Raw genomic sequence first — 115,343 nt, forward strand, 5'->3', positions numbered from 1 at the left:
TGCCCGCTCCCCGCGCAACTCCCTCGCGCAACCGTCCGGAAGCGATCCCCCCTCAGACACAAGAAACCACCGCCCGACCGTGAAAATTCACGACCGGGCGGCGGTCTCTATACACCGAGCGCACAGGCTGAGGATTACCCTCAGCTACGCATCGGAAAGAATGGTGAGCGGCTTAGCGCTTGACTTCGTTCTCCTCGTAAGGACGCAGAGTCTCGCGCTCGCCCTCAGCACCATGGACGCGGTGTACCTGAACCATGTTGGTGGTACCTGCGCGACCTGCGGGAGCGCCGGCAGCAACGACGACCAGGTCGCCGGCTTCTGCCAGACCGTTCTTCAGCAGGTACTCGTCCACGAAGTGGAACAGACCTTCCTGATCGGTGATCATCTCAACCTGCTCAGCGTCAACGCCCCACAGCATGGACAGGAAGGAGCGAACCTTCGAGCTGGTGGTGAACGCAACGATCGGGGTCTCGGGGCGCAGACGTGCCAGACGACGTGCGGAGTCACCGGACTGGGTGAAGGTTACGATGAGCTTTGCGTCCAGCTGGTCGGCAATGTTCACTGCCGCGCGGGTGATTGCGCCACCGCGGGTGCGGGGCTTGCGGTCCAGCTCGGGCACGCGGTACAGGCCGCCCTTTTCGGTGTCCTTGACGATTGCAGCCATAGCCTGCAGGGTCAGAATCGGGTACTTACCGACCGAGGTCTCGCCGGAGAGCATCACTGCGTCTGCGCCGTCGAGGATTGCGTTAGCGCAGTCAGAAACCTCTGCACGGGTGGGGACGGGGTTGTCGGTCATGGACTCGAGCACCTGGGTTGCCACGATGACGGGCTTTGCCCAGCGGCGTGCCATGTCGATTGCCTTCTTCTGGACGAGGGGAACCTCGGAGAAGGGCAGCTCAACGCCGAGGTCACCACGAGCGACCATGATGCCGTCGAACTTGTCGATGATGTCCTGCAGGTTCTCAACTGCCTGGGGCTTCTCGATCTTGGCGATGACGGGTACGCGGATACCCTCTTCTTCCATGATCTTGTGGACGGGGTCAACGTCTGCACCGGTACGGACGAAGGAGAGTGCAATGATGTCTGCACCCATCTTCAGCGCGAAGCGCAGGTCGTTCGCATCCTTCTCGGTCAGCGCGGGCAGGGAGACTGCTGCGCCGGGCAGGTTAATGCCCTTGTTGTTGGAGATGGGGCCACCGACGACCACGCGGGTGCGAACGCGGGTGGGAGTTACCTCAATAGCTTCGAGGCGGATCTTACCGTCGTCGAGCAGGAGCTTGTCGCCGAGCTTTACGTCGCCGGGCAGGCCCTTGTAGGTGGTGCCACAGATTTCTGCGGTACCTTCAACGTCTTCGGAGGTGATGGTGAAGTCTGCGCCGGGCTCAAGGTATTCCTTGCCGTTTGCGAAACGCTCGAGGCGAATCTTGGGGCCCTGCAGGTCGGCGAGGATTGCAACGTCCTTACCAAGCTTTGCAGACTGTTCACGGATGGTGTCGTAGCGTGCCTGGTGCTCGGCGTGGTCACCGTGGCTCATGTTCAGACGGGCGACGTTCAGGCCAGCCTTGATTGCCTCGGAGATCTTCTCGGGGGACTCGATTGCCGGACCGATGGTTGCAACGATTTTTGCGCGCCTCATGTACCTAACCTTTGTGTGTTGTTTTGTGTGACCCATGAGGGTTCACACTGATTTTCCGGGGAAGACTAACGTCAAATTCCCAATTATTCCCACGCGTTCTAACAGGTAACCACATGCCGGATGCGTGGGACTCTTTCTCAATTATAGGGGTTTTACGCCCTCTTGGGTATGTTTCTCCCAACTCTTTCCATCGAAGAAATTGTGTTTCACGTCGCATTTTGAACATCACCTCTCCCCCGTCGAGCACACCACGAGAAGTCAGTTTCCACCCCCTCCACTCCCGCCTCGCCCGGAAAGTAAATTAGGGTGCTTTTTACCTATAGAAAATGGGCACTGCGCAATATTTAGTCACACTCGAGAACCTTCGATCGTATTTCAAAAACATAGAGACACTCAGAGTGGGCTATGAGAAGATAGATAGGGCTCCAAGAGCTAGGCGATTTCACATTTTCGCGCGCCTAGCCTATATTGGAACCCATAATTAGTATTTGAAATGCGAAATATATCTGGAAGGTTCACAGATGACTACTCGCGTGCTGATTATCTTCGGCTCCACCTACGGCTACACCGAACAGTACGCCACCTGGCTGGCAGAAGATCTGCGTGCACTCCCGCAGGCTCCCGAAGTTGAGACTGTCCCCGCCTCCAAGGTCACCCCCGAGCAGGCAGAGGCATTCGATGCCTTCGTGATCGCCGGCAGCGACTACGGTGGATTCCTCAACGGCGCACCGGCACTTCGCAAGAAGATTCTGCCGGTCATTGCGCCCAAGAAGAACCGCACCGCGTTCTTCACCGTCTCCTTCACCGGTGAGTACTCCAAGAAGCTGCTCGACAAGGCCGTCGCCAAGAGCTACACCCCCGAACTGACCGAAGGTCGCCCCATCTACCACCTGCGTGGCGGCATCGACTTCGACAAGATCTCGCTGGCTCATAAGACCGCCCTGAAGGGCCCGGTCCGCGCATGGCTCATGGCGAACCCGAACCCCAACGAGGGCATCAAGCAGATGCTCGAATGCTACAAGACCGGCAAGGCTGAGTACATCGATCGCGAGACTCTCAAGCCGCTGGTCGAGGACATCGCCAAGTTCCTCTAAATCCTTCGGGAAACATAAACTTTCGCCTCTTCCCACCCGTCTCTTTCAGCCGGACATCAGAACCTGAAAGAGCGGGCGGGAAGAGTCGAGAAAAACGTGCCGACAGGCACCATATACGTGGTCGATGACTCTTCATCTCTCCTGCATCGACCATGAAACTCCGGGTACCGGTGCGAGGCCGCGCCAAATTACAGTATCCGGAACATGAGGGGTGGGTCTTTGTGTGTGCGGCCCACCCCTTTCCTTATGCCCAGAACCTCATACCTAGAGCCTTACGCTCGGGGCTCTTTAGCTACGCCCAGAGAGCACCCCCGACACAGCAGTCCACAGAGTGAAATTCGCAATGCCCCGGCGTGTCGTCCACCCAATAAATTTCTCAAAAAATTTGCGCCCATAAATACACTGACAAGCCGCAAAACAAATCAGACTCCCCCAAGACCGCAAATTACTGTGCACCCCCGCGAAAATCACGCCGCCAGAATGGCCCCCAAATCATTGCGCACAGCGGTGCAGGTACCGTACGCTGTTAGCTGTGTCAGCCGATTGACATACCCGGCAACCGACACACAAATCACTCAACGCCTCGGCATGCACACACATGCCAGGCGCCCCCACACAGGGTTACATCGACACATCCACCTCTCAGACACAGGCAAAATCTATGAAGAAATTCCAGACTGCCGCGCGCTCTGCGGCAGCCCGCTCCATCATGGCGTCCGCAGGTGCACTCTCCCTCGTCGCCGCCTCTCTCACCTCCGTTCCCGTAGCCTTCGCCGCCCCCAGCGCGAGCGCATCGGCAGAAGTCAATGCCAAAGCATCCTACGAGGAGCTCACCTACGCCCCCGCCCCGGATGCGTCCCTGGTCGAACGCTCCAACCCCGCCATGGGCGCGGGTGAGCGTGAACGCCTGGGCACCGCGAACGCACGCACCGGCGCAACCTCCCCCGCCTCGACCGCTACCCTGAGTGGCATCTCTGCAACCCAGGGCTCCGCGCAGGGGGTGGCGGCTACTCAGGCGCTGGCACCCGGTCAAGCACTGGCGCAGGGCCGTTCCTTCTGGACCCCCTCCGGCGGAACTCTCGGTATGGACGTCTCCTCGCACCAGCAGAACGTGGACTGGGCGAGCGCCTACGCCGCAGGTTCCCGCTTCGCCTACGTGAAGGCAACCGAGGGAACCTACTACACCAACCCCTACTTCGCCCAGCAGTACAACGGTTCGGCGCAGGTCGGCATGGTGCGCGGCGCCTACCACTTCGCAAACCCCGCCACTTCTTCCGGTGCCGATCAGGCACGCTACTTCGTGCAGAATGGTGGCGCGTGGACTGCTGACGGCCAGACCCTGCCGGGTCTGCTGGACATTGAGTTCAACCCCTACCCCAAGTACGGCAACACCTGCTTCAACATGTCCCCCGCGCAGCTGACCGCTTGGACCCGCGACTTTGTGGATACCTACCGTTCGCTGACCGGCCGCGACCCGATGGTGTACACCGCGACCTCCTGGTGGTCGCAGTGCGTGGGTTCGCAGCAGTTCGGCACCCTGCCGCTGCACCTGGCGAGCTACTCCACCGTGGTCGGTCCGATTCCGGCGGGTTGGAGCGGCTACGACATTTGGCAGTTCACCGACTCGGGCCCGTTCGTGGGTGACTCGAACTTCTTCCCCGGCACCGTGAACGACCTGCAGGTTCTGGCAAAGAACCCGAAGGCGGTGCACCGCAACTGGGCTAACGGCCAGGATCGCGCTGTGGAAGATCGTGCGGTAGAAGACCGTGCCGCTCAGGATTCTAACGTGGTGACCACCGCGACCGGTTCCATTGATATTCGTACCGGTATCGGTAACTTCTGGAATAAGAACCGCTCCTTCTACGGCGACCCGATCGGCACCGAGTACACCCTCGGCAACGGCGTGTACGCGCAGAAGTTCACCAACGGTAAGACCATCTACTGGACGAACTCCCACGGCTCGCACTGGCTGGTCACCAACGGCGGCCTGGATCAGAAGTTCCGCTCTGATATTGCGCGATTCCGCGGCCTGACCACCAACGAGGAAACCCGCTCCGACACCATCGCGGTCTCCTTCGCCAACGGTGAGGGCGCCTACTGGTCCAACGCGTACGGAACGCACATCATCAACGAGCACGGCGCAATCTACGCGACCTGGCGCGCAGCTGGCATGAAGGGTGTACCCACCACTGACGAGCAGAACCTGGGCAACGGCATCATCAAGCAGGAATTCACCGGCAGCACCACCTACGTGTGGTCCGCACAGACCGGCACACACCGCCTGCACACCGGCGGCGCGTTCTACCACCGCTTCCTGCAACACCGCGGCACCTGGGGTGCACCGGTGACCGACGAGACCGCAACCTCCACGGGTGCTCAGGTTCAGTTTGCCTCCGGCAAGGTACTGCTCTGGTCGGATGCGTACGGTGCGTACGAGACCAACGGTAACGGCTCAATCTTCAAGCACTGGGCGCAGAACACCGCCCGCTACGGTGCGGCACGCGGCGACGAGTCCTACGTGAACGGCGTGTACTACATGGACTTTGAGCGCGGCACGATCCGCTGGACCGCACAGCGTGGAATCTACTAAAGAGCGTGACATCTACTAATAGCGCGGCAACTGCTCAACCATAAAACGCGCATATAAAAACGAGGGGCACCTGGCAGAGGTGCCCCTCGTTCTTTTGCTACAGCACGCATCTTCTGAACAACACAAAAATCAAGATGCGCCCTGCAGCGGGTGGGTTACCGAGTGAGTAGAGAACCCGGCTATATTACCCGTGCCGGCAGGTAAAATTTAGCCGTGGCGGTAAGAGTCGCCACGAAGTCATGCAATGTCCTAAAAGCCCCGGATTAGCGTGGCGGACATAATCCCCATTGACTATGTCCGTGGGGCCCACACTAATCGTTGGTGAGACCTCACCCCGAAGGTGTCTAGAGGGGCACCTGACCGGAAGTAAGGACTCAACGGTGAATAACGGCACGGTACGAAGATGCTGAAATTCACCCGGGTATGGCGTTCCGTAAGAAGGAATCGATATCTAGGAGGGCCGAAACCTTCACACGTCATATCCCGTTACATCTAGGGTAGGTGCAGGAGGCCGCGAAACTCATCTTTTCCGGAAATATTACAATTCAATCAGTGGTTGAATGTTTTTGTCAAAAAAATGCATTTTGAGATATATAGATGTCAAATATAGTGCATTATTGAATTAGTTTATTGTAGTTTTTGAGATAATCCACCGAATATTTCAAAATAAATTCCCGCGTATATTACGTTTAGGTGCATTGCACTCACAGAGGTTTCAGGGCGCTGACGATAACGGCTCTCAAAAACTCGGCTACTCTACAACACCGCATTAAAAACACTAAGGCGCACCCCGCGTCGTATGCACAGCAGAAAGAGTACCCCTACTCCCCCGCCACACGGGATGCGCCTTAGGCGCTATAACCATCGAAACTACCGGCAGGACCTCAGCCGAGTGAGACCTTGAAGCCCCGCCGGGCGCCTCGAACCATCCGCCAGCTTAGAGGCTAGCGAAGTCCAGAACCATACGGCCGGTAATCTTACCCGCCGCCATTTCCTCGAAGACAGCCGGTGCCTCGTCAACCTCACGCAGCTGAACCACCGGAACCACGATGCCGTCAGCACCGAACTGGAACGCCTCCGCCAGATCCTGACGGGTACCCACCAGGGAGCCCACCACGCGGATGCCGTCCAGAATAATCTTCACAATGGACAGCTCCATCATCTCCGAGGGCAGACCAACAGCCACCACGGAACCACCAGCGCGAACCGACTCAACAGCCTGGTTGAACGCAACCTTCGACACCGCGGTCACCACGGCAGCGTGAGCGCCGCCGCCGGTCAGCTCGCGAATACGAGCCGGAACGTCCTCAACCTCACGGCCGTTGATGACGTGGTCAGCGCCAGTCTCACGAGCCAGAGCCAGCTTGTCGTCGTTGATGTCAACGGCGATAACCTTGGCACCGAAAACCTTCTTAGCGTACTGAACGGCAAGGTTACCCAGACCGCCAGCACCGTAAGCAACCAGCCACTGACCCGGGCGAACCAGCGACTCCTTGATTGCCTTGTAGGTGGTCACACCAGCGCAGGTAATGGAGCTAGCCTGTGCCGGGTCCAGACCCTCCGGAACCTTCACAGCGTAGTCAGCGGTCACCAGGGTGTACTCACTCATACCGCCGTCAACCGAGTAGCCCGCGTTCTTCACCGAACGGCACAGGGTCTCACGACCCGAGGTGCAGTACTCACAGTGACCGCAACCCTCGAAGAACCAAGCCACCGACACGCGGTCGCCTTCCTTCAGCGACTCAACACCCTCGCCAACCTTGACGACGCGACCGATACCCTCGTGGCCCAGAATACGACCCGGAACCTCACCGAAATCACCGGACGCCACGTGCAGGTCAGTGTGGCACACACCCGAGTACTCAATCTTCACGAGCGCCTGACCGTGACCGACCTCCGGAACGGGAACCTCACGGACAACAACCGAACCGTCAACCTTCTCAGGAACAACAACAGCCTTCATGGTTTCCTTGCACATGACCTAAAACTCCTTAGTCATTGGTTGCCGCGCTCAAGCCGCAATCTGCAATTTGCGCTTTGCAACCTAGCGGGGTGGGCGCGCGTATTCTTTACATTTCCACCGTAAAATGATGAGCCGCCAATCTAAAGGACTATCCCCGAATATGACAGAGGGGTTACTTAGGGGTCAGCACGCGAGCGAGGATGAGCTTTCGATAAGGTCTATTCCGACCAATGCGCTAAACCGCCAAAGGTTGATATGACGCTATGACGAAGCAACACAGAAGATGAGAATGCCTCCCAAACCAGCGGTCTGGGAGGCATTCAGAAAAAATTTAAATATTAAGTTTGAGGCGCATACCACCCTAAAGAAAGGGTTCAATCTGCACCTATACAATTCACGGCAAATTCCACCGGCAGGCCAGAAATAGCCTAGAAGCAGAAAGCAACCTCAATATAGCCGGCGCCGCGCTCACCCGGACCATTCGGAGCGTTCAATGCCCAGCCCAGATCCGTCACACGCACCGTAGTATCCATGAACGTACCGCCGCCAGCGCCACCGCCAGCCAACTGCACCGAACCCACCGCATAGCGGGCACGAGCCGCATCATTATTCCACTTCTGCGACACCACACGAGCCGAAACGCTCAACGCAGCACCCGAGCCGCCGCCGCCATAACCGGCGCCACCGCCTCCAGAAACCACCGACTGGTAGCCGTTAAACAGCTCACCAGCGTTCGACGGGCGGTTATCGGTACCCTCCGGAGTCTGATCCCACTGGTACGAATAGCTCGCCACACCGTCGGCGCCCTTCGCACGGAAACCGCTCGCACCCGCCGCACCGGCAGTCGCAGTGCTCACCAGCTTCTGGGTGGAGGTGCTCGAAAAACCAATCACCGAACCATCAACAGTCGGCGGGTTCAGCTTCTCGCCGCCAGCACCGCCCACACCACCGGCAGCACCCGAACCCGGGTTCACCGTCAGAATCGGCTCAGACTGCTCCTCATACGAGGTGAAACCAACAAAACCGGGCGAACCGTCGCCGTCACCCGAACCAGCACCGCCACCGGTGCTGAACTGGTGCTCGCCGCCGGAGCTATCCAGCGAATAGTGCGCGGTCGGGCGCACAGCACCCGCATTCGCGGGGTTCGGCAGAACCGTCGCATACGACGCCAGCACACCGGCACCGCCGCCACCACCGGCAACAATCATCGGCACGCCGTCCACCTCAATAGCGGACGAGCCACCGCCGGACGCCGAATACAGCACAGCGCTCATACCGCCGCGACCGGTCACACCACCAGAAATGCGGGTCAGGTTATTAATCGCAGAAACCACGTTCGCGGGAACCGGCGAAGAAGCCTTCGACGAGCCACCCACACCGTAGCCGTCGCCACCCTCAGCAGGCTTCAGCTCACCATTACCGATACCGCCCGAACCGGCAGTCAAAGTAATAGTCTGGCCGCCACGCACAGCCATAGATCCCTCAACCATAGCGCCGGAACCGGCATCAGCCACAGTGTAGTTCGTGCCGCCAGCGCCGCCCACAGCCACAAAACGCATACGCTTAGCACCCGCAGGAACCGTCAACACGGCAACCTTCTTCACACCGTCACCGGCAGTAATCGTCGTCGAATCCTCAAAGGGGCCGGTGCACTCACCTTCTTCGTCAGACGCCGCATACGCAGGAATCACCGAAGAAGCCACCACAACCGGGGCAGCCCACGCCGCACCAGCCACCAGACGGCGACGCGATAGGCCAGGACGGGACAGACCCGGGCTAGAAGAAGAAATGGGGCGCGAAGAATCGCCAGAAGAAGAGCTCACGATAAAAATCCTGTAGTTGAGTGGGTGTTTCTAAACGCAGACGCGGCAGGCGCCATCGCTCGAAGAGCCTCACACTCCGCAGAGCCTCATACTCCAGAGTGGGCACCCGCCACACGCAGTATCTCTATTATGCCTTCTCAGCGACCCAAATCCGTACACGGCACACGCCACCATGAGAACATCCACCGGCAAGAAGCAGACAGCGAGCGCAAAAAGCGGGCACAAAAAACCGCCGGACGGGGCGCTCCCATCCGGCGGTTTTTCTATGAAATTTAGATGGAGCTAGGAGCCCTTCGTCGAAGACTCAGAAGAGTCAGAAGTGTCAGAATCCTCGGCAGACTCTGCCTTCTTGGATGCCTTCTCAGTTGCTTTCTCCTCAGCGTCCTCTGCAGACTCATCTGCGGCAGGCTTCGGAGCGAACTCTGCAGGTGCAGGCTCAATACCCGCAGTAGCCTTCGCCGCAGCACGACGGCCAGCCACCACAAAACCAACAGCACCCAGCAGAACCAGCAGCAGAGCAGTCCACACGTGAATACGAACGCCCCAGAGCATCTCCGAGGTATCAATACGCAAGAACATCTCAATGAAGAGGCGACCCACACCGTAGTAGAACACATACAGCCACAGGGTCTGACCCAGCTTCAGCACGCCCTTACGGCCCAGCCACAGCAGCAACGCCACACCCAGCAGGTTCCACAGCGACTCGTACAAGAACGTCGGATGGAACAGCGTGCCCGCCGGATACTGCGAGGGGAAATTACCGCTCGAGGTGCTAATCTCCAGGCCCCACGGCAGAGTCGTCGGCTTGCCGAACAGCTCCTGGTTGAACCAGTTACCCCAGCGGCCAAACGCCTGAGCCAGCAGAATACCGGGGGCTACCGCATCCGCGAACGCCGCGAAATTCATGCCGTAACGGCGGCAACCATACCAGGCGCCCAACGCGCCAACCGACACGGCACCCATGATGCCAATGCCGCCCTCCCAAATCTTCAGGAAAGCCCACGGATCAGCAACATTCGGACCGAAATAGCTACCCGGGTCAGTAATCAGCACATGGTAGGCGCGGGCACCAATAATGCCCGCCGGAATAGCCCACATCGCCACGTCAAAAACGCGCTCAGGGGTACCACCCGCCGCCTTCCAACGGCGAGAACCCAGCCACAAGCACACCGCCATACCCGCAAGAATACACAGGGCATAGAAATGCACACGGAACGGGCCCAACTGCAGGTACGAAACGCTCGGCGAGGGAATCGAAGCCAGCACGTTAGCTACCGGCACGCTCGCCAGCGACAGCACATCAGACATTAGCCTTCACGCCCCGCCAGCTCACGGGTCAGCTTAGCCACCGCCTCAACACCGCCAGAAGCCAAAGCCTTCACCAGCGCGGTACCGACAATCACGCCGTCAGCATACTCGCCGATCTCCTCAACGTGGGCACGAGTCGAAACGCCCAGACCCACGCACGCACGAGGCGCACCGGCAGCCTTAATGTCCGCAACCAGGGTGCGAGCCGCCTCCGACACGGAGGTGCGGGCACCGGTCACGCCCATAACCGACACGGCGTACACGAAGCCGCTCGACGCCTTCGCGATGGTCGCCAGGCGCTCCGGCGACGAAGACAGCGCGGCAAGGAAAATACGATCCAGACCGTACTCGTTCGACGCCTCAAACCATGCCGATGCCTCGTCGGGCACCAGGTCCGGGGTAATCATGCCCGCGCCACCGGCAGCCGCCAGGTCACGCGCAAAGTTCTTCACGCCGTACGCCAGCACCGGGTTCCAGTAGGTCATCACGACGACCACCGCGTCGGTAGCCTCGGTGATGCGGCGGACCGCCTCGAACAGCAGAGACAGCTTGAAACCGTTCTCCAGCGCCACGCCGGTCGCCTTCTGAATCACCGGGCCATCCATGACCGGATCAGAATAGGGCACACCCAGCTCGATAATGTCCGCGCCGTTATTGCCCAGAGCAATCGCCGCATCAATCGACTCATCCAGGGTCGGGAAGCCCACCGGCAGGTAGCCAATCAGCGCCGCACGGCCCTGCTTCTCGCACTCAGCCAGACGAGCCGCCAGGGGCGAATCGGGGTTAGCAGCCGGGAAAGTGCCATCCAGCACCTCAAACGGCGCCGCCTGAGAAATAGCGTCCTGGTAGCTCATTACTTAGCCTCACTTTCAGCCTGTGCGTTCTCTGCAGCAGCGGATGCGGCAGCTTCCTTATTACCGGTCATCAGGGTCGAAGACGGAATCGCCTTACCCAGGCCGAACCACTTCAGCGCGGTCTCCATGTCCTTATCGCCACGACCCGACAGGCACACAATCATGGTCTTCTCGCGTGCCGCCTCCGGATCCTCAGCTGCCCAACGCTGGCACACGCGCAACGCGCCCGCCAGAGCATGCGAGGACTCAATCGCCGGGATAATACCCTCGGTGCGGCAGAGCAGGCTCAGCGCATCCATCGCCTCGGTATCGGTCACCGGCTCGTAGGTCACGCGACCAATATCGGACAGATAGGAGTGCTCCGGACCCACGCCGGGGTAATCCAGACCAGCCGAAATCGAGTGGGACTCAATGGTCTGGCCGTCCTCATCCTGCATCAGGTAGGTCATTGCGCCGTGCAGCATGCCCGGGCGGCCCAGGGTAATGGTTGCCGCGTGACGGCCGGTATCCACGCCGTCGCCGCCAGCCTCAAAACCGTAAATCTCAACCGAAGAATCATCCAAGAACGCGTGGAACAGACCAATCGCATTCGAACCGCCACCCACGCAGGCAGCAATACCATCGGGCAGGCGGCCAGTCTCAGCCAGAATCTGTTCGCGCGCCTCCGCACCGATAGCGTCGTGGAAGAAACGCACCATCGCCGGGAACGGGTGCGCACCCGCCGCGGTACCCAGCAGGTAGTGGGTGCTCTCAACGTTCGCAACCCAGTCGCGCAGCGCCTCGTTAATGGCGTCCTTCAGGGTGCGGGAACCGTTCTGAACCGCAATCACCTTCGCGCCCAGCAGCTGCATACGAGCCACGTTCAGCGACTGACGCTCGGTGTCTTCCTCACCCATGTAGACCACGCACTCCATGCCGAACAGGGCTGCAGCGGTCGCAGTCGCAACACCGTGCTGGCCGGCGCCGGTCTCAGCAATCAGACGGGTCTTACCCATGCGCTTAGCCAGCAGAGCCTGACCCAGCACGTTATTAATCTTGTGGCTACCCGTGTGATTCAGGTCCTCACGCTTGAGGAACACACGCGCACCAGCGTGCTCAGAGAACTTCGGAACCTCAGTCAGCAGCGACGGACGGTTCGAATACTCAGCAGACAGACGCTGGAACTCGGCAATGAACTCGGGGTCGTTCTTCGCCTCGTTGAAGGTCGCCTCCAGCTCATCCATGGCGGCAATCAGCGACTCGGGCATCCACCGCCCGCCGTACTCACCAAAATAGGGGCCGGGGGCATTCTTCAACGACTCACCGTTGAGGAAAGCTTCTGCCAGGTTCTCGCTCATCACTATTCCTTCCCTGGATGGTTGCCGCCGGACGCGCGCCGCGGGTAGGGCGGGGCATCAGGCCTGATCACAGCGAAACACCACGCCAACCGCAAATAGGTGGGCGGTGTTCGCACATATCCCCCTATAGTACCCGGGCGCAGGCGATGACCTGTACCCCGGAGTGCACATGACCACCCCTAGGACATGTGACGTTCGCCGGGGTGGGCACGCGGCGGACTACAGCAGCTCACGCAGCTCCTCCATCTGCTGAGAAAGCACCGTCGACACGCCACCGCGCATCGACACCCCGTACAGGGTCTCCGCAATCTGCATCGTGCGCTTCTGATGCGTCACCACAATCAGCTGCGAACGCTCCCCCAGCTCACCAATCACCTGCAACAGGCGCGAGAGGTTGCGGTCATCCAGCGCAGCCTCAACCTCATCGAGGGCGTAGAACGGCGACGGGCGAGACATATAAATCGCAATCAACAGCGCCAGCGAAGCAAGCGAACGCTCACCGCCAGACAGCAGCGACAGGCGCTTAACCTTCTTACCCGCCGGGCGTGCGTGAATCTCCGCACCCGAATTCAGTGGATCGGAGGGGTCGTCCAGCTCCAGGTGGCCCTCGCCTCCCGGGAACAGGGTCGCAAAGATGCGGCGGTAGTGGGTGTTAATGTCCTCCATCGCGGCGGTGAACACCTCCGCAATGTGGCTGCTGACCTCGTCCATGACCGTGTTCAGGTCGCGGCGGGTCGCCTTCAAATCCTCAATCTGCTGATTCAGGTAGGCGTGGCGTTCGGACAGCGCCTCGTACTCCTCCAGCGCCAGCGGGTTAATGGCGCCCAGCGCCTCCAGTTCGGCGCGGGTGGCCTTGAGGCGAGCGCGGACGCTCTCGGTGGGGGCTTCGGTAGTCTCGGATGCCGTTTCGGTAGCAGTATTTTCGGGGGCGTTGTTTTCGGAGGCAGCATTTTCGGAAGCCTCATCTGCGGGCAAGTCAACCGGCAGTTGCTCGAAGTACTCCTCCTCCAGCTGCTCCAGGGTCAAACCGGTCACCAGGCGGGCACGCTCAGCCAGCGCCTGCACACGCTCCTGCACGCGCGCCGCCTCCGTCTGAGTGCGCGCCAGCAGGGTCAGCGCCGCTGCGTGCGCCGCCAGCAAATCCTGCACCTCATCATTCGTGCCGGTCAGGCCATCCTGGGCGTTCTTCAGGGCGCCGCTCAGCTCGTGCAGCTGCTGCTCACGATTGCCCACCTGCTCGGCAAGCACCTCGCCCAGACGCTGGGCGCGGCGCTCAATCTTTGCCGCGGGCGCCTGCTCCCCCGTGCCCGCCAGGTAGGAATCCTCGCGGGTACGCGCCGACTCGTAGGCGGTGCGCGCTTCGGCTACGGATTCCTCCGCGGCGGTGAGGCGCTCGTTCAGTCGGGCGCGCTCATTCTGAATGTTCTGCGCGGAGGCTTCCAGGGACTCCGCCTGGGCGCGGGCGCGGGCATGCTCGGCGCTCGCCACGCCCGCCGCCTTCGCTGCCTCGCGTTCTGCTTCGACCGCCGATTCTGCCGCGGTCTGAGCCTGCTGAACGGCCTGTTCGGCTTCATCCAGTTCGGCGCGGGTGCGGGTCACGACCTGGGAGGCGGCGCGGTATGCGGCGGCAAGTTCCAGGGGGCTGGCGCCCTCAGCCGGGTAGAGCAGGCTGTAGCGGGTGTGCTCGGTGCCCGCGGGGTCAAAAATACGCCAGATAGTGCACTGACCTGCGCGGGTATTCTCTGCGAGCAGGTGCAGGGCGTGCTCTGCGGATGCGGCATCCGGCGCGAACAGCACGCCCGCCAGGCGCTCGCTCAGCGCCGCAGTGACGCGCGCCAGGGCGTGCTCGTCGATACCGGCGAGCGCGGCGGCATCCTCGCTGAGCGGCTCTATCATCTCGGTTGCGGGGCGGATACCCAGCTCACGCAGCTCGGTGGTGCAGGATTCGGGCAGTTCTGTTGAAAGTTCCTTCGCGGCAGATTCGCGGCTTTCATCACCCTTATCACCGCGCAGCTGCGATACCTCGACACCCTCAACCGGCACGCTCAACGCCGCGGTCGCCAGCGAGGTCAGCGCCGCAGACGCCGCGCGGGCATACTCGGGGTCAATCTGCACGGCATCCAGCACGCGCAGCAGGCTCGTGCTCTCAGCTTCGGCAGGAGCCTCCATGAGCTCACCGGTCTCGGGGTCGAAAACCGCCTCCGCAGATTCAGTGCCGGGCTCGGCGGGCGCCTCTCCCAGGCTCTGGCCCAGCGCCTCACGCAGGGTTGCGGCACGCTCAGCCGCCGCCGCGTAGGCGCGGGTCGCCTCCACCGCAGCGGCGCGGGCGGCATCCAGCTGGGCCTGCGCTCGGGCACGAGACTGCGCCGCCTCACCCGAGGCGCGCTCAGTCTGCGCCACCTCGGACGCCGCCTTCTCAACGTTCTTTAGCGCCGCATCGTAGCGTTCCTCAAAGCTGGCGTAGTTTTCCACCGCGCGCGCTGCCTCTTCGCGGCGTTCCTCCAGCAGTTCCAGGGCGCGTTCGTATCCGGCGCGGGCGGCGGCGGTCGCCTCGGTCAGCTCCACGCGGTAGGTGCGCACGCGCTCGGCGGCGATGGACTGCACGGTGCGCACGCGCGCGGCGGACTCGCGCAGGGTCGATACGGCCTTCTGGCAGGCGGTGACCTCCGCGTTCAGGCGGTTCTGCTCCTGCTGATGCTTCGCGGATGCGGTACGCGCCGCCTCCAGCTGTTCTTTCAGGGTTTCGGCGCGGCGGGTACCCTCCGCTTCGGAGGCGAGCGCCTGCGCCTGCTCCGCCTGCAGAACACCCAGCTGACGGGCCAGAAGTACCGCCTCCAGCTGACGGATGCGCGCCTGCAGCTGGCGCGCGGTCGCGGCGGATTCTGCCTGCTCGCTCAGCGGCTGCAGCTGCGAATCCAGCTCGGCAACCAGGTCGCTCAGGCGGGTAACGTTCGATGCCACAGATTCCAGCTTGCGGCTGGTCTTCTCCTGGCGGCGGCGGTACTTGACCACGCCCGCCGCCTGCTCAATCATGTCGCGGCGCTGCTGCGCGGTGGCGTGCAGGACCGCATCCAGCTGACCCTGGCCGACGAGCACGTGCATCTGCTGACCCAGACCCGCCTCCGAGAGCAGGTCCTGAATATCGGCAAGGCGCGCCGGGGAACCGTTAATCTCGTACTCGCTGCCGCCGGAGCGGAACATGGTGCGCGAAATCTGCACCCGATCAGTGGGAATGCTGAGGGTGCCATCAGAATTATCGAAAGTCAGGGTGACTTTGGCGCGGCCCAGGGGTGCCCGCTGGGCGCCGTCGCCCGAACCAGCCTCGCCGGAGCCCGCGAAGATAACGTCCTTCATGCTGCCGCCGCGCAGGCTCTTAGCGCCCTGCTCACCCATAACCCAGGCGAGCGCATCCAGCACGTTGGACTTGCCGGAGCCGTTCGGGCCGACCACCGCGTTAATGCCGGGGGTGAACTCAAAAGTGGTTGCGGAGGCGAAAGACTTGAACCCGCGCAGGGTCAGCGACATCAGGTGCACAAGGGGCCTTTCTGCAGAAGAACTGGTGTTTGCCGGGCACGTTCTGTGGTGCGTGGCGGCATCCCTCTAGTGTACGCGGTGCGGCGGGCGGGCGGCGTGAACGTGCACGGGGTGAAAGGGGTTCAAAGTTCCTCATTGTGCATCATCTTACGCGCGGGGTGAACGGGCGCGTTCATATTGGGTCTACGGATACGGGTTCGCCCGGTCGGTGCGGTAGATTGGAATGAGCATCACGAATTCTGCGGGGCCACTGTTCGCATCCCCGCGTTTTTCTATGTATCCCACTGACTTCTATTTTCAAGGGCCACACCATTGATGAATTCATCCGCCGATAAGGTCGGCACGAACTCTGACATTCGCCACGCTAATGCAGCTCTGCTGTCTATTACCCATGAGCTGCCTCCGGAGGTCGTCACGAGCGACTACTTCGATGAGCAGCTGGCCCAAACCTATAAGCGTCTGCGTATGCCGAAGGGCCTGCTGGAGCGTCTAGCCGGTATTAGCACTCGCCGCGGCTGGGCTGAGGACCAGACCTTCGAGGACGGCGTTGTTGCCGCAGCCGAGAAGGCTATCGAGCAGGCGGGTATTGACCGCTCCCAGATTGGCTTGCTGATTAACGCTTCGGTGACTCGCGATAACTTTGAGCCCGCCGTTTCGGTGGGTGTGCACGACCGCTTGGAGTTGCCGCGTCACGCCCTGAACTTCGATATTACGAACGCCTGCCTGGGCTTTGTGAACGCGATGACTGTCGCCTCCACCATGATTGATGCGGGCGCTATCGACTACGCCCTGATTGTGGCTGGCGAGGACCCCTCCCCGTGGCACCGTACCGCGGTGCGCATCCTGAACAACCCCGATTCGACCCGCGAGGATGTGCTGGCTCAGTTCGCGACCCTGACCCTCGGTTCGGGTGCGGCGGCGGCTGTGATTGGTCGCGCTGACCGTCACCCGGAGGGTCACCGCATTATCGGTTCGGTGTCCCGCGCGGGCACTGAGCACCGTAATCTGTGCATCGGTGGCGAGGCGGATCAGGGTATGAACACTGACGCCGAGGGCCTGCTCAAGCACGGTCTGGAGCTGGTGGCGCAGGCGTGGGAGCAGGCGCATCAGGACGGTTGGGAGTGGAACGACATGACCTCCTACGTGACCCATCAGATTTCTAACGCCCACACGAACGCCATTATTGAGGCGGTCGGTATTGAGCGTGAGCGTATCCCCCTGACTTTCCCGAAGTGGGGCAATGTGGCTGCGGCGGCTCTGCCGATGACTCTCGCCGAGTGCGCGCCGACCTACACGGAGGGCGACCGTATTCTGTGCATGGGTGTGGGTTCCGGCCTGAACACTGCCCTGCTTGAGATTCAGTGGTAACCCGGTATCCAGCAACCTTTAGCCGGTAACCCGTTAGCTTTTGCGGTAGACATTCACCGATTCGATCCGGAAGGATTCCCAGCATGCGCCATTTGAACTTCCCTAAGGCTCAGCCCCCGTATAACCCGGAGGAATGGGCGGGCGTGAACCCGCGCTACTCCCACCTTCTGGAGGTGCCCACCTCCGCCCCCATTGAGCAGCGGGCGCAGCAGGCTGGCGCGCGCCGCTGGCACTACCTGGATAACCTTCCGGTGCTGGTCGAGCAGGGTTTGGAACCGATTGGCACGATCCTGTGCGTGCACGGTAACCCGACCTGGTCGTACCTGTGGCGTACCGTGCTGGATGCGGGCGTGAATGAGCGCGCCCCATGGCGTGTGGTTGCGGTTGATCAGATTGATATGGGTTATTCGGAGCGCACCCACCTGGATTTGGAGGGTGAGCGCCGCACCCTGACCGACCGTATCGCTGACCTGGGGGACTTCACGAAGGCGCTCGGTCTGGATGAGACCGATAAGCCGCTCGTGACCCTCGCCCATGACTGGGGTGGGCTGGTGTCCTTTGGTTGGGCGCTGGAGCATCGTGAGATTCTTTCGGGCGTGATGCTGACGAACACCGCGGTCTACCATGACGGCATTGAGAATATCCCTGCCGCCCTGCGCCTGGCGTTGGGTGTGCACGAATGGGGTACTCACGATTCGACCGCGTTTATTGATGTGACCCTGGGTCTGGCTCAGAATGAAGGCCGCCTGCCCGCACCGGGTTCTGCCGGTGCCGGGGCGCTTGATGGTGCCCTGCCGCAGCCGGTGGGTCAGCAGCCCAAGCGCCTGTACCCGAGCCCTCTGAACGAGGCGATTTACCGCACCTACCGTGCGCCGTACGCTCATTCAGCGTGGCGTGAGGGTGTGCGTAATTTTGTGGGCGATATTCCGACCGGCACCGATATTCCTTCTTATACGCCGATGCAGCGTATTGCCGAGCAGATCCGTGGCCTGGACGTGCCCGCCTTCTTCCAGTGGGGTACGAAGGACCCGGTGTTCCAGCGCCGCTACCTGTTCGACCTGATGGAGCGCATGCCGCAGGCGAAGGTGCACCGCTACGAGAAGGCCTCGCACCTGGTCATTGAGGATTACGATATTGCCTCCCCCATGATTTCGTGGCTTGCGCAGACTTTCGGCACGCTGGAGGACGGCATGCTGGTTCCGGCGCGTAATGCGGAGGCGGAGCATCGTGCCGCCCGCGCGCGCCGCCACGGTCTTACTGCCGGCGAGGGCGCTACCGCTGAGGGCGCTGTTCCCGCGGCGTTCCGCCCCATGCTCGCAGCCCTCACCGAACGCGCCAATGACGCCTCCACCGCCGTGGTGGACATGGACCCCAAGGGTGACGGCACCTCCGTGTCCGTGACCCTGACCTGGGCTGAGCTGAACCAGCAGGTCAACGCCGCCGCGACCCGCCTACACGCCCTGGGTGTGCGTCCGGGCGACCGCGTGAACCTGATGGTGCCTCCGGGTGCCCGCCTGACCACCCTGATTTACGCCTGCATGAAGCTGGGCGCTGTCATTGTGGTGGCTGATACCGGTCTGGGTATTCCGGGTCTGACTCGCGCATTGAAGGGCGCTAACCCGAGCTTCCTGGTGGGTATTCCCGCCGCGCTCAGTGCCGCCCGTACCCTGCTGTGGCCGGGTGTGCGTATTTCTGTGGAGCCGCTGGGTTCGGTGCAGGAGAAGCTGTTAGGCGTTGCCGGTTCGGTGTTTACCGCGCCCGCCGCTGACGGTACTCCGGGCGCGCCGGTGCCCACCCCGACCGTGGTGGAGTTCCCCTCCCCCGTGCCGGATGCTGATGCGGCGGTGCTGTACACCTCCGGTTCGACCGGCCCGGCTAAGGGTGTGGTGTACACGCAGCGTCAGCTGGCGGGTATGCGCGACGCTATTGCGAATACGTACGGTTTTGCGCCCGGTAGCGGCCTGGTGGCTGGCTTCGCGCCGTTTGCGCTGTTGGGCCCGGCGCTGGGTGCTACCAGCGTGACCCCGACCATGGATGTGACCCGCCCGAAGACTCTGACGGCGTCTGCTTTGGCGTCGGCCGCGGCGGCTATTGATGCGTCGGTCGTGTTTGCTTCCCCCGCCGCCCTGGTGAATGTGGTGGCGACCGCCGATGAGCTGAACGCTGAGCAGCGTGCGGCGTTGGCTAAGGTTCAGACCGTGCTGAGCGCTGGCGCGCCGATTCCCGTGCCGCTGCTGGAGGCGCTCTCCGCGCTGGTGCCGAACGCATCCCTGCACACCCCCTACGGTATGACCGAGGGTCTGCCGGTGACCGATGTGTCTTTCGAGATGATTCGCCAGGCGATTGCTGAGGGCACCCCGAATGCTGCCGGTGAGGTGCTTGACCCGTTCGCCCGTGACGGCGTGTGCGTTGGTTTTGCGGTGTACGGTGCGGCGGTGGCTATTGCGCCGCTACTGCAGGACGGTTCGGTGGCGGATGAGCTGACCCATGAGCCGGGTGTGACCGGTGAGATTCTGGTGTCGGCGCCCCATGTGAAGGACCGCTACGATACCCTGTGGGTGACTGAGGAGCAGTCCATTAGCACTCCGGGTTGGCATCACACCGGTGACGTCGGGCACCTGGACGCTTCGGGTCGCCTGTGGGTTGAGGGCCGCCTCGCGCACGTGCTGCTGACTTCGCAGGGTGTGCTGACCCCGGTTGCGGCTGAGCAGTCCGCCGAGTCCCTGCCGGAGGTGCGCCGCGCCGCCCTGGTCGCGGTGGGCCCCGCCGGAACCGCCGCTCCGGTTCTGGTCATTGAGGCTTCCGCAAATACTGCCGCGTTGGAGGCGCGCCAGTCCGCATCCGCGTTCAAGCGTGCCCTGCTCGATCGCGTGCCCGGCCGCTTCCCCATTGCGGAGGGTGTGGCCCCCTTCGAGCTGTCCCAGCTGGTGCGTCAGAAGGTCGCCGAAGATACCGGCGTGGAGCTTGCTGCAGTGCTGGTGGTGCACGAGCATCCGACCGATATTCGCCACAATTCGAAGATTGACCGCCCCGCCCTGGGTGAGTGGGCGTCGAAGGTCCTTGCGGGGGCGTAAGCGCCTGCCGGATCTCTAAGTCTAAGGAGTATGATGTCCCCTCATTCTTCGCGTGAGTCCTCTTCCCACGAGTCCGCACCCCGCTTGTCTGCGTCCCGCCTGTCAACTTCGCATGCGGTGACCTCCCCGACGGCGCGGTTCCGCAAGCCGGCGCAGCCGCTGGCGGCACGCTACACCGACCCCGCCCCTCGTTCGTTGCGCCCGGTTGAGGAGCCCGATTTCGCGCCGCGTATTGGCGAGCGCATCCTCTTTACCGGTGCGAGCGGTCTGCTGGGTCGTGAGAGCGTTCTGGCGTTGTTGCGTGCCGGCTATGATGTGCGCGTTTTTCAGCGTGGTGATTCGGGTATTGCGGCGCTTCTGCCCGATTCGATTCGCCCCCGTTTTGAGCAGGTGCGCGGCGATATTACGAACGCGCAGGCTGTGGATCTGGCGATGACCGGCGTGAACGGCGTGGTGCATGCCGCGGCGAAGGTTTCGGTTAGCGGCGAGTGGGCTGATTATGAGCGCATCAATATTAAGGGCACCCGCACCCTGTTGCAGGCGGCGCTGAACCATTCGGTGGGTTCTTTCCTGTACATTTCCTCGCCGTCGGTGGCTCATGCCGGTGCGGCGATTGTGGGTGATGGTGCCGGCGTGGCGTCCCCGGAGCATGCGCGCGGTAACTATGCGCGTTCGAAGGCTGCCGCTGAGCTTTTGGCGCTGGAGGCGAACGGCACTGCCCTGCCCGGTAGCGGGGTTTTGCGCGTGGGTGCGTTGCGTCCTCACCTGATGTGGGGTCCGGGCGATACCCAGCTGGTCGAGCGCATTCTGGAGCGTTCCGCCGCGGGCCGCCTGCCGCTGCTCTCTGGTGGTACGGGTCTGATTGATACGCTCTACATTGATAACGCCGCGGATGCCGTGGTGCGCGGCTATCAGCGCCTCGACGCTTTTGCGGGCCGGGCGCTGGTGGTGACGAACGGTCAGCCGCGCACTATCGCTGAACTACTGGGTGGTTTCTGTGAGGCGGTGGGCGTTCCCGCCCCGCGTTTCTCGGTTCCGGCGAAGGTTGCGGCTCTGGCGGGTAAGGTCATTGAGCGCGTCTGGGAGCGTCTGCCGAAGAACGTGACTGCCGGTGATGAGCCGCCGATGACGGAGTTCCTCGCCGAGCAGCTGTCGACCGCGCACTGGTTTGATCAGCGCCGCACTCGCGAGCTTCTGCAGTGGGAGCCCGCCGTGTCGATTGAGGAGGGTTACGAGCGTCTGGGCCTGTTCTACGGGGATAGGTACAGCCGCTAAGTCGCTTCTTTTTGGGTCGGTTCCCCCAGCCCCTTTCTCAACCCAGCTGTAAACGAATGACGGCGTAGCTACATCCCCCATGGGAGGAACGTAGCTACGCCGTCATATGCATAACTAGCGTGAGTTTGTGCCTATCGAGAGCGTGGGGCCCGCTGGCAGTGCGGGCAACGGTAGGATGAGCGGTTCTGGAACGGCTCGCGCACGATCAGGGAGGTGCGGCCCGCCTCCGCGCAACGGTGGCAGGGCTCCCCGGCACGGCCGTAGGCGTTCAGCGAGCGCTCGAAGTAGCCAGACTCCCCCAGCACGTTCACGTACAGGGCGTCGAAGCTTGTGCCGCCCGCCGCCAGGGACTCGCGCAGTACCTGCGTGACCGCCTCCAGCAGTTCGCGGGTTTGCGCGGCGCTGAGGGTGCGTGCGGGCTTCGCGTAGTGCAACCGCGCACGCCACAGCGCCTCGTCGGCGTAGATATTGCCCACGCCGGAGATGACCGACTGGTCCAGCAGCACCTTCTTAATGCCGCTGGAGGTGCGCAGGAACTTGCGGCGCACCGCCGCGGGGTCGAAGAATTCGTCCAGCGGGTCGCGGGCAATATGTTTGACCGCCTCCGGCACTAGAAAACGCTCCGGTACTTCACCCGGCGCCATCTCACCCGGCGCTGCTTTATTCGCTGCAACCGCCGCGGGTACGTCCGGTACCAGCGGGCTGAGGAACATACCGCCGAAGATGCGCTGGTCCACGAAGAGCAACCGCTGCCCGGTGCTCTCCCGACTGGTGCTCGCCGCGCCACGGGTAGCTCCCGCCGGTCCTAGCTCGAGCGCCACGCGCAGGTGCCGCGGCTGTTCGTCAAAGGCCGCGCGAGCCTCCGCATCATTACCCGAGTCACCATCCAATTCATTGCCAGATTCGCTGCCCGGCTCATCGCGGACGAGCAGCTGACCGCTCATGCCCAGATGCACCACGAGCGCCTCGTCGGCAAGCGTGCCGTCCGCCTCGCTCAGGGTCAGCCACAGATACTTGCCGCGGCGGTAGGCGCCGCGCAGCGCCCTTCCGGTGAGTGCCGCCTCAAAGTGGGCGGGACCGGGCAGGTGTCTACGTAGCGAACGGGCATCGACCACGCGCACCGCCTGCACGGGCCGACCCAACGAATGGTCGGCTAGACCTGCGCGAACGGTTTCCACCTCGGGCAGTTCGGGCATGGTTCCCTCCAATCAGCGGGGCTGCAGAATCAAGAGCCCGCAGAGCTAACAGACCTGCAGGATGCTTGATTGAGCCTAAACCAGGATGCGGTACGCCTGCTCAGCGGCAAGGCGCTCCGCCTCCTTCTTGCTCGGACCCACACCGGTACCGGCCTGCTGGTTCGCCACAATAGCGACCGCAGTGTACACGCGCGCGTGGTCGGGGCCCTCGCCGGTGACCTCGTAGCGCACGTCTCCCCAGCCGCGGGCGGTGGCGAGGTTCAGCAGCTCGGTTTTCCAGTCGCGTCCAGAGTTCAGGACCTTCTCGTCGTCGAGCAGCGGCGCAATCAGGCGCAGCACCAGGTCACGAGCCGCCTCGCGACCGCACTCCAGGTAGGTCAGGCCAAAAATCGCTTCCATGGTGTCGGCAAGGATCGAGTCCTTATCGGCGCCGCCGGTGTGAATCTCGCCCTTACCGAGCAGGATGTACCTACCCAGATCCAGGTCGCGTGCCACCTTCGCCAACGCCACAGTCGACACCACCACGTGGTGCAGCTTCACGAGCTCACCCTCGGGCAGGTCAGGGTAGCGTCGGTACACTTCTTCAGCGATCGCCAGGGAAAGCACCGAATCGCCCAGGAACTCCAGGCGCTCATTATGCTCCACTCCGGGATTCTCGAAGGCGTAGGAGCGGTGGGTTAGGGATAGCAAAAACGTCTCGGCGTCGATATCGACTCCGAGACGTTTACGCAACTCCCTAGTATCAACACTAGGAAATTCAGTCATAAGGATTCACCGCTTCTTAGGCGTCTGCAACCTTACGGCCCTTGTACTCCAGGAACAGGGCGTTGCCTGCAGCGTCGGTTACAACCTTTGCCTGGTGGGGCAGGCTGTAGGTCACGCGACCGTTTTCAACGGTCTTAACCAGCTGGGGCACGGATGCCTTCCACTGGGAACGGCGTGCGCGGGTGTTAGCGCGGGACATCTTGCGCTTGGGAACAGCCACAGCTATCTCACAATCTCTAGTAACAACAATTTAGTTTTCGGTATCTGCACCGAGCAGGCCCTGCAGGGCCGACCAGCGCGGATCCAACACCTCGTGATGATGCCCGGGGTCATCCTCCAGGCGCGCACCGCAATCGGCGCACAGACCCTGGCAGGTGTCCCTACAAACAGGCTGGAACGGCAGTTGAAGGATTACTGCGTCCCGCAGAGCCGGTTCAAGGTCGATGGAATCATCCTCAACGGCGTACTGCTCATCTACTTCGTCTTCGGGGCCGCCAGCCGGGGCCTTCTCAAAGACGAAAAGCTCTTGAATATTGGCCGACATCTCGTAATCAATCGGATCCAAGCAGAGGCTACACTCGCCGTGTACATCCACAACGACGGAGCCGGTAACTAGGATACCATCAACAACAGACTCCATACGAATATCGAGGTCAATATCCGAACCCTCTTCCACGCCGATGAGCGTGTTACCCAGGTCTGCCGGTGCGGGCAGGACCTCAGCGAGAGTTTCCATGGTGCCGGGGCGGTGAATCAGGTTAGTAACCGATACCACCAGCGGCGATGCGTCTGCACGTGAAATGGCGTTTCTCCTTACGAAATGTATAAACCAAAGTCCCATTTTAGGGGTCATTCGCACCGTTAATCAAGATTAAGCGCCTTTTAAATCTCTTTAAGTGGCGCTCACCTCTTAAATATCCCCTTAAGGAGGCGCCGCGCGGCTTTTAATCGGACGGTCGGGGGTACTGCAGAGATAGTTAAGCACCCGGTTGGCGGTGCGAGTTATTCTGCCGGGGCCCTGCCGGTGGGCATGTCGGGCGTGTCGGATGGGTGCGCACAAGGTGGTGTGCGCCTGGGTTGATGAGGCGTTTTCCTAGGCGCTTTTCTAGGGGTTTTTCAGCGCGCGGGCGACCGACTCCGGCACGAAGGGGGTCACGTCACCACCCAGCGACGCCACCTCACGAATAATCGTGGACGACACCGCACCGTAGCGGTCCTCACCCGCCAAGAACACCGTCTCAACCTGCGCCAGGTGGCGGTTCATGCTCGCCATCGGAGCCTCATAACTGTAGTCCGTCGCCGAACGCAGACCCTTCACCAGCACCTTCGCGCCACGCTCCGCCGCGTACTCGGCAAGCAGCACGCCCGGCGGAATCGGCTCCACGCTCACGCCCTCAATGCCGAGCTCCTGCAGAGACTCACGCACCAGTTGCACGCGCTCCTCCAGGGAGAAACGGTATTTCTTGGAGCTATTGTGCGCCACGCCCACAATCACCTCGTCAAAGAGCTGAGCGGCGCGGGCAATGATTTCCAGGTGGCCGTGGTGCACGGGGTCAAAAGATCCGGGGCAGAGGGCAATCATGACGGTCCCTTCACGAATAAATATCAGACGTTGGAATGAGTAGATGCGGGCGAATTTAGGATGCGGATTAGCGGCATGCGGGCGAGCGCAGGCTGAGGCGGAAAGGTCAGGCGGCGAGCTCTTCTGCGTCCTCGCCGGACTCATTGCCGAACTCGTCGCCCGCCTGCTCCTCCACCTCGTCAGGCTCCACATAGTAGAGAACCGTCTCGCCGTGCTGACGGGTCGAAAAACAGTACAGGCCCTCGCCCCACACCGGCTCCGCATCGCGCGAAGAACGCTCCACCACGACCACGGCACCCTCGGCGAGCTTGGGGGTGAGCGCCTCCAGCAGCTCGCTGACCTGCTCGTTCGGCATGGCGTAGGGCGGGTCAACAAACACCAGGTCCCACGGACCGGAGGCGGACTTCACGTAGGTCAGCGCCTGAGACTGCTGCACGCGCGCCGCAGAGCCGGTGCCGGTGCGACCCATTGCTTTCTCCACCGCGGCAACGTTCTTGCGAATCACCGCAACAGCCTTCGGGTACGTGTCCAGTAGCGTCACGGAGGCGGCACCGCGCGAGAGCGCCTCGCAGCCCAGCGCGCCCGAGCCGCCAAAGGCGTCCAGCACGCGGGCGCCACGAATAATGTCGTAGCTCTCCAGCTTCGAGAAGAGGGATTCCTTCACCCGGTCGGTGGTGGGGCGAGTATTATCCCCCGGAACCGAGGCAAGGCGAACGCCTCCGGCGGCACCGGAAATAATACGGCTCATAGGTCTCTCCTCTTAACTAGTGCGGTGTGTTGACGTCACGGTTTCAGCGAGTGGTGGGCAAGGCAGATTGGTGGGCGGGGCGGGCAGGGCGTTCTGCCCCGTTGGGCGTTTATCCCCTGCCGAGGAACGCCTCACGGTCAGCGTCCAGGGCACGATCAATCGTACGCGCCAAAGACGGATGCTTAGCCAGCGTCGGGTCCTTCTCCACCACCGAGCGGGCATCCTCGCGGGCACGCTCAATAATGTCGGCATCGGCGAGCGCCCGCAAGAACCGCAGGGTGCTCTTCGAGCCCGATTGTGCAGCACCCAGAATATCACCCTCACGGCGCTGAGCCAGGTCGATGCGGGAAAGCTCAAAGCCGTCCGTGGTGGAGGCGACCGCATCCAGACGCTCGCGGGACACGCCGCCCTCCTCCTGGCGGGTGACGAGCAGGCAGGTGCCCGCGTAGCCGCCGCGGCCCACACGACCGCGCAGCTGGTGCAGGCCCGAGATGCCGAAACGGTCGGCATCCATGATGATCATGAGCGTGGCGTTCGGGACGTTCACGCCCACCTCAATGACGGTGGTGCTGATGAGCAGGTCAATCTCTCCGCGCTCGAAAGCGGTCATGACGGCGGTCTTCTCCGCCGGGTCCATGCGGCCGTGCAGGGTGCCGATACGCACGCCGACGAGGGCATCCTCCGCGCTCAGGTAGGAGTACATGGAGGCGACCGAGGTCAGCTGAACCTTGCCGTCGCTGCTGGCGCTACCGCCCTGACCGAAATAGCCCTGCGCAGTACTGCCCGCACCGTTCAGGCTGGATGCGCCAAAGAACGCCGCGCCCTCCTCCATGCCGTCGCCGTCCTCCCCAATTTTGGGTACGACAACATACACCTGGTGGCCCGCATCGATTTCTTCGCGGGCGCGCCTCCACAGCCGGGATGCCCAGGCGGGCTTCTCGGCGAGGGGCACCACGTGGGTCGAGATTTTCTGTCGACCGGCGGGCAGGGTGTCCAGCACGGACACGTCCAGGTCACCGAACACGGTCATGGCGACGGTACGCGGAATGGGCGTTGCGGTCATGACCAGGCGGTGCGGCAGGGCGCCGTCGGTGCCGCGCAGGCCGTCGCGCTGTTCCACGCCGAAGCGGTGCTGCTCGTCCACGACGACCAGGCCCAGGTCGTGGAAGCTCACCTCGTCGGAGAGCAGGGCGTGGGTACCAATCACGATCTGGGCGGTGCCGTCGGCAAGCTCCTGCAGTACCTGGCGCTTAGCACGAGTACCCATGGAGGCGGTCAGCAGGCACACGCGCACACGACCGGATTCTTCCCCGCTCCCCGCGAGAGTTCCCTCAGCAGAACCGTCAGCATCTTCGGGTGCCGCCATATCCCCCAGGATGTCCAGCACCGAACGCAAATGCTGCTCGGCGAGCACCTCGGTCGGGGCGAGCATCGCGGACTGGCCGCCCGCGTCGGCAACCTGCAGCATGGCGCGCAAAGCCACCACGGTCTTACCGGAACCCACGTCACCCTGCAGTAGGCGGTTCATGGGCGATTCACTCGACAAGTCGGCGGCAATCTCAGCGCCCACCTTCTGCTGCCCCTCAGTCAGCTCGTAGGGCAGAACCTTCAGCAGCTGATCGGCGAGGCCACCCTCCACCGCGGGGCGCGGCTGGGTCAGGTGCGCGGCACGCACCGAATGCAGGCGGGCGAGCGCGCTCTGCAGCACGAACGCCTCGCGGTAACGCATCTGCGCCTGCGCGGCACGCCACGTGTCCTCCGAGTCGGGGGTGTGCAGGGCGCGGTACGTCCACTCCAGCGACGGCACCTTTCGGGCGCGACGAATCGTGTAGGGTACCGGGTCTTCAAGTTCTTTGAGCGGCACCTTTTCGAGCAGCTGCACCATGTAGCCGCTGATGCGGTCGGTGGGCAGCTTCACGGGGGCGCGGTAGACGGGCACGGGGGCGGTGGCGGCGTCGGTGACGTCCGCGCCGGAGGCGTCCTTCGAGAGCAGGGCGTAGTGCGGGTTGGTGAGCGTGTATTCGCCGCGGTAGATGCCGACCCTGCCCGAGAACATCATGGTTTCGCCCTCGCGGATTTCGCGGGCGGCGGTCCAGGCGTTGAAGAAGGAGAGCTTCATCTGCGAGCCAATGAGCGCACCGGGATTCGTCATGCTGGGTGCGGGCACGCCAAAGAGGCCTCCCTGCGCAAAACTATCCTGTGCGAAGCCACCCTGCCCGTAGCTATCTGCGTAGCCGCTGTAGGAGGCGGGTTGCGCTCCCCCGCCCTGTGCCGGGTTCTGGGCGCTGGGAATCTGAGCGCTGGGAATCTGGGCGGCAGGGTTGTGCGTGGAGTTAGCGAGCGCGTTGATGCGCGGGTTGTGCATCCCGGTTGCTTGCCAGTTCTGCGCGGGCGCACCGGATGCACCGGATGCACCGGATGCGCCGGATACGCTGGATGCGCCGGGGCGGTTAGCGCGCCCGGGCACCACGGATACAGGACCGTCAGCCCCAAAACCAGTGGCACCAAAACCGGCAGCCCCAAAACCTGCGGGTGCGTCCTGCCCGGTGGCGTCGGAGAGCCGGTCGGTGATGGTCACTTCCGTGATTTTGCCGCGGCGTGCCGCCATGGTGCGGGTGCTCACGTGCACCACGCGGGCAATGATGGTGACGTCCTGGCCCTCAACGAGTTCGGCGAAGGAGCTGAGCTCACCGCGCGGCAGGTATTTGCGCGGGAAGTATTCGAGCATCTCCCCGACGGTGTGCAGGTCCAGGTGCGTGGCGATTGCCTTGGCGCTGGGTGCGGGCAGGTACTTTTTGAGCGGCGCATTTTCGATGCGGTCTTCGGAGGCGTAGCGCGCCAGGGCACGGCTCTTAGCCTCCGCGGCGGCTGATGCGGGCTTCTCAGCCGCAGCTTTCTGAGTAGTAGCTTGCTTAGTAGCTGTCTTCTTCGCGGACGCTTTCTTCGCAGGGCTCTTCTGTGCTGGGTTTTTCTGCGCAGTGGTTTTCGGCTTTGCCGGAGTCTTCTCGGCGGTAGCGGGTTGAGCGGCAGGCGCTTTCTCTGCGGGAGCGGTCTTCTTCGCTACGGCCTTCTTGGTCGCGGACTTTTCAGTTTCTGCCTCGGGCTCGATCTTCTTTGGCGCGTTCTTCTTCAGCGCGGGCTTCTGCTCGCCCTTTTCGCTTGCCTTCGTTACCTTTTGCGGGCGCGCCGAAGTAGCCCGCGCGGCAGTTTCGCTCTCCTGCGGGCTCGGTTCCTTCTGAACAGGTTCCTTCTGAGCCGGTTCCTTCTGAACTGTTTTCTTCTGAGTTGGCTTCTTCCGGGCGGGTGCTTTCCGGGCAGGTTCCCCCGGCTGATGTACTTCCGGCTGTTTTAAATCCGGCTGAGTTGCCTGCCGCGCCGCCAACGCAATATCGACCAGCTCGTAGAGAGCGTCGTCGGTCATGGTGTGCGCGGCGGGGCCCAGCGAATGCTTGAGGGCCTTGAGCGCCTTACGGTAGGGTGCACTGGCGCGCTGTGCAGCGCGTTCGCTCAACTCGGCGCGGCTCACCTCGCCTCGGGCGTAGGCGGCAAGATCGCGCACGGTCAGCTCGGCGGTGGTGCGGAGCTGCTCATCGCTCAGTAGCGGCGCATCTTTTTTCCACTGCTGAGCACGGGCAGGCTCGACAGCCGTTGAGGCTACGGGTTCGCGCTGCGCTACCTCAGCCTGCACTGCCTCAGACTGCTCTACCTCAGCCTTAGCAGGCTTAGTCTTTGCCGGTGCAGTCTTGGTGGGCGCAGCTTTGACCGGGGCAGTCTTGGCGGGTGCAGGCTCGGGAAGCCCCAGGTCCAGGGCTTCCTGTTGCGGGTTTACGGAATGTCGGGCGGGGCTCATGCGCCACCCTCCGCACCACACGCATGGTCGGCGTGGTGACCATCCGCCAGGGAGGAAATACGCTCATCCGCCCACTGTCCGTAACCCATAATTAGCGCACGGGCGGGCTCAATCTCGGGCACGTGCACGTGCAGTGCCCAAAGCCCAGCCGCCATGTCCAGGGGTGTAATGAGCAGGCTGTCACCCATGGCTTCAAGTTCGGGACGCAATTGTGCCAGGGCGAGGGGCTCACAGGTCAGGGTACCCATGAGCTCCCAGCCGCTCTGCCCCGCCTGTTCTGCATGCTCACCTTCTGCGTGCTCACCTTCTACATGCTCGACAGGTTCAGACCCCGCCCGCGCCGCACCTACTGCAGAGGGTGCACGCAGCATGGACTCCACCTGCGCCTCGTTCAGGGTCGCGCCCTCCCAACGCGGGTTGGAGTGCACCACGGCAAGGTAGAAGCCGAGCGCGCCGGCATCCACGAAACCGGCAAGCTCGGGTGAGGGCGGGAACTGCGCGGTACGTTCCAGGGCGGCACGCATCAGCGCACGTCGACGCTCTTTCAGCGTCTCGTCAGCAGCTTCTGCGTCCTGCGATGAATCATAGTGTGCGTCCAGGCGGGCGAGCTCCACCATGACCGACAGCATTGTGGAGGGCACCATCTGCTCCCCCACGCTGGCGCGAATACGCTCAGCCGCGAACGCCATTGCGCGCGCCTCCGCGTGGGCGTACTCCAGCTTCACTTCGCGATGCTTAGGCAGGGAGCCGCCAGCAATCACGGCTTCGTAGTCTGCCTCCAGGGCGCGCACGAGCGGCAACTCGGCAGCCGCCTCGCCAAGTTCCTGGGAGAGATTGCCGGGCAGGAACCAGTAGCTGCGCACCGCCTCCAGCGCCCAGGCGCAAAGCAGGGTACCGGAGTTGCCGCGCGCCACGCGGGATGCACGCATAATCGCGTGCTCGTAAATATCACCGAGCTGAACCCACAGATGGGCGAGGGTTTCCTCTTCGGAGGCGCCCGCCGCCTCGGGTGCGTAGGCGCCCTCCCCACCAGAAATTTCGCTAGCGGGCAGAACCTGCTCCATGCCCCGCTCAAACTCCTCGGTCAGGGTCAGCAGGGTGTGGGCGATATTGGAGCCGGTGTCCTTATCGGGCACGGGGAACCCGTTGAGCTCGTTGAGCGCCTCGCGGTAGCATTCGATGGTGGTGCGGGCGGCGGTGGACCACGCTACGCCGAAGCGGTAGGCGCGCACGCAGGCGCGGCGGTAAATCTCGTGCTCTTCGGTGCGCTGGTTCTGTTCTGCGTTCACGCTACCTCCTTGCTTCAGTTTCACGTGGTTCTCGGCTAGTTCTCGGCGCTCTGCACTGCCCGCAGCACGGGCTGAATCTAACCTGTTTCGTACTTCTATTCTAGGTAATTTCGGTTAAATGTACGGTATTGCCCGTCGTCTATCCCGCCAGCTGAAAATGCCGGCTAAAACACCCCGCGGCATCCGATCAGGCTTCTACGCGGAAGCCCCGTAGTGCTCCCAGCCCATGCCATCCAGGGAACGACCGTCCATCACCACCGCGGCGCCAGTCACCGTGTCGTGGCGACGCTCGGAACCGTAGAGCTCAGCGCTCAGACCGCGCTCCGGGGCGTCCGCAACACAGGCGCCCAGGGGCACGAATTCTTCGGGCACCTCACCGGGGAAAGTCGCCAGCAGGCCGTGGTCCTCTCCGCCAACCAGCACGAAGGTACGCGCCAGGGATGCGGGGCTCTCCCCCACCTCGTTGCGCTCACCAATGACCAGCAGCAGGCGCGCCAGGGGCAACAGCGGCTCGGCGAACGCATCCACGGCGGCGCGGTCGAGGCGCATCTGCACCCCGGAGGCGGCGGCAACTCGCCCTGCGTCCTTCACGAGCCCGTCGGAGAGGTCCAGCATGGAGCTCGCCTGATGCTGGCGTGCCACTTCACCGGCGGGGATGGGGCTGACCGGGTGGTGCTGCGAGTCGACGGCGCGCTCGCAGACTGCAAGCATCTGTGCGGCGTCTTCGGGGCTGAGGGAGCGGGTGAGCTCGATAAGCCCCTCGGGAAGAGCAGCCGAGCCCTCGCCCTGCTTTTCGGTATGCTTTTCAGCCTGCTTCTCAGCCCACGCCTGACCCACCGCATCCAGAGCTACTTCTACATCCTGACCTGCGGCAATGGCACGCAACAGTGCCGTGGCGGGTAGAGAGAGCGGGTTGAGCAGCAGGCGCAGACCGGCATCAGACCAGGCGGTACGACCAGCCAGGGCGATGGTGTCGCCGGGGCGCGCACCGGAGCGCAGCACGGCGCAATCAGTGTAGCCGAGGGCGGTGACGGTCACCGACATTTCGGTGGAGTCGCCAATATCGCCGCCGCCAATCACGCATTCGGTGGCTCCGCAGGCGTTGATTCCGTCCACAATGCCGTGGGCGAAGCCGTCAATCCAGCCGTAAGGGGTGCTACCGGGCAGGCTCAGGGAGATGAAAAGGCTTGCCGGGCTCGCACCCATGGCGGCAACGTCTGCAAGGTTCTGGGTCGCGGCTTTGCGCCCCACATCGTAGCCGCTGCTGCGCGCGGGTTCCAGAATAAACTCACCGCCCTCAGTCACCTGGGCGATACCGCCGGGCCAGAGGTTCATAAAGTCCTGGTCTTCAACGAGAGTGTCGGTGGTGACTACGGTACGCTGACCGGGCGCGGGCGCGGCGAGGACGGCACAGTCGTCACCGGGACCCACGTCGAGGGGTTCGATATGCCCCGCCTGGCGTGCCACTGCGGCAACCTGCTCGTTGTGGGCGTTAATAATCGGCATAAAAGCGCGCAGAACGCGGGACTCGCCCAGCTTCGAGAGAGGAGTCTCTCGCATGGGGTTGTCCCGCGTTTCGCTAAAAGTCTGAGGATTCACATCCTCTATTATCGCGTATTCCACGCGTTATATTTGCCTAGGCTCCGCGGCTGAAGTAGCGGATTGCCAGAGCAATCAGCACCAGACCAATCAACGAAAAGAGAATCAGCGGTGCAATACCGGAAAGTCCGGAATCGTCCGCGTCCGCGTTCTTCACGGCCTGCTCCTGGGAGACGTTAGCTCCGTCAGCCTTTGCCACGCTCTTTGCGGAGCGGCTGGCGCTAGCCGAGGTGGAGGAGCTGGGCGACTTCGAAGCCGATGCGGAGCTCGAGGAGCTCGAGGGGCTTACACCGGTGGTATGGTCCTCGTCGCCCTTAGTGCGCGAGAGGTATCCAGCGACCCAGTCTGCCGCACCCGGAATGGAGTCCTGCGAGCCGTTATTGGCTGCGATTCGTCCAAGGGTGGTGCCGCCGGAACGCAACGGATCATCATCGTCGTCATCGTCGGTCTTGTCCTTCGAGGAGCTGCTGCTCGGCGAAGAGCTCGATGATGAAGAGCTGGAGGAACCACTCGGGCGGGGAAGCTCAATGGAGATGATGACATCTTCTTCCGAGGCTTCCTGACGGTTTCCGGGAACGGTCACCGGGTTGTTCGCCGGAGGAATCGGAGCAACAGGCTCAGTCTCAATCGGGGCAACCGACTTGGAGCCCGAACTGTCGTTGTTATCCTCTGACGGAACCACAGGATTTACCGGAACCACGGGGATGACGGCGTCCTTGGTCGGCTCGGTGGACGGCTCCTGCTTAGACTCCTTAGTCGTTTCCTTGGAGGGATCCTGAACCGGGGCCGGAACGACCGGATCCTGAGTAGGCTCCGGGGTCGGTTCGGGAGTTACGTCCTTGGTCGGCTCAGGGGTCGGCTCGGGAGTCGGGTCCTGAGTGGGTTCCGGGGTAGGATCCTGGGTCGGCTCAGGAGTGGGCTCCGGATTCGGTTCCGGAGTGGGGTCCTGGGTCGGCTCAGGGGTCGGCTCGGGAGTCGGATCCTGAGTAGGCTCCGGGGTCGGCTCGGGGGTTACATCCTTAGTCGGCTCAGGAGTGGGCTCTACCGTCGGGGTTGCGCTAGGAGCAACACTCGGTTCCGCACTTGCGCTGGGAGCTACGGTCGGCGTAGCGCTAGGTTCAGCAGTAGGTGCCGGAGTTGCGGTCGCATCCTTGCTCGGCTCAGCGGTAGCCGTCGGGCTTACGGTAGCGCTAGGTTCAGCAGTAGGTGCCGGAGTAGGCTGCGCGGTAGCGTCTGAGGTAGGCGTAGCATCCGGGGTGGGCGCAACGTCCTGAGTAGGTGAAGCGCTCACGGAAGGCTCAGCGCTAGCGGTGGGCTGAGCACTCGAAGAAACGCTAGGCTGAGCGGTGGGCTCGGCCTGCGCATTGTCAGTCTTATTGTCCCCCTGGGCGGTGGGCCATGCGCTCACGGTTGCGAGCGTGGGTACTGCCGTCTGAGAGGAAGATGCCGCGGTTGCGGTGGGGTCCAGGGTTTGGCCTGCGGTGCCGACAGGATTGGGAGGAACCTGAGAAGCCGCCTCCTGCACATCTTGGGCAAATGAGGCTACATATGGGGTTCCGGAAGCAACCAGTGCTGTCGCCAGACTCGCAGAGACCACCTTACGGTTTCGTTTTCCCAAAGGTTGTCCTTGACTTTCTGATACGTTGTGAGTGAATAGATACCCAATCGCTAGGGCAGATTGGATATTCCTTCATCTATTCTACCGAATCGACTTTTTCTTCATTACTCATTTTAGCGCTTTCATACCATTCTTTGAGCTTCAAGATGTGCAACGACCATCGACCGCATCTTTTCATTGCCTAGAAGCATCATTTCATGCACTTATAAGCAGAATTACGTTTTGCCTTATCAATACCGCTTTAGAACTTGCACTCCACCATTTAAGTAGCCTCAAGGTGGATGCAAGTGATTTTTCTCATGAGTGAAAATCGAGCGATTCTCATATACATCTGAGGGTCAATGCGTACCAATTGCTCCCCCGCATGCAGATATAAACTTGCTCATTGCGCAAAAAGCGCCCCGGCGCGAATCCCTCAAAAATTCGCGCCGGGGCACCTCGCGGCAGGGGCTACCACTCCCCTACCACTACGTATTCAATGACTGAGCTTAGCGCAGACCCAGGGGGCGTTCCATCGCCAGGGTCAGCAGCTCGCTAATCAGGTCGGTGTAGGAAATACCGGTGTTCTCCCACATGGTCTTGTACATCGAAATCGGGGTGAAGCCGGGCATGGTGTTCACCTCGTTGATGACCAGGCGGCCGTCCTCGGTGTAGAAGAAGTCTGCACGGGATAGGCCCTCACCGTCCAGCGCCAGGAATGCCTTCACAGCCAGCTCACGCAGGCGGTCCTGCACGTCCTGCGGCAGGTTCGCCGGGCACACGGTCACAGCAGAAGACTCAGAAACGTACTTCGCCTCGAAATCGTAGAAACCGTGGTCCTGATCCACAACCTCAATCTCGCCGGGGTAGGATGCGCGGGGCATCTCGCCGTGGTGGCCGTCGAGCACAGCGCACTCGATTTCGCGGCCCACAATACCCGCCTCAATAATGATCTTCGGGTCGTGGCGGCGCGCCTCCTCAATCGCGGGCACGAGCTCCTCCACCGAATCCACCTTGGTAATGCCGAAGGAGGAACCGGCGCGGGTCGGCTTCACGAACATGGGGAAGCCCAGCTTCAGCACGCGCTCCAGAATCTGCTCGCGGTCCTCGTGCTCCCACTGGCGGTTGGTGACGACCTCGTAGGGGCCAACCTCCAGGCCAGCGGACTCGAAAGCAACCTTCATGAAGTGCTTATCCATACCCACAGCGGATGCGGTCACGCCGCAACCCACGTAGTGCAGGTCAGCCATTTCCAGCAGACCCTGCACGGTGCCGTCCTCACCGAAGGGGCCGTGCAGCAGCGGGAACACAACGTCCACCGGCGCGGTGCGGGTAACGTTACCCTCAGCATCCACCAGGGTCAGGCGGGAATCGCCGGCACCCATGGGCAGGAACACCTGCTGGGTGCCCGCGGGGAACTCTGCGGTACCGCGAGTGCCAGCGGTCAGCTCGGCGAGCTGCTGCTCATCGGTCAGGTACCAGCGGCCGTCACGGGTAATACCGATAGTGATGACGTCGTAGGCGGTGCGGTCAATAGCGCCCAGAACGCCGGCAGCGGTAATGAGCGAAATCGGGTGCTCGGAGGAGCGGCCACCGCACAGCAGGGCGACGGTCTTCTTCTCGGTCATATATTTCTCCTAGTCAAGGTTCCCCTACCCTCAGGTCCGGAAGGTGGAACGGCGATGCGTCAATAATCCTAACGCGCGAATACCGTCGCGGTCACTGATGTGTTTCTCACGCACCGGTTTCCGCAACGGTATCCGTCCTTGGATGTTTACATTCAATCTTCTTCTAGTATGTCCTGGCACACAACCCGAATCAAGGGGTGCCAGCACACCAGAAAAGCTTTAAAACCTAGTGGCCCTCGTGCTTGAGGCGGCGGCCCAGCAACCGAGGCGCCAAGTCCTCAATGCCGATGCGGCCCGAAAGCACAGCCACCACAGCCTCCACGATGGGCATCTCCACACCGTGACGGCGAGCCAACTCAGCCACCACCGGCGCCGACTTAATCGACTCAGCCGTCTGGCTCATGTGCTCGTGCAGGCGGTCAGGGGTAATGCCCTGAGCCAGCAGACGACCCGCCGTGTGGTTACGAGACAGCGGCGAAGAACAGGTCGCAATCAAGTCGCCCATGCCGGCAAGACCACTCATGGTCGCAGCCTCGCCGCCCAGTGCCACCGCCAGGCGGGTAATCTCCGCCAGGCCGCGCGTCATAATGGATGCCTTCGAGTTATCGCCGTAATTACGGCCCTCGCAGATACCTACGCAGAGCGCAATCACGTTCTTCACCAGGCCGCCAATTTCGGTACCAACCACATCCGTGTTGGTGTACGGGCGGAAGTAACCGCACGCAATCGCGTGAGCCACAGCCTCAGCCACCGGCAGAGTACGAGCCGCAACCACGGAGGCGGTAGGCTCCTCCCCCATGATTTCCTTCGCCAAGTTCGGGCCCGACAGCACGCACACGCGGTGCGGAATATGGCCAATCGCGCGCACATCAGCACCGCGCAGAGCCATAGCCTCTTCCAGCTCCTCGGTAATGACCTGCGACATGCGCAGACCCGTACCGGTCTCCAGGCCCTTCGCCAAAGACACCAGCATGGCGTTCGGCTCAATATAGCGGGCGAAACTCTGCAACTGCGAGCGCAGAACCTGCGCGGGCAGGGCAAGAACCACAATATCCGCACCGGCAAGCGCCGCGGGGGCATCCGCCGTGAAGTGCATGTTATCCGGCAGCTTCATTCCCGGAAAATAGCGGGCGTTCTCGCGGGTGCGCTCGCACTCAGCCATCACCTGCTCATCACGACCGATGAGGGTCACGCGAGTGTCATCGCCGCGCTCACGGGCAGCGTCCGCCGCGATCTTAGCGAAAGCGGTGCCCCAGCTACCGGCGCCGAGCACCGCGATAGACTGTACGGTTGCCGGAGGGGTAAATTCAGGGCTTGCTGCGGGGGTGCGTCCAAAGAAGGTCACGAAAACACCTGCTTCTCTTCCTTGCGAGGTTATTGTGCGAGTCCCTGACAGGCGCCTCAGCGAATAGCCGCGGCTCCTGTCAGGGCCTCTACGATTTTCCCAGCTGGGATGCTACTTTTCGTCCGGTTCGCCGAGCGCGCCACCGACCGGCCCCGAGGGGGTACCGGGAGCTTCACGACGCTTCGTGCGCGGGTTCCAACGACCCTCCGGAGCCTTCTCGCCGCGAATCTTCTCCAGCTCGGCGGTGATAGCGTCCAGCATTGCGTCGGTGACTACCCCCAGTTCGGTGCGGGTGTGCTTAGCCTCGGGGCTGGAATCCTCAACGAGGGAGGCAATATCCAGCGCCTTACCGACCTTCACGCGAACGGTCTTGCGCGGGAACAGCGAAATCTTACGCTTCTCCTTCACGCGACCGTCCTCGCCGGGCTCATCCACGTAACCGAGAATCTGCTCGTCACCCCAGTGCGCCACCGGGAAGACGGGCGCGCCGGTTGCAAGAGCCAGGCGAGCCGCACCGGTACGCGCCTGCATGGGCCACAGCTGCGGATCGTGGGTGGTGGTGCCCTCCGGGAAAATCACGACGGCACCGCCAGCCTCAACAATCTTGCGGGCAGTAATCAGGGACTTACGCGCATCCACCGAGCCGCGAACCACCGGAATATGCGCGAGCTTGCGCATAATGTAGCCGAGCACGGGGGCGCGGAAGAGCGAATCCTTCGCCAAGAAACGCGGCAGGGCGCCCTCAACGAAGGCAGGGAAAGCCACAGTCACCGGGTCAAGTTCGGTGGTGTGGTTAGCCACGATAATGTACCCGCCGCTCTTGGGCAGGTTCTCGCGGCCGGTAATCTCAACGCGCGCCATGAGCTTATACAGTCCACGCGCAGCGTTGCCGAGCACCTTATACAGAGCGTCACCGTAGGGGGTGGGCTCAATCTCCGGCAGTGCCTGCTTTCCCTGCTGTCCGCTCATTAGCCCTGAACCTCAACTTCCTCGGGCTCAACAACAACGATTGCTGCATCGGGCTTCGGAGCCTTGGCGGCCTTGCGTGCCAGCACCTCAAAGTTGGCACCCAGGCCCTTGAGCTTCTCCTCGAAGTTCTCGTAGCCGCGAGCAATCAGCTCAACACCGCTCACGTGAGAGGTGCCCTTAGCAGCCAGAGCAGCAATGATGTGGGAGAAGCCGCCGCGCAGGTCCGGAACCTCAATGTCGGCACCGGTCAGCGGGGTGGGGCCAGAAATAATAGCGGAGTGGCCGTAGCCCTTACCCTCGAAACGGCAGGGTGCGCCGCCCACGCAGTCACGCATAACGACAATATCCGCGCCCATCTGCTTCAGGGCGTTGGTGAAGCCGAAACGCTCCTCGTACACGGTCTCGTGCACGATGGACGCGCCCTTAGCCTGGGTCAGCGCCACCACGAGGGGCTGCTGCCAGTCGGTCATGAAGCCGGGGTGCACGTTGGTCTCAAAGACGATGGGCTTCAGCTCCGCACCGGGGGTGCGCTGAGCCGGGTGAGTGAAGCGAATACCGTCAGCGGTCACCTCGTACAGGCCGCCCATCTTGCGGAACTGGTTCAGGAACGCGGTCATATCCTTCTGAGCTGCGCCGCGCACGAAAATGTCGCCGCCGGTAGCCAGAGCTGCAGAAGCCCAAGAAGCCGACTCGTTACGGTCGGGCAGGGAGGTGTGGTCGTAGCCGGTCAGCTCGTCCACGCCCTCAATGACGATGGTGCGGTCCTCATTGATGAAGATGATTGCGCCCATCTTCTGCAGAACAGCAATCAGGTCAATAATTTCGGGCTCAATAGCAGCGTTACGCAGGATGGTCTTACCCTTAGCGCGCACACCGGTGAGCAGAACCTGCTCGGTCGCACCCACGGAGGGGTAGTTCAGCACGATCTCTGCACCCTTCAGACCCTCTTCGGGGACAATCAGGGTGGTGCCGGTTTCATCGTCCTTCTCAACGACAGCGCCGAACTTGCGCAGTGCAGACATGTGGTAATCGATGGGTCGGTCACCGATCTTGCAGCCACCCAGGTTGGGGATGCGTGCGGTGCCGAGGGTGTGCAGCAGCGGGCCCACCATCAGAATCGGAATACGAGAGTTACCGCCGAAGAGCTGAATCTCCTCTGCGTTCTTTGCAGCGGTGGTTGCATCCTGTGCGGGGTTGAGGGTGAGAACACCGGCTTCACGGTCGTAGTCGACCTTCGCGCCGTGCAGCTCCACGAGGGTGGTAACGATTTCAACATCGCTCAGGTCGGGAACGTTGCGCAGGGTCGAGGGGGTCGAACCGTGCAGTGCAGCGACCATAGCCTTGGGCACCAGGTTCTTGGCGCCTCGAACGTGAACCTCACCAACGAGCGGAGTGCCACCTTCAATGCGAAGCTTGCTGATGTTCTCAGTCATTAAAAATCCTTTGTGGAGTCGGCTGGTGTACGCCGAACTTTACTTTATCAGTGTGCCGATGCGCCGCGTTCTGTCGTGCCGCGCCCCTGCCGGTAGCAGGGCGAAACGGGCGCATATATTCATCATTATTCTAAGCCCTGTGTAAAGGTGCTCCAAACACTGAAGAGCCTTTGGAACTCGCGACTAGGATTTTGCTCTGATGTGTATGCGAAAAACCGGTCTGAACCCCCAGATTCAGAACCGGAAAAAACAAAAAGATACACAAACATTCACACTAATGCAAACATTTTTAGGTTCTTCACCGAAATTTGACGCTAGTTTCGTCTTTTTGACGCACGAATTTGAACTTGAGAACAACCTCACCCCTACAATAACGTGCACACTCGTGCCCGCTGAGCGGCACCTCCACTCTCAAGGAGAAGCCAACCAGCTCTCAACTGCGGCATCGACGCCGGCATTGCCGTTGTTCCTCGCAGTACGGGGCCACACGGCAGGGAACGGGCGTGCAAACACTGCATACAACCTTGCGATGACGCCCAACTAAAACGGTTCGGCTTCCTGGTTCACTTCAACTTCAAAAATTCACTTCAACATCACCGTAAATATTCGAAAGTCAACCGAAAACCACGGCGCATCGCAACCAGCCACAGGTTACTTCGCGGCTGCATCCGCGAACTACCGGAGGACCCAAAAATGACACATCACAACACTGCATCACGCATTTCGCGCCGTCACCTCGTACAGGGCGCGGCATGGAGCGCCCCCGTCATCCTCGCCAGCGCAACCGTCCCCGCGTGGGCGGCAAGCGGCGAGCCCACCTGCTCCCCCGCCCTGACCCTCAAGCCGACCGCAACCGGCTACGACGACAAGGCAGGCGCATACACCGAATGGCTCGTCCCCGAAGGCGTTGGACGAGTCCGCTTCGACCTTGTAGGCGGTGCCGGCGGTGCAGCAACCTCCTTCACCCCCCGCTACCTAACCGACGTCACGAACGCCTCCCTGGCTGGCGGCGGTGCCGGTGCACAGCTCAGCGGCGTCCTGGCGGTCAAGTCCGGCGATATCCTGCGCGTCTGGGCGGGTAACGGCGGCGTCGGTTCGGCATCCGGCGCAAAGCCCGCACTCGGCGGCGAAGGCTACGCAGCAGGCGGCGACTCCACCGGCTCCAGCAATGCAACCGGCAGCGCGCAGGTAGTGGGCACCGACAGCGGCTACGTGTACGGCGCGTCCGGCGGCGGCTCCTCCGCCGTTGAGCTCGTCCGTGACGGCTCAGTCACCGTCGTGGCTGTTGCAGGCGCTGGCGGCGGCGGTGCGCAGCTGGGCACTCTCACCACCCACCAGCACATCTTCGACACCCAGCCCAAGGATCAGCTGAACCCGGCACTGCGTATCGCCATGGAACACCGCGATGCCAACAGCACCGCGGGCGGCAGCGCAGGCGGCGACCTGGGCACCGACAACCCCGGTCAGGGCGGCATGCTTGTGGCAAGCCCCTACCAGGAATTCAAGCCCCTCGACGAGGACGACAAGACCCTCGACATGCGCTTCATGGTCACCGGCGGTACCGCCGGCCGCTCCGGCGTGGCGGGCACCCTCGGCGAGGCATTGATCGGCATCCTCGACGAGAACGACGAGCTGAAGCTCATGCCCATGTCCGAGCCCTGGTTCGAATCCTACAATTTCCCGCGCTACTACATGTACTATGGTGACTCCGTGAGTCAGGGCGAGAAGGGCACCGGCGGCGCGGACGCAACCGGCTCCTACCGCGGCAAGGGCGGCTCGGGCGCGCTGCTCTCCCGCACCCACGGCAAGCTCTCCCTCACCTCCGCAGCATCCGGTGGAGGCGCCGGCTACGGCGGCGGCGGCGCAGGCCTGAACATCTGGACCATCGGCGCATACCGCGACAGCGCTTTCGGCCGCCAGGTGCAGTTCGAGAACGAAGGCAACATCTACTCGCTCAGCACCCTGAGCAGTGGCGGCGGCGCGGGCGGCAGCTACATCAACCACGAGGTGGTTTCTGACTTTGCTCTTACCACCGCGCAGAACGCAAACCCGACCGCGGGCGTGCGTTCCCCCGGTTCGGCGGCACTGTACAGCTGCACCGAGAACGCAACCCTGAACACCCCCATTACCGAGGGTGCGCTCTAGATAGTCAATAAATGTGCCTCCCCGGAAGAATACTCCGGGGAGGCACATTTGTATGTGTACCAAGGTTCTAGCGGAAAACCTGAGAGCATAGAAAAGCTCAGGACACAGAAAAGCTCGAAGGAGACGACTGATTCAGTCACCGCCTTCGAGCTTTATCTATGCCTTAGAGCTCCGCGTTTAGGGCGCTCAGCTTAGAGCTCCCCCTATTTAGAGTTCCTGAGTACGGGGCATCCAGGAGGGACGCTTCGCCTCGTACGCCTCGATAGCTTCGAGGTTCTGCAGGGTCAGACCGATGTCGTCCAGGCCCTCCATGAGGCGCCAGCGCACGTAGTCGTCAATCTCGAAGGGAACAACCAGCGCACCCACGGTCACGGTCTTGGACTCCAGGTCAACGGTGATTTCGGTGCCGGGCTCGTGCTCCAGCGCCTTCCAAATCAGCTCAATGTCGTCCTGTGCGACCTGCGCGGTCACCAGGCCCTGCTTACCCGAGTTGCCGCGGAAAATATCAGCAAAACGAGCGGAGATAACGACCTTGAAACCGTAGTCGCGCAGCGCCCACACCGCGTGCTCACGGGAAGAACCGGTACCGAAGTCCGGGCCCGCAACCAGCACGCTACCGTGCTTGTAAGGCTCCTGGTTCAGGATGAACTCGGGATCCTTACGCCAGTTAGCGAAGAGGGCGTCATCAAAGCCGGTCTTGGTCACTCGCTTGAGGTAGACGGCGGGAATGATCTGGTCGGTGTCAACATTCGAAGAACGCAGCGGCACGCCAATGCCGGTGTGCTTAATAATGGGTTCCATAATGGCTCCTTAGCTATAGCGGCGTGCTAGGCCACGACGTCGGACGGGGCGGACAGGGTACCGCGCACAGCGGTTGCGGCAGCAACCACCGGGGAGACCAGGTGGGTGCGGCCACCCTTACCCTGGCGGCCCTCAAAGTTACGGTTCGAGGTGGAGGCGCAACGCTCACCGGGTGCCAGCTGGTCGGGGTTCATGCCCAGGCACATGGAGCATCCGGCGAAGCGCCAGTCGGCACCGAAGTCCTTGAAGACCTTGTCCAGGCCTTCTGCTTCTGCCTGCGCGCGGACCTTCTGGGAGCCGGGCACGACCATCATGCGTACGTTCTCGGCGATGGTGCGGCCGCGCACGATGTCGGCTGCGGCGCGCAGGTCCTCGATGCGGGAGTTGGTGCAGGAGCCCAGGAAGACAACGTCCACGGGGATGTCCTTCATGGGGGTGCCTGCCTTCAGGTCCATGTATTCGAGGGCGCGTTCTGCTGCGACCTTGTCGTTCTCATCCTCGAAGTCATCCGGGGAGGGAACGGTGTGGCTCAGCGGAACACCCTGACCGGGGTTGGTGCCCCAAGTGACGAAGGGTTCGAGCTCGTCAGCGTTGATGAAGATTTCCTTGTCGAAGACGGCGCCTTCGTCGGTGGGCAGGCTCTTCCAGTACTCGACTGCCTTGTCCCACTCTTCGCCCTTGGGTGCGTGCTGGCGGCCCTTGATGTACTCGAAGGTGGTCTCGTCGGGGGCGACCATGCCGGCGCGTGCGCCCGCCTCGATGGACATGTTGCACATGGTCATGCGGCCCTCCATGGAGAGGGAGCGGATTGCGGAGCCGCGGTATTCGAGCACGTAGCCCTGACCGCCGCCGGTGCCAATCTGCGCAATGACGGCGAGGATGATGTCCTTAGCGGTCACGCCGGGCTTGAGGGTGCCCTCAACGTTGATTGCCATGGTCTTGAAGCGTGCCAGGGGCAGGGTCTGGGTCGCCATGACGTGCTCCACCTCGGAGGTGCCGATACCGAACGCGAGAGCGCCGAACGCACCGTGGGTGGAGGTGTGGGAGTCGCCGCAGACGATGGTCATGCCGGGCATGGTCAGACCGAGCTGCGGGCCAACCACGTGCACGATACCCTGCTCCTCGTCGCCGAGGGAGTGGATGCGCACGCCGAATTCCTTGGCGTTGCGACGCAGGGTCTCGATCTGGGTGCGGCTGGTCAGGTCGGCGATGGTGCCGAAGATGTTGTCGGTGGGGGTGTTGTGATCCTCGGTGGCAATGGTCAGGTCGAGGCGGCGCAGGGGTCGGTTCTCGATGCGCAGGCCTTCGAATGCCTGGGGGGAGGTCACTTCGTGCAGTAGCTGCAGGTCGATGTAGAGCAGGTCGGGCTTGCCGTTTTCACCGGGGACGACGACGTGTGCGTCCCAGACTTTTTCTGCCAGGGTGCGCGGACGGGTGCCCGCGGTGGTTGCGTTCTGTTCGCTAGTCATGCTTTCTCCTGCTTGATGCGTTCCTACGGTGGATGCGTTCGGTGTGGTGCGTGCCGCAAGTTTGTGGGGTTGAGGGGCGGATTATGTACCCGATGGGACCCTCAAATCGGTATTTTCCTGCGGCGTGTCGCATATTTTTTCGCGGATTCTTAGCCTGTGAGACGGCCTAGAAGCACCCCGAACCAGCGAGTGTTTTTGTGTGGGTTTATTCTATGACTCCAGGGTAATTTTGCGGGATTGCTCGCATTTTTACACGGCTTTTCGCAGATTTTCACCCATAAACCCACATAAACACTTATTATGAAAAACTCATAATTTATCCCGTAGGGGGTGATTCCATCTTCAGCTCTGCACTCCAAAGAGTCCACGAAGTCCGGGGTATCTTTCATATTCTGAGATAGAATATAAGAATGACTCCTTCCGCATCACGTTTTAACGCACACGGAATGCGTCACCCCAACGCATCCACACAACACAACGCACCGATTGTTGACCCCGTCAAGCCGCCCGAACACATGGCCGCCGACGAGCAGATGGTAGAGGTACACTCCCACGGCTCCTCCGGCGTTGGCGTGCTCGACAAGGCAACCCTCATCCTTGACTGCCTCGAGGCAGGCCCCGTATCCCTGGGCGACCTCGTCAAGGCAACCGGTCTGGCACGACCTACCGCGCACCGCCTCGCCGTGGCACTGGCACATCACCGCCTCGTAGCCCGCGACGTGCAGGGACGCTTCATGCTCGGCCCGCGCCTGACCGAACTGGCGTCCGCCACTATTTCTGATGAGCTCATCACCGTGGCCAACCCGATTCTGCAGAAGCTCAGCCTCGAAGCTGACGAGTCCACCCAGCTGTACCGCCGCCAGGGCGACTGGCGCGTGTGCGCGGCGACCGCTCCGCGCCCCTCCGGCATGCACGAATCTATTCCGGTCGGTACCCAGCTGTCCATGCAGGCTGGCTCCGCCGCTCAGGTGCTGCTGGCTTGGGAAGATCAGAACCGCATTGTTGAAGGCCTGCGCGATGCGCACTTCAGCGCCGCCATGCTCGCGGCTGTGCGCCGCATCGGCTGGGCGCAGTCCGTGGGCGAGCGCGAGCGCGGTACCGCCTCGGTCTCTGCTCCGGTGCGCGCCCCCGGCGGCAAGGTGATTGCGGCCGTGTCCATTTCGGGCCCGATTGACCGCATGACCCGCCAGCCGAACCGCAACTACCCCGAGCTGGTCGTCAAGGCTGCTCAGGCGATTACGGACGGTCTGCGTGAGCTTGCGGCGTCTCAGCAGGCTCCCTGCGCTGAGGCTTCTGACGAAGACTAGGCTTCAGTAGCGTATAGATTTAACGGAAGAATCCCTCCCCGCCTCGATTGAGGTGGGGAGGGATTCTTTTGTGCGCTCTTTGAGAGCTGCCGGGTGGTTCGGCTAGATGTCCAGCGCTTTGCGGTATGCGGCCAGGCGCTTAGCTTCTACCTGTACCGGTGCGACCACGCAGGACTGCACTGCCTTCTCCACGCCGGTCTGCAGGCGTCCGCGCAGTTTGCGTGCGTAGTAGCGTGAGCCCATCGCGGTGAGTAGCCTGCCCACACCCGCCGAGGCGATGCCAAGAAGTACACCCAGCAGCAGAAGCAGGGTCGGCAGGGGCACCGGGGAGCCTTCGGGGGTCGGGGCGGGCGGCAGCTGAATCTGCAGGTACGCCAGGCCGGAAATCAGGGTCAGCCAGCCGACACCCACCAGGGCGCTGAGGAGCGCAATCCACTGCAGGGCGTTGAAGACGACCCAGGGGGCGCGGGTGCGGCCCAGACCGTAGTCGATGCGCGCCATGTCGCGTTCGAGTAGTTCGGGGAGCTCCACCTCGCGGGAGAGCGCGGCTTCCTTCATGCTGCGCTTCCACGGTTCGTCGATGCGGTTCGCCATCTGCTTGCTGTACTGGCGCACGGCGTTTGCCATGCCCGCCTTCTGCGCGGCGCTCAGCGGAGGCAGGGAGGATGCCACCAGCTCGGGTGCGTTCTCGCTATCGGAGCCGAGCATGCCCGCGGACTTCTCAGCCTTAGAGGTGCTCTTCGTTTCGTCCTGCTGTCCCAGGTGCAGGCGGCGCAGGGGGTCGGCCTTCAGGCGGCTCATCCAGCGGGTGAGGATCCAGCCGGTGCGCTGTCCCGCCGCGCGGCGGTAGGAGGCGGTCGCCGCTTGCAGAACCTGCTCGGCGTGGCTGGAGGTGTAGCATGCCTGCACGAGCTTTTGTTCCGCTTCGAGGGCGTAGGCTCCGGCGAGGACAGTGCCCTCTCCCCCGGCGTAGGTGCGCAGCTGGGAGGCGGTGGCGTGCAACTGCGCGTCGGTTCGTTGCAGGGACAGGCTCTTGGCGGCGGCTACCTGCGCGAGCAGGTCGCGGAGCGCGTCCACGCCTTCGCCGGTTCGCGCGGAGACGGCGATGGGTGCGGCGAGCAGGTGCGCCTCGGTACCCTCAGCCTGGAGCAGGCGAGTGAGGGAGGCGAGCACAGCGGGTACCTCGGCGGGTGCGAGTTTGTCCGCCTGGTTGAGCACGCAGAGCGCCTGCGCACCGGAGGCGGCGAGCGGCACCATAAAGTCGCGATGGATGACGGCGTCGGCGTACTTTTGGGGGTCGACAACCCAGACGAGCACGTCTACGTAGCGCATCATGCGGGCGGCGAGGTCGCGGTTGGTGGTGGTGACCGAGTCGAAGTCGGGCATGTCCAGCAGGATCAGTCCGCCGGTTCGGGTGCGCATTTCGCCGCGTCCACCTACTGCGCGGCGGATGCGGTTGAAGAGTCCGGGTGCCGGTTCGGTGACGGCGTTGGGTGCCGCTACTCCCCTGGCAACCTCGCTACCCTCGGCTGTGTTTCCTTCGGCGGTGAGCGCCTGAGTTTGCGGGTAGACGCGCTTGTCGATGCCGAGCCAGTCGAGCAGTTCTTCGCTGCCTTCTGCCTCCCAGATTGCCGCCTGCACGGTGGAGGTGGTCGGGCGCGTGGGCGCGGAGAGGGCGATGTTCTGCCCGGCGATGGCGTTGAAGAGGGTGGATTTGCCGCTGCCGGTCGCACCGAAGAAGCCGATGACCGTGTGCTCGGTGGAGAGTTCGCGGCGCTGGCTGAGGCGTTCGAGGGTTTCGGCGGCGTCGAGCAACACGGTTTCAGGGACTCGTCCTTCGCCGTAGCTGATGGCTTCCTTCAGGGATGCGACGGAGCGCGCGAAGGGCGAGGTCGCCACGCCGGGGGCGGCGCCTCGCTCGGTGTTGCGTTCTGCGCTGGTGTTCTCGAGTTTTTTCTCGGGGGTAGTCATAGTGCGTTTTTCTTCGTCTGTGGTGCGGGGTGCCTGTCCGGGGTGGTTTAGCGGGCAGTTGAGCCGTTAGCGCGGGCCGCGGTGTGGCTTTGCGCGCTCATTTCTGCAGCGATTGCCTGCACCTGTTCGGCGGCGCGGTGAATCTCTTCGGCGTCAGCCTGCGGGTCGGTTTCTTCGAGCACGGCGGTGAAGGGCTGGGCGTGCTCGGTGAGCAGCCCGGACATGCGTTCGAGCAGGTCGGTGCGGGCGCGGGTTGCCATGCGGCGTACGGCATCTTCACCGAAGATGGACTCGAGCAGCTTGGTGCCGACTACGCCGCTACCGCCCGCAATTCCCGCCTCGATACCGGTAATGCCGCCGGTGAGGCTGAACGCGGCGACCATGAGCATCACGGCGGCGGCGTTCACGCCCAGGGAGAGGAAGCGGGCACGCTTGCGCTTATCGGCGCCTTCTTCGCGAATCATTTCGAGCACGGAGCCCTGCCAGAGGCGAATCTGCTCGGCTACGGCTGCGGAGAAGATGTCCTCGGCGGACTGCACTTCACCCTTAGCTTCTGCGTTCTGTTCGGGCACAGCAGAGGTAGCCTGCGGCGCATCCAGGCGTGCCAGCAGGGAGCGTCCGGCGCGGCTGGCACGCCAGCGGGTACGGGTGTTTTCGGAGGCGCGGGCGGCGGCATCCAGAACCACGGCGTGAATGCCGCTTTCGAGGGCGTCCTCTACCTTCTGGGCGGCGGCGGGCTGGCCTCGCAGGGCGGAGCCAACCCGGTCGCGCAGGCGACCGATGGTGCTGTCGAGGGAGCGGAAGAAGTCGCCGGTTCCCACGAAGTCGTGCCAGCGCGAGAGCACTTCGCCGCGAAGCAGGGAGCCGTCGGAGAGTGCCCCGTCGATGGTGGTCAGCGCGTCCTCGTATTCTTCGGCTACGATGGCGGCAAGCGACTGGTGCGCTGCCTGCTGGCGTGCCTGTTCAGCGGCGAGTACCTGCAGGTTACCGGCGAGGGTTTCGACGGCACCGGCGAGGGTCTGCCGGGTGATGGCGGCGCGGGCGGGCGCGTCGGCGCCGAGTTCGCGGATCCACAGGGTCAGCGGGGCGAGGCTGACGGGGGCGAGCATGCCGCTTTCGTCGCGCGGCTGCTCGGTAACGGTGTGAATCAGTACGGCGTGGATTCCCGCCTCGTCGAGCATGCGTCGCAGGTCGTTTTCGATGGCTTCTTCGTCGTCTTCGGGCACGCGGTTGAGCACCACGGCAATTGCGATGGAGCGTGCGGCGGCCTCGTGGAGCAGTTCCCAGGGCACGGCGTCGGCGTAGCGGTTGGCGGTGGTGACAAAGAGCCACAGGTCTGCTGCGGAGAGCAGCTCCTTAGCGAGGGTGCGGTTTTCCTCGGAGACGGAGTCGATATCGGGCGCGTCAATGAGCGCGATGCCCTGCGGCAGCGCCGAGGTAGTAATAGGAATGAGGGCGCGCGCAATCTTCGGGTCGAGGCCCGGCAGTGCCTGCGATCCGGCGTTCATGCCGGAGGTGCGGGTGCGCGGCAGGGTGGGCAGGAAGCGTTCGGGTGACAGCGCCGCCTCGTCTTCTGCGCGGTGCAGGAGTACGGGGTGGCGGGTGGTGGGTCGAATCGCACCGGACTGGGTGAGCGGTTCGCCGAGCAGGGTGTTGACGAGGGTGGATTTACCGGCGCCGGTGGAGCCGCCGACCACGATGGTGAGGGGGTTATCGACGCTGGCGCTACGCGGCAGAATGTAGTCGTCGAGTTGGCGTGCCATGGCTGCGAGCAGGGTGCGTGCGGAGGCGGTGCCGTGCTCTGCGGTGCCGTCGTGGGCGACGGTGTAGGGGGTGCCGGGGGTTTCGCCGGCTTCTACGTCGAGTGGGAGGGGGATTCGAGTGAGCAGTTCGCGCGCTGCTTTGAGCTGCGCATAGTCGGTGGTAGTCACAGCGCTATTGTCCCATAGGGTGAACCCGCTTCATGCCATGTGTGGGCGTTGCGGTGGGCACGTTGCGACTGCGGGGAGTTTGGGTACGCGCGCAGAGGCATTTTTGATGGGTGTTCGGACAACGTGGAGAGGTTGAATTACTATTTACACACAGGGTGCAACAACTCCAATTTGCGATTTACTCAGATTAAGAAAAAGCTAAAAATCCCTAAGTTTCTAGGGGAAACAACAGATTTTAATGCGGTTATCCCAAACACATTGGTACGTTTTATAACCCGCATAAAACGGGCAAATATTAAGATTTGATAACTTTTTACGCTCAAGCGCAGATATGGTCGTTTCGAACCTGAAAGTACGCTTAGAATCATTGAGCACGACAACCAGGCAGGTCATAACCACACCGATTCCTTCAGGAGGCTTCTGGCCTGCCCTTTCTATCGCATCCGTACTCACCGCGGTATGCCACACCATCCGGGAACGCTCATAGAGCCCTCGCTCAACTGCATTCGAGTTACCCGTTACTGCCTGCCCGTCTTTACTCTTGCGAAAGGTTGCGTATGTTCGGTTCGCTGTCACGTCGCCATCTTCTTGCTCTTTCTTCCGGAGCAGCATTGAGTGCACTCGCAAGCGCCTGCAGCCCCAGCGCAGTTTCTCGCCCTCAACCACTCTCTGATTCCTCTCATGCTGAGGCTGCACCTGCGCCTCAGAGCACCCAGACTAAATCTGCAACCACTACTCGCAGTATCACCTACGCTGAGCCCCTGCCCGCGTCCGCTCTGGACGGCCGCGGACCGGCTCTTCTGCCGGATGAGTTCTTTGAGCGCTCAGGTATATTCTCGAACGGCACCCTGAGCCATCGAGCCGTCAATGTTCCCCGCCCCACCATGCCCCCGGAAGCTAAAGAGCGCACCGTTGAGGGCCTGCACGCATTCCTGCAGTACTGGGGTGCGGCGCAGAACTATATGCTCCTCACCGGTGACACCGACCCCTTCATGAATCTGCCCGGCCAGGAGCACTTTAGTCAGATGGCGCAGATGTACCGCGATATCTACCGCTACAACATCGGCTGGCTGGTCTCTAAGAATAACCACCCCATGTGCATTAATCTGAGCTCCCCGCAGCCGGTGCCCGCTACCGAGCAGGACGTCTACTGCTGGAAGGCGACCCTGAAGGTGGACGAGAACGCGTTCCTGTTCAACCATGAGACCCGCCAGCGTGAGCAGCTCACCGGCATCTACGGCAGTAATCAGAAGGCGGATGCTTACGTCTACTTTGGCGAAAACGGCTGGCAGATGCTGGAGGATCCGCAATCTTCCCCGAGCGCTACCGCCACCCCGGCGGCTACCGCTGTACCGTCCGCGAACACCCCGAGCGCTCACCCGACCCCGAATGAGAGCACCTCTTCTAAGGCAGCTCGTTACATTCGAGGCTCAGCCTAAAACCTCTTTGCATCCGCGCCTCAAAAATCCCGTCATATTGGGTGATATGAGGCACGGATGAGGGCTTTTATTTGTGTGCCACGCGTGAACTCTATAGGCTAGGGCTAGATGAGGTCCGCCCATTTTCGTCTAAATTCGTGTCTGTCCGCCCCGCGGGTGACTGTTTCACGCCCTCCGATGGGGTCGTGATGTTAGGCTGAGGATTGGAGCGTGTGCTCTTCACCTAATCACCGATACTTCCGCATCACAGCACATTCAAGGGGATCACTATGATTCACAGCCGCCGCCACTTTATTGCGCTCACGGGCACCGCCGCCCTGGGTGCGATGCTTGCCGCTTGCGGTTCCAAAAAGACTGCGGAGGCGACTGCCTCCCCCACTGCTTCCGCTTCGATTGCGGGTGCCTACGATAACCTGTCGGGCGAGTTGAAGTGGACCAAGTACGTTGCCGGTACCGGTGCAGCTCCGATGAGCAGCACCGACCCGGAAACCGGTCAGGTCTACACGATTGAGCCCACTGCTGGCCCGGCAAGCGTTGATTCCAAGGCGAGCGCGGTGCCCATCCCGGTTGAGGATGAGACCATGTACGAGAAGAACGCCCGCAGCTTGCGCGCTACCTTCGCTTACTTTGCGGCGGCGGTGAACTACGCCCGCATGACCGGTGATCCTGGTCCGGCCCTGCAGGTGGTTCATCAGGATAATTCTGTTCAGCGTGCTTCTTTGGAGAAGCTACGCGCCTTCTATGCGCCCGGCACGAACTGGCTGGTTGATGGTGAGTGGACCTTCCGCCTGACCGATAAGCAGCCGACTACTCGCGGCACTAAGTATTCGTGGGCGTGCACCGTGACTCAGGCGCACGGTCTGCAGGTTGAGAAGGCAACCAATACGACCAAGCCCCTGGAGGACACTGAGGCGCAGGAGATTAAGGCTCTCTACGCCGAGTACGATGAGGAGGCGAAGCGCTGGGTCGTGATTGCGCCTCAGCAGTATGATCCGGCGTTGACTCCGAAGCCGACTCAGACTCCGCGTGCGCATCCTTCGTCGACGTACACTCCGACGGTGACTGACGACAGCACTGTGGCGGCTAATGGCGGCGCTCACGCGGGTGCGAACACTTCGGGTAACGGTGCCGCGCAGGGTACCGCTAATAACGGTGGTGCCCAGAACGGCGGCGCACAGAATGGTGCCGGCCAGGGTGGTTCCCGTCAGTACACTGGCTCCCAGAATGGTGGTGCCCAGAATGGTGCCGGTCAGGGTTCTGCAGGTCAGGGCGGTGCGGCTCAGGCTCCTCAGCCTGCCGCTACCCAGGCGGCTACCGCTCCCGTGCAGCCCGTGGCAACTCAGCCTGCAGCTGCGACGGCTCAGCCGACCGTAGCTCCCGGTGCTGAGGCACCCGCCGGTGTTCCCGGTGAGGGCGCCCAGTAGCCCCCCCCCTTATAGACGATTAACGCGTCTCCTCCTTCGCTTACCCCCATTCGGTGCGATGCTCCCGCTGGTTACAGTAACTTCGCTGATGGGCGGCATATCACGCTCGTTTGAGCACTGGTACGCACGGGTGTGAAGGCGGGGGCGCGTTATACTTAGGACTGTCTCTAGAGGGATGTCCGCGTGTGATATCCGCTCGTCGAGGCGCACTCTCACTCATCTCTCACCTGAGATTCTCACTCGAAAGGTATTCCGTGGCGCTTTTCCCCATGACCTCCGGGCTTCCCAGTTCCACTACCGGCATTAGCCGCCGTTCTGCTCTGCGTTACGCGGGTGCGGGCGTTGCGGGCATGTCTTTGAGCGCCCTGCTGGTTGCGTGTGGCGGTGGTTCTTCCTCCAGCGAGAACGCTGATGCGGATACCCCTCAGATTTCCCCGTCGGCTTCTTCGCGCACTGATTTTAGCGGCGAGGTCACCTTCGATAACTATGAGAAGAAGGGTACTTTCGTTCCGGCGACCGAGTCGGCTCCCGCGCAGAACGTGCCGTTCCCTAAGCGCCCGGCGAGCGCATCGGAGAACTCGGTGCAGGGTCTGTACGATTCGATTGCGTTCGTGTATGCGGCGATTAATTACCTGGTGTTGACCGGTGATGCCGGCCCGCTGCGTGAGTCGAAGGCTGATGAGAAGTTCGTTGCGTCGTTCTCGTCGTTTATGGATGAGTCGAATGAGAGCTCGCAGGCGCGTGACTGGTATGTGTCGCCGAAGGTGACAATGTCGGCGTTTACTGCTGTTCCTGCTCTGGTGAAGAAGAGCGTGCAGTGGACCTTTGACCTGGTGATTGATTTGGGTCCGACCGTGGTGATTGACGGTGCTCCTGCGGAGATGTCTGAGAAGGTGCGCCGCACGGAGCGTGGCCTGGTGGTTACCGGTGTGCGCCACGATAATGACTGGACCCTGACTATTCAGGATGAGTACGAGGTGCAGGCTTCTGCTCAGCCTAAGAATGGTGGCGCTTCTGGTGACACCAGCGGCGGCAACGACGGTAACTCCGGTAACGGCGGCAATTCTAATGGTGACAACCTTTAAGCCCTCAGATGGATGAGGCATCATGCCCTAACTCGCACTCGGGTTAGGGCATGTTTTGTTTTACTCTGGTAGTAACGAGCTTTCCTGGATTCAAGGTTTTTCTCTTATGTCTTCTTTTTCTCGGTCTTTCTCTCGCCGCTCCCTGCTGCGCCTGGGTGTGGGCGCCTCCGCTGTTGCGGGTTCTGCGGCGCTGTTGAGTGCGTGTGGCTCGGGTAGCTCTAGCCAGCAGTCGGGCTCTCAGGGCGGTAGCCTGAGCGGTTCGAAGTCGAGCGCCAACCCGAATGGGTACAGCGATGATGGTCAGAACTATTCGGGTCTGGTGGAGTACACCCACTATGATGGTGCGTTGAATTATGAGCAGGGTACGGTGGATCATCCGCCGCGTAATGCCCCGAAGCCGAAGGTGACTGATAAGCTCTCGTTGAATACGGTGACGGGTTTCCATGAGGCGGTTGCTTATTTTGCGGCGGCTATGGATTATCTGGTGAAGACCGGTAGCACGGATGCGTTCTCGACCGGCATTCAGCTGTCCTCGAAGACTCGCTCTGAGGTGGATGCTCTGTCGGCGTCGATTCTGGCGGGTGTGGAGAAGGGTTCCTGGTATGTGAACCCGTCGGCTTCATATACTTTGGCGAGCGCTCAGCCGTCGATTATGAGCGATGGCAATCTGCTGTTTAAGGGTCAGTACACTCTGGACTTTGGTACGGAGGCGGTGGCTGAGGGCAAGATTCAGCCGGTGGTCGCCTCGGCGAGTGCTTCTGCCTCCGCGTCTGCGGAGCCTACTGAGCCGTCGGAGGATGCGCTGGTGTCTGATGCGGCATCCCCGAGCGCCTCTGCTTCTGCTTCCCCGAGTGCTACTGCTGCGGGTCCGGCTTCTCAGGTGACGATTCAGGAGTGCGATTTCCGCGGTCGTTACCACGCTGATTCGAAGATGTGGGAGCTGAGCGTGGCATACGGTGCCACCGTTCAAGGAGGCACCGCTCAGGGAGGCGCTTCTACCGCGAGTGCAGCAGCGTCCGGCGCAGCATCCGGTTCGGCTTCCCCGTCTACTTCCGCCTCCTCTTCTGCAGCCGTTTCTGCTGAGGCGTCTGCTACCTCCGCAGCGTCATAGTTCGTCATAACGCGTTTGTGTGCGAGGCGCTTCTCACGCTTCGCTTGGCCCAACTCTGTATCCTGTTGGGTTTGCGGCTAAACTGGTTGCAATCACCGACTGACTGAAAGGTATCACTATGTCCGAGAACCTGACCCGCCGCGCGGCGCTGGGTGTGCTGGGCGTCAGCTCTATGGCTTTGCTGGCGGCTTGTGGCTCTAAGGCTTCGTCTGAGGCGTCTGCATCTGCTTCTGGCTCTGAGAGCGCTTCTGCTACGGCTTCTGAGTCCGCTACTGCGTCCCCGTCGGCTTCGGCGTCTGCTTCCCCTTCCGCTTCTGCATCGGCTTCGCCTACTGCAACGAACTCTCCGCTGCCTAACGACAATAAGGATTACAGCGGTGTAGCGAAGCTGGAGAAGATGGAGGAGCACGGCGAGTACCAGCCGGGTAATGCTGAGCACCCGCCGCAGAACGTGCCGTCCCCGATTGTTCCGGAGGCTATGCACCAGAATTCGGTGGCTGGCTTCGCGGCGGCTCTGGCGTACTTCGGTGCGGCGTTTGAGTACCTGCTGCGTACCGGCGATATGCACTACATGAACGAGGTCAGCACCGACCAGGAGACCCTGGCGGCGATGAAGAAGTACGCGGATTCCACCAAGGCAGGTATTGAAGAAAAGAAGACCTGGTACGTGAACCCGACCGCTACCCTGACTATCGGTACTAAGCAGCCGGTTCTGGCGCAGGGTGCGTACAACTGGACCGTGACTCTGAACGTGGATCTGGGCGAGAAGCTGTTCAAGGACGGCAAGGAGCAGACCGTGGCGGCTGATAAGCGTCACGTGAAGATGTTCGGTGAGGCTGTTGGCCGCTACTTGAACAACAAGTGGGACCTGCACATGGACATCAACTAGTCCTCTGGGCTGGTTCTCTCCCCCGCTTTTGCGTCTTTTCCATCTCAGGATGCGGTTTTTCACTGTTTTTTCCATTGATGGCAATAAAATTTGTGGCTCCAGCTTGCGGTGAACAGAGTTCATCACTACTCTTATATATAGAGGTTGTCTTTTGGGCTACATAATGTTTCTAGAGAGCGCCGCACATTCATTGTCCTTTATCGAGAAAGGGTTTGTGCGGCGCTTTTCTGTACCCTCTTTTTGAACCTCGTTCCTTGAGGTTTTTCTCTGGCATTATTACGAACTGTGACCGCAGGTTTAAACCTGTCGCCGGCGAGTAGTAGAGTTGCCACGTAACCGATTATTCATTGCGGAGACCCCGTCGCGGCTGGCCTCCCCCAGGCTCATGTAAGGAGCACCCCATGGCAAAGATTCTCAACAGCATTGTTGAAGCAACCGGCCAGACCCCCCTGATTAAGCTGAACCGACTGGACGAGGGTCTTCCCGGTAACGTCGCGGTCAAGCTTGAGTTCTACAACCCTGCAGGTTCGGTCAAGGACCGTATCGGCCGCGCCATCATTGACGCTGCTGAGAAGTCGGGTGAGCTGAAGCCCGGCGGCACCATCGTTGAGGGTACTTCCGGTAACACCGGTATTGCGCTGGCTATGGTGGGTGCTGCTCGCGGTTACCGCGTCATCCTGACCATGCCGGAGACCATGTCTGCTGAGCGTCGCGTGCTGCTGCGCGCTTACGGTGCTCAGATTGTGCTGACCCCCGGTACCGAGGGTATGCGCGGCGCTGTGGAGAAGGCTAAGGAAATCGTTGCTACCACCGAGAACGCTATCCTGGCGTCTCAGTTCTCCAACGAGGCAAACCCCGCTATTCACTACAACACCACCGGCCCCGAGATTTGGGAAGCAACCGACGGCAAGGTCGACATTTTTGTGGCGGGTATTGGCACCGGCGGCACCATCTCCGGTACCGGTAAGTACCTGAAGGAGCAGAACCCTGACGTTAAGGTTGTTGCGGTTGAGCCGAAGGACTCCCCGCTGCTCTCTGAGGGTCGCGTTGGCCCCCACAAGATTCAGGGCCTGGGCGCTAACTTCGTTCCCGATACCCTGGACCGCGGCATCTACGATTCCGTGACCCCGGTCAGCGCTGAGGACGCTATGCGCACCTCCCGCCTGCTGGCTACCCAGGAAGGTATTCTGGGCGGTATTTCTTCCGGTGCGGCTGTTTGGGCTGCTCTGGAGGAGGCTAAGAAGTCCGAGAACAAGGACAAGCTGATCGTGGCTATCGTTCCCGACTTCGGTGAGCGTTACATCTCCACCGCTCTGTACGAGGATATCCGCGGCTAATTGAGCTTCTGAGCCCCCGTGTTAGTGGGAGGCATCAGTTTATAGTGCTACGCCCCGTCTGCCGGTTGCATACACGGTGGGCGGGGCGTTTCTATGCCCGCTGCGAAATAGAGACTCTGCGAGCTGACCGGCGAGGAGCTGAGCTGTCCCGCGGCTCCCCTGCTGTTCTTTTGCGCCGACCCGCGTGTATTCGCCGCGGCTGAGCAGTCAAACAGTCGGGTGCGTCCACCATATTGCTGATTGGGGCGGGAATAGCCGAAAGGGCCCCGTTGTTGGTACCTTTGGAAAGGTCGCACACATACAGAGCACGACCGATGAGGGAAAGGGAACCCAATGAGTTTTATTGCGCGTCTGCGTGAAGATATTGAGAACGTCCGCCAGCACGACCCTGCTGCGCGTGGTGCTGTCGAGATTGCGCTGAACTATTCGGGTATGCACGCTATTTGGGTTCACCGTCTGACCCATAAGCTCTGGCAGAAGGATGAGACGAAGGCTCTGGCTCGTACTCTCTCGCAGTTTGCGCGTTTTCTGACCGGCGTGGAGATTCACCCCGGCGCGACTATTGGCCGCCGTTTCTTTATCGATCACGGCATGGGCATTGTGATTGGTGAGACCGCTGAGGTTGGCGACGACGTGATGCTGTACCACGGCGTGACCCTGGGTGGTCGCTCCCTGGAGAAGGTGAAGCGCCACCCCACCATTGGTGACCGCGTGACCATTGGTGCCGGTGCGAAGGTTCTGGGTCCGGTGGTTATTGGCGCCGATAGTGCTATTGGCGCGAACGCCGTGGTGGTCAACGATCACCCCGCCGATTCGATTATTACCGGCATTCCGGCAAAGCACCGCCCGCGTACCCCGGAGAAGAAGAAGCCGCTGGTGGACGCTGTGGAATACATTGACCCCGCCATGTGGATTTAGTGCTTGCTGGCGTTTTGAGCCCGTAGAGGCGCGCCTGGTGGCTCCTGGGTAACTTCCTGGCTAGACTCTGCAAGCGCTCTCCCCCGCCGCGTTCCTGAGATATATCGTGAGATACCTCGGGGACTGCCCTATCAAGACATAACGAAAGCCCGCCCCGACCGGATTCTCATCCAGCCGGGGCGGGCTTTTGTGTTCAGCTACGGGAGCTTAGTGAACGTGAATGTCCGCTGCGTTCACCTCGGAACGGTCACCGCTCCACATGGTGTGGAAGGCGCCCTCTTCGTCAATACGACCGTAGGTGTGCGCACCGAAGAAGTCACGCTGACCCTGAATCAGGGATGCGGGCAGGCGGTCGCGGCGCAGACCGTCGTAGTAGGACAGCGCGGAAGCGAACACCGGAACGGGGATACCCAGTGCGGTTGCCTTAGCCACCACGCGACGCCAGGAAGGAACGAGCTCCTCCATGAGGTTCTTGAAGGCGGGTGCCAGTAGCATGTTTGCGGGAGCTTCATCAGCGTAGGCGGCCATGATGTCGCCCAGCAGCTCGGCACGGATGATGCAGCCTGCACGCCACAGCGATGCGATGGTGTCCAGCTTCAGGTCCCAGCCGTATTCCTTGCCTGCGCGGGTGAGTAGGTCCATGCCCTGTGCGTACGCAACGAGCTTGGATGCGAAGAGCGCGCGGCGCACGTCCTCAACGAACTCGGGGTCGCCTGCACCGATACCGGTGGTTGCGATCAGGCCTGCGGGCAGTTCACGCTGTGCCTGCTCGCGCTGCTCACGCTCGGAGGAGGAGAGGGCGCGTGCGAACACGGACTCTGCGATAGCGGAGACGGGGGAACCGAGGTCCAGGCCAGCCTTAGCGGTCCACAGGCCGGTACCCTTCTGACCCGCTGCGTCAACGATCACGTCAACCAGGGGCTTGCCGGTCTTTGCGTCTACCTGTGCGAGCACCTCAGCGGTGATTTCAATCAGGTAGGAGCTCAGGTCGGTCTTGTTCCATTCCTTGAAAATCTCTGCCTGCTGTGCGGGCTCGATGCCTGCGATGGAGCGGAGAATGTCGTAAGCCTCGCCGATGACCTGCATGTCGGCGTACTCGATGCCGTTGTGGACCATCTTCACGAAGTGGCCCGCGCCGTCGGTGGAGATCCATGCGCAGCAGGGTGCGCCGTCCTGGGGTGCCTTTGCTGCGATCTTCTCGAGCATGGGGCCGAGGTGCTTGTAGGACTCTGCCGAGCCGCCGGGCATCATGGAGGGACCCCAGAGAGCGCCCTCTTCGCCGCCGGAGACGCCGACGCCCACGAAGTGCAGGCCCTTCTCGGCCAGTGCGCGCTCGCGGCGGATAGTGTCGGGGAAGTGGGAGTTACCGCCATCGATAATGATGTCGCCCTCATCGAGCATGGGGGTGAGCTGCTCGATAACAGCGTCGACGGGTGCGCCCGCCTTGACCATAATCAGGATGCGGCGGGGAGACTCGAGGGAGTCGACGAGTTCCTGCAGGGACTCGGTGCGGATGAAGTCGCCGTCTGCGCCGTGCTCAGCCAGCAGTGCGTCGGTCTTCTCTACGGAACGGTTGTGCAGTGCCACGGTGTAGCCGTTACGTGCCAGGTTGCGGGCAAGGTTTGCACCCATGACAGCAAGGCCGGTGACACCAATCTGTGCCTTCTTGTTTTCAGTCATGTATATAAGGATACGCGCTGAGGGCAGGCTATATATAGGTGGAGTGCACTTTTATGCTCTGAAGAGTCGCCCTTCTCACTCTTGGAGAAATATAGTGCTTGGAGAAAGCGCTGAGGACACAAGCTGAGGATACAAAAAACCCCGGTACCTTGCGGTACCGGGGCAATCGGTGGGTCCTACCGGGATCGAACCGATGACATCCACGGTGTAAACGTGGCGCTCTACCAGCTGAGCTAAAGACCCGTAGTTCTCACTGTTTCGTTTGACGACCCAGTGGCGAACACAAGAAGAAACTATACGGGCTTTCGGTATGACATGCAAATCCAAGACACGTGTTCTATGTCTCAATATTTTTTTCATTTTCCCACCGCACCCAACATCAAGCCACACCAAGCCACAGCTACCCTCCCCCTCAGAAACAAGCCACACCCCCTTGTTCCGCGCCATTTCGCCAACCCCGCCATTCCGCGCCATTTAGGTGCAAAAAGACCCTAACTAGTACTTTTGATGCGCATTTTTCCCACTCAGATAGTCACAATGCGAAACCCACACCACAAAAACCCCCATTTGAGACCAAGAGCCCCAGCTTTAGGTCTAAGATAGTAGAGATAAGAAGCGAAGTGGGTCTCACAGACCTATAACGCTTAAACACAAAGATTGTTCGACAACGCAACAACGCGCGGCGGGCGATCTCACAACCGCACAGAAGAGAGGTTGGATTAGTTTGGCTAACGTACCGAACGAGCACTCCCTGAGCACCCTTCTCGATGGCTTCAAGGACATCGACGTAGAAGAGACCCAGGAGTGGGCCGAGTCCCTCGAGGACCTTATCAAGACTCACGGCACCGAGCGTGCAGAGTACATCCTTCGCGCACTGCTCAAGGAGGCTGGCGCAAAGGGCGTTAAGGTCCCGACTCTGGTCAAGACCGACTACATCAACACCATCCCCGTCGACCAGCAGCCCGAGTACCCCGGCGATGAGGAACTCGAGCGCCAGTACCGCGCATGGATTCGTTGGAACGCAGCAATCATGGTTCAGCGTGCCCAGAAGAAGGGCATCGGCGTTGGCGGTCACATCTCCACCTTCGCAGGTGTGGCTGACCTCTACGAAATGGGCCAGAACCACTTCTTCCGCGGCCGCAACCACCCCGGTGGCGGTGACCAGGTCTTCTTCCAGGGTCACTCCTCCCCCGGTGTCTACTCCCGCGCATTCGTTGAAGGCGTCCTGACCGAAGAGCAGATGGACGGCTTCCGCCAGGAGAAGACCAAGGGCGCAAACGGTATTCCTTCGTACCCGCACCCCCGTTGCATGCCCGAGTTCTGGCAGTTCCCGACCGTGTCCATGGGTCTGGGCCCCCTGAACGCAATTCACCAGGCATCCTTCAACAAGTACCTGCACAACCACAAGATCAAGGACACCTCCGAGCAGCACGTCTGGGCATTCCTGGGCGACGGCGAGATGGACGAGCCCGAGTCGCGTGGTGCACTGCAGCTGGCTGCAAACGAGCACCTGGACAACCTGACCTTCGTCGTCAACTGCAACCTGCAGCGTCTGGACGGCCCCGTTCGTGGTAACGGCAAGATCGTTCAGGAGCTCGAGGCATTCTTCCGCGGCGCAGGCTGGCACGTCATCAAGGTCCTGTGGGGCTCCGACTACGACGAGCTGCTCAAGAAGGACAAGAGCGGCAAGCTCATCCAGCTGATGAACGAGACCCTCGACGGTGACTACCAGACCTTCCGTGGCGAAGACGGTGGCTACATCCGCGAGCACTTCTTCGGCAAGTACCCCGAGACCAAGGAACTGGTTGCAGACCTGACCGACGAGCAGATTTTCAACCTGCGCCTGGGTGGCCACGACGACAAGAAGCTCTACGCAGCCTACAAGGAAGCTATGGAGACCAAGGGCAAGCCCACCGTCATCCTGGCACAGTCCATTAAGGGTGCGGAGCTCGGCCCCTACTTCGAGGCACGTAACTCCACCCACCAGATCAAGAAGTTCACCATGGAAGCACTGAAGGGCTTCCGTGACCACCTGAACATCCCCATCTCCGACGAGGAGCTGGAGAAGGATCTGTACAACCCGCCGTACTACCTGCCCGAGGCAAACCACCCGGCACTGCAGTACATGCAGGCACGCCGTAAGGAACTCGGCGGTTACATCCCCGGCCGTGCAAACACCCAGCCTGAGATTATCCTGCCCGAGTCCAAGGTCTACGCACAGACCAAGAAGGGCTCCGGCAAGCAGACCGCTGCTACCACCATGGCGTTCGTCCGCCTGATGAAGGACCTCATGCGCGTGAAGGGCTTCGGTCACCGTATCGCCCCCATCACCCCCGATGAGGCACGTACCTTCGGTATGGATTCCTTCTTCCCCTCGGCTAAGCTGTACAACCCCAACGGCCAGAACTACGTGCCCGTTGACCACCAGCTGATGCTGACCTACACCGAGTCCCCCGAGGGCCAGATTGTTCACGTGGGTATTAACGAGGCAGGCGCAACCGCTGCGTTCATCGCACTGGGCTCCTCTTACGACACCCATGGCGAGCCGATGATCCCGATTTACATCTTCTACTCGATGTTCGGCTTCCAGCGCACCGGCGACGGCTTCTGGGCTGCTGCCGACCAGCTGTGCCGCGGCTTCGTCATCGGTGCAACCGCAGGTCGTACCACCCTGTCCGGTGAGGGTCTGCAGCACAACGACGGCCACTCCCCGATCCTGGCCTCCACCAACCCGGCCTTCAAGATCTACGACCCGGCTTACGGCTACGAGATTGCTCACATCGTGGAGCGCGGTATCGAGCAGATGTACGGCACCAAGGACGAAGACCACAACGTCATGTACTACCTGACCGTGTACAACGAGCCGATTCACCAGCCTGCTGAACCGGCAAACGTTGACGTTGAGGGCATCATCAAGGGTATCCACAAGATCAGCGACTCCCCGCTGACCTCCGGCCCCAAGGCACAGCTGCTGGCATCCGGCGTTGCTGTTCCGTGGGCTGAGAAGGCTCAGAAGCTGCTGGCTGAGGACTGGGGCGTCTCCGCAGACGTCTGGTCTGTCACCTCGTGGACCGAGCTGCGCCGCGACGGCATTGCCGCTGAGGAAGAGGCTCTGCTGAACCCGAACCAGCCCGCTCGCGTTCCTTACGTGACCCAGAAGCTGGCAGGCGCTGCTGGCCCGATCATCGCGACCACCGACTTCGCTTCGGATGTTCCCGACCAGATCCGCCAGTTCGTTCCGAACGACTTCGCAACCCTGGGTGCTGACGGCTTCGGCTTCGCAGACACCCGCCCGGGTGCACGTCGCTTCTTCCACATCGATGCAGAGTCGGTTGTTGTCCGCACCCTGCAGATGCTGGCAAAGCGCGGCGAGGTTGCAGCAGACGTTCCCGCGAAGGCATTCGCTAAGTACGACCTGCTGAACGTGAACGCTAACTCCGAGCTGGAGCAGCACTAAGCATTTAGCGGTAGAACCTCGGTTCTGCGTTAGACGCTAAACGATGCCCCCGGTTGATGATTTATCAACCGGGGGCATTCGTTTTTAACTGTGAAGGGGTGCAGGATACCCGAGCTGCTTCCTGTTGATATGGTCGTTGACTATGCGTTTCTCATGTAATAAATCAGACGTGACCGGAGTTTTGGTTGCCGTGCGCACCTAGCCGGTGGTAGGCTTTAACCACCCTTCAACTATGATATTCGCCATAGTATTGGTGGATATTTTAGGGTGCCCTACCAGCATTACGGGGGGGGGCACGACTCACTCATCTATGAGTATTTGCCCTCCATAACCCATAGGGGTTCATGATGAAGCTCTAGAATACTCTCCCAGCAGTAACGACGCTGCAGAAACACCCTTGTGCGTGGTCTGCCATAGCGTCTTGGCCTTTCGCTATGGGTGCACTCCCAAGCTAGCAGGCACTCCCCCGAGATTCTGCTTATCGCTCTGGGATTCACATAGATTCCAGATTCTCTCGACACCCATATTCACCGGGTCATATGCTTTGCAACAATCAGCAAAATACAGCCCCGCTTTCTTTACTGTCACATATTCTTTATCCAATTAAGGAGGGAGAATCATGAACCTCAAGAAAATCTTTCAGCCCGCAATGGCCATAACGTTTGCATTCACACTAGCCTGCACATCCTGTTCTACAGGCCCGCAACTAGAACGTGATGAAACAGCCCAAGCAACTCTAGACTATAAAAACAACCGAATCATTACTCCACTCGAAGAATACAATGAAATTTTCGATGAAAATTCCCTGTATTACACTCAAGCCTTGGAAATTCTCAGGCAGCGCTGTTTCGCAAAACACGGCCAATCCTACGAAATATATATCCCGGATATAGAAGATATTAAAATTAATTCGTCCGGTCGCGAGTTTGGTCTCTGGAACCCCGAATACTCCGCCAAATATGGAAACTTCAAGCGATCCGGGAATGCACCATCATCCGGGGGCTATGACACAAAAATTATGGAACAGTGCATGCCTGAAATTTCAGCCACTATGAAAGAGATTGCGGGCATCAGCATCGAAGAGCAGGGTGGCCTCTCAGAAGCCTATCGTCGAATCTACGGCCAATCCTATGCAGCTGCCATGAATCATCCCGAATGGAAAAAATACCGTGAAGCATGGTGGAAATGCCTATCGGATAAAGGTCTAACGCCACGAAAAGGCGACGAAGAATGGGAAACACAAGAACTATCAAATGCAACCCGCGCTAGCGGTGATAATAATGCCCCGGCATCAGAAGAAGAAATTCGACTCAGCGTCATTGAAGCACAATGCAGTAAAGATACAGGAATGGCTCAAGGTCTTGCCAATCTTGTAGCTTCATATCAAAAACCGCTTATTCGAGATAACGAAACAAAACTAGAAGAACAGCGACAGCGGCAATCAGAAGTTAATCTTCGGTATAAAGAGTGGGTTCTCAAAAACCAATGAATATAAATGCCCCCGGTTGATAAATCATCAACCGGGGGCATTCGTGTTTTAACTCGTGCTTTACCTGAGTTGCATGTTTTAACTGATGTAGCCCGGAGGTAACGACTATTACCTCCGGGCTAATTCAGTTACTTGTGGGCGTTGGCGAGTTTAGCCTGCGAAGTGGCCGGTCACCTCCGCCAGACGCGCCGGGTTCACCAGATCAGGGTGCGTACCCTCCAACAGCACCGAACGGAACGACGACGCATGCGCCGCCCAACCCGCCGCATCCAGGTACGGCTGATCCTCGTGCGGCACACCCACCAGCAACACGTCCCCATCAAAGAACGCCTGCTCGGCACCACGCATGAGTGCCGCCGAAGCACGCATACTACCCAGGCACACGCCCAACTTCTCCTCCGGCAGGTAACCCATCGCCGAACCTGCCCTCTGCAGACGTTCTAGGGTACCCGGCAAATCAAGCTGCTCGTCGGCGGCAGGCTCTGGCAGACCGCCCATACGCAACAGCGCACGGAAGCTCTCCTGCTCATCCGGCGCAGGCACACCCTGCCACTGCTCCGAAGGATACGCATCCAGCAGGATGACGCGCTCAACCTGCGCGCCCGCGGCCTGTGCCAACGCCGCAACCTGCACCGCGGCAGTACCGCCCACGGACCAGCCCATCAACGCAAAACGACGCGGCAACGAACGATCCGCCAGAGTCTTCTCAATCAGCTTCAGATAGCCCTCAGCCAGCTCCTGCAGGGTCGACGCAAACCCGGCCTGCGGGTCAGAGAACGCCTCAGCTTGCAGAGCGTACACGCCCTGCTGCGCCGGAAGATGCGAGAGATACCCCGCATAGCACCAGCCCAAACCACCCGCGGGCGGCAGAATAAACAGCGGCGCGGGGGCTTCGTCATGCGCGGCAGGATGCTCGCCCTGGGCCACAACGTGCTCACGCAGCGGCAGCACCGGTGCGAACTCCGCACCCTCACCGCGCTCGCCCGCAATGGACGCCGCCAACGCCTGCACGGTCGGATGCGCAAACAGCGCACCGATGCTCACGCTCAAACCCAGCTGCTCCTCAACCGCGGCAATCACCTCAAGAGCCGCCAACGAATGACCGCCCGAAGCGAAGAAATCTTCGTCCACGCCGAAACGCTCACGCCCCAGCACGCCCGCAATAATCGAGCACAGCTGTTGCTCCAGCAGACCGTGCGGGCCCTCGGCATCGGAAGTCTGCGGGGTCAGGTCGAGGGTCGCCAACAGCTTGCGATCCGCCTTACCGGAGGGGCTCACCGGCAACGCAGGCAGGGTGTGCCACAGGGTCGGAACCATGTAGTCCGGCAGGACCTGCGCGCAATGCTCACGCGCCGCCTCCACCAGCTGCTCGGCACGCTCGGCGGGCACATCGCCCACCTCCAGCACCGCCGCCAGGGCAGGCTCACGCAGACCGCGGTACAGCAGAGCCACCGAAGCGGTCACGCCCTCAACCGCAGCAAGAGCCATCTCAATATCACCCAGCTCCAGGCGCTGACCGCGCACCTTAATCTGATAGTCCGTGCGACCACGGTAGCCAATGACGGCACGGCCGTCGGGAAGAATCTCCCAGCACGCCAAATCACCCGTACGGTACAGGCGCTGGCTCTCGCCGTTCAGCAACGCGAGCGCACCGGCGGGAGCCTGCTCCACGAAAGCCGCCTCGGTTGCCTGCGGGTTGTTCTTGTAGCCGCGCGCCAGCTGCACACCCGACAGGTGCAGTTCACCCGTCACGCCCACCGGCACGGGGTGGCCGGTCGGGTCAAGAATCAGGGTGCCGGTGTTCCAGACGGGCTCACCAATGGGCACGCTCTCGCGCTGCGGGTCGGCGGAAGTCTCCCAGAAGGTCACGTCCACCGCCGCCTCGGTCGGGCCGTAGAGGTTCAGCGGGTACACGCCCAGAACCTCGCCCGCGGCCTGCACCTGGTCCTTCTGCAGGGCCTCACCAGAGCAGACCACGTAGCGCAGGGGCTGGTCTCGATCCCGGCCGAATCCGGCATCAGCCAGAATGCGGCGCGCCGCCGGCGACGAGGTCAACGCCGACAGCATGGTCGGCACAAAATGAACCGCCGTGACGGACTGCTCGGCGAACACGCGCGCCAAGTAGGCGGGGTCGCGGTGACCCTCCGGGGCGGCAATGACCACGGCAGCGCCCTCGGCGAGCGGCCAGTACAGCTCCCACACGTGAACGTCAAAGGAGATGGGGGTCTTGTGCAGAACGCGGTCGCCCTCCCCCACCGGAATCTGGTGCTGCTGCCAGCGCAGGCGGTTATCAATCGCGCGGTGGCTAATGGCAACGCCCTTCGGGCGGCCCGTGGAGCCGGAGGTGAAGAGCACGTAAGCGTCCTCGTCCAGGCCGGTTTTCGTGCCCGGAAGCTCCTCTGCGGCGGGTGCAGAGGAGAGTGCCCGGGTGGGCTCGTCAGTGCTCAGCAGCGGCAGAGTGTGCTGGGGCAGGTTCGCGTGACGCGCAGGCTCCTGCGGGTTCAGCTCCTCCGCACTCAGCGGGTGCAGACCGGGGCCGTGCAGAAGCAGGGAACATTCGGCGTCCTCCATCATCACGCCCACACGCTCGGCGGGCAGATCCGGAAGCACCGGCACATAGGTGGCACCCGCGTACAGCAGGGCGTACAGCGCCACGTACTGCTCGGCGCCGCGGTGCACGCGCAGGCCCACCGCATCACCGGGGCGAACGCCCCAGTCCAGCAGCTGCGCGGCAAGCGCACGGGCGCGCTCATCCAGCTCGGCGTAGGTGAGGGCGCGGTCAAAGACGTAGGCGCGATCCGACTCGGGGGTGAGCACCTCACCGGGCGCGGGGGCAGAATCCAGCACCGCGAGCGCCTGCGGATGCGCCGCCACCGCCTCACGGAAGCGACCCAGCAGGGTCTTGTACTCCATCGGGTGCTCGGTAAGCACCGGGGCGGTCAGCTCGCGCAGGGTCGCAAGCTCCGCCTCGGTCGCCAAACCAAGGTTGTTCAGGGAGGCGCCCTCGCGCTGCGCCTCCGCCGCGTAGGCGGGCAGCCACTCGCGCAGGCGGGCGGCGTGACGTTCCAGCTCCTCAGCGGTGTAGAGCGCCGGGTTCATGTCAATCTCGCAGGAGATGCTGTTGCCGCGGCCGGGCATGCCGCGCAGGGTGAAGGTCGCGTCAGCAACGGGACCGGCAGAGATATTGTGAATACGCGCAGTCGGTACCGGCTGTACAGTTCCGGACTCGTCCTTCGAGGGTGCCGCCAGCGGTAGCACCGCGTCAAAGGGCACCACGTTAATCTGCGCACCAAACAGCCTGGACTGGGCGTTACGCGCGGTACGTTCGAGGTCTTCCTGACGAGCCAGCGGATGCTCCGCGTTGCGGGCGTACTGTTCCTTCACCGAGTGCAGGGACTCCGAGATGGGGCAGGTCGCCGCAACCTGCACCGGCAGAACGTTCACCGCGGTACAGCCGGTCTGCGCGCTCGCCGTACCCAGGGCGCGGGTCGCCTCCGGCAGGGTGCGGGCGAACATGCGGTTCATCTGCGGCACGCCGAACGAAGCCTGCGGGTAGCCGCCCACACGCGCCAGGTAGGAGCCGACGGCGGCGGTCGCCAGCACGGGCCAGGAGACAGCGTGCTGCTTTGCCGCATCCAGCAGGGCCTGCTGGGTGGGCACGTCAATGCTGAACGCCAGGCGCACAGACTGCGCCGACGGGGAGGCGGTACGACCCGCCAGCGAGGTGTCTTCCTGTTCCAGGGCGCCGCTCGCCTCCCAGAATGCGAGGTCTTCGTCACGGGCGGCGGAGGCGGCTTCGTCAGCATCGAGCAACTGCTGCAGGCTCATGCGGCGGGTTGCCGGAACCGGCTGACCGGCGGACAGGGCGCGGTAAATAGCGGCGACGCGGGAGAGGCCGTTGAACGCGGCGAACCCGTCGGCAACCACGTGGGAGAAGGAGTGGTAGACCCAGAGGAACCCGCCGTAACGCGCTACGGCGCTGCGCACGGTCACGCCCTCATCGGTGGCGAGGGGCTGGGCGAGCAGACGCTGCGCCCAGGCGCGCACGGGCGCGGGCAAATCAGAGTCAGGCAGGTCAGAGGCGTTCTCCTCCGCCTCGACGGTGCCGTTCAGCTCCCCCTCTTCCAGTTCCCCTTCATCCACGAGCAGGTCAATACCCGCAAGGAACGCCTCAAGCGGCAGAATCTGCTGGGAGGCGGCACCATCGGCAATGCGGGTGCGCACGCGGAAGCCCTCGTTCTCGCGGTAGAGCTGCACCAGCGCCTCACGCAGTATGGTGAGGTCGGTGTCCGCGGGGCATTGCAGAACCTCCGCGGTGTTGTAGCAGGGGTTCGACGGGTCAATCGCCGCGGCAAAATAGATGCCGCGTGCATTGGTGGTCAGCGGCAGCCAGGGGCTGTCAGCGCTGTGCGGTGCGGGGTGAGTCGCGGCGGTGCGAGTATCGGAAGCAGTCTCGGAGCTAGCGGGTGCGGTAGTATCAGCTACGCCCATGGTGGCCTCTCTGAGGGGGTCTCAACGTTGAATGTGTGGGTTTGCGCAAGTCCATACAGTTTTGCGCGAGGTTGCGCCTGCAAAAGCGCTAAATCCGGCAGCAGCGCCGAACCAGATAGCGATGCCAATCACGGCGGAGTACATGCTCAACGCCCCGGACACTCGCAGAACCGGCGGCACCCTACAGTGCCTACCGGCGTGACGAGCCTCCGGGGCGCTACACGTATTTAGCCCAGGCGGGAGGCGATGAACTCCACGGTCGGGTTCTCCACCAGCTCGGTAAACTCAATCACGGCGCCCTCAGCGGCAAGGTCGTCGAGCAGGGCGAAGCAGCCCATCGAGTCCATGCCCAGGGAGAACAGATCGGTGGTCGGCTCGTCAAAAGCGGTCTGCAGGGAGTCGGGCTCGACGATGTACTTCTCCATGATGGGGCGCAGAGTCTCAAATGCGGACATTTTTCTCCTCAATAGGGGTAGGGGGCTTAAGGTTTAGCCGAAAATGGTCAGCTCAAAGGGTTTAGCCGAAAATTTCGGCAAGCTTGGCGCGCAGTTCGCGGCGAGAAATCTTACCCACGTTCGTGGTGGGCAGCTCCTGCAGAACCTGCACGCGCTCGGGGATCTTGAAGTCGGCGAGCTTCTTCGAGGTGAAGAACTCGTGCATCGTGCGGCGCGGGTTTTCGCCCAGGTCGGCGCCTTCCTTCGGCACAATGACCAGGCCCACGCGCTCGCCCACGGTCTCATCCGGGATGCCCAGAACCACGGCGTCAAAAACGTCGGGGTGGGTCAGCGCCAGCTCTTCGATTTCGTCCACGGCAATCTTCTCGCCGTTGCGGTTAATCTGGTCCTTCGCGCGGCCGGTCACCTCAAGGTACTTACCTGCCACCAGGCGCACGATGTCGCCGGTGCGGTAGAAGCCGTCCTCGGTGAAGCCGTAGCGGTTCGCGTTTTCCTCCAGGTAGTAGCCGCGAATCGTGTACGGGCCGCGGGTGAGCAGGTGGCCGCTCTCGCCGCGCTTGACCGGCTGGTCCTGATCATCAACAATCAGGATTTCGTCGTCGGGGCTAATCGGGTAACCCTGGGTCCGCAGGCGCAGCTCAATCATGTCGGTGGAACGGGTGTAGTTCACCAGGCCCTCAGCCATGCCGAACACCTGCTGAACCGTGCAGCCGAGCACGGACTCAATCTTGCCTGCAACCGCCGGAGCGAGCTTCGAACCGCCCACCTGCAGGGTCTGCAGGGACGGCAGGGACACGCCGCGCTTCTCCGCGGAAGCAACCCACGCCTGAGCCAGCGGCGGCACCAGCGCGGAGGTGGTCACACCCTCCATCTCGATGAGGTGGAACGCGGTCTGCGGGGACGGATCCGCCGCAAACACGAGCTTGCCGGAGGCGCACATAACGCCCAGAATACCGGGCGAGCTCATCGTGAAGTTGTGCGCGGCGGGCAGCACCACGAGCATGGTCGTGTTGTTGTTCAGCTTGCAGATATCGACCGAGCCGCGCACCGAGTACAGGTAGGCGGCGTGGGTGCGAGGAATCAGCTTCGAAATGCCGGTCGTACCGCCGGAAAGCTGCAGGAACGCCACCTGCTCGCTCGCGCGGGTCTTCTCGGTGTTCTGGATGACGCCGGGCACGAACTCTTCGGCGAGCTCCTCCTCCGTCAGCGGGGTCAGCGGCTCCGCAACGTCAATAGCAACCGGCGGCTCCAGGGAGTTCTTGCGCAGCTCGGCGGCAACGTCCTCGTGCAGGGCGGTGAAATCCGCGCCGGGGGTCAGCGAAGAGAACACGTGCGCCGCCGCATCGGTGCGGGTCGCAAAGTGCACGAGCTCGGTGGTGCGGTGCTGCGGCAGGCAGAACACCGGCAGCGCAGCCGCCCAGAAAATACCCAGCAGGTACACCAGGTACTCGGCGGTGTTACCCAGCTGCAGCAGCACGCGGTCGCCCGGCTGCACGCCAGCCTTCACGAGGCGCGCCGCAGCGGCACGACCTGCCGCCTCCAGCTCACCGTAGGAGAGGCGAATCTGCTGGGGCTTGCCGTCCTCATCGAGCTGCGCGTGCGAAAGCGCCACCAGCGCCGGGAAGTGCGGCTTCGCACGGCAGGCATCCAGCAGGAACTCGGGGATAGTCTGGTCAATCCAGTAGCCGGCTTCGCGGTACTTCGCGGCAAAAGACTCGGGGATGAGCGGCGTGGGGGCCAGGGGGCTACGTTCTACGGTCATCTTCTCTCGATTTCTGTGTCGTTTGCGGTTTCTATAGCGCTCACGTTGTGTTCGCAGCGTGATGCCATCTCGTCAATGAGGGCGGGTGCGCAACCTGCGCCGGGTACCTTTCGGTACCCCTCGCGGCGCGGTAGTGCTACACCTCTCTTAGGCTGTACTTCTCTAGGATACGGGCGCGGCGGTGTTTACCCTAACGGGAGCCCCGCACGCCCACCATGCGGGGCGGGCTCTAGCGGGGACCCATCCCGTAGAAGCTTAGGCGGCATCTCGCTGATCCTCCGCGGAGCCCCGCTCAGCGTCAGTCTCCTGACGGCAAGAAGCAATCATGCGCTCCAGTGCCGGCACAATCGCGCCGCGCCAGCACGCATAATCATGGCCGCCGTTGAAGGTCGTGCAACGCGCATTCTTCAGGCCCAGCTTCCCCAGGCGCTCCTTCAGCTCGCGGTGAGGAGGCACCAGAATCCACTCCTGCTCCCCCACCTCAATCTCAAGCTGCAGGTGGCGCAGACGATCAATCTCGCCCGCCGCCTCCAGCTCGTCCAGGCGGTCCATCACCTGCGGCTGCCACAGCGACGAAGACTGCGCAATCGCGCCGCCAAACGCCTCCGGACGGCTCAGCACCGCCAGCAGGGAGGACAGGCCACCCAGCGACTGGCCGTTAATCACAATGTTCTGCGGGTCGGTCTTAATGCCGTGCACCGCCTCCAGGTGCGGGAACGCAATCTCCACCAGGTAGTCGGCAATCGGGTTGTCGCCGTTCAGTTCCTTCCAGCGGTTCTCACGACCGCCGGAGTGCAGGAAGAACACGTGCATCGCCGGAATACGGCCCGCCTCATGGGCGCGGTTGAGGGTCTGTTCCATGCCCTGGCTGAACCACATCTCACCGTCGAACTGCACGAACAGCGGCGCATCCGGGGCGGGGTCACCCACGCGGCCGAGTACGTACTGGTGGCCGTCAGAGGTCTGCATCCACTCGGGGGCGGGCAGCGCGTCAATCTCTTCCTGAGTCAGGATGAACTCCTGCACCGGCGCGTGCTCAAGCTGCACCACGCCCATGCAACGGCCAATACGGTTACACACAGTCTCAGGGTTCAGCGGGTCGCCCTCGCCGGAGTCCAGGGCGGCGCGCAGGCGCACCTGGTCGTCGTCACCCAGCCAGGCGGGGCGCTCGCCGGGCAGCGCCGGCAGGAAATTGTAGGAGGCACGCCAGGTGGTTTCCATCTGCATGCTCAGCTGCCACCAGCCGGTGCCCTCGATGCGGGTCATGAGGGAACGGTCGAGGTTCTTCTCATCGGTCAGGCGGTTGATGAACATGAGCACCTGCTCCGCCTGCTCATTGTGGTAGAGGAAGGTGACGATGCGCTCGTTCTCGCTGATGCTGCCGTCTTCGCGGTGCACCGGCTCAATAATGGGGGTGCCCTCGGAGACGACCTCAACGATGCGGGCGTTCAGCTCTTCGCAGCTGACCGCCTCGGCAATGAGGGCGCTGATGAGGGGGCTGTCCACGCGCGGTGCCGGTACGGGGCGCGGGGTCTTAGGAGGGGTCGGGCGCACAGCCGGCGCAACGGTACGCGGCTGCGCAGGGGCAGTCTGCACAGAAGCAGACTGTACACAAATGCTCTGCGCGGGAACGGTCGCGGTGGGTTCGTGCTCGCCCAACGGTTCCTCCTTGGTCTGTGGAAACACTCAATCGGTGAGAAACGGTGAGGAGGCGCATTATCGTTAGTTAGCCTCTACTACCTCACTCTATGGTATCCCTTACCCAAACTCTAGCCAAAGGGAAAAGCGAAAGAACCAAAACATGACAAGATGACAGCGAGCGCGGGCATTTTTTCGCCTCCACCCCCCCCCAAAAAAAACGGGGTCGAAAATTGGGGCGCCAAGAATAGGCTGCACAAATACGCGGCAAAAACGGGCGGTTAAATGAGATGAGGCACCGAGACCGTGCATCAAACCTCTCAAATTGCAACTCTCAAGTCGCACCTTTCAAGGTCTCATGCGGCAGTCTCGGTGCCTCATCTGCGGGTTCCCAAAATGGAACCTACCCAGTGCTCGTTTCCGTTCATGCGTCAAAGACGGGCGAGCACCGGGTAGGCGCCCTACGCGCAGGGGATCCTGGGTCCCTCAGATCCTAACGTTCGCTGCTTGGCGCAATGCCGAGCTTTTCCACCCGTACTGAGACAGGTGGCGCAAACTCCCACGCGGCTTAGGGGCGAAAACTTATTTGCTTTCGCGGGCCGCCGAAATAGCGTCAGCGGCAATATGAATTGTTTGGTTCTCCTTAGGAATCACCAGAGGAGTACCAGTGCATGGATCAGGAATAATGACCGATTGCAGGTCAAAAACTTCCTGGATAAGTTCCGGTGTAATTATCGCACGCGGATCGCCCTGAGCGATAATCCGACCCTGCTTCATTAACACAACATGAGTAGCATACCTGAAAGCAAGGTTCAGGTCATGCAACACCACGGCTACCGTTCGGCCTTCGGAGTGCAACTTCTTCGTCAGGTTCAGCACCTCAATCTGGTGCGTGATGTCCAGGTAGGTGGTCGGCTCATCCAGCAGAATCAGGGGGGTCTGCTGCGCCAGGGTCATGGCAATCCACACACGCTGACGCTGACCGCCCGAGAGCGCCTCAATGGGGCGTTCCGCAAGCTCCAGCACGTTCGCCGCCTGCATCGCCTCCACGCAAGCTTGCTCGTCCTCATCGGACCAGGAGCGCAGCAGCGACTGGTGCGGGTAGCGGCCGCGCGCCACCACATCCGCCACGGTCACGCCGCTGGGCGCCTCCGGGGTCTGCGGTAGCATCGCCAGAATCTTTGCGATAGCGCGAGACTTCATCTGCGGCAGCGGGGTGCCGTCCAGGCGAACCTCACCCTCCTTGAGCGGGTTCACACGGGCAAGAGCCTTCAGGGTGGTCGACTTGCCGCAGGCGTTCGGGCCCAGGATAACGGTCAGCTCTCCCTCCGGCACCTGAAAATCTACCCCGTTGAGCACCGTATGCTCACCGTAGGCAACCACCATGTTCTCGCCTTCAAGGCGGGTCGTCACACTAGTGTTCACTAGCTCTTCTTCCTTTCGAGGTAAATCAGGTAAATCAGGTACAGGCCGCCAATCGCGCCGGTCACCACACCCACCTGAATGATGCGTCCGGGAACAGCGAATCGGCCAATCAGGTCAGAGCCGAGCACCATGAGCGCGCCCATGAGTGCCGCGGAGGTGAAGCCCACCCCGCCGCTGCGGGAGAGGGTCTTCGCGATGTGCGGTGCCGCCAGAGCAACAAAGGCAATCGGGCCGGTCGTCGCGGTCGCCAACGACACCAGAAGCACACCAATAAACAGCGCCGCCACACGGTACGCATTCACGCTCACGCCCAAACCGGATGCCACCTGGTCGCCAAAACGAATCGCGCCCAGCGGGCGGACCAGCATCAGCAGCAGCGGAGTCACCACGAGCAGCAGGCCCAGCAACGCGTAGGTGCGCTCCCACGTGATGTCATTCAGCGAACCAGCCAACCAGGATGCGGCGGTCTGCGCCTGAGTCAGCGAAGCACGCACCACCAGCAGCGCGTTGAACGCCGCCAGGGTCGAGCCCACACCAATACCGACCAGCACCAGGCGGAAGCCGTGCAGACCCGTACGGCGAGTCAACAACCACACCAGCACCGAAGTCGCCAAGCCACCAACAACGGCACCCAGAGCAACCTCAACGGGGCCCGAATTGAACACAATAATCTGCAGAAGCGCACCGGTCGCGGCACCATTCGTGAAGCCGATAATATCCGGCGAACCCAGGGCATTACCCGAAATCACCTGGAAAATCGCACCCGACAGACCAAGCGCCGCGCCCACCAGAAGCGCCGCCACAATACGCGCCGCACGCTGCTGAGCGAAGGCCACAGCAATCTGCTTGCCCTCACCCATCAACGCCGGAATGACCTTCTCCGGGGCGAGCTTATAGTCACCCTGCAGCATGCCCCAAAACGCCAGCGCCGCAATCAGCACTACCAACGCCACATTCAGAATCAGCACACGCCACGGTACCTGAGCACTCACAGGACCGCGCACAGTCAGCACCGGGCGGCCACCCAAATCACGGCCGCGACGACGCGCAGAACGGTTCATGGAGGCGGTTGCAGTCGAAACAGCGGAAGAATTCGACATTAGAGAGCCTCCACCTTACGACGAGTCATCAAGAACAAGAACACCGGGGCACCGGCAAGAGTCGCCACAATACCCACCTGAGTCTCCTGCGGAGCCACCAGCACACGCGCCAACACGTCAGCACACAGCAGCCACACCGGACCCAACAGCGCCGAACCATAATTCACCCAGCGCACATCATTACCGAGCAGAGCACGCACCACAAAAGGCACCGCCAAACCCACAAAACCAATCGGACCCACCGCAGCAGTCGCCGCACCGGCAAGCACCGTCACCGCAAGAAGAGTCAGGTTCTGGGTCGTACGCACGCTCACGCCGAGGCTGGTCGCCGCCTCCTCGCCCATGCTCAGAGCATTAATCGCGGGAGCCACAAAGAACGCCACCAGCACACCCAGCACAATCACCGGGCCCACCGTCGACGCGATATCCATGCCGCGGCCCTCCAGCGAACCGGCAACCCACACACGGAACTCGTTATACGCATCCTGATCAGCCAAAATCAGGCCCTGCGCAATCGCCGACAGCGCCGCAGAAATCGCCACACCCGCCAGCGCAAGCTTCACAATCGAGCCGTCACGGCCACGACCCAGCGTATACACCAGCACCGCAGCCAACGCGCCACCAATTGTCGCAGCAATCATGTACTGCCAAATACCCATCACGCCAAAAACCACCACGGAAGCAATCACAGCCACCGCAGCACCGGCATTCACACCCATCAGGCCGGGCTCAGCCAACGGGTTACGGGTCAGCGACTGCATCAGCGAACCGGCAACAGCCAACGCCGCACCCGCCGCAAGACCCACCAGGGTACGCGGAATACGCTGCTCCATCACAATCGTCTGCGCCTGCTCAGAAGCAGTGCCATTGAAAACAGCCAGAACCTCATCCGGCGGAAGATTATTCGATCCGAACAGCAAAGAAGCAGCCACAGCACCCGCCAAAAGCACCGCAAACAAGAACAGAAAAGCCAGGCGCTTACCCAACTTCTGCCCCTGAATCACAGACCCCTGACGGGACGTACTCTCCTGCTGAACACCTCGGGACAATGAGCTCGTGCGGGCCACTATGCTCCTTATGCTCGATACAAGAAAACAGGGAGGCGCACCCGGCACCCCACTGAAAGAGGGGGCACCCGGCACACCGGTAGATAACGAGAGAAACGCCGGAGCGGGCGGGTCACTCCCCCACCCGCATCCGACGTTAAGTCTTAGCGCTTACGGGCCAGCAGCAGCGCAGCGGCACCCACCACGCTCACGCCCAGAACCACCACGCCAACCCACGGGAACGCAGCACCGTAAGTCACGGTCTGCACGGTGGATGCGGTGTTAGCCGCGCCCGAAGCCGAAGCGCTCGGGTTCGACGCGGTACCGCGCGCAACAGCCGAAGAGGACGCGCTCGCCGAAGCGGTCGCCTTCTTCTCGCCCGCAGCGGCAGATGCCGAAGGCGCAGAGGAAGCGTTAGAAGAACCAGAGGTAGTACCGGAAGAATCAGCCTCCGAGTTCAGGCGATCGTACTCTTCCTTGGTGATGGTGTTGCCATCAGCGTCGGTGTACACGGTCTCAGCCTCAGCCGCACCACCTGCAGAACCGTTGGAGGAGCCGTTCGAGCCGCCGTTGGACGAGGACTCGTTGGAGTCGTTAGAGCCCTGAGCGTCGTCTGCAGAGTCGGAGTTGTTAGAGTTCGAGCCGCCATTCGAGGAACCGCCGTTGCTCTTCGAGCTGGAAGAGCCACGGTTCGAGGAAGAACCCGAAGAGTTCGAGGAGGAGTTATCCGAACCGCCCTCACCCACCACGGTGAACTCGGGGCTACGGTTGGTGTACGCCTCGGTACCCAGGTACTTGCCGTCCTTATCGCGCTTCTCACCGGTCGCGAGGAAACGCAGGGTGTGGGTGCCAGCGCCAACATCCGGCAGAACGAAAGAACCGGAGACGTTGCCGTTGCTGTCGGTCTTCTGGGTGTGCACCACGCAAGCGCCCTGAGCCGCATCGGAGGGGCACAGGTCGCCGTCGTCAACCTTCACGGACACCACAGTGTTCGCGGGGAAACCGCTCACGCTAAAGGAAATCACGCCGTGCTCATTCACCGAAGAAGAGACAGTCGAGGAGGTGCCGGGGGTAGATGCCTTCGCACCGCCCGGAGGCAGAGCGGAAGCGGTGCCAACGCCCAAGCCCAGCGCCAGGGTTGCGGCGGCGCAGGCGGTCAGCGCCTTAGAGGTCAGGGAAGCCTTCGGGGCTCCCGAAAAAGGTGCACGCATGGTGGTCCTTTCAAAAATTACCGGGGTCGAGCTGAACGCTACGAGGATCGCGTCAGTGCTGTTCAGCGGGTTGTGACCCGAGTGGTTCGTGGGGCATCCGGCCCACACCCCTGTTCAAGGGTGCGGGGCGTGAACCGGTGCCGGTGTGAATGTGTGGTCAGAGAGCTTACTTCTTGGAGGTGCGCAGAATCAGAGCCGCAGCCAAAACCACCAGGCCAGCCGCCGAGAGCAGCAGGTTGTTGGCGTTGTTGACCACCCACTTGGTCAGGCCGGTCAGCTCAGTACCCTCAATGACCGGGCCCTGTGCCTTAGTGCCCGCAGCGGAGTTCTGGGAGCCCTGCGTGTTCTGCGAGTTCTTCGAACCGGATACGCCCGCAGCCTTCACAGCCTTCTTTGCGTTAGCCTCGGTCTTCTGCAGGTTGGTTGCCAGGTTCTTCTGCGCGCTCTGAACCTTCGCCTTAGCCTGCACGCGGTTCACGACCGGAGCGGTGCTCTGCGAGAGCGCGGCGAGGGATGCGTCCACGTCGGTGGCGCGGGTGCTGATGCGGCCGCCCGCGTTACGCATGGGAACCGGCGCGGTGGAGGTGCTGGTTGCGGGGTTCTCGTTCAGCTCTTCGACCAGCTGGTCGTTGGCGTCCTGCTCATCGCGGGAAACTTCCTGACGAGGGGTAACAGCACGTTCCACGGTCATGTCGGCAAAACCGAGCACGGCGTTCTGCGCACCCTGGTTGCCGTTGTGAACGACCACGCGGTAGGTGGCGGCGGGCATGCTCACGCTGGTTTCGTAGCTGAAGCTGCGGTTACCGTCGAGGCGCTTCCAGCCGGAGCCGTAGAGGGTCTGCGGGGAGTTGCCCAGGTAGGTCGCAGCGTACACCCAGGTGCCCGGCTCGGCGTTCGGCACGGTCACGGTCACGGTGGAGCCCTCGCGGCTCACCTGCACGCCGTTACCGTCGGTCAGTTCGGAGGCGCTAATCGGCTCGGGTGCATCACCGGGTGCGTACTCGCCGATGGTGAAGGTGGTGTTCACGCCGCCCTGGCTGTTGGTGCCGCCGTAGGTTCCGGAGCGGTCACCGTCACGCAGGCTACCGGTCAGCAGTCGCAGGGTGTGCTCACCGGAGGCGTACTTTGCTGCGTCTTCGTCGTTCTTGAAGGCCGCGTTCTCGCGGGTGGGCAGGTCAATCCAGGCGTCAATGTGGCCGTTCTCATCGGGGGTAACAATAGCCCAGATGGTGCGGTTGTCGTGGACCGCGGTGGCGTCGTTGCGGGACACCTTGCCGTCGTCAATCTTCAGACCAATGACGGATGCCTTCTTGTCCTCGGGGTTGCACCAGCCATCACCGGTAAGGTGCAGCTTGCCACCCTGAACAGCCTTCGGGTTCTCGATGGTCAGACGCGGGGTGAAGGAGCCGTCAGCGGGAGCGCAGGTTTTCGAGTCTGCGCTGGGTTCGGGGGTCGGCTCTGCGGTAGGTGCGGGGGTGGGTTCTGCAGTTGCGCTGGGGTCAGCGGTAGCAGAGGGGTCTGCTGTAGGCTCAGCGGTTGCAGAAGGCTCTGCGGTTGCGCTGGGGTCAGCAGTCGCAGAAGGCTCAGCGGTCGGTGCCGGGCTCGGAGCCGGGTCGCTCAGCGTAATATTCTGCGACACAGATGCACGACGGTCGTAGGTGTTGCCGTCAGCGTCGGTACCGCCCAGGGAGCCGGAAAGCACCTGAATACGGTGGCTGGTGCCTTCCACGGTCCAGCCCTTGTTCTTGAGCTGTTCAGCGGTCAGACCGGTGTTTTCGGGGGTCGGCAGGGGGACCTCAACCTCGAAGGTGCCGTCCTCCTTGGCGATTGCCATGAAGTTCGCAGGCGAGTTGCCGCCCTGCTTGGTGAGCGGGTTAATCGCCTGGTGCGCCTCATCCGGCAGGGCGTCGAGGAACTTCACGGCGAACACTGCGCCGCGGCCGGATGCGGTGCTGGTGAAGCCGGTTCCGCGCAGCACGAGCTTGCCCTCGCGCCACTTCTCGGTGGAGATGGTCACGGCAGCCTTAGCGTCCTGCTGGGTAGCGGCGGGGGTGTCCGCGAATGCGATGGTGGTGCCGGTCAGTGCCGCTCCGGGGGTGATGAGCGCGCCGGCAAGCGCCACGACGGCACCGTAGCGGGCTGCGGTGCGTGCGGGTCGGGTTTCGGTCATTGTGGTCCTTGAGGATGGTGTGGTGGGTCGTGCATCCCCTTCCCGCCGCGGCGTGTGGTTGCGGCGGGAAGGGGCGTTAGGAAGCCTCGGTGGGTGTTTACTTCACGCGGGGCGTTTAGAGCGGAAGCGCCTTCTTGACGTCCTCGATAATGCCGTTGAGCAGCAGCGGGCCGCCGGTGGAGGTCCACTTGGAGCCCTCAACCAGGATGACGTGGTCATCCTTGACAGCCTTCAGGTTGGTGAAGCCGGAGGTTTCCTTCGCCTTCTTCAGTGCCTCTTCGGCGCCCTGCAGACCCGCGGTACCCTGTGCGTTCGGGTTCTGCTGGCTTGCGCCGCCGAGGGTGCCGAGGAACATGTAGTCCGCGTCGATGGTTGCCAGGTTCTCCAGGGAGACAGGCTCGGAGTGGCCCTGGCCGTTGCGGTCCTGCGCCTCGGGACGCTTGAGGCCCAGGTCGGTGAGCACCTGACCGGCGGGCAGCTCCTTCAGAATCAGGGCGGGGCCGTTGCCTGCCCAACGCACGATGGAGAAGGTCTTGTCACCGTACTTGGGTGCCAGCTGCTCCTTCAGGGTTGCGGCGCTTGACTCGTATGCCTTGATGACCTCTTCGCCCTTGTCAACCATGTTCATGGCGTTGGCGACGTTGCGGAAGTTGATGCGCCAGTCGCCGCCCGCGTAGCCGCAGTAGACCACGGGTGCGATCTTCTTGAGGGTTTCGTAGGCGTCGGAGCGCTTGTCCACGCCGGTGGAGTCAACCAGGATCAGGTCGGGCTCGAGGTTACCAATCTGCTCGTAGTTGACCTGCGCGACGGTGCCGATAATCTGCACGCCCTTGGCGCGGTCAGCAAGGTAGTTGGGTACGCCGGACTGGCCGCGGCCGGAGACGGAACCGACGGGGGTCACGCCGAGTGCGAGCAGGCCGTCGAGGGTGGGTTCGGAGAGGACGATAACCTTCTGCGGGTTGGCGGGAACTTCTACGTTCTCTTCGTCAATATCCTTGATGGTGCGGGTGCCGCCATTACCGGAGCCACCCGAGGTGGAACCGCCGGAAGTGGTGGTCGTGGTGGTCTCACTGCTGCAGGCCGCGAGGGCGAGGGCAGCCGAGGATGCGAGAGCCAGACCGAAGAAGGCGCGGCGGTTAACGCCCGATGCGCCGTGGTTCTCGGCGTCGGTCAGCTCGGATCGGTTGAAAGACATAGTTCCCCCTATAAATGACTAAACTATACCTAACCTTACAGATATCTGAGTGTTACATCAAGGCGGTTTCAGTTTGGCTTCTCTGACCGTCGCAATGCCCGGTTTTACCGCGGAATTCCGCGGGTTAACATATTTCACGCTTTGTCATAGTCTTGCTGACATTATGTCACTTAAAAGGGGTGGTTCTCCCCCGCCCCATACCCTCTCGGCGGTGACTTCACGTATGCGCCCGGGCACGCGCCCAGGCACACACAACACCCGGGCACGCACAAGCGCCCCGCCGCGGGGTTCGCAACGGGGCGAACTCCACGACAGGGCGTTGAGGTTTTATAGGTGCGAGGTTATAGATGCAGGGCACCGTGACCGGCGTACATCATTCCCCGCGTGCACCGCTAGTGGCCGCAACCGCAACCGGAACCGGCGCGCTGAACCGAGGCGGCCGCCGCACGCAGGGAGGCGATTGCCGCCTCCGGACCGCCGAGCGCCTCGTCCACACCGTACACCGAGCTGCCGGCAACGAAGCAGGTTGCGCCCGCCTCCGCGGCACGCAGGATGGTCTCCTCGGTGATGCCGCCGTCCACCTGCACGGTCACCGGCAGGTTCGCGCCCTCAATCGCCTTGGCGGCGCGGGCAATCTTCGGCAGGGTCACGTCCAGGAACGCTTGGCCGCCAAAGCCGGGCTCCACGGTCATAATCAGTAGCATGTCCAGCTCGCTGAGCATGTCCAGGTAGGGTTCGACGGCGGTTGCCGGGCGTAGCGCCATACCCGCCTTCGCACCCTCAGCGCGCAGGGTGCGCGCCAGCTTGATGGGGGCGATAGCCGCCTCCGCGTGGAAGGTCACCGACTCGCAACCCATGCTGGCATACTGAGGCGCCCAGCGGTCGGCATCCTCAATCATCAGGTGCACGTCGAACGGCACCGGGGATACCTCGCGCAAACGCTTGACCACGGGCGGGCCCCAGGTGAGGTTGGGGACGAAGTGGTTGTCCATCACGTCAATATGCGCGGCATCTGCGGTGGAGATGCGCTCCAGCTCGCGCTGCAGGTTCGCGAAATCCGCCGAAAGGATGGAGGGGTTAATGGCAATACCCATGTGTGTTGTCCTTAGGTTGCACTCCCCCGGCACCCGCTCGATTGAGCGGGGCACCGGGTGGATAAGAGGTTAGTTCTTGCGCAGCAGGGCGAGGAACATTGCGTCGGTTCCGTGCACGTGCGGCCACAGCTGTGCGGTGGTCGGGTTCTCCGCCGCCTTCACGGCAGGGGCACCCTTCTTGACCTTAATCTCGGGGGTGTGGCCGGGGTCCTTCTCCCCCGCCAGCACGCTCACGGGCTTGCCGTCCGCGCCTTCGGTGTGCAGAGCGACCTCGCGCAGCGCGGCAGCCGAGTCGAGCAGGCTGACCGCGCCGCTTTCGAGCACCTCGGCAACAATGTTCTGGGTTTCTGCCGCGTGCGGGGAGCAGGTCACGTAGGCAATCACGCCGCCGGGGCGGGTCGCCTCAATGGCTGCGTCCAGGAGCTGACGCTGCAGGGGCAGCAGCTCGGCAATATCGCGCGGGGACTTGCGCCAACGCGCCTCGGGGCGGCGGCGCAGAGCACCCAGGCCGGAGCAGGGCACATCGACCATCACACGGTCGAAAAGCTGACCGGGTTCAACGGACCCGGGCAGTGCGGAGGCGTTCTTGCGCAGAGTCTCACGAATCTGGCGGCCGTCACCGGTGAGCACCGTGTAGCTGTCCTCGGGCAGGGGGCGCATGGAGGATTCCACGAGCTGCGCGCGGTGCGGTGCCGCCTCGTTGGCGACCAGGGATGCGCCGCGCTGAACACCGATAGCGCCGAGCAGCGCCGCCTTACCGCCGGGGCCCGCGCACAGGTCGAGCCAGGCGGTGTCGGTGCCGTCCAGGGGTGCAGCGGCGAGCGCGCGTGCTACCAACTGGGAGCCGGCATCCTGGGCACGAACGGTGCCTTCACGCACCGATTCGAGGCGCGCCAAGTCGCCGGAGGCATACAGCGCCGAGCCCTCAACCAGCTCGCCGTCGACTGCTCCCTGTTCGCGTGCCTCGTCGAGGCTGCCCAGGCCGGGCAGTGCCACCAGGTTCACCACGGGGGCGAGATTGTCCGCCTCAAGCAGCTGCTCAATTTCGGTGGCGGGGCGACCGTGCGCGACGAGTGCCTGGCGCATGGAACGCACAATCCACCCGGGGTGTGAGGCGAGCAGCGCCATGCGCTCGGTGTCGTCCTTCGCGTCCTTGATGATGAGTTCGTACCACTCTTCGGGGGTGCGCTCAGAGACGCGGCGCAGCACCGCGTTGATGAAGCTCGCCGGGCCCGCACCAATCTTTTCGCGTGCCAGGGACACGCTCTGGTTCAGCGCCGCGTGGGCGGGAACGCGCATGTTCAGCAGCTGGTGCACGCCCATGCGTAGCACGATCAGGGTGGTGGTGCCGACCTTCTCAATGGGGCGGTCTACGCAGCGGCTGAGGATTGCGTCGTAGGTGCCCTGGTGGCGTAGCGTACCGTAGGTCAACTCGGTGGCGAAGCCTGCGTCGCGGTGGTCGAGGCGGTGGCTACGAATCGCCTTGGGCAGCACGAGGTTCGCGTAGGCGTCGGATTCCGCGACGGAACGCAGCACGTCGAAGACGGTTGCGCGTGCGGTGTCTGCGGTACGCGAGCGTGCGGAGGGTGCCGCCGCGGAGAATTCGCGGGCGGACATGGAGCGGCGGTTGCGTTCGTGGCCGCTCTTATTGCGCTGGGAGGTGCCGCCGCCACCGCGTTTGGTGTCATCGTGTTCGGTCTTGGCGCGGCGTGCGGCGCGTTCGACGCTGGTCAGGCCGTCAAAGCGGCGGCCGGTGCGCGATTCGTTGCGGGAGTTGTCATCCCACTTCTGCGGGCGGCCCTGCGAGCGCTGATTCTGGGTGCGCTGATTCTGGGTGCGCTGATTCTGGGTGCGCTGATTCTGGGTGCGCTGGTTCTGGTTCTGCTCACTCGCACCCGAGCCGGAGCGTCGGCGACGCTTACGCTTCGCACCGCCCTCGCCCTGACCGTTGCCCTGGCTGAACTTACCCTGGCCGCCGCCCTGACTGAACTTGCCGTTGCCGGGCTTGCCGTGTCCTCCCTTGTGGGGACGCTTTTCGTTGCTCATGCGAGTACCACCAGGCCTTCCGCCATGTCCTTGCCAGCGCCGCGAGCCCACGCGGGCGCATCCATCATTTTCTTACCGGCAGGCTGAACCTGCAGCAGCATCAGCGGTTCGGTACCGGTGCCGACCAGTACCTTCTTCGCGTGCAGACGCACCGCACCGGGTGCGAGGGGGCCGCCGTTCGCCTCGGTCAGGGACTGCACCAGGCGCTCGTCAGCAACCGCCAGGCCGCCAATCTTGAAGCGGTTTTCGCCCAGTTCGCACCATGCGCCGGGTTCGGGGGTCACGCCGCGGAAGCGCGCCAGGATCTGCTCGGCGGGTTCGGTCCAGGTAAGGCGGCCGTCGGCAATGCTCATCTTGGAGGCGTAGCTGACCGACTCGTCCTCGACCTGCACTGTGCCACTCTCACCGGCTTCGAGGCGTTCGAAGGTGCGTTCAAGCAGCGCGCCACCGCTGGTGGCGAGGCGCATGAGCACGCTGCCGGCGGTGTCGTCGGCGGCTACGGGGGTGGATTCCTGTTCGAAGGTGGGGCCGGTGTCCAGACCTTCTTCGAGCAGGAAGGTGGTGGAGAAAATTTCCTGCTCCCCGGCGATGAGGGCGCGCTGCACGGGGGCGGCGCCGCGCCATGCGGGCAGCTTGGAGAAGTGCAGGTTGACCCAGCCGTAGCGCAGGGATTCCAGAGCGGGCAGCGGCAGCAGCGCGCCGTAGGCGACCACGGCGGCCGCATCGGCATTCAGTTCGGCGATGGCCGCGGCAGCTTCGTCATTCCAGCGGTTAGCCTTCACGATGGGCAGGCCGAGCTCTTCGGCACGCTGCGCCACCGGGGAGGGGGTGAGCACGCGCTTGCGGCCCACGGGGGCGTCCTCGCGGGTGAGTACGCCGACCACGCGCACCTTATCGGAGTTCGCGAGGTAGTCGAGCGGGGGCACGGCAACGTCGGGGGTGCCTGCGTAAATAATGTTGAGCATGTGGACCTACTTTCCGAAGCTACCGAAGGAAGAACCAGCAGAACCGGCACCGAATGCGCCACCGCCGCCGAAGGCACCGCCCACGCGGGCAGCACGCTCGGTCACGGTCTTCGCGGCAACAGTGTTGTAGTCTGCGGCGCGCAGGGCACGCATGACGCGCTGGCGGTCTTCGCCCACGAGGCGGTCAATGAAGAGCTTGCCGTGCAGGTGGTCGGTTTCGTGCTGCAGCATGCGCGCGAACAGGCCCTCACCCTCCAGCACGAGGGGCTCGCCGTGGCGGTCTACGCCGGTCACGCGCGCCCAGTTCTTGCGCGGGGTCGCGGACTTCTGACCGGGCACGGACAGGCAGCCTTCGCCGCCTTCCTGGTCTTCTTCGCCGACCTCAAGCACGGGGTTGATGATGTAGCCTTCGCGGTCGTCAATGCCGCCGAAGGTGAAGATCTGCTTGGAGATGCCAACCTGCGGGCCCGCGAGGCCTACACCGCCCACGTCGTACATGGTTTCTAGCATGTCGTCGATGAGTCGTGCCAGGTCGTCGTCGAAGACGGTGATGGGGTCGCAGACGCTGCGGAGCACCGGGTCGCCCACGGTGCGGATGCTCAGGATGGTCATGGTTCTCCTCTGCCGGCGGGGTGCCGGGAATGTGCTTACGGATTTCTTTGTGGTGACAGAGCAGCGCTGGCGGGCTCTTCACAGCGGGCGCGCGGGCGCCGTTCTGCCTATTTGTTCTATTGTCGCCGATTCGGTAGCGCGAATCTAGAACGAATCGAGGCGCCGAGGTGAGGGCTGAGCCTCACCTCCCTGGGCTCACCTCCCTGGGCTCACCTCCGCAGGGGCTTGCAGCTTCTCCTCTATGCCCGCTACTCCCCTATGCCGCCCAGTCTTCTAGTCGGCGGGCGGGGGTGCTGGCCTGCGCTTCCGGCGGTGCTGGTCTATGCCACCGGCGGCGGTACTACGGGCATGAGCGCGGGGTCTTCAAATTCTTGAACCTGGCGGTCGAATTCCCAGACGCGGCGCAGCGCGCAGAACTTGTACCAGTTGCGTTCGAGCACGGCGGGGTTCGCCTGCTGCGGCAGTACCTGTGTTTCGCCGAGTGCTACGCCCATGAGGACGGGTGCGTCGCCGTATTTCCAGGGTTCCCAGGTGCCTTCGTCGGGGTCGACGATGGATTCTTCGGCTTTGAGCCCGGCGACGAGCTGCATGACGACTTTTTCGTCGAGTGCTTTGACGCGGCCGCGTTTGTCGGTGCCTTTGGTTTTGTAGTCAATGATGCAGGTTCGGCCCGCGATTTCTGCGACGAGGTCGAGCGTACCCGCGTAGCCGACGGTGTCGTTCCAGATGGTGACTTCGGCGGCGAGGGGGCGGGGTTTGAATGCTTCCCACCATTCGTCGAAGCGGTCGGCGTAGGCCTGTTCGCCGTTGAGGATGAGCTGTTCGCGGCTTTCGTCGAGGTTGTGTTCGCGGCCCATGGCGCGCAGGGCGACGGCTTCTGCGTAGTTGTGGACGCGGTCGCCTCGGGCGGCGGCTGCGTCGCGGTATCGTTCGGAGGCGCTGGCTGCGTCGCGGATGATGGCGAATTTGAGGCCGTGGGATCCGGTGGCACGGTAGGCTCGCTGGTCTTCGAGGGCGGCTTTGGCTGCCATGTACCCGTGCCAGCCGCTGAGGTCGCTGGCGTGCTGCCCGATGACGGTGGTGATGGAGGGGACGAGGAGTTCTCCTCCGCGTTTGCGGGAGTACATGCGTCCGTAGTCGGTGGCTGCGGCGAGTTCGGGTGTTGTCACGGGGTACCTCATTCTCGGGTGGTTGTGTCCGCTGCGGTGGACTGTTGCCGGTGGGTTTGACCCGGTGGGCATAATAAAACCCCCGTTCCTTGAAACGGGGGTTCTTTGGTGCGTGATACTGGGTTCGAACCAGTGACCTCTTCGGTGTGAACGAAGCGCGCTACCACTGCGCCAATCACGCTTACGGATAAGACTATACCGAGGCTTGGCGTGAAGGTCAAATTCTGCGCTCCCCTTTTTTTGTTCCTATTTTTATTCCCGCCGAGAAGCCACTTGTGTTTCGAGAAGCAACCAAAGTGGTGGCTTCTCGAAGCACTTGTGGCTTTTCGAGGAGTACGCGGCGGCACCATAGAATCTAAAAGGTTTTCTAACAGACGCAGACATAAACAAAAAAGCCTGGCTTCCGAAGAAACCAGGCTTTTTCCTAGTGTGACCCCAACCGGATGCGAACAGGTGACGGAGGGGCATGATACCGAGCGCGCGAGGGATTTCATCATGCCCCGGAGTGCCGCGACGTCAGGAGCGGGGCCGTGAGAGGCTCACGGCGGCACCCCAAAGCAAGAGGCAGCTAACGAATAAAGATATAAACAAAAAAGCTCCCCAGTCTTTCGACTGGAGAGCTTCTTTCCTAGTAGTGACCCCAACCGGATTTGAACCGGTGTTGCCGCCGTGAGAGGGCGGAGTACTAGGCCGCTATACGATGGGGCCGCAACCTCCATGTGGAGGTTAGCTGGGATACCAGGACTCGAACCTAGAACAAAGGAACCAGAAACCTTCGTGTTGCCAATTACACCATATCCCATTACTCTATTGAGTTACCGTTCCGTTCTTTGCCTTTCGGCTCATCACCGGAACGAGTAATAACTATACGGGTCTTTCTGGAGGCATGCAAGCCGAAATCTAGAGAGCCGCCTCACATTCATGGTTTCATGCCCGCTACTCCCGCGGAATTCCGGGGTTTTTGGGGTTAAAAAGTTTTTTAAATTTCTTTAAAAAGAGGGTTTTGGGGCTGATTTTCACCCCTCAAAGCAGTCTCAGGAGGCCCCGGAGAGCAGTTTCAGCCGCTCCCCCCGCACGCTTTGCACCCTAAATTTTTTGAAGATTTTTCTTCCCGCCCTGTCTCCCGAGTAGCAAACTTGCCAAAGCAGTCACTCCGGAAAAAGATCGCAAGACTCCTACCCAGCACCCTCACCTCCGAAGGGTAATAACTTCTGGAGACAACGAAAAAGCCCCGAGGCGAACCTCGGGGCTTCAGTGGAGCGGTTGACGAGACTTGAACTCGCGACATCCACCTTGGCAAGGTGGTGCTCTACCAACTGAGCTACAACCGCATGTTTCGCTTTGAACTTTTCAGTTCGTCGCAACAACAGGTACTACTATACGAGGCTTTGCCGGGGTGTGCAAACCAAATTCTTGCCACACTCCCCCAAATAGAACCAGATTCAACGCCACAAAATACACTGACTAGCAGTTTTACAAGAAATACCCATCACAAAAAATATTTTAAAATGAACGAAAAGTCCCCTTATCCGCCGGGTTTCTTCAGACTTTTCAGTCGTCTGATTCCCGTTGGATAAGGGGATTCTCTAGAGCTTAGTCGCTGCTACCGCCGGAGTCGCCTCCGCCAGAATCGCCGCCACTGAAGTCGGAGCTGCTGTAGTCCGAACTGCTGTAATCGGAGCTGGAGCTTCCGGCGTCGAAGTCGCCCGCGTCCGGGTCGGGGCCCGGATCCACGAAGTCGTCTTCGTCGTCCTCTTCACGCGAAGAGTCCGAAGAATCTGAAGTGTCTACGCCGTCAGAGGAGCTGCTGACGTCGCCACCGCGGGCGTGCCGTGCCTGAGCTTCTTGAGCGTTCAGGGCGGCGCGCGCCTCGAAGTAGGCGGTCACATACCCGAAGGCAGCCGCAACAACAACAGCGACCACCATCAAGACGGACTTGTCCATGTTGGCGATGTACAGAATCAGCCAGATAATGCAGGCGTTGGTGAGCGCCATGAGGGTGCCCTTGAGCAGCGCCTTGCCGATGATGGATTGGTTATTCGACCGACTCATGGTTAGCCCAGTTCAGCGGCCAGCTTGCGCAGGCGTGCGAGGGAGGAGTCCTTGCCCAGGATTTCCATGGATTCGAACAGCGGCGGGGAGATGCGCTCACCGGACACTGCGATGCGCACGGGGCCGAATGCGAGGCGCGGCTTGATTTCTAGGCCGTCGACGATTGCGGCGCGCAGGGCTGCCTCAATGTTGGCTGCGGTGAAGTCCTCGAGGGGCTCCAGGGCCTCGATAGCGGCGGCAAGAACCTGCGGTGCGGATTCCTTGAGTTGCTTGCGTGCGTCGTCAGCCACGGTAATCTCGTCGTCGCTCTTGAAGAGGAATGCGAGCAGGCCGGGTGCTTCGCCGAGCAGCTGCATACGTTCCTGAACGAGGGGTGCAGCTTCGGTGAGGATCTGCTCTTCGCGCTCGGTGAGGGTTTCGCCGAGTACGCCTGCAGCCTGCAGGTACGGGATGAGGCGGTCGCGGAAGTCCTTGGGGTCGAGCGCACGGATGTGGTCGCCGTTGATGGACTCTGCCTTCTTTACGTCGAAGCGTGCGGGGTTGGCGACAACGTCGTGTACGTCGAAGTGCTCGACGAGCTCGTCGATGCTGAAGACGTCCTGGTCTGCGGAGAGGGACCAGCCCAGCAGGGACAGGTAGTTCAGCAGGCCTTCCTTGATGAAGCCGGAGTCGCGCAGCAGGAAGAGGTTCGACTCGGGGTCGCGCTTGGAGAGCTTCTTGTTGCCCTGGCCCATAACGTAGGGCAGGTGGCCGAATTCGGGGATGAAGGTGGTCACGCCGGTGTCGATGAGTGCGCGGTAGAGCGCAATCTGACGCGGGGTGGAGGAGAGCAGGTCCTCGCCGCGCAGCACGTGGGTGATGCCCATGAGTGCGTCGTCGACGGGGTTCACGAAGGTGTACAGCGGGTCGCCGTTGGAGCGCACAACCACGTAGTCGGGCACGGTGCCAGCCTTGAAGGTGATTTCACCACGGACCAGGTCGTTGAAGGTGATGTCCTCGTCGGGCATGCGCAGACGCCACACGGGCTTGCGGCCCTCGGCGCGGTAGGCTTCCTTCTGCTCTTCGGTCAGGTTACGGTCGTAGTTGTCGTAGCCGAGCTGCGGGTCCTGACCGGCTGCCTTGCGGCGCTCCTTCACCTCGTCGGGGGTGGAGAAGTCTTCGTACACGTAGCCGCCCTCAACGAGCTTCTGGAAAATCTCGTTGTAGATGCCTGCGGTCTTACGCTCGGACTGGCGGTAGGGCTCGTGAGGGCCGCCGACGCCAACGCCTTCGTCCCAGTTGATACCGAGCCAGTGCAGGGATTCGAGCACCTGGTTGAACGACTCCTCGGAGTCGCGTGCCGCGTCGGTGTCTTCGATGCGGAAGATCAGCTTGCCGCCGGTGTGGCGTGCGTATGCCCAGTTGAAGAGGGCGGTGCGGACCATGCCCACGTGCGGGGTGCCGGTGGGCGAGGGGCAGAAGCGCACGCGGGTGTCTGCGGGGCTGTTGAGTACGGGACCGTGGTATTCGGTCATGATGTCTCCTTGACGGTGTGTTTCAGGATGTACGTTACGTTGTGGGGCGCGGGCGGTTAGTCGCGCACGCGGGTGACAAGGGAGCCGATGCCTTCGACTTCGACCTCTACTTCGTTGCCGTCGCGCAGTACGCTGATGCCGGCGGGGGTGCCGGTGAGCAGTACGTCGCCGGGCAGCAGGGTGAAGATTTCGGAGGCTGCGGCCACCTGTTCGGCCACGGAGTAGTGCATCTCGGAGGTGTTGCCCTCCTGCACGACGTCGCCGTCGACCCAGGTGGTGATGTTCAGCGAGTCGGTGTCCAGGTCGGTTTCAATCCAGGGGCCGAGCGGGGTGGAGCCGTCAAAGCCCTTCGCGCGGGTCCACTGGCGGTCTTCGAGCAGGTCGCGGGCGGTGAGGTCGTTTGCCACGGTGTAGCCGAAGATGACCTCGTGCACGCGCTCGAGCGGCACGGACTTGGCGATACGACCGATAATGACGGCGAGTTCACCTTCTGCGCTGACGGCTTCGGAGTACTCGGGCAGGGTCACGGGGTCGCCGGGGCCAATCACGGTGGTGTTGGGCTTGAGGAAGAACTGCGGGGAGGCGGGCGCCTCGGTTCCAGCCCAGTTTGCGATCGCTCCAATCACCTTGGAGCGGGGAATAATCGGGGCGAGCAGGCGCACCTGGTCGATGGGGTAGGTGGTGCCGGTCGGTTCGATGCCCGAGTAGAAGGGGTCGCCGGCGAGTACGCGCAGGGTTTCTTCGCCTGCGTCGCCTTCTACCAGCCCGAAGTGGAGCTCATTATTTACGGTAAATCGTGCAATACGCATACTTTCTAGGGTACCAGCCTTCGAGGGTGTGGGCGGCGGGGGTGCGACTCCCCTCCCCTACAGCATTACCGGGCACAGCGAATCCCCGCGGGTGTGCGTTCCGGGTGGGAGCGCATTCTGCGGGGATTTCGCGGGTTACGTTAGATTCACGTTTTAGATGAGGCGGGTCATCCAGCCGTGGCGGTCCTCAACGGTGCCGAGCTGAATGCCGACGAGCTCTTCGCGCAGGCTCTTGGAGATTTCGCCGAAGTGCTCGGTGGGTGCCGGGATTTCGAAGTCTTCTGCCTTGAGCTTGCCGATGGGGGCGACCACTGCTGCGGTGCCGCAGGCGAAGATTTCGGTGATGTCGCCGTTTGCTACGCCTTCACGCCATTCGCTGAGGGTGATTGCGCGCTCTTCGACGGTCATGCCGCGGTCCTTGGCGAGCTGAATCAGCGAGGAGCGGGTCACGCCTTCCAGGATGGTGCCGGTCAGTTCGGGGGTGACGATCTTGTTTTCCTTGCCGAAGATGAAGAACACGTTCATGCCGCCGAGCTCTTCAATGGCGTCGCCGCGGTGCGGGTCCTTGAAAATAACCTGCTTGCAACCGTGCTTCTCACCCTCGGTCTGGGCAATCATGGATGCTGCGTAGTTACCGCCGCACTTTGCCGCACCGGTGCCGCCTTCGCCTGCGCGGGCGTAGGTGGTGGAGAGCCAGATGTCCACGGGCTCGGGGGTGCCGAAGTAGTTACCTGCGGGCGAGCCAATCACGTGGTACTGCACGTGGCGTGCGGGGCGAACACCCAGGAACGCCTCGGTTGCGATCATGAAGGGGCGGAAGTAGAAGGCCTCACCGTCGCCGGTGGGTACCCATGCTTCGTCTGCCTTGATGAGCTCGCGCAGGGATTCGATGAAGGTCTCTTCGGGCAGTTCGGGCAGGGAGAGGCGGCGTGCGGAGTTCGCGAAACGTGCCGCGTTCTTTTCGGGGCGGAAGGTCCACACGGAGCCGTCAGCGTGACGGTAGCCCTTGATGCCTTCGAAGATTTCCTGGCCGTAGTGGAAGACGGATGCTGCGGGGTCGAGGACGAGCGGGCCGTAGGGGCGAACTCGTGCGTCGTACCAGGTGCCACCGGTCTTGTAGTCGCCTTCCCAGTCGATGGTGACCATGTGGTCGGTGAAGTAGTCACCGAAGCCGGGGTTTGCAAGGATTTCGGCGCGGCGTTCGGCGGAGGCGGGTGACTGGTTTGCTTCGTGGCTGAATTCGATGGCCATCGTTCTGCGTTCCTCTTTGTCTAGTTGCTTGTGCAGGCGTTCTTTGATTCGCGGTTCTCGCGTCGGGGCGTAGAACCGGTGTGTGCCGCCGGGCGCGTTGTCGTGCGGGGCAGATGGTGCATCTAGCGGTCTGTGCTAGTCGGATGCATTGCAGTGAGTGGTGGAGGGTGTCCACCGCCGAGGTGCCGGGCGGGTGTGCCTGACCTGTTTAGAGTACCGGAAAGATGAGTTTGCCGCATGCGCACCTTTTCCCTCATTCAGGATGTGAACAGGTGAAGCCCGGAAGGTGTGTTCCTTCCGGGCTTCCCTAGCGTTTCAGCGCTCACGCTGTCATGCGCGAATCTTAGTCGCGCGAGCTTTAGCCTGGTGAATATTAACCCAGGCGTGCGAGCACGTCCGCGCCGACCTGGTCGGTTCCGCGCACGATGGCGCCGTTTTCGCGCATATCCGCCTCGACGGCGTCCTCAATGCGGGCTGCGGCTGCATCGTGGCCGAGGTGGCGCAGCAGCATGGCACCGGCGAGGATTGCGGCGGTGGGGTTTGCCTTGTTCTGGCCGGCGATGTCCGGTGCGGAGCCGTGTACGGGCTCGAACATGGAGGGGAACTCGCCAACAGCGTTGATGTTGCCGCTTGCCGCGTAGCCGATACCGCCGGTCACTGCACCTGCGAGGTCGGTGATGATGTCGCCGAAGAGGTTGTCGGTAACGATTACGTCGAAGCGGGCGGGGTCGGTGACCATGAAGATGGTGGTCGCGTCAATGTGCAGGTAGTCGGTCTCGACCTCGGGGAATTCCTTCGCGATTTCGCTGAAGTAGCGGTTGTAGAGGCGGCCAGCGTGGGTGAGCACGTTGGTCTTGTGCACGAGGGTGACCTTCTTGCGGCGGGTGGCGGCAAGCTCGAAAGCGTAGCGGACCAGGCGCTCCACGCCGTGCGCGGTGTTGAGGGAGACCTCGGTGGCGATTTCGTGCGGGGTGCCCTGGCGAATCACGCCGCCGTTGCCGATGTAGGGGCCTTCGGTGCCTTCACGTACGACGACGAAGTCGATGTTGCCGGGGTTGGCGAGCGGGGAGACTGCGCCGGGGTACAGGCGGGAGGGGCGCAGGTTGATGTAGTGGTCGAAGGCGAAGCGCAGCTTCAGGAGCATTTCGCGTTCGATGAGGCCGGAGGGAATCTGACCGCTGCGGGGGTCTGCACCGATGGCGCCGAAGAGGATCGCGTCGTGCTGCTTGAGGGCGTCCATGGTGGAGTCGGGCAGGGTTTCACCGGTTTCCAGCCAGTGCTCGGCGCCGAGCTTGTAGTGGGTGGGGGTTACGGTGATGTTTTCGAGCTCGCAGGCGCGGGTGAGGATGCGCTGGGCTTCGGTAATGATTTCGGGGCCGATGCCGTCGCCGGGGATGACGGCGAGGTCGATGCTACGTGCTTCAGTCATGCCTCTACCGTAATACGCGCCGCGGGTGGGCGGTAGAGTGTGCGGGTGGGTTCTCAGACTCTGGGCTAGGGAGAGGTGGGCTAGATGGGTCCTACCGGTTAAAACAATATTCCCCGGCTGATAATTCAGCCGGGGAATATTGTTTATCTACGAGTTCTCACAGGGTAAGAACTTAGACGCTATTAGGAGCGCTCGCAGAGGGTGACCTTCACGTAACCGGGGTTACGAACGCCGGATGCCTTCGCAGCGTTGTTAGCGGATGCGATAGCACCGTTGTCAACACCGGGAGCAACGTAGGAGCCACCTGCACCACCTGCGCCTGCCTGCAGCAGTGCGCTAACGTTCTGGCGGTAACGAGTGGGCTCTTCGTTACCGTTCCACTTCTGGGAGGTGATGATGGAGGAGAGGCCGCGAGCAGCACCCGAGCCACCGCCACCGTAGCCTGCGCCACCACCTGCGGAGACAACAGTCTGGTAACCGTTGAAGGACTTCAGGGTCGAGTCCTTGTCCAGGTTGGTCTTATCGTTGAGGTTAACAGGGTTGGTCGCGTGAACGATTTCCAGCTTGGAAATGTCGTTGTTGTCGATCTGGTAGGAGTATGCGAAGACGCCGTCTGCACCCTTACCGTCGAAGCCGGAGCCACCCCTGTCACCAGCGGTAGCGGAGCTGAAGAGCTCCTGCTTGTTCTGGCTCTTGAAGCCCAGGACACCATTGACGTTACCCAGGGTGGAGTACAGCAGGGGCTGCTCGCCACCTGCACCACCCTGACCACCGTTACCACCCTTACCACCGGCAACCTTCATAGCAGTGCGGTCATTGGTGAACGGCTTCAGAACGGTGTAGTGGGAGATGGAGGTCTCAGCGTCGTCACCGGCTGCTGCGGATGCGCTTGCACCAGCGGGCAGAACGGACTTAACGTCGGGGTCGCTCAGGCGGGTGGTGGATGCGTCGACTGCCTTGGGGTTGTAGTACTTACCCGAGGGCATGTTGTTGGTACCGGGCTGGGTACGGATACCCGCACCGCCACCGCCACCTGCGACAGCAACCGGGGTGCCGTTGATGATCAGAGCGGAGGAGCCACCGCCGGAACCACCGTAGAGGTAGCGCTTCATATCGGAAGGCTTGGGCCAGTTAGCGTCAACCTGAGCCTTGACGTCAGCGGGAACGGGCTGCTCGTTGACGTCGCCACCGTTACCGTAACCCTTACCACCGGTTGCGGGGCGGGTCTGCCACAGTGCGGGGCTGTCGACGCCCCTGACGGACTCCAGGTAAGCCACGCCACCGGCAGCTGCGACCAGCTCGATGACCTGGCCTTCCTTGACGGGGATTACACCGGTCACGAGAGCACCGGAACCACCAGGAACCTGGTTGGAGCCGCCACCTGCACCACCAGCGACCTCGAACTTAATCTTGTCGACCTTCGCGGGAACGGTGAACTTGATGGTGTCCTTAGCGCCGGAGGGCTGACCGGAGATGTTGAACTTGGGAGCAGATGCGTAATCGCACTCAGTGGAAGATGCGAAAGCGGGAACTGCAGCAGATGCTGCGACAACCGGAGCAGCCCATGCTGCGCCAGCGACAACCTTGCGGCGAGAAATATTAGTAGACATGTATGTCCTTCGAGAGTGATGTCATTTGAGGAATAAAAGTTATCACCCGCCGTCGTGCGCGGCAGAGAACATCACTTGAAACAAGTCGAGTGAGTGAGTCGGCTTGAGCCTAACCTCTGGTGATAACGACATAATGCTGTACTCCGCTCCCCTGCATAGGGAGTCGCGCTTCAGGGCTCTTGGTGTTCGCCCTGCGAGGTCTTAGACCATCGGCGCAGATTTCGGGTACAGCCAAAACTATACCCATCGAAGAACCAACCTGCAATGATTCCCAAAACACTCCTGATGAGGGGGTTTCCCTTAAACTCTCCGCTTTGATTGAAGGTTTTGCAACCAAAATAGGTTACTTAAGGGAGTTTCAGGTCTCTTAAACCCGAATTGAAACCCCATACAACCCCAAACCCTCAAGCAGTGATTGAATAAATAATCTACAAAAAAGTAATCAAGGTCACCAAAAATAGATGTTTTTGGCGTGTCGCACGCACACAAGCGCACAACCACACACGCAAACCCACAGAATGTTTCTGCATGTGAGAGCAGAAAAAGGGTTCCCGGTCCCTCCCAAACGCCCCGATACACTGGAAGCATGCCCCTCAAGCGCACCCAACCCCAGAAGAACCCACAGAACAGCACTAAGACAGCCGAATCAGGCTACGCCGTAACACATACCCGCGGCGTCTCAGAAAGCAGCGACCTGCCCGCCGACGCCATCACCGCCTCCAGCCGCGTACAAACCTACCTCAGAGACAAACGCGGCTGGATGAACGTCCTCGTCGTCGCACACATGCAGTTCTTCTGCTGCATGCTCTCCGTTGCCTTCGTCAACAGCTACGGCTGGATTCCGCTCGTCTCCGCGCTCTGCAGCACCACCGCGCTCTACTTCCGCTACCGCTTCCCCTACGGCAGCATCTACGTGGTCATCGCGGCGCTCTGCCTCACCCTCGTGGAGCCCTTCCCCGACTCACTCGCCATCACCTGCTACCCGCCCGTCAGCCTCGCCGCCTACCATATCGGTCGGCATTGGCGCCGCCGCGCCCGCTTCCGCGGCCTCATTCTCGGCTGGGTCGGCGCACTCGCCGTCACCGTGCAGGCCTCGCTCTCATTCCTCTACCACTGGGACGACCTGCCCGCCCGCATCTTCATCTCCCTGTTGCTCGGCGTGCTCTGCGGATCCATCTTTACCGTCTTCTGGTTCCTCGGCGACTCCCGCCGCATGCGCGAACTACGCAGCGAAGAGTTCAAAGAACGCGCCCGCCGCCTCGAATACGAGCAGGAGCAGGAACGCCGCCTCGCCGCGCAGGACGAACGCACCCGCATCGCCCGCGAAATGCACGACATCGTGGCGCACTCGCTCTCCAGCATTATTTCTCAGGCGGACGGGGCACGCTACGCCGCCGCGAGCGCCCGCACCGCACGCGCACAGCAGGCGGGTCAGGCTCAGCAGCAGACTGAACAGGCGCAGAACACGCCGGATATTGCTGAGCAGACCCTCGAACTCATCGCAGACACGGCACGCGACTCACTCACGCAGATGCGTTCCCTCCTCGGGCTACTCCGCACCGACGAGGCGACCGCCTACGCACCCGTGCCCACCCTCAACGATGTGCCCGCCCTCGTGGAGCAGAGCCGCCGCGCCGGGCTGCCCGTCACCTTCACCGGAATCACCGGCACCATGGCACGCACCCTGCCGCAGGGCGCCGAACTTGCGGCGTACCGAACCGTGCAGGAGGCGCTCACCAACGCGATCAAGCACTCCCCCGGCGCGGCAACCACCGTCACCATTCACTGGGGCGATGAGGGCCTGCAACTGCGGGTTGAGAACGAACCGGTCTCTACGGTCGCAGCTCAGCACATTGCTCGCCCGGTACCCGGCAGCGGCAACGGTCTGCGCGGCATGAGCGAGCGCATCGCCCTCTACCACGGCACCCTCACCTACGGCACACAACCGGACGGCGGCTGGCTCGTTGAGGCGGCGCTACCCTACCGCGACCTCTAATACCCTTATTCCTCCACCCTGCCACTGCGACTTAGGATTGAAACTATGTACTCTTCCGCACCACAGACCACCCAGCCGATCCGCGTGATGCTCGTTGACGACCAGCGCCTAGTGCGCGGCGGCTTGAGCATGCTCGTCAACTCCCAGCCGGACCTGCAGGTCGTTATGGAGGCTGACGACGGTCTGGCGGCTATTGACGTTTTTGACCGCATGGTGTCTGAGGGGCAGGCGCCGCAGGTCATCCTCATGGATGTGCGCATGCCGCACTGCGACGGACTGGAGGCGGCGCGCCGCATCCTGGAGCGTGACGGCCAGCGTGAGGTGACTGAGTCCGAGCGGGTGCGCATTATTATGCTCACGACCTTCGATATTGACGAGTACGTGTATTCGGCGGTGCGTGCGGGCGCGAGCGGGTTCTTGTTGAAGGACACTCCGCCGGAGCAACTGTTGGAGGCGATTCGTACGGTGCATCGCGGCGATGCGGTGATTGCGCCCTCGGCTACTCGCCGCCTGCTGGAGCATATGATTCCGGTGCTGGACTCCCCCGCCGCTACTCCCGGTGTTCCTGCCGCGCCTGTTCCTGAATCTGCTCCTGTTGCTCCCCCGGCTGTAGCATCTGAGCTTCCTAAGGCGACGTTTATTCCAGCTGAGCCTGCAAGCCTTGAGCCTGTGCAGGATTATCCGCATCGTGAGTTGATTGAGCAGTTGTCGCCGCGTGAGTTTGAGGTGCTGGGTCTGATTGCGCGTGGCTTGTCGAATGCGGAGATTACGCGGGAGTTGGTGCTGTCGGAGGCGACGGTGAAGACGCACGTGTCGCATGTGTTGGCGAAGTTGGGTGCGCGTGATCGTGTGCAGGCGGTCATTATGGCGTATGAGGCGGGTATCGCCCACTAGCTCTCCCCTGCGATTGTTCCCCCTATATAAGGGCACAACAGAATAGAGGACACGGTAAAGCCCCGGCGGGCGCCTCCTTATCGGGGGCACCCTCCGGGGCTCTTTAGTTAAGTGGTTTCTTGTATCTGGTCGATGATTCGCTCGAAGTCGCTCATCAGCTCAGGCAATTTCTTATAGCGGCAGCTCCACCATGTCCGGTTCTGCTTCTGCGTAGATAATGGGGCGTAGCTGGGTAACCATATCAACGCTACGGCGGGTCAGCTGTTCAATGCGGTGCTGAGCATCCACCATCTGCATGAACTCGTCAAAAGGAGCTACCCCTGGCATCTGCACCAGAAAATCCAGGTCGCTCGTTTCGGTCAGTTCACCGCGGGCGGCACTACCGAAGAGGCGGGCACGGCGCACACCAGCATCACGGAGGATCTGAAGAACCTCCGCTTCGTGGGGCAGCGTGTACCCGCGATGCAGATTGGGGTGGCTAGTGCTCATACACCCATCATACGCGCAAAGCCAGATGACAGGTCAGCCACTTAGAACCTAGCTCTATGAATCAGGGAGCGTATCCACCCTGTGCACAGTGAAGCCCCGGCGGGCGCCTCCTCTCGAGGCACCCTCCGGGGCTTTCTCACGCCGAGTATCCGGGTTCGCCGGGTACTGTGACTATGCCAGATACAGCGGGTTAGCCGCGCATACCCTCAACCGGGGACATGCGAGCCGAACGAGCCGCCGGCAGAGCCGAAGCGAGCATCGCAGCGAGCACACCCACAATGAGGATGACCACGTACCAGACGTACGGCAGGTCAAGCACGAGCGGGGCGGAAGCACTCATGGAAGACATAATAATCTGCGCAGAGAGGCTACCAATCACCGCACCAGAAACCATACCGAGCACCACTGCGGCGAGCGTAATCAGAATCGCCTCAATGGAAATCATGCGGCGCAGCTGCTTGCGGGACAGGCCCAGCGAGCGGAGCATAGCGTTCTCGCGGCGGCGCTCATTGACCGACAGGGTCATCGTGTTCGCCACACCAATGATGGAGATGACCACTGCGAGCATGAGCATCACCAGGGTGAAGGTCAGCATAACGGTCAGCAGCTGGTCGTATGTCTGACGTTCCTGCAGACCACCGGTGAAGGAGCTGTCCGGGCTGGCTCGGTTCAGATCAGCCTGCAGGGCCGCGTTCTCGCTACTGGTCAGCGGGGAGGCGGCGCGCACCAGAACGACGGTGTCGTTACCGGTTGCCTGGCTGGTGACGGTCAGGTGAGCTGCCTTCGTCTGAGCTTCCTTGTCACCGCTGGCGATTGCTTCTTCCAGGCGCTTCTGAGCTTCCTCAGCGGCAGGGTTGGCAACCTTCTGCGGGTTCTTGGCGTCCTGCAGCTTGGCGGCGGTGGCAGGGTTGACGATCAGCAGGTTCTGCTTGGTTGCAGACTTGATGGGCTTGAGTTCCACTTCGCCGAGCGGACCGTGTGCCTTCAGACGGCTGGACTCATTCAATCCAGCGGACTTCCAGAGGCCCTGCGGTACGAGCACGGTGTCATCGGCAAGGTTCGAGTTTTCGTCGGGCAGGATTGCCTTCAAATCGGAGGAGCTCAACGCCACCAAGTCAGAATTCTGGTTGGCGGTCTGTCCCTCGTACTCGACGGTGTAGTCGACCACACCGGCTGCGTAACCAACGGCGGATGCTTGAACGTTCTTATTACCCTTGACCTTGGAGGCGATTTCCTCCGCCTTGGTCACGGTGGAGGCTGCCTCGGACTGGTCAAACGAGCTGTACTTCGCCTGCGCAGAAATCGGGTACTGCTGATCCAGGGCCTTGGTCAGCGAGGCGCTCAGCACCGAGTAACCGGTCAGCACAGTCGACACGACCAGGGTACCCACCAGCACGGCACGACCGGTGGAGACGGTGCGCTTGGGCGAACGCAGTGCGTTGGCGAGCGCCAGCTTGCCGGTCTGGGTGCGGGTGACCTTACCGAGGGCACGTACCAGCGGGGGCAGTACCAGCGGGGTGAGGAGGAAGACCGCAATACCGAGCAGCAGCGCGGCCCCCATCATGAAGGCAATGGCCTTATTGCCGGCACCCTCACCGGAACCCTGGTTCTGAGCCAGCATCACCAGGCCGATACCTGCGGCGCCGAAGACCAGACCCAGGATCGGGCCGACCTTGCCGGGCTTGCGCACCTCAAGGTTGGTGTGCTCGCTCATCGCGCTAATGGGCGAGATGCGCAGGGCGCTTCGTGCCGGGGAGAGCGACGCCAGAACCGTCACGAGGGTGCAGAGGAGCACACTCACCAGGATCGGGGTAATCGAGTACGAAATCATGATGGTGGTCAGGTTTGCACCAACCAGCGCGCCAACCGGGTAGGTCAGCAGTGCACCGATGAGGGAGAACACCACGCCAACGGTAACGGATTCGATGAGTAGCATCCGTACGAGAGAGCCGCCACGGGCACCGAGGGTGCGTAGCAGGGCGAGCTCGCGGATGCGCTGGCCGACCAGCACCGCGAAGGTGTTGGAAATGACGAACGAGGAGACCAACAGAGCCAGTGCTGCGAAGGCGCCCAGGACCACACTAATGGAGGTGAAGACCGTGGAGATGGTCTTCTGGTAGTCTTCCAGCAACTTCTGACCGGTCATCACGCGCGGGTCGTTCTTGGTGTCGCCGCTGCTGAGCGAATCCTGCAGGCTCTTGAGCTTGGCGTCGGTTACGCCGTCCTTGAACTTGAGGTAGATGAGGTTCGCGCCAGCCATGCTTCGGTAACCGGCCGCGGAACTCTTGTTTTCTGCCTCGGATGCCTTCAGCGCGGCTTCGCCGAGGCTAGTACCACCAATGAAGACAGCCTGATTGGTGGTAGAGCCTTCAAAGCCGGGGTCGAACAGGCCGACGACGGTGTATTCGGCGGTCTTATCGGTACCGGGGGCGCTGACGGATTCCACAACGTCGGTGCTGGTGACCTTGCCGTTCAGCGAGAGGTTATGCTTCTTCGCGAAGTAGGTGGAGACCATGATTTCGTGGTCGCTACTGGGGATTTTACCCTGCACCTTGTACGGGAAGAGGCTCGAATCGGCGGGCAGCTGGTTGTACTGCACGCGGGTTTTCTGGTCGCCGGTGCCAATCGCACCCGTGACGGCGTACTGCACCCAGTAGCCGGAGAGCAGGTCACTCTGCTCTACCTTCTGAATCTGGTCACGAGTCAGGTAGATAGAGGTGCTGTCTTGACCGTCGGAGGTTGTAGCGGCGGAGGCGACGACCGCCTCGGCGCGGGAGAGCACGTCACCGACGGAGGAGTTGACGGTCGCCTGCAGCGAGTTGGTGAGCATCATAATGGCTGCGATAAAGAAGGATGAGATCGCGATGCCTATGCCCGTGAGGACGTATTTTCCTTTGGAGGCGCGCAGGTTGGAGCGCGCCACCGTGTTCAGTGTGGTTGCCACGGCTTATCGACCTTCCAGCTGTGCCATTGCGCCGAGGACGGCGTCGTAGGTGGGTTCGATCATTTCGCCGGCGACCATGCCGTCCTTGATGAAGACCACGCGGTCCGCATAGGAGGCGGCGTTTGCGTCGTGGGTGACCATGAGGATGGTCTGTGCGTGGTCGGTTGCGGCGGCACGCAGCAGGCGCAGCACCTCGGCACCGGAATTGGAGTCGAGGTTACCGGTCGGCTCGTCGGCGAAGACCACTTCGGGGCGTGCGAGCAGTGCACGCACGATGGCGACGCGCTGCTGCTGACCGCCGGAGAGCTGTTCGGGGCGGTGGTCGAGGCGGGTTTCCAGGCCGAGGGTCTTGACCAGGTAGTCGCGCCACTGCGGGTCGGGCTTCTTACCGGCAAGGCCCAGCGGCAGGTCAATATTCTGGCCCGCGGTGAGGGTGGGCACCAGGTTGAACGACTGGAAGATGAAGCCGATGTGTTCGCGGCGGAATTCGGTGAGGGCGTTGTCCTTCAGGCCGAAGAGCTCCACACCGCCAATACGAATGGAGGTGGCGGGGTTCGGGTCGGGGGTGTCCAGGGTTGCGATGGTCTGCATCAGCGTGGACTTACCCGAGCCGGAGGGTCCCATAATCGCGGTGAACTTGCCCTGCTCAAAGTCGACGGAGACGTTGTTGAGGGCGTGGACGGTGGCTTCACCGATGCCGTAGGTTTTGGAAAGGTTTCGTGCGGAGACGGCAGGCTGCGCCGCCTGGGCGTGATGAGTTGTCGTAGTCATAGTTCAATTATTTCACGCGATGTGGCGCTGACTACGGTGTTTTTATCATCCTCCAGGTTGATTTTGGTAGGTGTTCACCGGCTCTTTACCGGCGGATGCAGGGGCTATCGCTAATCCCACGGGCTGAGATGCGTCTAAGGCTGGCTAGGAGGGGTGCCGACATCATCCTTAAGTATGAGTGGCAACTCAGCCGGTACATCTACCCCGCGCCCATACCTCTATATAGTGCATGCGAAAAGCCCCCGGCTCCTCCCCCATCTGGGGTTAGGATGCCGGGGGGGGGCTTTCTCGCGCTATGTCAGAAGCAACTGTTATGCCTTGGGTGCTTCGTAGCGGGGGAACACCGGTGCGGGTGCGGGCAGTTCGGTGCCGGGCACGAGCGCGGTGCCGAGGGCTGCAAACTGGCGTGCGTCACCTTCGGGTACGCCGAGCAGGGTCAGCAGCTTGGCGGTCGAGTCGGGCATGACGGGCTGCAGCAGAATGGCGACCTGGCGCACGACCTCGAGGGTCACGTACAGCACGGTGTTCATGCGGTCGAGTTCGCCGTTCTTGCGCAGGGTCCAGGGCTCCTGCTCCGCGAAGTAGGCGTTGGTGTCTGCGAGGACGGTCCAGATGCGGTCGAGTGCACGGTGGAATGCCTGCTCATCGAAGTCTGCACGGACGGGCTCGTAGAGGGCTGCCGCCTCGTCGAGAATCTTGCGGTCTGCCTCGGTGAATTCGCCGTGGGTGGGGACGGCGCCGCCGCAGTTCTTGGCGACCATAGACAGGGAACGCTGGGCGAGGTTGCCGAGGTTGTTTGCCAGGTCGGAGTTGATGCGGTTGATGATGGACTCTTCGGAGTAGGAGCCGTCCTGACCGAAGGAGACCTCGCGCATGAGGAAGAAGCGCACGGCGTCGAGGCCGAATGCGTCGACGAGGTTTGCGGGGTCGACGACGTTACCGACGGACTTGGACATCTTTTCGCCGTTGACGAGCAGGAAGCCGTGGCCGAAGACGCGCTTGGGCAGTTCGATTCCGGCGGACCACAGGAATGCGGGCCAGTAGATGGAGTGGAATCGGGTGATGTCCTTGCCAATGAGGTGCAGGTCGGCGGGCCAGTACTTGACGAACAGTTCGTTGTCGGTATCGGGGTAGCCGAGGCCGGTGAGATAGTTGGTCAGCGCGTCCACCCACACGTACATGACGTGCTTGTCGTTGCCAGGTACGGGCACGCCCCAGTCGAAGGTGGTGCGGGAGATGGACAGGTCGTTGAGGCCGCCCTTGACGAAGGAAATCAGCTCGTTGCGGCGGGATTCGGGGTAGACGTAGCCTTCGTTGGCGTAGAGTTCGAGGAGCTTGTCACCGTACTTGGAGAGGCGGAAGAAGTAGGATTCTTCTTCGGTCCACTCAACCTCGGTGCCGGTGGCGATGGCGTAGCGCTGGCCGTCGCGGACTTCGGTTTCGTCTTCTGCGTAGTAGGCTTCGTCGCGGACGGAGTACCAGCCGGCGTACTTGTCGAGGTAGATGTCGCCGTTTTCTTCCATGCGCTTCCAGATTGCCTGGGATGCGACGTAGTGGTCGGGGTCGGTGGTGCGGATGAAGCGGTCGTAGCTGATGTTCAGCGCGTCGTTCATTGCCTTGAAACGTGCGGAGTTCTCGTCGGCGAGTTCCTTAGCGGTCTTACCGAGCTTCTCGGCGGTGGTCTGCATCTTCTGGCCGTGCTCGTCGGTGCCGGTCATGAAGCGCACGTCGAAGCCGTCGAGGCGCTTGAAGCGGGCTAGCACGTCGGCGGCGATGGTTTCGTAGGCGTGGCCGATGTGCGGGTTGCCATTGGGGTAGGAGATGGCGGTGGTGATGTAGAACGGAGTTGCAGTCATAACTTTCAGTTTACCGCAGTATTAGGCGAGGCTCTCACTGGGGTTACACTCTGATACGCGATAAAACACTCAGCCGCCATGCAACACACCAAAACGCGACAGCCATCCCCCGCCCCAGTTCGCTAGGCACGGGGCGCACACGAAACCACCGCGCACCCCAACGAACCGGCGGGATAACGCGCCCCTGCCGAACCCGCAGAAACCATCTGAGGAATCGGTGTCGTCCGTAGTGACATCAGGGTGTCCGAGCTCTGCGAGGACAGGTCCCCTGCAGGAACGAGGACGAACACCGATTCCTCAACCCATGAAGACTGCATTTCAAGGGGAACGCAAAAATCCCGCCGATTCCGAAGAATCAGCGGGATTTTCTTTGAAGTGCGCCCCCTGGGACTCGAACCCAGAACCCATTGATTAAGAGTCAATTGCTCTGCCAATTGAGCTAGAGGCGCTTATTTTGTTCTTGCGGGTTTCCCTCGCAACAAGTAAATACTATACGGCATTCTTTGGGTGCCCGCAACTCGAGTGGGCATGAACTGCATCACACTCATTGTTTTGGGGTTTTTGCAGGCTTTCGTTAGACAGAAATCCGGCGCACCTCCCCTCCCCTGTAGCGGGGTGTGGGTGGTGCGCCGGATTTTTTAGAAAGCTATTGCTGAGCTACTGCTTAGCGAGCGACGGAACCTTCGGTGTAGTCGTCGTCAGCGGTGTTCCAGGAGAACAGCTCGCGCAGCTTGCGGCCGGTTGCCTCGATGGGGTGTGCCTCGCCCTTTGCGCGCAGTGCCTTGAACTCGGGTGCGCCTGCAGCTTGGTCTTCCATGAAGCGCTTTGCGAAGTTGCCGTTCTGGATGTCTGCCAGGACAGCCTTCATGTTTTCCTTGACCTCGGGGGAGATCACGCGGGGGCCGGAGACGTAGTCGCCGTACTCTGCGGTGTCGGAGATGGACCAACGCTGCTTAGCGATGCCGCCCTCGATCATCAGGTCGACGATGAGCTTCATCTCGTGCAGAACCTCGAAGTATGCGATCTCGGGCTGGTAGCCAGCCTCGGTCAGGACCTCGAAGCCGTACTGGACGAGCTGGGAGGTGGAGCCGCAGAGAACTGCCTGCTCACCGAACAGGTCGGACTCGGTCTCTTCGGTGAAGGTGGTCTTGATAACGCCTGCACGGGTTGCGCCCAGTGCCTTTGCGTAGGACAGTGCCAGTGCGAGTGCCTCGCCGGATGCGTCCTTCTCGACTGCAACCAGGGCGGGAACGCCACGGCCTGCTTCGAATTCGCGGCGGACGGTGTGGCCGGGGCCCTTGGGAGCAACCATTGCCACGTCAACGCCCTCGGGTGCGGTGATGTAACCGAAGCGGATGTTGAAGCCGTGTGCGAAGAACAGTGCGTTGCCGGGCTTGAGGTTCGGCTCGATGCTCTCTGCGTAGACCTTTGCCTGGACCTGGTCCGGGGTCAGGATCATGATGACGTCAGCTTCTGCTGCTGCTTCTGCGACGGTTGCAACGCGCAGGCCTTCTGCCTCAGCCTTGGCACGGGACTTGGAGCCCTCGGGCAGGCCAACGATGACCTTCACACCGGAATCACGCAGGTTCAGTGCGTGTGCGTGGCCCTGGGAGCCGTAGCCGATAACTGCTACGGTGCGGCCCTGAATCAGCGAGAGGTCTGCGTCGTCGTTGTAGAAAATGGTTGCTGCCATTTTTCTTCTCCTCAGTAAGTTCGATATGCGGCCCAGGCTGGGCTCAGCATTCACTATTCTACTTGAAAGCTATGGGGGTGCGGGTTTACGAGAGCACTTCTCAGATTGTGGCTCAAGATTTCGTAACCTGCAGAGTTTATGGGGTACTGCATCTATTTCTTTGGCTTTGGGGCGCCTGGGTAGAGAAAGCGCCTAGTGGAGAAAGAATTAGAGAGTACCTGATGCTCCCCCGCCCGCACGGCGAATGCTTATGCTTCGTTTGTGCGGGCGGGAGAGACGCTACGGGAATGTAGCGTTAGGTATTTGCGTTAGATGCGCTCGCTCATGGCACGGGGGCCACGAGCCAGGCCGATGGTGCCAGCGCGAACGATTTCGCGGACGCCGTAAGGCTCCAGAACATCCAGCAGTGCGTTGAGCTTTTCCTCGGAGCCGGTTGCCTCGATGACAACGGATTCGGGGGAAACGTCGATGACGGATGCACGGAACAGGTCAGCTGCCTGAACGATCTGCAGGCGTGCTACTGCGTCTGCCTTGACCTTAATCAGGATGTGACCGCGCTGAGTGGAGGAGTCGGCGGGAAGCTCGACGACCTTCAGCACGTGAACGAGCTTGTTCAGCTGCTTGGTAATCTGCTCGATGGTGTGAGCGTCACCCTCGGTCACGACGGTGATGCGGGAGACACCGGGGTTTTCGGTGGGGCCCACAGCCAGGGAGAGGATGTTGAACAGGCGGCGGGAGAACAGACCGGAAACTCGGGTGAGAACGCCCGGCTTATCTTCTACCAGAACGGACAGAGTGTGCTGAGACATTAGTTCTCTCCCTCACGATCGAACTCGGGCGAAGTGTTCTTCGCAATCCAAATCTTGTCATTAGAAACGCCTGCCGGGACCATGGGCCAGACCAGTGCGTGGGGGCTGACGGTGAAGTCAATGACCACGGGGCGGTCGTTGATTTCGAGGGCAGCCTTAATGGTGGCGTCCACGTCTTCGTCGCGCTCGCAACGGAAGGTGGCGCAACCGTATGCGTCGCCGAGCTTCACGAAGTCGGGGATGCGTGCGGTGCCGTGACCGTCCTTCAGGTCGGTGTTGGAGTAGCGCTCGTTGTAGAACAGAGTCTGCCACTGGCGCACCATGCCGAGGGAGGAGTTGTTGATGATGGCAACCTTGACGGGGATGTTGTTCTGTGCGCAGGTGACCAGTTCCTGGTTGGTCATCTGGAAGCAGCCGTCACCGTCGATGATCCACACGGTGGAGTCGGGGTGTGCGACCTTTGCACCCATGCCGGCGGGAACGCCGTAGCCCATGGTGCCGAGGCCTGCGGAGCTGATGAAGTGGCGGGGGCTTTCCTGCTGGATGTAGTGTGCGCCCCACATCTGGTGCTGGCCAACGCCGGTGACGTAGTATGCGTCGGGGCCGGTGAGGGCGCTGATGCGCTCGAGAACGTACTCGGGGGAACCGAGGCCGTCGGTGGGCTTCTCGTAGCCGAGCGGGTAATCCTTGCGGATTGCGTTAAGCTCGTTCCACCATTCGGTGAGGTTCGGCAGCTGCTGTGCGAACTCGGTGGAGAGCAGGTCGGTCAGCTCGGGCAGCACGTACTTGAGGTCGCCGACGATCGGCACGTCTGCGAAGCGGATCTTCGAGATTTCTGCCGGGTCAACGTCAATGTGGATGACCTTAGCCTCAGGTGCGAAGGAGTCGAGCTTACCGGTGACGCGGTCGTCGAAGCGTGCGCCGAGGGTGATGAGCAGGTCAGACTTCTGCATTGCGGCGACGGCGGGGACGGTGCCGTGCATGCCGGGCATGCCGAGGTTCTGGGGGTCGGAGTCGGGGAACGCGCCGATTGCGTTCAGGGTGGTGACGACGGGTGCGCCGATGAGCTTAGCCAGCTTGTGGAACTCTTCGGAGGCACCGGAGCGCACCAGGCCACCGCCAACGTAGAAGACGGGGCGCTTGGACTCGGTGATGAACTTTGCAGCTTCGTGAATCTGCTTGGAATGGCCGCGGGTGACGGGGGTGTAGCCGCGCAGCTCCAGATCTTCGGGGATGCCGCGGTATTCCATCATGCCGACCTGCGCGTCCTTGGTGACGTCTACGAGCACGGGGCCGGGGCGGCCGGTGGATGCGATGTGGAATGCTGCTGCGAGCGCGCGGGGGATGTCCTGCGGGTCGGTGATCATGAAGGAGTGCTTGGAGATGGGCATTGCCATGCCGACGATGTCAGCTTCCTGGAATGCGTCGGAGCCGAGCAGCTTGGTGGACACCTGGCCAGTGATTGCGACCAGGGGGATGGAGTCCATGTTTGCGTCAGCGATTGCGGTCAGCAGGTTGGTTGCGCCGGGGCCGGAGGTTGCGATGCACACGCCGGTCTTACCGCTGGACACTGCGTAGCCCTGGGCTGCGTGACCTGCGCCCTGCTCGTGGCGGACCAGGATGTGACGGACCTTCTTGGAGTCGTACAGGGGGTCATAGGTCGGCAGAATAGCGCCGCCAGGCAGGCCGAATACGTCGGTCACACCCAGGTCTTCGAGGGTGCGGACGATAGCCTGAGAACCGGTCATGCGTTCTGCGGGAGCGTTTGCCGCGTCATCAGAAGTGGAAAATCCCATGGTCATGGAAATGCCTCGTGTCTTAATGGTTCTTCGTTGTACTCAATGTTCTGCGTGGGGTTTGTGTGATCCTCACGCATCCTATGCCCGGGGGTACCAAGCTATAAAAAATGCCCCTCGCTGTTGGTGGTAGCGGTAGGGGCGCTCAGTCGCAGTGAATAGACCCTGCCACGCGCCCTAGGCGACGTCGACAAGGCGTAGAATTCGCTGGAACATTGCTGTCTTCACCCTTCTATGGTGCGCCCCGAGAGGGGGTGAGTCAAATCTCTATCGGGCAACACACCTGTTTTTGTTCATAAAGGCGCAGGTCGGATACTTTCTTTCATGATGTGGACACCTTGTGCGCGTGCGTGCACTCTTGGGCGCTCTTTTGAACAGGTGAGAAAAACTCGCATTTTTTGGGCGTCATGGCGCGTAATATGTGCGAATACTCGTGACCTTCGTTGGTTGCCCCGGTAGACTGAAGCTATGACCGAACCAATTATCCCGGTCGCTGATGAGCTGACCGAAGCAAGTAAGTACGCAGAGGTTGTTGACCCCCGTAACTCTGTTGAGAGTAGCGAGTTTTTGACGGGTGAGGAACTCATTCGGGTTCTGCACCCGGTTTTTGACGAGCAGATTATTAATTACGGTGCCTACAATTTGGTGTATGCGACGGGCCGTGCGGTTTACCGTAATCCTGATTTGGCGTTGCATCAGTACCCGAATCAGGAACATTTTATTGTGGGTTATCAGGATGCGCCGGATGAGGTGATTATTGCTCCGGTGAATTTGCCTGCGTTGACGCCTGCGGGTACGGCTACGACGATTGATAATACGAATGCACTGCATGCTTACCGTGTGGGTGATGATGCGGTGACGATTGAGTCGGTGAATGGCAGCTCGTTTTATTTGTCGTTTGAGGATAATGCTGAGGTTGCGACTCGTTTTGGCACTGGTCTGCTGGAGCAGGGTAAGGATGTTGAGGATTTCCGTGAGTTTGTGACGCGGATTTGGCCGGTCCTGTAGCCGTGTGACTTTTTGAGGTGAATGCCCGCTGCGGTCTTGTGACGGTGGCGGGCTTTCGCGTACCCACGCCCGACTATGCTGGACGCTTGAGGGGCGGTGCACGCCCTCGCTCCACACGCAAAACACCAACCACCACGCAACACGCTAAAACGCGACAGCCCTCCCCCGCCCCAGTTCGCTAGGCACGGGGCGCACACCCAAACCACAAACCACCCACGGCGGGATCAGCTCGAGGTTCGGCACCCTCCTCGTTCCTACAGGGGCACCCGCCCTCGCTTCGCTTCGGGCACCCTGATGTCACTACGGAGGCCACCGAAACCTCCACGCACCCGCCAGGGGAACCCTTGGGGTGCAGCTACGTTTTCCGGAAGCGCCCTCAGGGTGTCACACGGACGCTCTCCGATGCGGAGCGAGGAGAGAGCGGAGCGTCCGGGTGACGGGTGCCCCTGCGTAGGCGCGAAGGAAACATGCGGCGCGCACCATCAAAAACAAAGCCGAGCCCCGACTCCTCAAGCCCTCAAAACTGTATTCACGAGGGAACGCAAAAATCCCGCCGATTCCGAAGAATCAGCGGGATTTTCTTTGAAGTGCGCCCCCTGGGACTCGAACCCAGAACCCATTGATTAAGAGTCAATTGCTCTGCCAATTGAGCTAGAGGCGCTTATTCTGTTTTTCAAGGTTTCCCTTGCAACAGAAAAATACTATACGCGGTTTTTTGTGGTGTGCGCAAGTTGAAATAGCGTGAGCCTGGACACATTATCTGGGTGGGGTGTGTGGGAGACTAGACTGTGTGTATTGCACGGGGCGCATCCGCCCTTGGTACGGTGTGGGGCGCATCCGCCGCTCCCCTGTTGATCTCTGTTGTTGTTTTGAGGAGTTATTGATGAGTGTTCGTCTTGAGCCGGGTACTCCGGCGCCTGCTTTTACCCTTTCTGACGCGTCGGGTAAGGAGCACAGCCTGAGCGATTATGCGGGTAGCAAGGTGATTTTGTATTTCTACCCGAAGGCTTCGACTCCGGGTTGCACGAAGGAGGCGTGCGATTTCCGCGATAATTTGGCGTCGTTGAAGTCGCTGGGTTACGTGGTGTTGGGTGTTTCTCCGGATTCGCCGGCGGCTATTGGCCGTTTTGTGGAGAAGGAGTCGTTGACGTTCCCGCTACTGTCTGATGCTGATCATGCTGTGGCTGAGGCGTATGGCGCGTGGGGTGAGAAGAAGAATTACGGCAAGGTGTATGAGGGCCTGATTCGTTCGACGTTTGTGATTGATGAGCAGGGTGTTATTTCTGTGGCTCAGTACAATGTGCGTGCGACGGGTCATGTGGCTAAGTTGCGTCGTGATCTTGGTATTGACCCGAAGTAGGGTCGTGCTTTTGGGGGCTTGACTGCGGTCTGCCGGGTGGCTCTATGTGGGGTTGCTGTTCGGCGTGTTTGCGGGCTTTTTGCCCTATGGGGGCTTCTTTTAAGGCTTGGCGAACCCTGATTCCTCGTGTACACTAATTTTTTGTTGCCTCAGACGCATGCATCTTCGGATGTGGGGTGACACTGCGCGCGAGTGGTGAAATTGGCAGACACGCAGGATTTAGGTTCCTGTGCCTTACGGCGTGGGGGTTCAAGTCCCCCCTCGCGCACACACACATTTACATTGGACCCGCCGTCACGGTTGTCGTGGCGGCGGGTCCTCTTGTATGTATCTTGCCCGGGTGGGATGTCTCGCCCGGATGGGTGTTGAACCGCTATCCTGAGAGATAAGCATCCGCGACGGAAGAGAGGACCCTCCCGTGCAGCATCAGCCTCATGCATCGTCAGCTGTTGGCAATTCTGATGCGCTGCTGCGAGCCACTGCTGGCTCGAGTGGCTTGAGTCGACGCGCCGTTTTGCGTTTTGGCGCGCTTTTTAGCGCCGGTTTGGCGCTTTCTGCGTGTTCTGGTCAGTCTTCTGCTGGTTCTTCGGCGAGTGCGAGCGCATCCTCTGCTGATGCGCGTCGTGTGTTTCGTTTTGCGCAGGGTGCGGCGCCGTTGGGTTTGGATCCGGCGTTGTTTCCTGTGGCGAGTACGTATCAGGTGACGGCGCAGGTTTTGCAGACGTTGTTGGTGGCGAATCATTACACGGGTGATCCTGAGGTTCAGGATTCTTTGTGTAGTGAGTGGACGGTTTCTGATGACCGTTTGACGCATACGTTTGTGTTGCGTGAGGCGCATTTTAGTAGTGGCGTTGCGTTGTCTGCGGATGCTGTGGTGCAGAATTTCCAGAGGTGGCAGGCGTTGGCTACAGGTGAGGGTACTGCTGCTTTGGCGGTGCCTGCTCAGCCGTTGTTTGCGTGGGGTTTTGGTGTGCCGAAGCCGGGTTCGTCTGATCCTTCGGCGGTGGAGCCTGCGCCGGTTCAGGCGTCGCCGTCTGGTACTGCTACTCCGGGTGCTTCTGCGAGTGCGTCCGCTACCCCGTCGGCTACCGCCTCGGCTAGTGCTTCTGCCGTAGCTTCTGAACCGGCTCAACCGGGTGGTAAGAATGCGCCGAAGCCGGATGCGGCTCAGTCGTCTGCGGTGCAGTCGTTCTTGCCGTTGGTTTCGTCGGTGGTGGCGAAGGATAACTCTGTTGTGGTGACGCTGTCGCGTCCTTCGCTGGCGTTCCCGCGTATTTTGACGCAGCAGGCGTTCGGCATTATTGACCCGTCGCTGTTTGGTTCTGATCAGAAGCTGACGGGTAACCCGGTGGGTACGGGTGCGTTCCTTGTGGATTCTTTCAAGGACGGCACGGTGCGTCTGCTGAAGAATACCCATTTTGCTGGTCAGGCGCCTGAGCTGGATGAGATTCAGATTTCGACCCTCACGTCGTCGGATAAGCGTTATTTTGCGCTGATGGAGGGTCACATTGATGCGTGTGATCAGGTGAATTCTTCTGATCTGGGTCAGTTGGCGCGTGATGGTTATCAGACGCCGGGCCGTGACCCGTTCTCGCTGGTGTATTTGAGCCTGAATACGGCGCATCCGGTGTTGAAGAATATTTCGGTGCGTCGCGCTATTTCGCATGCTGTGGACCGTGGCGCGCTGCGTCAGTATTACCCGCAGGGCACCTCGGATGCGCAGACGCTGATTTCGCCGTCGTTCCGTATTAAGGCTGATGACGCGAAGGATTACACGGACCGTAATCAGGATACGGCGCGCTCGCTGTTGGCGACGGCGGGGTACGACAATCAGGTGATTGAGTGCTACTACCCTGCCGATGTGTCTCTGCCGTGGATGGATACTCCGCAGAAGGTGTATTCGGAGATGGTGGCTTCGCTGATTGAGGTGGGTTTGAATATTAAGCCGGTGCCTCTACCGTGGGCTGAGTATCTGCCGAAGAGCCGTGAGGTTTCTTCTGAGCGCGGTATTACTCTGGCTGGTTTTTACGGCATGTACCGTGACCCGTATGCGTTCTTTGGCCCGGTGTTGGCGCCGCTGATTGCTGAGCATCAGGTACGTTCGTTGATTGCTAACGCGCCGGCAGATATGACGACGGGTTTGACGAAGAAGAGTTCTGATGTGCCCTCGTCGGGTGGTTCGGATTCGAATGTGCGGATTTCTGCTACTCCGAGCCCGCAGCCGAGCTATTCGGCGGATCCGTTGACGCCTGAGGAGGAGGCTTCGGCTTCTGCGTCGCCGAGCCCTTCGGCGACTCCTTCGCCGCAGCCTACTGCTGTGGCTGTGGCGCCGTCGCCTCGTTTTACTGAGATTTTGGAGGCGATTCGCACCGCGGATTCTGCCGATTCGGTGGATTCGCAGCGTGAACTGTACGCGAAGGTTGTGTCTCAGCTGGGTCAGTTCATGCCGGCGGTTCCGTTGCTGAATGTGACGTCGAAAGTGGCGGTGAGCCGTGAGGTTCAGGGCTATCAGACGGAGCAGAATGCGATTGAGCTGTTCGGTAAGCTGCGCAAGTCGTAGCCTGCATTTTTAGCTTTTATGGAAAGGGGTGCATCCCGGTTGGGGTGCGCCCCTTTTGCCGTGTTTGGGGCGTTGGGGCAGCCGGTGGGTTGGTGTTTCTGGAGCTGCTTTCGAGTTGTTGCCGGCGGGTGTAGCAAATGCACGCGATTACGGGTCTTTTCGACTCTAAGAGATTTATTGATATGAACTGCAACACTCTCTCTCGTTTTGTGGATTCTGACTATGCCAACCCCACTAAAAGGAGTAGGCTAGATGATGTACCCCACATTCACTGTGCCCAGGCCGGGCACCCGCACCCCTAAGGGAGAATTCAGTGGTAGCACGTACTGAACGAACCGACGTCGTCCTGGTCGGCGGCGGCATCATGAGCGCCACCCTCGGCGTGTTCCTCAAGGAACTCGAACCGAGCTGGAACATCGTCCTGCTCGAACGCCTCGACAAGGCCGCTCAGGAATCCTCCAACCCCTGGAACAACGCAGGTACCGGCCACTCGGCACTGTGCGAACTCAACTACGCACCCGCTGGCCCCGACGGCACCGTCTCGGCTGCTAAGGCGCTGAACATCAACGAGCAGTTCCAGATTTCCCGCCAGTTCTGGGCATCCCTGGTTGAAGAGAAGATTCTGGGCAACGCAGACTTCATCAACCCGGTCCCCCACATGTCCCTGGTCTTCGGTGAGGACCACTCCAAGTACCTGGCTGCACGCTACGATTCCTTCCGCAAGGAGAAGCTCTTCGAGCGCATGGAGTTCTCCACCGAGCGCGAGAAGATTGGCGAGTGGGCACCGCTGACCGTCAACGGCCGCAAGGGTAACGACCCGATTGCAGCAACCTGGTCCCCCGAAGGTACCGACGTTGACTTCGGCGCCCTCACCCAGCAGCTGATTGACTACCTGCAGACCAAGGGTGTTGAGGTCCGCTACGGCTACCAGGTCACCAACCTGAACCGCGAGTCCAACGGCTCCTGGACCGTTGACGCTATCAACCGCATCAACAAGGAAGAGCCGCTGACCATCAACGCGAAGTTCGTCTTCCTGGGTGCCGGTGGTGGCGCTCTGCACCTGCTGCAGAAGTCCGGCATTGAAGAGGGCAAGGGCTACGGCGGCTTCCCCGTCTCCGGTCTGTTCCTGCGCAACACCCACGAGGCAACCGCAAACCAGCACAACGCTAAGGTGTATGGTCAGGCTTCGGTGGGCGCACCTCCCATGTCCGTGCCGCACCTGGACACCCGCTATGTAAACGGTAAGCGCGCCCTCATGTTCGGCCCCTACGCTGGCTTCAAGACCAACTTCCTGAAGCAGGGCTCCCTGCTGGACCTGCCGCTGTCCCTGCGCCCGCACAACATCTACCCGATGACCCGCGCGGGTATCGACAACCTCTCCCTGGTCAAGTACCTGCTCTCCGAGCTGGTCAAGGACAAGAACGCACGCCTCGAGTCGCTGTACCAGTACTACCCCGAGGCTAAGGGCGGCGAGTGGGAGCTCATCGAGGCTGGCCAGCGCGTCCAGATCATGAAGAAGGACGCAAAGAAGGGCGGCATTCTGCAGTTCGGTACCGAGGTTGTCTCCGCAGCAGACGGCTCCATCGCGGCTCTGCTGGGCGCCTCCCCCGGTGCTTCTACTGCGGCTCCGATTATGCTGAACCTGCTGGCTAAGTGCTTCCCCTCCAAGATTGCTGGTTGGGAGCCTCGCCTGAAGGAGCTCATCCCCGGTTACGGCGTGAAGCTCAACGATAACCACGACCTGGCTGATGAGCTGATGGCTCACACCGCTAAGGTTCTGGGTATTCACAACTAGTTTTCAGCTAGCCGAAAG

At 61.7% G+C, this 115,343-nt stretch carries 76 protein-coding genes and 8 tRNA genes; 23 read left to right on the top strand and 61 right to left on the bottom strand.

Annotation, left to right across the window (positions count from 1 at the left end):
* Positions 1–172: 172 nt before the first annotated feature.
* Positions 173–1,636: a pyruvate kinase gene (gene pyk / locus AB8E48_RS00005; RefSeq protein WP_200962951.1), complete on the bottom strand. Its 1,464-nt coding sequence runs from the start codon at positions 1,634–1,636 to the stop codon at positions 173–175.
* Positions 1,637–2,157: 521 nt separating this feature from the next.
* On the opposite strand from pyk, the gene AB8E48_RS00010 reads away from it, so the two are divergent.
* On the top strand, positions 2,158–2,730 hold the full coding sequence (locus tag AB8E48_RS00010; protein WP_368885321.1) for a flavodoxin domain-containing protein: 573 nt from the start codon (positions 2,158–2,160) through the stop codon (positions 2,728–2,730).
* Between the two features lie 661 nt (positions 2,731–3,391).
* On the top strand, positions 3,392–5,320 hold the full coding sequence (locus AB8E48_RS00015; RefSeq protein WP_368885322.1) for a GH25 family lysozyme: 1,929 nt from the start codon (positions 3,392–3,394) through the stop codon (positions 5,318–5,320).
* 937 nt (positions 5,321–6,257) lie between these two features.
* Here AB8E48_RS00015 and adhP read toward each other — a convergent pair.
* The 6 genes from adhP to AB8E48_RS00045 all read right to left on the bottom strand — a co-directional run bounded on the left by adhP (position 6,258) and on the right by AB8E48_RS00045 (position 16,130).
* Positions 6,258–7,298 carry an alcohol dehydrogenase AdhP gene (gene adhP, locus AB8E48_RS00020; protein ID WP_314928523.1) on the bottom strand — a complete coding sequence of 347 codons (1,041 nt, stop codon included), beginning with the start codon at positions 7,296–7,298 and terminating at the stop codon, positions 6,258–6,260.
* Positions 7,299–7,711: 413 nt separating this feature from the next.
* On the bottom strand, positions 7,712–9,106 hold the full coding sequence (locus AB8E48_RS00025) for a phosphoenolpyruvate synthase (RefSeq protein WP_368885323.1): 1,395 nt from the start codon (positions 9,104–9,106) through the stop codon (positions 7,712–7,714).
* A gap of 282 nt (positions 9,107–9,388) precedes the next feature.
* A complete protein-coding gene (lgt, locus tag AB8E48_RS00030) occupies positions 9,389–10,414 on the bottom strand; it encodes a prolipoprotein diacylglyceryl transferase (protein ID WP_368885324.1) in 1,026 nt (341 codons plus the stop codon).
* The gene (gene trpA, locus AB8E48_RS00035) at positions 10,414–11,268 is read right to left on the bottom strand and encodes a tryptophan synthase subunit alpha (protein WP_368885325.1); all 855 of its coding nucleotides are present in this window, start codon (positions 11,266–11,268) and stop codon (positions 10,414–10,416) included. The genes lgt and trpA overlap by 1 nt, the downstream gene beginning before the upstream one ends.
* Positions 11,268–12,605 (bottom strand): tryptophan synthase subunit beta, encoded by a 1,338-nt coding sequence (gene trpB / locus AB8E48_RS00040; RefSeq protein WP_368885326.1) that lies wholly within the window; start codon positions 12,603–12,605, stop codon positions 11,268–11,270. Before trpB ends, trpA begins: the two co-directional genes overlap by 1 nt.
* Before the next feature lie 219 nt (positions 12,606–12,824).
* The gene (locus AB8E48_RS00045) at positions 12,825–16,130 is read right to left on the bottom strand and encodes a chromosome segregation SMC family protein (RefSeq protein WP_368885400.1); all 3,306 of its coding nucleotides are present in this window, start codon (positions 16,128–16,130) and stop codon (positions 12,825–12,827) included.
* Between the two features lie 324 nt (positions 16,131–16,454).
* Here AB8E48_RS00045 and AB8E48_RS00050 point away from each other — a divergent pair, with 324 nt between their 5' ends.
* From AB8E48_RS00050 to AB8E48_RS00060, 3 genes are all read left to right on the top strand, one after another.
* Positions 16,455–17,507 (top strand): 3-oxoacyl-ACP synthase III, encoded by a 1,053-nt coding sequence (locus tag AB8E48_RS00050; protein ID WP_368885401.1) that lies wholly within the window; start codon positions 16,455–16,457, stop codon positions 17,505–17,507.
* Between the two features lie 83 nt (positions 17,508–17,590).
* Positions 17,591–20,581, top strand: a complete 2,991-nt coding sequence (locus AB8E48_RS00055) for an alpha/beta fold hydrolase (protein ID WP_368885327.1) — start codon at positions 17,591–17,593, stop codon at positions 20,579–20,581.
* 33 nt (positions 20,582–20,614) lie between these two features.
* Positions 20,615–21,856, top strand: coding sequence for an NAD-dependent epimerase/dehydratase family protein (locus AB8E48_RS00060; protein WP_368885402.1), 1,242 nt, complete (start codon positions 20,615–20,617; stop codon positions 21,854–21,856).
* Between the two features lie 131 nt (positions 21,857–21,987).
* Here AB8E48_RS00060 and mutM read toward each other — a convergent pair whose 3' ends face one another.
* From mutM to murA, 14 genes are all read right to left on the bottom strand, one after another.
* Complete coding sequence (gene mutM / locus AB8E48_RS00065; protein ID WP_070690556.1) at positions 21,988–23,052, bottom strand: bifunctional DNA-formamidopyrimidine glycosylase/DNA-(apurinic or apyrimidinic site) lyase; 1,065 nt, start codon at positions 23,050–23,052, stop codon at positions 21,988–21,990.
* Between the two features lie 75 nt (positions 23,053–23,127).
* Complete coding sequence (rnc, locus tag AB8E48_RS00070) at positions 23,128–23,817, bottom strand: ribonuclease III (RefSeq protein ID WP_070690551.1); 690 nt, start codon at positions 23,815–23,817, stop codon at positions 23,128–23,130.
* A 16-nt stretch (positions 23,818–23,833) separates the two neighbouring features.
* Entirely contained in the window at positions 23,834–24,037 is a 204-nt protein-coding gene (gene rpmF, locus AB8E48_RS00075) for a 50S ribosomal protein L32 (RefSeq protein WP_005505656.1), read from the bottom strand.
* Positions 24,038–24,067: 30 nt separating this feature from the next.
* Positions 24,068–24,676: a YceD family protein gene (locus AB8E48_RS00080; RefSeq protein WP_049337938.1), complete on the bottom strand. Its 609-nt coding sequence runs from the start codon at positions 24,674–24,676 to the stop codon at positions 24,068–24,070.
* Between the two features lie 246 nt (positions 24,677–24,922).
* Complete coding sequence (gene coaD / locus AB8E48_RS00085; protein ID WP_368867123.1) at positions 24,923–25,399, bottom strand: pantetheine-phosphate adenylyltransferase; 477 nt, start codon at positions 25,397–25,399, stop codon at positions 24,923–24,925.
* Between the two features lie 106 nt (positions 25,400–25,505).
* The gene (gene rsmD / locus AB8E48_RS00090) at positions 25,506–26,147 is read right to left on the bottom strand and encodes a 16S rRNA (guanine(966)-N(2))-methyltransferase RsmD (RefSeq protein WP_368885328.1); all 642 of its coding nucleotides are present in this window, start codon (positions 26,145–26,147) and stop codon (positions 25,506–25,508) included.
* Positions 26,148–26,256: 109 nt separating this feature from the next.
* Positions 26,257–29,997, bottom strand: a complete 3,741-nt coding sequence (locus AB8E48_RS00095; protein ID WP_368885329.1) for an ATP-dependent DNA helicase RecG — start codon at positions 29,995–29,997, stop codon at positions 26,257–26,259.
* Positions 29,994–31,286: a Dak phosphatase gene (locus tag AB8E48_RS00100; protein ID WP_368885330.1), complete on the bottom strand. Its 1,293-nt coding sequence runs from the start codon at positions 31,284–31,286 to the stop codon at positions 29,994–29,996. Before AB8E48_RS00100 ends, AB8E48_RS00095 begins: the two co-directional genes overlap by 4 nt.
* A 195-nt stretch (positions 31,287–31,481) precedes the next feature.
* A complete protein-coding gene (locus AB8E48_RS00105; RefSeq protein WP_368885331.1) occupies positions 31,482–32,846 on the bottom strand; it encodes a thiamine-monophosphate kinase in 1,365 nt (454 codons plus the stop codon).
* 76 nt (positions 32,847–32,922) lie between these two features.
* Positions 32,923–34,503 carry a hypothetical protein gene (locus tag AB8E48_RS00110; RefSeq protein WP_368885332.1) on the bottom strand — a complete coding sequence of 527 codons (1,581 nt, stop codon included), beginning with the start codon at positions 34,501–34,503 and terminating at the stop codon, positions 32,923–32,925.
* Positions 34,504–34,991: 488 nt separating this feature from the next.
* Positions 34,992–36,110: a D-alanine--D-alanine ligase family protein gene (locus AB8E48_RS00115; protein ID WP_298458435.1), complete on the bottom strand. Its 1,119-nt coding sequence runs from the start codon at positions 36,108–36,110 to the stop codon at positions 34,992–34,994.
* Between the two features lie 226 nt (positions 36,111–36,336).
* Positions 36,337–37,455, bottom strand: a complete 1,119-nt coding sequence (locus AB8E48_RS00120) for an NAD(P)H-dependent glycerol-3-phosphate dehydrogenase (RefSeq protein WP_368885333.1) — start codon at positions 37,453–37,455, stop codon at positions 36,337–36,339.
* Between the two features lie 111 nt (positions 37,456–37,566).
* A complete protein-coding gene (locus tag AB8E48_RS00125) occupies positions 37,567–38,424 on the bottom strand; it encodes a lysophospholipid acyltransferase family protein (protein ID WP_368885334.1) in 858 nt (285 codons plus the stop codon).
* Positions 38,424–39,857, bottom strand: a complete 1,434-nt coding sequence (gene murA, locus AB8E48_RS00130) for a UDP-N-acetylglucosamine 1-carboxyvinyltransferase (RefSeq protein WP_368885335.1) — start codon at positions 39,855–39,857, stop codon at positions 38,424–38,426. Before murA ends, AB8E48_RS00125 begins: the two co-directional genes overlap by 1 nt.
* A gap of 693 nt (positions 39,858–40,550) precedes the next feature.
* Here murA and AB8E48_RS00135 point away from each other — a divergent pair.
* Positions 40,551–42,002, top strand: coding sequence for a transcriptional initiation protein Tat (locus AB8E48_RS00135; protein ID WP_368885336.1), 1,452 nt, complete (start codon positions 40,551–40,553; stop codon positions 42,000–42,002).
* Between the two features lie 207 nt (positions 42,003–42,209).
* Here the strand turns inward: AB8E48_RS00135 and leuD are convergent, their stop codons facing one another.
* A complete protein-coding gene (gene leuD, locus AB8E48_RS00140; protein ID WP_005505627.1) occupies positions 42,210–42,803 on the bottom strand; it encodes a 3-isopropylmalate dehydratase small subunit in 594 nt (197 codons plus the stop codon).
* A gap of 26 nt (positions 42,804–42,829) precedes the next feature.
* Positions 42,830–44,272: a 3-isopropylmalate dehydratase large subunit gene (gene leuC / locus AB8E48_RS00145; RefSeq protein ID WP_314657682.1), complete on the bottom strand. Its 1,443-nt coding sequence runs from the start codon at positions 44,270–44,272 to the stop codon at positions 42,830–42,832.
* 410 nt (positions 44,273–44,682) lie between these two features.
* Here leuC and AB8E48_RS00150 point away from each other — a divergent pair, with 410 nt between their 5' ends.
* Positions 44,683–45,579, top strand: coding sequence for an IclR family transcriptional regulator (locus tag AB8E48_RS00150; RefSeq protein WP_439958494.1), 897 nt, complete (start codon positions 44,683–44,685; stop codon positions 45,577–45,579).
* Between the two features lie 102 nt (positions 45,580–45,681).
* Here the strand turns inward: AB8E48_RS00150 and AB8E48_RS00155 are convergent, their stop codons facing one another.
* Together AB8E48_RS00155 and AB8E48_RS00160 are read right to left on the bottom strand one after the other, a co-directional pair.
* Positions 45,682–47,550, bottom strand: coding sequence for a GTPase (locus AB8E48_RS00155; RefSeq protein WP_368885337.1), 1,869 nt, complete (start codon positions 47,548–47,550; stop codon positions 45,682–45,684).
* 47 nt (positions 47,551–47,597) lie between these two features.
* Positions 47,598–49,481: a dynamin family protein gene (locus AB8E48_RS00160; protein ID WP_368885338.1), complete on the bottom strand. Its 1,884-nt coding sequence runs from the start codon at positions 49,479–49,481 to the stop codon at positions 47,598–47,600.
* A gap of 611 nt (positions 49,482–50,092) precedes the next feature.
* Between AB8E48_RS00160 and AB8E48_RS00165 the strand changes: the two genes are divergently transcribed.
* From AB8E48_RS00165 to epsC, 7 genes are all read left to right on the top strand, one after another.
* Positions 50,093–50,920, top strand: coding sequence for a DUF6318 family protein (locus AB8E48_RS00165; RefSeq protein ID WP_368885339.1), 828 nt, complete (start codon positions 50,093–50,095; stop codon positions 50,918–50,920).
* Between the two features lie 269 nt (positions 50,921–51,189).
* A complete protein-coding gene (locus AB8E48_RS00170) occupies positions 51,190–52,344 on the top strand; it encodes a DUF6318 family protein (RefSeq protein WP_368885340.1) in 1,155 nt (384 codons plus the stop codon).
* A 254-nt stretch (positions 52,345–52,598) separates the two neighbouring features.
* Positions 52,599–53,429: a DUF6318 family protein gene (locus AB8E48_RS00175; RefSeq protein WP_368885341.1), complete on the top strand. Its 831-nt coding sequence runs from the start codon at positions 52,599–52,601 to the stop codon at positions 53,427–53,429.
* A 106-nt stretch (positions 53,430–53,535) separates the two neighbouring features.
* Complete coding sequence (locus AB8E48_RS00180) at positions 53,536–54,540, top strand: DUF6318 family protein (protein WP_368885342.1); 1,005 nt, start codon at positions 53,536–53,538, stop codon at positions 54,538–54,540.
* Positions 54,541–54,658: 118 nt separating this feature from the next.
* The gene (locus AB8E48_RS00185) at positions 54,659–55,429 is read left to right on the top strand and encodes a DUF6318 family protein (protein ID WP_368885343.1); all 771 of its coding nucleotides are present in this window, start codon (positions 54,659–54,661) and stop codon (positions 55,427–55,429) included.
* 401 nt (positions 55,430–55,830) lie between these two features.
* Positions 55,831–56,766, top strand: coding sequence for a cysteine synthase A (gene cysK / locus AB8E48_RS00190; RefSeq protein ID WP_368885344.1), 936 nt, complete (start codon positions 55,831–55,833; stop codon positions 56,764–56,766).
* 333 nt (positions 56,767–57,099) lie between these two features.
* Positions 57,100–57,684: a serine O-acetyltransferase EpsC gene (gene epsC, locus AB8E48_RS00195; protein ID WP_005507433.1), complete on the top strand. Its 585-nt coding sequence runs from the start codon at positions 57,100–57,102 to the stop codon at positions 57,682–57,684.
* Between the two features lie 207 nt (positions 57,685–57,891).
* Here epsC and gndA read toward each other — a convergent pair whose 3' ends face one another.
* Together gndA and AB8E48_RS00205 are read right to left on the bottom strand one after the other, a co-directional pair.
* A complete protein-coding gene (gene gndA / locus AB8E48_RS00200; protein ID WP_368885345.1) occupies positions 57,892–59,364 on the bottom strand; it encodes an NADP-dependent phosphogluconate dehydrogenase in 1,473 nt (490 codons plus the stop codon).
* A gap of 170 nt (positions 59,365–59,534) precedes the next feature.
* Positions 59,535–59,607 (bottom strand) — tRNA-Val (locus tag AB8E48_RS00205).
* Between the two features lie 481 nt (positions 59,608–60,088).
* On the opposite strand from AB8E48_RS00205, the gene aceE reads away from it, so the two are divergent.
* Positions 60,089–62,821, top strand: a complete 2,733-nt coding sequence (aceE, locus tag AB8E48_RS00210) for a pyruvate dehydrogenase (acetyl-transferring), homodimeric type (RefSeq protein ID WP_368885346.1) — start codon at positions 60,089–60,091, stop codon at positions 62,819–62,821.
* A 619-nt stretch (positions 62,822–63,440) separates the two neighbouring features.
* Entirely contained in the window at positions 63,441–64,310 is an 870-nt protein-coding gene (locus AB8E48_RS00215) for a hypothetical protein (protein ID WP_368885347.1), read from the top strand.
* Positions 64,311–64,460: 150 nt separating this feature from the next.
* Here the strand turns inward: AB8E48_RS00215 and AB8E48_RS00220 are convergent, their stop codons facing one another.
* From AB8E48_RS00220 to AB8E48_RS00340, 25 genes are all read right to left on the bottom strand, one after another.
* Positions 64,461–68,801, bottom strand: coding sequence for an amino acid adenylation domain-containing protein (locus AB8E48_RS00220; protein ID WP_368885348.1), 4,341 nt, complete (start codon positions 68,799–68,801; stop codon positions 64,461–64,463).
* A 227-nt stretch (positions 68,802–69,028) separates the two neighbouring features.
* Positions 69,029–69,256: a phosphopantetheine-binding protein gene (locus tag AB8E48_RS00225; RefSeq protein ID WP_294628908.1), complete on the bottom strand. Its 228-nt coding sequence runs from the start codon at positions 69,254–69,256 to the stop codon at positions 69,029–69,031.
* Between the two features lie 61 nt (positions 69,257–69,317).
* Positions 69,318–71,018, bottom strand: a complete 1,701-nt coding sequence (locus tag AB8E48_RS00230) for a (2,3-dihydroxybenzoyl)adenylate synthase (RefSeq protein ID WP_368885349.1) — start codon at positions 71,016–71,018, stop codon at positions 69,318–69,320.
* A gap of 255 nt (positions 71,019–71,273) precedes the next feature.
* Positions 71,274–72,677, bottom strand: a complete 1,404-nt coding sequence (locus AB8E48_RS00235) for an enterochelin esterase domain-containing protein (RefSeq protein WP_368885350.1) — start codon at positions 72,675–72,677, stop codon at positions 71,274–71,276.
* Positions 72,678–73,238: 561 nt separating this feature from the next.
* Positions 73,239–74,081 (bottom strand): ABC transporter ATP-binding protein, encoded by an 843-nt coding sequence (locus tag AB8E48_RS00240; protein ID WP_070634751.1) that lies wholly within the window; start codon positions 74,079–74,081, stop codon positions 73,239–73,241.
* Positions 74,081–75,181 (bottom strand): FecCD family ABC transporter permease, encoded by a 1,101-nt coding sequence (locus AB8E48_RS00245; protein WP_368885351.1) that lies wholly within the window; start codon positions 75,179–75,181, stop codon positions 74,081–74,083. Before AB8E48_RS00245 ends, AB8E48_RS00240 begins: the two co-directional genes overlap by 1 nt.
* A complete protein-coding gene (locus tag AB8E48_RS00250) occupies positions 75,181–76,185 on the bottom strand; it encodes a FecCD family ABC transporter permease (RefSeq protein WP_070599786.1) in 1,005 nt (334 codons plus the stop codon). The genes AB8E48_RS00245 and AB8E48_RS00250 overlap by 1 nt, the downstream gene beginning before the upstream one ends.
* A 206-nt stretch (positions 76,186–76,391) precedes the next feature.
* Complete coding sequence (locus AB8E48_RS00255) at positions 76,392–77,438, bottom strand: plasmid partitioning protein (RefSeq protein ID WP_368885352.1); 1,047 nt, start codon at positions 77,436–77,438, stop codon at positions 76,392–76,394.
* A 166-nt stretch (positions 77,439–77,604) separates the two neighbouring features.
* The gene (locus AB8E48_RS00260) at positions 77,605–79,608 is read right to left on the bottom strand and encodes a peptidase (protein ID WP_368885353.1); all 2,004 of its coding nucleotides are present in this window, start codon (positions 79,606–79,608) and stop codon (positions 77,605–77,607) included.
* Positions 79,609–79,723: 115 nt separating this feature from the next.
* Positions 79,724–80,803 carry an ABC transporter substrate-binding protein gene (locus tag AB8E48_RS00265; protein ID WP_368885354.1) on the bottom strand — a complete coding sequence of 360 codons (1,080 nt, stop codon included), beginning with the start codon at positions 80,801–80,803 and terminating at the stop codon, positions 79,724–79,726.
* Positions 80,804–81,195: 392 nt separating this feature from the next.
* Entirely contained in the window at positions 81,196–81,897 is a 702-nt protein-coding gene (gene rpe / locus AB8E48_RS00270; RefSeq protein WP_368885355.1) for a ribulose-phosphate 3-epimerase, read from the bottom strand.
* A 69-nt stretch (positions 81,898–81,966) separates the two neighbouring features.
* A complete protein-coding gene (locus tag AB8E48_RS00275; protein WP_368885356.1) occupies positions 81,967–83,943 on the bottom strand; it encodes an RsmB/NOP family class I SAM-dependent RNA methyltransferase in 1,977 nt (658 codons plus the stop codon).
* Positions 83,940–84,908 (bottom strand): methionyl-tRNA formyltransferase, encoded by a 969-nt coding sequence (gene fmt / locus AB8E48_RS00280; RefSeq protein WP_368885357.1) that lies wholly within the window; start codon positions 84,906–84,908, stop codon positions 83,940–83,942. The genes AB8E48_RS00275 and fmt overlap by 4 nt, the downstream gene beginning before the upstream one ends.
* A 6-nt stretch (positions 84,909–84,914) precedes the next feature.
* Positions 84,915–85,520 carry a peptide deformylase gene (gene def, locus AB8E48_RS00285; protein ID WP_303950780.1) on the bottom strand — a complete coding sequence of 202 codons (606 nt, stop codon included), beginning with the start codon at positions 85,518–85,520 and terminating at the stop codon, positions 84,915–84,917.
* A 320-nt stretch (positions 85,521–85,840) separates the two neighbouring features.
* Positions 85,841–86,689 (bottom strand): cytochrome, encoded by an 849-nt coding sequence (locus AB8E48_RS00290; RefSeq protein WP_368885358.1) that lies wholly within the window; start codon positions 86,687–86,689, stop codon positions 85,841–85,843.
* Positions 86,690–86,795: 106 nt separating this feature from the next.
* Positions 86,796–86,870 (bottom strand) — tRNA-Val (locus AB8E48_RS00295).
* Positions 86,871–87,324: 454 nt separating this feature from the next.
* Positions 87,325–87,397: transfer RNA gene (locus tag AB8E48_RS00300), tRNA-Glu, on the bottom strand.
* A gap of 22 nt (positions 87,398–87,419) precedes the next feature.
* Positions 87,420–87,491, bottom strand: a tRNA-Gln gene (locus AB8E48_RS00305).
* 453 nt (positions 87,492–87,944) lie between these two features.
* Positions 87,945–88,020, bottom strand: a tRNA-Gly gene (locus AB8E48_RS00310).
* A 262-nt stretch (positions 88,021–88,282) separates the two neighbouring features.
* The gene (locus tag AB8E48_RS00315) at positions 88,283–88,741 is read right to left on the bottom strand and encodes a hypothetical protein (RefSeq protein WP_368885359.1); all 459 of its coding nucleotides are present in this window, start codon (positions 88,739–88,741) and stop codon (positions 88,283–88,285) included.
* 2 nt (positions 88,742–88,743) lie between these two features.
* On the bottom strand, positions 88,744–90,255 hold the full coding sequence (gltX, locus tag AB8E48_RS00320; RefSeq protein ID WP_368885360.1) for a glutamate--tRNA ligase: 1,512 nt from the start codon (positions 90,253–90,255) through the stop codon (positions 88,744–88,746).
* A 56-nt stretch (positions 90,256–90,311) separates the two neighbouring features.
* A complete protein-coding gene (locus tag AB8E48_RS00325; protein ID WP_005507404.1) occupies positions 90,312–91,064 on the bottom strand; it encodes a fumarylacetoacetate hydrolase family protein in 753 nt (250 codons plus the stop codon).
* Between the two features lie 153 nt (positions 91,065–91,217).
* Positions 91,218–92,315: a branched-chain amino acid aminotransferase gene (locus AB8E48_RS00330; RefSeq protein WP_368885361.1), complete on the bottom strand. Its 1,098-nt coding sequence runs from the start codon at positions 92,313–92,315 to the stop codon at positions 91,218–91,220.
* 373 nt (positions 92,316–92,688) lie between these two features.
* Positions 92,689–93,744 carry a 3-isopropylmalate dehydrogenase gene (locus tag AB8E48_RS00335; protein ID WP_368885362.1) on the bottom strand — a complete coding sequence of 352 codons (1,056 nt, stop codon included), beginning with the start codon at positions 93,742–93,744 and terminating at the stop codon, positions 92,689–92,691.
* A 182-nt stretch (positions 93,745–93,926) separates the two neighbouring features.
* Entirely contained in the window at positions 93,927–95,354 is a 1,428-nt protein-coding gene (locus AB8E48_RS00340) for a transcriptional initiation protein Tat (protein ID WP_368885363.1), read from the bottom strand.
* Between the two features lie 586 nt (positions 95,355–95,940).
* Here AB8E48_RS00340 and AB8E48_RS00345 point away from each other — a divergent pair.
* Complete coding sequence (locus tag AB8E48_RS00345; RefSeq protein ID WP_368885364.1) at positions 95,941–97,350, top strand: sensor histidine kinase; 1,410 nt, start codon at positions 95,941–95,943, stop codon at positions 97,348–97,350.
* Between the two features lie 45 nt (positions 97,351–97,395).
* Entirely contained in the window at positions 97,396–98,244 is an 849-nt protein-coding gene (locus AB8E48_RS00350) for a response regulator (protein WP_368885365.1), read from the top strand.
* Between the two features lie 171 nt (positions 98,245–98,415).
* Here the strand turns inward: AB8E48_RS00350 and AB8E48_RS00355 are convergent, their stop codons facing one another.
* The 8 genes from AB8E48_RS00355 to AB8E48_RS00390 all read right to left on the bottom strand — a co-directional run bounded on the left by AB8E48_RS00355 (position 98,416) and on the right by AB8E48_RS00390 (position 108,608).
* Positions 98,416–98,733, bottom strand: a complete 318-nt coding sequence (locus AB8E48_RS00355) for a nucleotidyltransferase family protein (RefSeq protein ID WP_368885366.1) — start codon at positions 98,731–98,733, stop codon at positions 98,416–98,418.
* Between the two features lie 190 nt (positions 98,734–98,923).
* On the bottom strand, positions 98,924–101,677 hold the full coding sequence (locus AB8E48_RS00360; RefSeq protein ID WP_368885367.1) for an ABC transporter permease: 2,754 nt from the start codon (positions 101,675–101,677) through the stop codon (positions 98,924–98,926).
* A 3-nt stretch (positions 101,678–101,680) separates the two neighbouring features.
* Positions 101,681–102,448 carry an ABC transporter ATP-binding protein gene (locus tag AB8E48_RS00365; RefSeq protein ID WP_368885368.1) on the bottom strand — a complete coding sequence of 256 codons (768 nt, stop codon included), beginning with the start codon at positions 102,446–102,448 and terminating at the stop codon, positions 101,681–101,683.
* Positions 102,449–102,759: 311 nt separating this feature from the next.
* Entirely contained in the window at positions 102,760–104,304 is a 1,545-nt protein-coding gene (gene metG, locus AB8E48_RS00370; protein ID WP_368885369.1) for a methionine--tRNA ligase, read from the bottom strand.
* 376 nt (positions 104,305–104,680) lie between these two features.
* A tRNA-Lys gene (locus AB8E48_RS00375) sits at positions 104,681–104,753 on the bottom strand.
* Between the two features lie 215 nt (positions 104,754–104,968).
* Positions 104,969–105,997: a ketol-acid reductoisomerase gene (gene ilvC / locus AB8E48_RS00380; protein ID WP_314656580.1), complete on the bottom strand. Its 1,029-nt coding sequence runs from the start codon at positions 105,995–105,997 to the stop codon at positions 104,969–104,971.
* Between the two features lie 308 nt (positions 105,998–106,305).
* Entirely contained in the window at positions 106,306–106,806 is a 501-nt protein-coding gene (gene ilvN, locus AB8E48_RS00385; RefSeq protein WP_005505523.1) for an acetolactate synthase small subunit, read from the bottom strand.
* Positions 106,806–108,608: an acetolactate synthase large subunit gene (locus tag AB8E48_RS00390; protein ID WP_368885370.1), complete on the bottom strand. Its 1,803-nt coding sequence runs from the start codon at positions 108,606–108,608 to the stop codon at positions 106,806–106,808. Before AB8E48_RS00390 ends, ilvN begins: the two co-directional genes overlap by 1 nt.
* A 462-nt stretch (positions 108,609–109,070) precedes the next feature.
* On the opposite strand from AB8E48_RS00390, the gene AB8E48_RS00395 reads away from it, so the two are divergent.
* Positions 109,071–109,610: a hypothetical protein gene (locus tag AB8E48_RS00395; RefSeq protein ID WP_368885371.1), complete on the top strand. Its 540-nt coding sequence runs from the start codon at positions 109,071–109,073 to the stop codon at positions 109,608–109,610.
* A gap of 588 nt (positions 109,611–110,198) precedes the next feature.
* Here the strand turns inward: AB8E48_RS00395 and AB8E48_RS00400 are convergent.
* Positions 110,199–110,271: transfer RNA gene (locus tag AB8E48_RS00400), tRNA-Lys, on the bottom strand.
* Positions 110,272–110,493: 222 nt separating this feature from the next.
* On the opposite strand from AB8E48_RS00400, the gene bcp reads away from it, so the two are divergent.
* From bcp to AB8E48_RS00420, 4 genes are all read left to right on the top strand, one after another.
* Positions 110,494–110,970 carry a thioredoxin-dependent thiol peroxidase gene (gene bcp, locus AB8E48_RS00405; protein ID WP_298699130.1) on the top strand — a complete coding sequence of 159 codons (477 nt, stop codon included), beginning with the start codon at positions 110,494–110,496 and terminating at the stop codon, positions 110,968–110,970.
* 186 nt (positions 110,971–111,156) lie between these two features.
* Positions 111,157–111,238, top strand: a tRNA-Leu gene (locus AB8E48_RS00410).
* Between the two features lie 150 nt (positions 111,239–111,388).
* The gene (locus AB8E48_RS00415) at positions 111,389–113,530 is read left to right on the top strand and encodes an ABC transporter substrate-binding protein (RefSeq protein ID WP_368885372.1); all 2,142 of its coding nucleotides are present in this window, start codon (positions 111,389–111,391) and stop codon (positions 113,528–113,530) included.
* 313 nt (positions 113,531–113,843) lie between these two features.
* Positions 113,844–115,325, top strand: a complete 1,482-nt coding sequence (locus tag AB8E48_RS00420) for a malate:quinone oxidoreductase (protein WP_368885373.1) — start codon at positions 113,844–113,846, stop codon at positions 115,323–115,325.
* Positions 115,326–115,343 lie beyond the last annotated feature (18 nt).

The sequence above is a fragment of the Rothia mucilaginosa genome (assembly GCF_964211445.1).
In the GTDB taxonomy this organism is placed as follows: Bacteria; Actinomycetota; Actinomycetes; order Actinomycetales; family Micrococcaceae; genus Rothia; species Rothia mucilaginosa_E.

Excerpts from the sequence above, each read along its gene's own strand:
- AB8E48_RS00215 (WP_368885347.1), top strand. The coding sequence starts at position 63,441 with ATGAACCTCAAGAAAATCTTTCAGCCCGCAATGGCCATAACGTTTGCA.
- ilvN (WP_005505523.1), bottom strand. The coding sequence starts at position 106,806 with ATGTCTCAGCACACTCTGTCCGTTCTGGTAGAAGATAAGCCGGGCGTT.
- bcp (WP_298699130.1), top strand. The coding sequence starts at position 110,494 with ATGAGTGTTCGTCTTGAGCCGGGTACTCCGGCGCCTGCTTTTACCCTT.
- AB8E48_RS00325 (WP_005507404.1), bottom strand. The coding sequence starts at position 91,064 with ATGCGTATTGCACGATTTACCGTAAATAATGAGCTCCACTTCGGGCTG.
- adhP (WP_314928523.1), bottom strand. The coding sequence starts at position 7,298 with ATGTGCAAGGAAACCATGAAGGCTGTTGTTGTTCCTGAGAAGGTTGAC.
- gndA (WP_368885345.1), bottom strand. The coding sequence starts at position 59,364 with ATGACTGAAAACAAGAAGGCACAGATTGGTGTCACCGGCCTTGCTGTC.
- AB8E48_RS00225 (WP_294628908.1), bottom strand. The coding sequence starts at position 69,256 with ATGTCCGCATTTGAGACTCTGCGCCCCATCATGGAGAAGTACATCGTC.
- AB8E48_RS00115 (WP_298458435.1), bottom strand. The coding sequence starts at position 36,110 with ATGACCGAGAAGAAGACCGTCGCCCTGCTGTGCGGTGGCCGCTCCTCC.
- AB8E48_RS00275 (WP_368885356.1), bottom strand. The coding sequence starts at position 83,943 with ATGAGCAACGAAAAGCGTCCCCACAAGGGAGGACACGGCAAGCCCGGC.
- AB8E48_RS00125 (WP_368885334.1), bottom strand. The coding sequence starts at position 38,424 with ATGAGCGGACAGCAGGGAAAGCAGGCACTGCCGGAGATTGAGCCCACC.
- metG (WP_368885369.1), bottom strand. The coding sequence starts at position 104,304 with ATGACTGCAACTCCGTTCTACATCACCACCGCCATCTCCTACCCCAAT.
- AB8E48_RS00365 (WP_368885368.1), bottom strand. The coding sequence starts at position 102,448 with ATGACTACGACAACTCATCACGCCCAGGCGGCGCAGCCTGCCGTCTCC.
- gltX (WP_368885360.1), bottom strand. The coding sequence starts at position 90,255 with ATGACCGAATACCACGGTCCCGTACTCAACAGCCCCGCAGACACCCGC.
- leuD (WP_005505627.1), bottom strand. The coding sequence starts at position 42,803 with ATGGAACCCATTATTAAGCACACCGGCATTGGCGTGCCGCTGCGTTCT.
- AB8E48_RS00330 (WP_368885361.1), bottom strand. The coding sequence starts at position 92,315 with ATGGCCATCGAATTCAGCCACGAAGCAAACCAGTCACCCGCCTCCGCC.
- AB8E48_RS00395 (WP_368885371.1), top strand. The coding sequence starts at position 109,071 with ATGACCGAACCAATTATCCCGGTCGCTGATGAGCTGACCGAAGCAAGT.
- ilvC (WP_314656580.1), bottom strand. The coding sequence starts at position 105,997 with ATGGCAGCAACCATTTTCTACAACGACGACGCAGACCTCTCGCTGATT.
- AB8E48_RS00265 (WP_368885354.1), bottom strand. The coding sequence starts at position 80,803 with ATGTCTTTCAACCGATCCGAGCTGACCGACGCCGAGAACCACGGCGCA.
- AB8E48_RS00135 (WP_368885336.1), top strand. The coding sequence starts at position 40,551 with ATGACACATCACAACACTGCATCACGCATTTCGCGCCGTCACCTCGTA.
- def (WP_303950780.1), bottom strand. The coding sequence starts at position 85,520 with ATGACCATCCTGAGCATCCGCACCGTGGGCGACCCGGTGCTCCGCAGC.
- AB8E48_RS00045 (WP_368885400.1), bottom strand. The coding sequence starts at position 16,130 with ATGTCGCTGACCCTGCGCGGGTTCAAGTCTTTCGCCTCCGCAACCACT.
- AB8E48_RS00255 (WP_368885352.1), bottom strand. The coding sequence starts at position 77,438 with ATGCGTGCACCTTTTTCGGGAGCCCCGAAGGCTTCCCTGACCTCTAAG.
- rsmD (WP_368885328.1), bottom strand. The coding sequence starts at position 26,147 with ATGAGCCGTATTATTTCCGGTGCCGCCGGAGGCGTTCGCCTTGCCTCG.
- trpA (WP_368885325.1), bottom strand. The coding sequence starts at position 11,268 with ATGAGCTACCAGGACGCTATTTCTCAGGCGGCGCCGTTTGAGGTGCTG.
- AB8E48_RS00150 (WP_439958494.1), top strand. The coding sequence starts at position 44,683 with ATGACTCCTTCCGCATCACGTTTTAACGCACACGGAATGCGTCACCCC.
- leuC (WP_314657682.1), bottom strand. The coding sequence starts at position 44,272 with ATGACTAGCGAACAGAACGCAACCACCGCGGGCACCCGTCCGCGCACC.
- AB8E48_RS00060 (WP_368885402.1), top strand. The coding sequence starts at position 20,615 with ATGTCCCCTCATTCTTCGCGTGAGTCCTCTTCCCACGAGTCCGCACCC.
- lgt (WP_368885324.1), bottom strand. The coding sequence starts at position 10,414 with ATGTCTGATGTGCTGTCGCTGGCGAGCGTGCCGGTAGCTAACGTGCTG.
- AB8E48_RS00050 (WP_368885401.1), top strand. The coding sequence starts at position 16,455 with ATGAATTCATCCGCCGATAAGGTCGGCACGAACTCTGACATTCGCCAC.
- epsC (WP_005507433.1), top strand. The coding sequence starts at position 57,100 with ATGAGTTTTATTGCGCGTCTGCGTGAAGATATTGAGAACGTCCGCCAG.
- AB8E48_RS00345 (WP_368885364.1), top strand. The coding sequence starts at position 95,941 with ATGCCCCTCAAGCGCACCCAACCCCAGAAGAACCCACAGAACAGCACT.
- rpe (WP_368885355.1), bottom strand. The coding sequence starts at position 81,897 with ATGGGTATTGCCATTAACCCCTCCATCCTTTCGGCGGATTTCGCGAAC.
- AB8E48_RS00010 (WP_368885321.1), top strand. The coding sequence starts at position 2,158 with ATGACTACTCGCGTGCTGATTATCTTCGGCTCCACCTACGGCTACACC.
- AB8E48_RS00315 (WP_368885359.1), bottom strand. The coding sequence starts at position 88,741 with ATGAGTCGGTCGAATAACCAATCCATCATCGGCAAGGCGCTGCTCAAG.
- AB8E48_RS00245 (WP_368885351.1), bottom strand. The coding sequence starts at position 75,181 with ATGTCGAATTCTTCCGCTGTTTCGACTGCAACCGCCTCCATGAACCGT.
- AB8E48_RS00340 (WP_368885363.1), bottom strand. The coding sequence starts at position 95,354 with ATGTCTACTAATATTTCTCGCCGCAAGGTTGTCGCTGGCGCAGCATGG.
- pyk (WP_200962951.1), bottom strand. The coding sequence starts at position 1,636 with ATGAGGCGCGCAAAAATCGTTGCAACCATCGGTCCGGCAATCGAGTCC.
- AB8E48_RS00335 (WP_368885362.1), bottom strand. The coding sequence starts at position 93,744 with ATGACTGAAGCACGTAGCATCGACCTCGCCGTCATCCCCGGCGACGGC.
- AB8E48_RS00095 (WP_368885329.1), bottom strand. The coding sequence starts at position 29,997 with ATGAGCCCCGCCCGACATTCCGTAAACCCGCAACAGGAAGCCCTGGAC.
- AB8E48_RS00155 (WP_368885337.1), bottom strand. The coding sequence starts at position 47,550 with ATGACTACCCCCGAGAAAAAACTCGAGAACACCAGCGCAGAACGCAAC.
- AB8E48_RS00260 (WP_368885353.1), bottom strand. The coding sequence starts at position 79,608 with ATGACCGAAACCCGACCCGCACGCACCGCAGCCCGCTACGGTGCCGTC.
- AB8E48_RS00170 (WP_368885340.1), top strand. The coding sequence starts at position 51,190 with ATGATTCACAGCCGCCGCCACTTTATTGCGCTCACGGGCACCGCCGCC.
- AB8E48_RS00185 (WP_368885343.1), top strand. The coding sequence starts at position 54,659 with ATGTCCGAGAACCTGACCCGCCGCGCGGCGCTGGGTGTGCTGGGCGTC.
- rnc (WP_070690551.1), bottom strand. The coding sequence starts at position 23,817 with ATGACTGAATTTCCTAGTGTTGATACTAGGGAGTTGCGTAAACGTCTC.
- murA (WP_368885335.1), bottom strand. The coding sequence starts at position 39,857 with ATGACTGAGAACATCAGCAAGCTTCGCATTGAAGGTGGCACTCCGCTC.
- AB8E48_RS00220 (WP_368885348.1), bottom strand. The coding sequence starts at position 68,801 with ATGGGCGTAGCTGATACTACCGCACCCGCTAGCTCCGAGACTGCTTCC.
- AB8E48_RS00390 (WP_368885370.1), bottom strand. The coding sequence starts at position 108,608 with ATGACCATGGGATTTTCCACTTCTGATGACGCGGCAAACGCTCCCGCA.
- AB8E48_RS00105 (WP_368885331.1), bottom strand. The coding sequence starts at position 32,846 with ATGCGAGAGACTCCTCTCTCGAAGCTGGGCGAGTCCCGCGTTCTGCGC.
- AB8E48_RS00180 (WP_368885342.1), top strand. The coding sequence starts at position 53,536 with ATGTCTTCTTTTTCTCGGTCTTTCTCTCGCCGCTCCCTGCTGCGCCTG.
- trpB (WP_368885326.1), bottom strand. The coding sequence starts at position 12,605 with ATGAGCGAGAACCTGGCAGAAGCTTTCCTCAACGGTGAGTCGTTGAAG.
- AB8E48_RS00055 (WP_368885327.1), top strand. The coding sequence starts at position 17,591 with ATGCGCCATTTGAACTTCCCTAAGGCTCAGCCCCCGTATAACCCGGAG.
- fmt (WP_368885357.1), bottom strand. The coding sequence starts at position 84,908 with ATGCTCAACATTATTTACGCAGGCACCCCCGACGTTGCCGTGCCCCCG.
- cysK (WP_368885344.1), top strand. The coding sequence starts at position 55,831 with ATGGCAAAGATTCTCAACAGCATTGTTGAAGCAACCGGCCAGACCCCC.
- AB8E48_RS00350 (WP_368885365.1), top strand. The coding sequence starts at position 97,396 with ATGTACTCTTCCGCACCACAGACCACCCAGCCGATCCGCGTGATGCTC.
- AB8E48_RS00230 (WP_368885349.1), bottom strand. The coding sequence starts at position 71,018 with ATGACCGTAGAACGTAGCCCCCTGGCCCCCACGCCGCTCATCCCCGAG.
- coaD (WP_368867123.1), bottom strand. The coding sequence starts at position 25,399 with ATGATTGCCCTCTGCCCCGGATCTTTTGACCCCGTGCACCACGGCCAC.
- AB8E48_RS00355 (WP_368885366.1), bottom strand. The coding sequence starts at position 98,733 with ATGAGCACTAGCCACCCCAATCTGCATCGCGGGTACACGCTGCCCCAC.
- mutM (WP_070690556.1), bottom strand. The coding sequence starts at position 23,052 with ATGCCCGAACTGCCCGAGGTGGAAACCGTTCGCGCAGGTCTAGCCGAC.
- AB8E48_RS00015 (WP_368885322.1), top strand. The coding sequence starts at position 3,392 with ATGAAGAAATTCCAGACTGCCGCGCGCTCTGCGGCAGCCCGCTCCATC.